The 115,343-nt window shown below is 56.0% G+C and carries 112 protein-coding genes and 3 pseudogenes (2 of these 115 running past the window's edge); 45 read left to right on the top strand and 70 right to left on the bottom strand.

Going from position 1 to position 115,343, the window contains the following annotated elements; translation table 11 throughout:
• Positions 1-226, bottom strand: partial view of an Hg(II)-responsive transcriptional regulator gene (merR, locus tag LJ360_RS03060; RefSeq protein WP_091854706.1) — the 5' portion only. Its footprint begins 215 nt before the window's first position; the window shows 226 of its 441 coding nt (coding positions 1-226); it begins with the start codon at positions 224-226; its stop codon lies off the left edge, out of view.
• Positions 227-299: 73 nt separating this feature from the next.
• Here merR and merT point away from each other — a divergent pair, with 73 nt between their 5' ends.
• From merT to merA, 3 genes are all read left to right on the top strand, one after another.
• Entirely contained in the window at positions 300-650 is a 351-nt protein-coding gene (merT, locus tag LJ360_RS03055; RefSeq protein ID WP_091854731.1) for a mercuric ion transporter MerT, read from the top strand.
• A 14-nt stretch (positions 651-664) separates the two neighbouring features.
• Positions 665-961: a mercury resistance system periplasmic binding protein MerP gene (merP, locus tag LJ360_RS03050; protein ID WP_011784884.1), complete on the top strand. Its 297-nt coding sequence runs from the start codon at positions 665-667 to the stop codon at positions 959-961.
• Positions 962-1,047: 86 nt separating this feature from the next.
• A complete protein-coding gene (gene merA, locus LJ360_RS03045; RefSeq protein WP_091854704.1) occupies positions 1,048-2,454 on the top strand; it encodes a mercury(II) reductase in 1,407 nt (468 codons plus the stop codon).
• A 33-nt stretch (positions 2,455-2,487) separates the two neighbouring features.
• Here merA and LJ360_RS03040 read toward each other — a convergent pair whose 3' ends face one another.
• The 4 genes and pseudogenes from LJ360_RS03040 to LJ360_RS03025 form a co-directional block, all read right to left on the bottom strand.
• Complete coding sequence (locus LJ360_RS03040; protein WP_091854702.1) at positions 2,488-3,237, bottom strand: TVP38/TMEM64 family protein; 750 nt, start codon at positions 3,235-3,237, stop codon at positions 2,488-2,490.
• Complete coding sequence (locus tag LJ360_RS03035) at positions 3,215-3,400, bottom strand: hypothetical protein (protein ID WP_041334534.1); 186 nt, start codon at positions 3,398-3,400, stop codon at positions 3,215-3,217. Before LJ360_RS03035 ends, LJ360_RS03040 begins: the two co-directional genes overlap by 23 nt.
• Before the next feature lie 33 nt (positions 3,401-3,433).
• Positions 3,434-5,919 (bottom strand): annotated as a pseudogene (locus LJ360_RS03030) (heavy metal translocating P-type ATPase).
• A gap of 69 nt (positions 5,920-5,988) precedes the next feature.
• Positions 5,989-6,390, bottom strand: coding sequence for a MerR family transcriptional regulator (locus tag LJ360_RS03025; protein WP_036206275.1), 402 nt, complete (start codon positions 6,388-6,390; stop codon positions 5,989-5,991).
• A gap of 171 nt (positions 6,391-6,561) precedes the next feature.
• Here LJ360_RS03025 and LJ360_RS03020 point away from each other — a divergent pair, with 171 nt between their 5' ends.
• Positions 6,562-6,783 carry a hypothetical protein gene (locus LJ360_RS03020; protein WP_058089846.1) on the top strand — a complete coding sequence of 74 codons (222 nt, stop codon included), beginning with the start codon at positions 6,562-6,564 and terminating at the stop codon, positions 6,781-6,783.
• A 44-nt stretch (positions 6,784-6,827) separates the two neighbouring features.
• A complete protein-coding gene (locus LJ360_RS03015; protein WP_264995213.1) occupies positions 6,828-8,342 on the top strand; it encodes a multicopper oxidase family protein in 1,515 nt (504 codons plus the stop codon).
• Between the two features lie 34 nt (positions 8,343-8,376).
• Here the strand turns inward: LJ360_RS03015 and LJ360_RS03010 are convergent, their stop codons facing one another.
• A complete protein-coding gene (locus LJ360_RS03010) occupies positions 8,377-8,694 on the bottom strand; it encodes a hypothetical protein (RefSeq protein WP_058089848.1) in 318 nt (105 codons plus the stop codon).
• A 268-nt stretch (positions 8,695-8,962) separates the two neighbouring features.
• Complete coding sequence (locus LJ360_RS03005) at positions 8,963-9,286, bottom strand: hypothetical protein (RefSeq protein WP_058089849.1); 324 nt, start codon at positions 9,284-9,286, stop codon at positions 8,963-8,965.
• 216 nt (positions 9,287-9,502) lie between these two features.
• Here LJ360_RS03005 and LJ360_RS03000 point away from each other — a divergent pair, with 216 nt between their 5' ends.
• The 7 genes from LJ360_RS03000 to LJ360_RS02970 all read left to right on the top strand — a co-directional run bounded on the left by LJ360_RS03000 (position 9,503) and on the right by LJ360_RS02970 (position 13,470).
• Positions 9,503-9,769, top strand: coding sequence for a hypothetical protein (locus LJ360_RS03000; protein ID WP_058089850.1), 267 nt, complete (start codon positions 9,503-9,505; stop codon positions 9,767-9,769).
• 110 nt (positions 9,770-9,879) lie between these two features.
• Entirely contained in the window at positions 9,880-10,392 is a 513-nt protein-coding gene (locus tag LJ360_RS02995; RefSeq protein WP_058089851.1) for a DUF411 domain-containing protein, read from the top strand.
• 10 nt (positions 10,393-10,402) lie between these two features.
• Positions 10,403-11,257, top strand: a complete 855-nt coding sequence (locus LJ360_RS02990; protein ID WP_058089852.1) for a WD40/YVTN/BNR-like repeat-containing protein — start codon at positions 10,403-10,405, stop codon at positions 11,255-11,257.
• Positions 11,250-11,705, top strand: coding sequence for a c-type cytochrome (locus LJ360_RS02985; RefSeq protein ID WP_091854696.1), 456 nt, complete (start codon positions 11,250-11,252; stop codon positions 11,703-11,705). Before LJ360_RS02990 ends, LJ360_RS02985 begins: the two co-directional genes overlap by 8 nt.
• Positions 11,706-11,756: 51 nt before the next feature.
• Positions 11,757-12,233: a hypothetical protein gene (locus LJ360_RS02980; protein WP_264995212.1), complete on the top strand. Its 477-nt coding sequence runs from the start codon at positions 11,757-11,759 to the stop codon at positions 12,231-12,233.
• 26 nt (positions 12,234-12,259) lie between these two features.
• Positions 12,260-12,982, top strand: a complete 723-nt coding sequence (locus LJ360_RS02975) for a cytochrome c biogenesis CcdA family protein (protein WP_248234652.1) — start codon at positions 12,260-12,262, stop codon at positions 12,980-12,982.
• 11 nt (positions 12,983-12,993) lie between these two features.
• Positions 12,994-13,470 (top strand): hypothetical protein, encoded by a 477-nt coding sequence (locus tag LJ360_RS02970; RefSeq protein WP_264995211.1) that lies wholly within the window; start codon positions 12,994-12,996, stop codon positions 13,468-13,470.
• A gap of 18 nt (positions 13,471-13,488) precedes the next feature.
• Here the strand turns inward: LJ360_RS02970 and lgt are convergent, their stop codons facing one another.
• From lgt to LJ360_RS02905, 13 genes and pseudogenes are all read right to left on the bottom strand, one after another.
• Entirely contained in the window at positions 13,489-14,289 is an 801-nt protein-coding gene (gene lgt / locus LJ360_RS02965) for a prolipoprotein diacylglyceryl transferase (RefSeq protein WP_264995210.1), read from the bottom strand.
• A 306-nt stretch (positions 14,290-14,595) separates the two neighbouring features.
• Entirely contained in the window at positions 14,596-15,849 is a 1,254-nt protein-coding gene (locus tag LJ360_RS02960) for an ISL3 family transposase (protein ID WP_264994661.1), read from the bottom strand.
• 28 nt (positions 15,850-15,877) lie between these two features.
• On the bottom strand, positions 15,878-16,147 hold the full coding sequence (locus tag LJ360_RS02955) for a hypothetical protein (RefSeq protein WP_264995209.1): 270 nt from the start codon (positions 16,145-16,147) through the stop codon (positions 15,878-15,880).
• Between the two features lie 374 nt (positions 16,148-16,521).
• Positions 16,522-16,980: an ATPase gene (locus LJ360_RS02950; RefSeq protein WP_248234642.1), complete on the bottom strand. Its 459-nt coding sequence runs from the start codon at positions 16,978-16,980 to the stop codon at positions 16,522-16,524.
• A 30-nt stretch (positions 16,981-17,010) separates the two neighbouring features.
• The gene (locus LJ360_RS02945; protein WP_260546983.1) at positions 17,011-17,661 is read right to left on the bottom strand and encodes a methyltransferase family protein; all 651 of its coding nucleotides are present in this window, start codon (positions 17,659-17,661) and stop codon (positions 17,011-17,013) included.
• Positions 17,654-17,857 carry a DUF2933 domain-containing protein gene (locus LJ360_RS02940; protein ID WP_230715835.1) on the bottom strand — a complete coding sequence of 68 codons (204 nt, stop codon included), beginning with the start codon at positions 17,855-17,857 and terminating at the stop codon, positions 17,654-17,656. Before LJ360_RS02940 ends, LJ360_RS02945 begins: the two co-directional genes overlap by 8 nt.
• Before the next feature lie 173 nt (positions 17,858-18,030).
• Positions 18,031-18,417, bottom strand: coding sequence for a DUF302 domain-containing protein (locus tag LJ360_RS02935; protein WP_058089861.1), 387 nt, complete (start codon positions 18,415-18,417; stop codon positions 18,031-18,033).
• A 27-nt stretch (positions 18,418-18,444) separates the two neighbouring features.
• Positions 18,445-20,625, bottom strand: a pseudogene (locus LJ360_RS02930) (copper-transporting P-type ATPase); the annotation flags it as partial.
• Positions 20,626-20,628: 3 nt separating this feature from the next.
• Positions 20,629-21,561 (bottom strand): DMT family transporter, encoded by a 933-nt coding sequence (locus LJ360_RS02925; protein ID WP_264995207.1) that lies wholly within the window; start codon positions 21,559-21,561, stop codon positions 20,629-20,631.
• Between the two features lie 43 nt (positions 21,562-21,604).
• Positions 21,605-22,255, bottom strand: coding sequence for a methyltransferase family protein (locus LJ360_RS02920; RefSeq protein ID WP_058091979.1), 651 nt, complete (start codon positions 22,253-22,255; stop codon positions 21,605-21,607).
• A complete protein-coding gene (locus tag LJ360_RS02915; RefSeq protein ID WP_076657107.1) occupies positions 22,248-22,469 on the bottom strand; it encodes a DUF2933 domain-containing protein in 222 nt (73 codons plus the stop codon). Before LJ360_RS02915 ends, LJ360_RS02920 begins: the two co-directional genes overlap by 8 nt.
• 42 nt (positions 22,470-22,511) lie before the next feature.
• Entirely contained in the window at positions 22,512-23,414 is a 903-nt protein-coding gene (locus tag LJ360_RS02910) for a YncE family protein (RefSeq protein ID WP_245742706.1), read from the bottom strand.
• 157 nt (positions 23,415-23,571) lie between these two features.
• Positions 23,572-24,717 (bottom strand): ISL3 family transposase, encoded by a 1,146-nt coding sequence (locus LJ360_RS02905; protein WP_264995983.1) that lies wholly within the window; start codon positions 24,715-24,717, stop codon positions 23,572-23,574.
• Here LJ360_RS02905 and LJ360_RS02900 point away from each other — a divergent pair.
• Positions 24,625-24,888: a hypothetical protein gene (locus tag LJ360_RS02900; protein WP_264996082.1), complete on the top strand. Its 264-nt coding sequence runs from the start codon at positions 24,625-24,627 to the stop codon at positions 24,886-24,888. The genes LJ360_RS02905 and LJ360_RS02900 overlap by 93 nt on opposite strands.
• A 246-nt stretch (positions 24,889-25,134) precedes the next feature.
• Positions 25,135-26,427 carry a hypothetical protein gene (locus LJ360_RS02895; RefSeq protein WP_099616092.1) on the top strand — a complete coding sequence of 431 codons (1,293 nt, stop codon included), beginning with the start codon at positions 25,135-25,137 and terminating at the stop codon, positions 26,425-26,427.
• A gap of 36 nt (positions 26,428-26,463) precedes the next feature.
• On the opposite strand, the gene LJ360_RS02890 is transcribed toward LJ360_RS02895, so the two are convergent.
• The 4 genes from LJ360_RS02890 to LJ360_RS02875 all read right to left on the bottom strand — a co-directional run bounded on the left by LJ360_RS02890 (position 26,464) and on the right by LJ360_RS02875 (position 33,323).
• On the bottom strand, positions 26,464-28,047 hold the full coding sequence (locus LJ360_RS02890; RefSeq protein WP_264995206.1) for a BCCT family transporter: 1,584 nt from the start codon (positions 28,045-28,047) through the stop codon (positions 26,464-26,466).
• Positions 28,048-28,276: 229 nt separating this feature from the next.
• Positions 28,277-29,284, bottom strand: coding sequence for a hydroxyacid dehydrogenase (locus LJ360_RS02885; protein ID WP_264995205.1), 1,008 nt, complete (start codon positions 29,282-29,284; stop codon positions 28,277-28,279).
• Positions 29,285-29,549: 265 nt separating this feature from the next.
• On the bottom strand, positions 29,550-30,851 hold the full coding sequence (locus tag LJ360_RS02880; protein ID WP_011784498.1) for an IS1380-like element ISMaq3 family transposase: 1,302 nt from the start codon (positions 30,849-30,851) through the stop codon (positions 29,550-29,552).
• Positions 30,852-30,947: 96 nt separating this feature from the next.
• Entirely contained in the window at positions 30,948-33,323 is a 2,376-nt protein-coding gene (locus tag LJ360_RS02875) for a copper-transporting P-type ATPase (protein WP_264995204.1), read from the bottom strand.
• 299 nt (positions 33,324-33,622) lie between these two features.
• Between LJ360_RS02875 and LJ360_RS02870 the strand changes: the two genes are divergently transcribed.
• Together LJ360_RS02870 and LJ360_RS02865 are read left to right on the top strand one after the other, a co-directional pair.
• Complete coding sequence (locus LJ360_RS02870) at positions 33,623-34,663, top strand: type II glyceraldehyde-3-phosphate dehydrogenase (RefSeq protein WP_248236580.1); 1,041 nt, start codon at positions 33,623-33,625, stop codon at positions 34,661-34,663.
• Between the two features lie 2 nt (positions 34,664-34,665).
• Positions 34,666-35,781 carry a phospholipase D-like domain-containing protein gene (locus tag LJ360_RS02865; RefSeq protein ID WP_264995203.1) on the top strand — a complete coding sequence of 372 codons (1,116 nt, stop codon included), beginning with the start codon at positions 34,666-34,668 and terminating at the stop codon, positions 35,779-35,781.
• 109 nt (positions 35,782-35,890) lie between these two features.
• On the opposite strand, the gene LJ360_RS02860 is transcribed toward LJ360_RS02865, so the two are convergent.
• The 5 genes from LJ360_RS02860 to LJ360_RS02840 all read right to left on the bottom strand — a co-directional run bounded on the left by LJ360_RS02860 (position 35,891) and on the right by LJ360_RS02840 (position 41,323).
• On the bottom strand, positions 35,891-36,277 hold the full coding sequence (locus LJ360_RS02860; protein WP_264995202.1) for a DUF302 domain-containing protein: 387 nt from the start codon (positions 36,275-36,277) through the stop codon (positions 35,891-35,893).
• Between the two features lie 75 nt (positions 36,278-36,352).
• Complete coding sequence (locus LJ360_RS02855) at positions 36,353-37,762, bottom strand: hypothetical protein (protein ID WP_264995201.1); 1,410 nt, start codon at positions 37,760-37,762, stop codon at positions 36,353-36,355.
• A gap of 31 nt (positions 37,763-37,793) precedes the next feature.
• Positions 37,794-38,642 carry an outer membrane lipoprotein-sorting protein gene (locus LJ360_RS02850; protein WP_264995200.1) on the bottom strand — a complete coding sequence of 283 codons (849 nt, stop codon included), beginning with the start codon at positions 38,640-38,642 and terminating at the stop codon, positions 37,794-37,796.
• A complete protein-coding gene (locus tag LJ360_RS02845) occupies positions 38,639-41,101 on the bottom strand; it encodes an efflux RND transporter permease subunit (protein ID WP_264995199.1) in 2,463 nt (820 codons plus the stop codon). Before LJ360_RS02845 ends, LJ360_RS02850 begins: the two co-directional genes overlap by 4 nt.
• Positions 41,102-41,119: 18 nt before the next feature.
• Positions 41,120-41,323 carry a DUF2892 domain-containing protein gene (locus tag LJ360_RS02840; protein ID WP_053113999.1) on the bottom strand — a complete coding sequence of 68 codons (204 nt, stop codon included), beginning with the start codon at positions 41,321-41,323 and terminating at the stop codon, positions 41,120-41,122.
• Positions 41,324-41,461: 138 nt separating this feature from the next.
• Between LJ360_RS02840 and LJ360_RS02835 the strand changes: the two genes are divergently transcribed.
• Positions 41,462-41,827, top strand: coding sequence for a metalloregulator ArsR/SmtB family transcription factor (locus tag LJ360_RS02835; RefSeq protein WP_320108782.1), 366 nt, complete (start codon positions 41,462-41,464; stop codon positions 41,825-41,827).
• Positions 41,828-41,839: 12 nt separating this feature from the next.
• Here LJ360_RS02835 and LJ360_RS02830 read toward each other — a convergent pair whose 3' ends face one another.
• From LJ360_RS02830 to LJ360_RS02785, 10 genes are all read right to left on the bottom strand, one after another.
• A complete protein-coding gene (locus LJ360_RS02830) occupies positions 41,840-42,931 on the bottom strand; it encodes an IS630 family transposase (protein ID WP_264994393.1) in 1,092 nt (363 codons plus the stop codon).
• A gap of 162 nt (positions 42,932-43,093) precedes the next feature.
• Positions 43,094-43,762: a methyltransferase family protein gene (locus tag LJ360_RS02825; protein WP_264995198.1), complete on the bottom strand. Its 669-nt coding sequence runs from the start codon at positions 43,760-43,762 to the stop codon at positions 43,094-43,096.
• 141 nt (positions 43,763-43,903) lie between these two features.
• Positions 43,904-46,279 (bottom strand): xylulose 5-phosphate 3-epimerase, encoded by a 2,376-nt coding sequence (locus LJ360_RS02820; protein ID WP_264995197.1) that lies wholly within the window; start codon positions 46,277-46,279, stop codon positions 43,904-43,906.
• Between the two features lie 97 nt (positions 46,280-46,376).
• Positions 46,377-47,732: an MBL fold metallo-hydrolase RNA specificity domain-containing protein gene (locus LJ360_RS02815; protein ID WP_264995196.1), complete on the bottom strand. Its 1,356-nt coding sequence runs from the start codon at positions 47,730-47,732 to the stop codon at positions 46,377-46,379.
• Positions 47,729-48,649, bottom strand: coding sequence for a ribose-phosphate diphosphokinase (locus LJ360_RS02810; RefSeq protein ID WP_264995195.1), 921 nt, complete (start codon positions 48,647-48,649; stop codon positions 47,729-47,731). The genes LJ360_RS02815 and LJ360_RS02810 overlap by 4 nt, the downstream gene beginning before the upstream one ends.
• Positions 48,646-50,160, bottom strand: coding sequence for a thymidine phosphorylase family protein (locus tag LJ360_RS02805; protein WP_264995194.1), 1,515 nt, complete (start codon positions 50,158-50,160; stop codon positions 48,646-48,648). Before LJ360_RS02805 ends, LJ360_RS02810 begins: the two co-directional genes overlap by 4 nt.
• A 46-nt stretch (positions 50,161-50,206) precedes the next feature.
• Positions 50,207-50,665, bottom strand: a complete 459-nt coding sequence (locus LJ360_RS02800; RefSeq protein ID WP_153741193.1) for an ATPase — start codon at positions 50,663-50,665, stop codon at positions 50,207-50,209.
• A gap of 168 nt (positions 50,666-50,833) precedes the next feature.
• The gene (locus LJ360_RS02795) at positions 50,834-53,188 is read right to left on the bottom strand and encodes a heavy metal translocating P-type ATPase (RefSeq protein WP_199451733.1); all 2,355 of its coding nucleotides are present in this window, start codon (positions 53,186-53,188) and stop codon (positions 50,834-50,836) included.
• A 40-nt stretch (positions 53,189-53,228) separates the two neighbouring features.
• On the bottom strand, positions 53,229-53,501 hold the full coding sequence (locus LJ360_RS02790; RefSeq protein WP_091854502.1) for a DUF5676 family membrane protein: 273 nt from the start codon (positions 53,499-53,501) through the stop codon (positions 53,229-53,231).
• A 13-nt stretch (positions 53,502-53,514) separates the two neighbouring features.
• A complete protein-coding gene (locus LJ360_RS02785; RefSeq protein WP_228285436.1) occupies positions 53,515-53,748 on the bottom strand; it encodes a DUF2933 domain-containing protein in 234 nt (77 codons plus the stop codon).
• Positions 53,749-53,933: 185 nt separating this feature from the next.
• Here LJ360_RS02785 and LJ360_RS02780 point away from each other — a divergent pair, with 185 nt between their 5' ends.
• Positions 53,934-54,974, top strand: coding sequence for an SAM-dependent methyltransferase (locus tag LJ360_RS02780; protein ID WP_264995193.1), 1,041 nt, complete (start codon positions 53,934-53,936; stop codon positions 54,972-54,974).
• Between the two features lie 200 nt (positions 54,975-55,174).
• Here LJ360_RS02780 and istB read toward each other — a convergent pair whose 3' ends face one another.
• Both istB and istA read right to left on the bottom strand, forming a co-directional pair.
• A complete protein-coding gene (istB, locus tag LJ360_RS02775) occupies positions 55,175-55,915 on the bottom strand; it encodes an IS21-like element helper ATPase IstB (protein WP_041336312.1) in 741 nt (246 codons plus the stop codon).
• Positions 55,902-57,407, bottom strand: a complete 1,506-nt coding sequence (gene istA, locus LJ360_RS02770) for an IS21 family transposase (RefSeq protein WP_213480217.1) — start codon at positions 57,405-57,407, stop codon at positions 55,902-55,904. Before istA ends, istB begins: the two co-directional genes overlap by 14 nt.
• 109 nt (positions 57,408-57,516) lie before the next feature.
• Between istA and LJ360_RS19950 the strand changes: the two genes are divergently transcribed.
• Both LJ360_RS19950 and LJ360_RS02765 read left to right on the top strand, forming a co-directional pair.
• Complete coding sequence (locus LJ360_RS19950; RefSeq protein ID WP_413774391.1) at positions 57,517-57,900, top strand: SPFH domain-containing protein; 384 nt, start codon at positions 57,517-57,519, stop codon at positions 57,898-57,900.
• Positions 57,901-57,923: 23 nt separating this feature from the next.
• Entirely contained in the window at positions 57,924-58,163 is a 240-nt protein-coding gene (locus LJ360_RS02765) for a hypothetical protein (protein WP_091855218.1), read from the top strand.
• Positions 58,164-58,275: 112 nt separating this feature from the next.
• On the opposite strand, the gene LJ360_RS02760 is transcribed toward LJ360_RS02765, so the two are convergent.
• A protein-coding gene (locus LJ360_RS02760) for an IS3 family transposase (protein WP_264995063.1) occupies positions 58,276-59,438 on the bottom strand; the annotation gives its coding sequence in 2 pieces (ribosomal slippage) (positions 58,276-59,189 and positions 59,189-59,438; 1,164 coding nt in all).
• A 138-nt stretch (positions 59,439-59,576) separates the two neighbouring features.
• On the opposite strand from LJ360_RS02760, the gene LJ360_RS02755 reads away from it, so the two are divergent.
• On the top strand, positions 59,577-59,927 hold the full coding sequence (locus tag LJ360_RS02755) for a hypothetical protein (RefSeq protein ID WP_264995192.1): 351 nt from the start codon (positions 59,577-59,579) through the stop codon (positions 59,925-59,927).
• Between the two features lie 421 nt (positions 59,928-60,348).
• On the opposite strand, the gene LJ360_RS02750 is transcribed toward LJ360_RS02755, so the two are convergent.
• On the bottom strand, positions 60,349-60,546 hold the full coding sequence (locus LJ360_RS02750) for a hypothetical protein (protein WP_091855216.1): 198 nt from the start codon (positions 60,544-60,546) through the stop codon (positions 60,349-60,351).
• Positions 60,547-60,872: 326 nt separating this feature from the next.
• Complete coding sequence (locus LJ360_RS02745) at positions 60,873-62,174, bottom strand: alginate export family protein (RefSeq protein ID WP_264995191.1); 1,302 nt, start codon at positions 62,172-62,174, stop codon at positions 60,873-60,875.
• An 895-nt stretch (positions 62,175-63,069) separates the two neighbouring features.
• Here LJ360_RS02745 and LJ360_RS02740 point away from each other — a divergent pair.
• A complete protein-coding gene (locus LJ360_RS02740) occupies positions 63,070-65,211 on the top strand; it encodes a TonB-dependent receptor family protein (RefSeq protein ID WP_199451734.1) in 2,142 nt (713 codons plus the stop codon).
• Positions 65,212-65,621: 410 nt separating this feature from the next.
• Here the strand turns inward: LJ360_RS02740 and LJ360_RS02735 are convergent, their stop codons facing one another.
• The gene (locus LJ360_RS02735; RefSeq protein ID WP_264995190.1) at positions 65,622-66,707 is read right to left on the bottom strand and encodes an OprO/OprP family phosphate-selective porin; all 1,086 of its coding nucleotides are present in this window, start codon (positions 66,705-66,707) and stop codon (positions 65,622-65,624) included.
• A 280-nt stretch (positions 66,708-66,987) separates the two neighbouring features.
• On the opposite strand from LJ360_RS02735, the gene LJ360_RS02730 reads away from it, so the two are divergent.
• The 12 genes from LJ360_RS02730 to LJ360_RS02675 all read left to right on the top strand — a co-directional run bounded on the left by LJ360_RS02730 (position 66,988) and on the right by LJ360_RS02675 (position 83,051).
• Positions 66,988-67,716, top strand: coding sequence for a TorF family putative porin (locus tag LJ360_RS02730; RefSeq protein WP_264995189.1), 729 nt, complete (start codon positions 66,988-66,990; stop codon positions 67,714-67,716).
• 374 nt (positions 67,717-68,090) lie between these two features.
• The gene (locus LJ360_RS02725; RefSeq protein ID WP_264995188.1) at positions 68,091-69,305 is read left to right on the top strand and encodes a TolC family protein; all 1,215 of its coding nucleotides are present in this window, start codon (positions 68,091-68,093) and stop codon (positions 69,303-69,305) included.
• 49 nt (positions 69,306-69,354) lie between these two features.
• On the top strand, positions 69,355-70,539 hold the full coding sequence (locus tag LJ360_RS02720) for an efflux RND transporter periplasmic adaptor subunit (RefSeq protein ID WP_264995187.1): 1,185 nt from the start codon (positions 69,355-69,357) through the stop codon (positions 70,537-70,539).
• A gap of 14 nt (positions 70,540-70,553) precedes the next feature.
• The gene (locus tag LJ360_RS02715; protein WP_264995186.1) at positions 70,554-72,779 is read left to right on the top strand and encodes an efflux RND transporter permease subunit; all 2,226 of its coding nucleotides are present in this window, start codon (positions 70,554-70,556) and stop codon (positions 72,777-72,779) included.
• Positions 72,743-73,660, top strand: coding sequence for an efflux RND transporter permease subunit (locus LJ360_RS02710; RefSeq protein ID WP_264995185.1), 918 nt, complete (start codon positions 72,743-72,745; stop codon positions 73,658-73,660). Before LJ360_RS02715 ends, LJ360_RS02710 begins: the two co-directional genes overlap by 37 nt.
• 17 nt (positions 73,661-73,677) lie before the next feature.
• Positions 73,678-74,034, top strand: a complete 357-nt coding sequence (locus LJ360_RS02705; RefSeq protein WP_264995184.1) for a P-II family nitrogen regulator — start codon at positions 73,678-73,680, stop codon at positions 74,032-74,034.
• 198 nt (positions 74,035-74,232) lie between these two features.
• Positions 74,233-75,360, top strand: a complete 1,128-nt coding sequence (locus LJ360_RS02700; protein ID WP_264995183.1) for a TolC family protein — start codon at positions 74,233-74,235, stop codon at positions 75,358-75,360.
• Between the two features lie 113 nt (positions 75,361-75,473).
• Positions 75,474-76,739: an efflux RND transporter periplasmic adaptor subunit gene (locus LJ360_RS02695; protein WP_008174785.1), complete on the top strand. Its 1,266-nt coding sequence runs from the start codon at positions 75,474-75,476 to the stop codon at positions 76,737-76,739.
• A 14-nt stretch (positions 76,740-76,753) separates the two neighbouring features.
• Positions 76,754-79,951, top strand: coding sequence for an efflux RND transporter permease subunit (locus tag LJ360_RS02690; protein ID WP_264995182.1), 3,198 nt, complete (start codon positions 76,754-76,756; stop codon positions 79,949-79,951).
• A gap of 218 nt (positions 79,952-80,169) precedes the next feature.
• Complete coding sequence (locus LJ360_RS02685; protein WP_039881780.1) at positions 80,170-80,559, top strand: GtrA family protein; 390 nt, start codon at positions 80,170-80,172, stop codon at positions 80,557-80,559.
• Positions 80,543-81,571, top strand: coding sequence for a glycosyltransferase family 2 protein (locus tag LJ360_RS02680; protein WP_008169859.1), 1,029 nt, complete (start codon positions 80,543-80,545; stop codon positions 81,569-81,571). Before LJ360_RS02685 ends, LJ360_RS02680 begins: the two co-directional genes overlap by 17 nt.
• Positions 81,555-83,051, top strand: a complete 1,497-nt coding sequence (locus tag LJ360_RS02675) for an ArnT family glycosyltransferase (protein ID WP_264995181.1) — start codon at positions 81,555-81,557, stop codon at positions 83,049-83,051. The genes LJ360_RS02680 and LJ360_RS02675 overlap by 17 nt, the downstream gene beginning before the upstream one ends.
• Positions 83,052-83,126: 75 nt before the next feature.
• Here the strand turns inward: LJ360_RS02675 and LJ360_RS02670 are convergent, their stop codons facing one another.
• Both LJ360_RS02670 and LJ360_RS02665 read right to left on the bottom strand, forming a co-directional pair.
• Complete coding sequence (locus LJ360_RS02670) at positions 83,127-84,449, bottom strand: ATP-binding protein (RefSeq protein ID WP_264995180.1); 1,323 nt, start codon at positions 84,447-84,449, stop codon at positions 83,127-83,129.
• 29 nt (positions 84,450-84,478) lie between these two features.
• Positions 84,479-85,150 carry a response regulator transcription factor gene (locus LJ360_RS02665; RefSeq protein WP_264995179.1) on the bottom strand — a complete coding sequence of 224 codons (672 nt, stop codon included), beginning with the start codon at positions 85,148-85,150 and terminating at the stop codon, positions 84,479-84,481.
• A gap of 270 nt (positions 85,151-85,420) precedes the next feature.
• Between LJ360_RS02665 and LJ360_RS02660 the strand changes: the two genes are divergently transcribed.
• The 3 genes from LJ360_RS02660 to LJ360_RS02650 all read left to right on the top strand — a co-directional run bounded on the left by LJ360_RS02660 (position 85,421) and on the right by LJ360_RS02650 (position 88,665).
• A complete protein-coding gene (locus tag LJ360_RS02660; RefSeq protein ID WP_053113935.1) occupies positions 85,421-87,223 on the top strand; it encodes a copper resistance system multicopper oxidase in 1,803 nt (600 codons plus the stop codon).
• 11 nt (positions 87,224-87,234) lie between these two features.
• Positions 87,235-88,008 carry a copper resistance protein B gene (locus LJ360_RS02655; RefSeq protein WP_264995178.1) on the top strand — a complete coding sequence of 258 codons (774 nt, stop codon included), beginning with the start codon at positions 87,235-87,237 and terminating at the stop codon, positions 88,006-88,008.
• A 180-nt stretch (positions 88,009-88,188) separates the two neighbouring features.
• Positions 88,189-88,665, top strand: coding sequence for a hypothetical protein (locus LJ360_RS02650; protein WP_264995177.1), 477 nt, complete (start codon positions 88,189-88,191; stop codon positions 88,663-88,665).
• A 17-nt stretch (positions 88,666-88,682) separates the two neighbouring features.
• Here the strand turns inward: LJ360_RS02650 and LJ360_RS02645 are convergent, their stop codons facing one another.
• The 16 genes from LJ360_RS02645 to LJ360_RS02565 all read right to left on the bottom strand — a co-directional run bounded on the left by LJ360_RS02645 (position 88,683) and on the right by LJ360_RS02565 (position 105,321).
• Entirely contained in the window at positions 88,683-90,044 is a 1,362-nt protein-coding gene (locus LJ360_RS02645) for an NADH-quinone oxidoreductase subunit N (protein ID WP_264995176.1), read from the bottom strand.
• Positions 90,044-91,513, bottom strand: coding sequence for a complex I subunit 4 family protein (locus LJ360_RS02640; protein ID WP_264995175.1), 1,470 nt, complete (start codon positions 91,511-91,513; stop codon positions 90,044-90,046). The genes LJ360_RS02645 and LJ360_RS02640 overlap by 1 nt, the downstream gene beginning before the upstream one ends.
• 15 nt (positions 91,514-91,528) lie before the next feature.
• A complete protein-coding gene (locus tag LJ360_RS02635; protein WP_264995174.1) occupies positions 91,529-93,427 on the bottom strand; it encodes an NADH-quinone oxidoreductase subunit L in 1,899 nt (632 codons plus the stop codon).
• On the bottom strand, positions 93,424-93,735 hold the full coding sequence (nuoK, locus tag LJ360_RS02630) for an NADH-quinone oxidoreductase subunit NuoK (protein ID WP_091855030.1): 312 nt from the start codon (positions 93,733-93,735) through the stop codon (positions 93,424-93,426). Before nuoK ends, LJ360_RS02635 begins: the two co-directional genes overlap by 4 nt.
• On the bottom strand, positions 93,732-94,268 hold the full coding sequence (locus tag LJ360_RS02625) for an NADH-quinone oxidoreductase subunit J (RefSeq protein ID WP_091855032.1): 537 nt from the start codon (positions 94,266-94,268) through the stop codon (positions 93,732-93,734). The genes nuoK and LJ360_RS02625 overlap by 4 nt, the downstream gene beginning before the upstream one ends.
• Positions 94,268-95,164 (bottom strand): complex I subunit 1/NuoH family protein, encoded by an 897-nt coding sequence (locus LJ360_RS02620; RefSeq protein WP_091855035.1) that lies wholly within the window; start codon positions 95,162-95,164, stop codon positions 94,268-94,270. Before LJ360_RS02620 ends, LJ360_RS02625 begins: the two co-directional genes overlap by 1 nt.
• On the bottom strand, positions 95,161-96,111 hold the full coding sequence (locus LJ360_RS02615; protein WP_264995173.1) for a Ni Fe-hydrogenase III large subunit: 951 nt from the start codon (positions 96,109-96,111) through the stop codon (positions 95,161-95,163). Before LJ360_RS02615 ends, LJ360_RS02620 begins: the two co-directional genes overlap by 4 nt.
• 935 nt (positions 96,112-97,046) lie before the next feature.
• On the bottom strand, positions 97,047-97,412 hold the full coding sequence (locus tag LJ360_RS02605) for an NADH-quinone oxidoreductase subunit A (protein ID WP_230714665.1): 366 nt from the start codon (positions 97,410-97,412) through the stop codon (positions 97,047-97,049).
• 122 nt (positions 97,413-97,534) lie between these two features.
• Positions 97,535-99,319, bottom strand: a complete 1,785-nt coding sequence (locus LJ360_RS02600) for a copper-translocating P-type ATPase (RefSeq protein ID WP_264995171.1) — start codon at positions 99,317-99,319, stop codon at positions 97,535-97,537.
• Positions 99,307-100,041, bottom strand: coding sequence for a heavy-metal-associated domain-containing protein (locus LJ360_RS02595; protein ID WP_264995170.1), 735 nt, complete (start codon positions 100,039-100,041; stop codon positions 99,307-99,309). The genes LJ360_RS02600 and LJ360_RS02595 overlap by 13 nt, the downstream gene beginning before the upstream one ends.
• Positions 100,041-100,253: a hypothetical protein gene (locus LJ360_RS02590; RefSeq protein ID WP_264995169.1), complete on the bottom strand. Its 213-nt coding sequence runs from the start codon at positions 100,251-100,253 to the stop codon at positions 100,041-100,043. Before LJ360_RS02590 ends, LJ360_RS02595 begins: the two co-directional genes overlap by 1 nt.
• Before the next feature lie 43 nt (positions 100,254-100,296).
• Positions 100,297-101,652, bottom strand: a complete 1,356-nt coding sequence (locus tag LJ360_RS02585) for an APC family permease (protein WP_264995168.1) — start codon at positions 101,650-101,652, stop codon at positions 100,297-100,299.
• Positions 101,653-101,663: 11 nt separating this feature from the next.
• Positions 101,664-102,017, bottom strand: a complete 354-nt coding sequence (locus LJ360_RS02580) for a hypothetical protein (protein WP_230714673.1) — start codon at positions 102,015-102,017, stop codon at positions 101,664-101,666.
• 158 nt (positions 102,018-102,175) lie between these two features.
• Positions 102,176-102,925, bottom strand: a complete 750-nt coding sequence (locus LJ360_RS02575) for a copper resistance protein B (protein WP_264995167.1) — start codon at positions 102,923-102,925, stop codon at positions 102,176-102,178.
• Complete coding sequence (locus tag LJ360_RS02570) at positions 102,922-104,703, bottom strand: copper resistance system multicopper oxidase (RefSeq protein WP_264995166.1); 1,782 nt, start codon at positions 104,701-104,703, stop codon at positions 102,922-102,924. Before LJ360_RS02570 ends, LJ360_RS02575 begins: the two co-directional genes overlap by 4 nt.
• Positions 104,704-104,787: 84 nt before the next feature.
• A complete protein-coding gene (locus LJ360_RS02565) occupies positions 104,788-105,321 on the bottom strand; it encodes a cupredoxin domain-containing protein (protein WP_106761014.1) in 534 nt (177 codons plus the stop codon).
• A 199-nt stretch (positions 105,322-105,520) separates the two neighbouring features.
• Here LJ360_RS02565 and LJ360_RS02560 point away from each other — a divergent pair, with 199 nt between their 5' ends.
• The 4 genes and pseudogenes from LJ360_RS02560 to LJ360_RS02545 form a co-directional block, all read left to right on the top strand.
• Positions 105,521-106,183: a response regulator transcription factor gene (locus LJ360_RS02560; RefSeq protein WP_264995165.1), complete on the top strand. Its 663-nt coding sequence runs from the start codon at positions 105,521-105,523 to the stop codon at positions 106,181-106,183.
• Between the two features lie 15 nt (positions 106,184-106,198).
• The gene (locus tag LJ360_RS02555) at positions 106,199-107,290 is read left to right on the top strand and encodes an IS630 family transposase (RefSeq protein WP_264994393.1); all 1,092 of its coding nucleotides are present in this window, start codon (positions 106,199-106,201) and stop codon (positions 107,288-107,290) included.
• Positions 107,291-107,354: 64 nt separating this feature from the next.
• A complete protein-coding gene (locus tag LJ360_RS02550) occupies positions 107,355-108,689 on the top strand; it encodes an ATP-binding protein (protein ID WP_264995164.1) in 1,335 nt (444 codons plus the stop codon).
• A gap of 39 nt (positions 108,690-108,728) precedes the next feature.
• A pseudogene (locus LJ360_RS02545) lies at positions 108,729-108,994 on the top strand (integrase core domain-containing protein); the annotation flags it as partial.
• Between the two features lie 362 nt (positions 108,995-109,356).
• Here the strand turns inward: LJ360_RS02545 and LJ360_RS02540 are convergent.
• Genes LJ360_RS02540 through LJ360_RS02510 form a run of 7 tightly spaced genes read right to left on the bottom strand, consistent with a single transcriptional unit; the run spans position 109,357 to position 112,390 of the window.
• On the bottom strand, positions 109,357-109,830 hold the full coding sequence (locus LJ360_RS02540; protein ID WP_264995163.1) for a nucleotidyltransferase family protein: 474 nt from the start codon (positions 109,828-109,830) through the stop codon (positions 109,357-109,359).
• Between the two features lie 9 nt (positions 109,831-109,839).
• Entirely contained in the window at positions 109,840-110,079 is a 240-nt protein-coding gene (locus LJ360_RS02535) for a hypothetical protein (protein ID WP_091854729.1), read from the bottom strand.
• The gene (locus tag LJ360_RS02530; RefSeq protein WP_264995162.1) at positions 110,076-110,732 is read right to left on the bottom strand and encodes a metallophosphatase domain-containing protein; all 657 of its coding nucleotides are present in this window, start codon (positions 110,730-110,732) and stop codon (positions 110,076-110,078) included. Before LJ360_RS02530 ends, LJ360_RS02535 begins: the two co-directional genes overlap by 4 nt.
• Positions 110,732-111,355: a 3'-5' exonuclease gene (locus tag LJ360_RS02525; RefSeq protein WP_264995161.1), complete on the bottom strand. Its 624-nt coding sequence runs from the start codon at positions 111,353-111,355 to the stop codon at positions 110,732-110,734. The genes LJ360_RS02530 and LJ360_RS02525 overlap by 1 nt, the downstream gene beginning before the upstream one ends.
• Positions 111,352-111,663 (bottom strand): hypothetical protein, encoded by a 312-nt coding sequence (locus LJ360_RS02520; RefSeq protein ID WP_264995160.1) that lies wholly within the window; start codon positions 111,661-111,663, stop codon positions 111,352-111,354. Before LJ360_RS02520 ends, LJ360_RS02525 begins: the two co-directional genes overlap by 4 nt.
• Before the next feature lie 32 nt (positions 111,664-111,695).
• On the bottom strand, positions 111,696-112,046 hold the full coding sequence (locus tag LJ360_RS02515; RefSeq protein WP_264995159.1) for a metallophosphoesterase: 351 nt from the start codon (positions 112,044-112,046) through the stop codon (positions 111,696-111,698).
• Positions 112,043-112,390, bottom strand: a complete 348-nt coding sequence (locus tag LJ360_RS02510) for a hypothetical protein (protein ID WP_264995158.1) — start codon at positions 112,388-112,390, stop codon at positions 112,043-112,045. Before LJ360_RS02510 ends, LJ360_RS02515 begins: the two co-directional genes overlap by 4 nt.
• A gap of 254 nt (positions 112,391-112,644) precedes the next feature.
• On the opposite strand from LJ360_RS02510, the gene LJ360_RS02505 reads away from it, so the two are divergent.
• The 4 genes from LJ360_RS02505 to LJ360_RS02490 form a co-directional block, all read left to right on the top strand.
• Positions 112,645-113,052 (top strand): hypothetical protein, encoded by a 408-nt coding sequence (locus tag LJ360_RS02505; protein ID WP_264995157.1) that lies wholly within the window; start codon positions 112,645-112,647, stop codon positions 113,050-113,052.
• Positions 113,053-113,165: 113 nt separating this feature from the next.
• The gene (locus tag LJ360_RS02500) at positions 113,166-113,843 is read left to right on the top strand and encodes a metallophosphoesterase family protein (protein ID WP_264995156.1); all 678 of its coding nucleotides are present in this window, start codon (positions 113,166-113,168) and stop codon (positions 113,841-113,843) included.
• Complete coding sequence (locus LJ360_RS02495) at positions 113,830-115,176, top strand: type II toxin-antitoxin system HipA family toxin (RefSeq protein WP_264995155.1); 1,347 nt, start codon at positions 113,830-113,832, stop codon at positions 115,174-115,176. Before LJ360_RS02500 ends, LJ360_RS02495 begins: the two co-directional genes overlap by 14 nt.
• Before the next feature lie 41 nt (positions 115,177-115,217).
• Positions 115,218-115,343, top strand: partial view of a hypothetical protein gene (locus LJ360_RS02490; RefSeq protein ID WP_091855282.1) — the 5' end (the start) only. 588 nt of this gene lie beyond the right edge of the window; 126 of the gene's 714 nt are visible here — the first part of the coding sequence; the start codon lies at positions 115,218-115,220; the stop codon falls past the right edge of the window.

Below are 115,343 nucleotides of genomic sequence, written 5' to 3'. Positions count from 1 at the left end.
GTTGTAGCAGGTCACTGATTTCGACAAGACTGAAGCCCAGCCGCTGAGCGGTTTTCACGAACATTAACCGCTCGATATCAGCTGGACCATAGCGCCTAATACCACCTGGAGGACGTTCCGGCTCCGGCACTAGACGTCGCCGCTGGTAATAGCGGATTGTCTCGACATGGACGTTGGCAGCCTTAGCCAGGCCACCGATGGTCAATGAATTCGCTTTATCCGGCATACCCCTTGACTCCGTAGCTGACTACGGAAGTAACCTTATCTCATCGAATGAAACCATGAAAGGTGTCAGCGTTATGTCGAATTCCAAATCGGGGCGTGGCCCCTTGGCTGCGGGAGGTATTGCGGGCCTTTTGGCTTCGGCCTGCTGTCTCGGACCGCTGGTACTTGTCGCGCTGGGTATCTCCGGTGCCTGGATGGGCAACCTCACGGCTCTTGAACCTTACCGCCCGATTTTCATCGGCGTTGCATTGGTGGCCATGTTCTTCGCCTGGCGTCGAATCTTCCAGCCAGTGGAACAGTGTCAACCCGGTGAAGTGTGTGCCGTACCACGGGTGCGAACGACTTATAAGGTGATCTTTTGGGCAGTAACGGCACTGATACTGGTCGCCCTGTTGTTTCCCTATGCTCTTCCTCTGTTTTATTGAAAGGAGATTGTCCCATGAAAATGCGCTTTGCCATGACGTTGCTTTTCGCCCTGCTCAGCATGCCCTCTTGGGCGGCCATGCAGACGGTGACGCTTTCGGTTCCGGGGATGACCTGTTCCGCATGCCCCATTACCATCAAGCTGGCCTTGAACAAGGTGGACGGTGTTTCACAAGTCGACGTGAGCTATCCGGATCGAGAAGCCGTGATTACCTTTGACGACACACGAACATCGGTGGAAGCCTTAACCCAGGCAACGGGCGATGTCGGCTATCCCTCCACCCTGAAATCCCTGGAAACGGACAGTAAGTGAGTTGTAATAAAGGACTCCAGGCGCCCTCTGTTACACGCGACTCGGCGCCTGCCGTGACAATGCCCCAGTAATTCAAGGAACTCGGAATGAATAGTGACAATAACCTGCATATCGCTGTGATTGGTAGCGGCGGCGCAGCCATGGCGGCTGCCCTGAAGGCCGCGGAGCGCGGTGCCCGCATCACCCTGATCGAGCGCGGCATTATTGGTGGTACCTGCGTGAATACCGGCTGCGTGCCGTCGAAAATCATGAGTCGTGCCGCCCATATCGCGCATCTGCGCACGGAGAGCCCATTTGACGGGGGCGTCAGCGCCCAGATACCGAAGGTGGACCGGGCGAACCTGCTTCAGCAACAGCAGACGCGTGTCGAGGAACTGCGCGACGCCAAGTACGAAGGGATTCTGCGCGACCAGACGGCAATCACGGTCCTGAACGGTGAAGCCCGGTTTGTCGATGCCAATAACCTGGTGGTCCAGTTGAACGAGGGCGGCGAACAGAACGTCCATTTCGATCGCGCCTTTATTGGCACTGGCGCCCGTCCCGCAGAGCCGTCGATACCGGGGCTGGCTGAGACGCCTTATCTCACCTCCACCAGTGCGTTGGCATTAATTACTGTGCCTGAACGGCTGATCGTGATCGGCGCCGGTTTTGTTGCCCTGGAATTGGCCCAGGCGTTCGCCCGGCTGGATAGCAAGGTCACCGTGTTGGCCCGCAGCCGCCTGCTATCCGGTGAAGAACCCGCCATCGGTGAGGCCATAGAGGCGGCGTTCAGGCGCGAGGGCATCGAGGTGCTCAAGCAGACCCAGGCCAGCCGTGTGGACTATACCGACAATGAATTCGTTATAGAGACCAATGCCGGTACCTTACGAGCTGATCAACTGCTGGTGGCGACCGGCCGGATACCCAATACCGAAAACCTGAACCTGGCGGGCATCGGTGTGGAAACCTCCCGTGGCGCGATTCAGGTGGATGGGCAACTGCAAACCACGGTCCCCGGTGTCTATGCCGCCGGTGACTGCACCGATCAGCCGCAGTTTGTCTACGTCGCCGCTGCCGGGGGCAGCCGGGCTGCGGTCAACATGACGGGAGGCGAGGCCACCCTGGATCTCAGCGCCATGCCGGGGGTGATGTTTACCGACCCTCAGGTCGCCACAGTTGGCCTGACAGAGGCCGAAGCGCTCAAGCAGGGCTACAATGTGGACACCCGTCTGCTGGATCTGGAAAACGTGCCGCGAGCGCTGGTGAATTTCGACACCCATGGCTTTATTAAGATGGTGGCCGAGCGCGATTCGGGACGCTTGCTGGGGGTGCAGGCGGTAGCCGGGGGAGCCAGTGAACTGATCCAGACGGCAGTCATTGCACTTCGGTCACGGATGACCGTGCAGGACATCGGCGATGAACTGTTTCCTTATCTGACCATGGTGGAAGGCCTCAAGCTCTGCGCGCAAACCTTCACCAAAGACGTGAAACAGCTGTCCTGCTGTGCGGGATGAGTATTTGCCAAGGCGCCTTCAACCCAACCTCTATCATGCAAGTTCGGACGCTTTCTGGTGCCTTCGGCGAGCCATGAGCAGCTTCGCAACAAACGGCAACAGGGTAATGCCACTGACCAGAACCAGAAGTATCGTCACTACCCCGGACTCAGAGGCCATGAGCAAGCCACCAAACTCAGTGATCAGATAGGCTGTCGGAATAACACCGGCCAGCGTTGCGACCACGAAGCGCCAGAACGCGAGTGGTGTCAGGCCCGCTGCATAGCTGACCCCATCGAAGGAGATAAAAGGCACCAACCTTGATGTAAAAATGACAAGCATCAATGCGCCCTGAGAGCGTTCCTTGCCAAGCCAATTCAATACCGGACGTAGTCGCTTCCAGCGATGGATAACGTCGTACCCCAAGGATCGAGCAATGGCGAAAGCGATCAGTGCGCCGGCCTCAGCACCGATAACCACGATCACTGTTCCCCATAGCGATCCATAGACTGCACCGGCAACCATGGCGATCGGGGCGCTGGGGATCGGGCTCAGGACAATGGCCGTGATCATCAGGCCAATGATACCCACCGGCCCCCAATACCCCAGTTGGTCAATCCATTCCGACAAGGCCGCCTTGTTGGTCACGGTGGTCAATGCTCCGGTCTCCAGCATGACCCAATAGATCGCAGCCAGTGCAGCCAGCAAGAGCATAACCCCGACTATTTTTGCTTTTGCGTTCGGTCTAACTCCCATACTTGCCATGGGTACCCGATGAAATTCATGCTTCAGGGTGGTAGTCATAGTCTCCTCTGGCGTTCTTACTCGCGCGTCCAGAATCGTCCCTGTTTTTCGAAAACAGGTACTTGCCGAGGGCTGCGACGCCAAGTACCAAGGCGACGATGAGCAAAAGGGATATCAACCCCATTCCCGCCATTCCAAACATGCATGCCTCATTCGTCATCATGTCAATCTCCTGATTCTGTGTGTGCCAGGCCTCTTACGAGACACTGGCTTGTGCGGCTCCGCTTTCGCTGATACTGCTCTCCACGGAGCTTCCGCTATTGGATTTGAACCGGCCCAGCCGGAGGGAATTGGTCACCACAAATACACTGGAAAGGCTCATAGCACCCGCAGCCAGCATGGGGTTGAGCAGGTAACCGGTAAACGGGAACAGAACACCTGCGGCTACGGGGATCAGTGCCAGATTGTATCCGTAGGCCCAGACAAAATTGCCGAGGATCGTTTTGCGGGTGCGCCGGGAGAGCGCTGCAGCATCCACGATGCCCCGGAGGTCGCCGCGCATCAGAACCACGTCGCCGGCCTCGATGGCAATGTCGGTACCGGTGCCGATGGCGATACCCACATCGGCTTGCGCCAGGGCCGGTGCGTCATTGATACCGTCACCCACAAAAGCAACCCGGGCACCTTCATCTTGCAGGCGTTTCACTTCGGCCGCTTTCTGGTCCGGCAATACCTCCGCAAGCACCCGTTCGATGCCGGCTTGCCGCGCAATCGCCTCGGCGGTGGCGCGATTGTCACCGGTGAGCATGGCCACGCTGAGTCCTGACGACTTGAGCGCAGCAATCGCTTCCACCGAGCCGTTCTTGAGCGGATCGGCCACAGCAATCAGCGCGGCGAGGCGTCGTCGACGGCAACATACAGCGGGGATTTGGCTTTTTCAGCAAGTGAAACCGCATCGTCGGCGACGCTGGCCAGGTCGATACCGAGGCGGCGCATATAACGATCCGCGCCCACATTGATCCGGCGCCCGGCCACCTGTGCCTGGATGCCGTAGCCCGGCTCCGCCTGGAATTCACTGATCGCGGGTAACGTGAGGCCCCGATCCCTTGCGCCCTTGACGATGGCTTCCCCGATGGGATGTTCACTTTCGGTCTCCACAGCCGCAACCCAGGCCAGGACCTCATCCTCGCGGCCTTCCACCAGGATGAAATCTGTCAGCTCAGGCTGGCCCCGAGTCAGGGTGCCGGTTTTATCGAGGACGATGGTGTCCATCCGAGACAGTGTCTCCAGGGCCGCCCCTTTGCGGAACAGCACACCCATTTCGGCACCCTTACCGGTTCCGACCATAATCGCTGTTGGCGTGGCCAGGCCCATCGCGCAGGGACAGGCAATCAGCAGCACGCTGACCGTCGTGACGAAGGCAAAGGACAGTGCCGGCTCGGGCCCGAAGCTGAACCAGGTGATGAACGTCAGAATCGCGAGCACAATCACAATGGGAACGAAAATTCCCGCTATCTTGTCGGCCAGCGCCTGAATCGGGGGTTTATCAGCCTGGGCCGATTCCACCATTCTGATGATCTGTGCCAGAACGGTGTCCGCACCGACCCTCGTAGCCCGGAACGTCAGGGAACCGTTCTTATTAATGGTTCCACCCACCAGCTCGGCGTCTTTTTGTTTGGCCACGGGAACGGGCTCGCCGCTGATCATGGACTCGTCCACGTAGGATTGGCCTTCTTCCACCACGCCATCAACAGGAACCCGCTCTCCCGGGCGCACCTGGATACGGTCACCAGGTACCACGGCTTCGATGGGCACTTCGACGGCCTCCCCGTCCCGAATGACACGGGCGGTCTTGGCCTGCAGTTGCAGAAGTTTTTTGATTGCCTCCGATGTCCGGCCTTTGGCGACGTGCTCGAAGTAGCGTCCCAGCAGAATGAGCGTCACGATTACTGCCGCTGCCTCGAAATAGCTTTCGGCGGTACCGGCGGGAAAGAATCCTGGAACCAGCAGTGCTGCGACGGAGTAGAAATAGGCAGCGCTGGTGCCGATCATAACCAGGCTGTTCATGCCAGGATTGGCATGGCGCAATTCAGTGTACCCGGACCGGAAAAACCTCAGTCCGGCATAAAACAACACCGGCGTGGTTAGTAGCCACTCAATTGCCATCCATCCCCGATGGGGTAAGACACTGACATATAGAGCCTCAAGAGCAGGGATCATTTTACCCATGGCAATCAGAACAATCGGGATAGTCAGCGCCGCAGCGAAGAGCACTTTCCGGCGGAGGTCGATGCCCTCCCTGTCCTGCTCTTCCGTTTCGCTATTGGCGTCCGGCTCCTGAGGTTCATACCCTGCGTCGCGGATAGCCTGATGAATTCGCGGCACTGACAAGGTGTCAGACAGGAACTCCACAAACGCTTTCTGGGTAGTCAGATTGACACTGGCCTTGACCATGCCGGGTTGCTTGTTCAATGCCCGCTCAACCCGGGATACGCAGGAGCCACAGGTCATTCCGATGACCGGAATTTCAGCCGACTGTACTCGTGGCTGATAACCCGCCTCCTTAATCAAGTCGATTAACGTGGCCGGCGTGGCGGGCTGGTCAAATTTCACGGTGGCTTTTCCGGTCGCCAGATTCACCTGGGATTCCGCAACGCCGCGCTGACCCATGAGCGCCTTTTCAATCCGCCCGACGCACGAAGCGCAAGACATTCCATCAACACGAATCTCTATTCGTTGCATACCCGTTTGGCTCCTCGGCACAGCTAACTCCGTGCCTTTAATCAGTTCATTCGCAGGCAACTGGCAGCGTCACCCTCGCTGGGCTATGGCTTCGACAATCGGGCAGCCGTCCATGGGTCCTTCACCGGAGCATTCCTCCAGGGTTTCCGACAGGACGGCCTCAATGCGGGACAGGCTCTGAATCTGATGCCGGATTTTTTCCAGTTGCTTCTTTGCAATTCGCTTGGCCTCGGCGCGGTCGCCATTGGCGTCCTGAAGCATCAGGAGTTCGCGAATCTCATCAAGGGTGAAACCCCATTGCTTGGCGTGGATGATGAATTGCAGCCTGGCGATCGCATCCTCGGGGTAACGACGATAATTCGATTGGGTTCGGGCAGGCTCTGGCATGAGATTTTCCCGCTCGTAAAAGCGAATGGCATGGCTGGCCACGCCGCTTTTTTCAGAGAGTTCGCCGATATTGAACGTTTTCATTCCTGCACCTCAAAACGAGTGGTCAATGACTTATCCTAACCATAACCTTAAAGTAAACTTTAAGGTCAAGGTATTTTTCATGCATTGTCAGATCGGGGGCGATGCACCAAACTGGGCCAAGGTCCCCCGTTTTTTAAATCAAGTGGGGCAAAAATACGGAGACACACTGTAATGAAGGTATTTGAGAGGCTATCTACGCTGGTTGTTGGACTTTTCCTGTCCCTTTTTGCATTCGCTGATGAGCCCGGGCGCATGGGAGAAGGCATGATGGGGGGCAACATGATGCAGGGCATGGGAGGTATGGGGCTATTCATGATGATTATCATGATTCTTTTGGTTGTGCTCCTGATACTCGCGATTCTGGCACTGATTAAATATCTGAGGAATAAGTGATGAACCGGAGTAAAAGTGTCCATCGGCGAACAGTCCTTCAGGCTGTGGCGGGCACCGGCGTCCTTCTCACGCTGTCGCCGGGACTTCTGCTTACCGGGTGTGATGGAGGGGTAAAAGCGGTTGAATCGGAAACGCTCGGCCTTGATTCAGACGAATACGATGTTGAACTGAATCTTCACGCCATGCCAGATTCGGTGCCCATACTTCCGGGCGCCCCCAGTGATGTGTGGCGCTATAGGGCGGAATTGCTGAAAGGTCCAAAAAACACAGTCTCCGAAAATCCGGACAGTTACCTCGGCCCAACGATCCGGCTACGCCACGGCCAAACCGTCAAAATCCATATTCACAATGAGCTGCCAGAGGACACCACCGTCCACTGGCACGGGCTTCACGTGCCGTCCGACGTAGACGGACAGCCAAGACTACCGATCCGCCCAGGCGAGACAATGACTGTTGGCTTCGAGGTATTGGACCGGGCCGGACTGTTCTGGTACCACTCTCATGCCCACGGCAAGCAAGGTGGTCGCGTAGGATTCCAAAGTTACGCAGGGTTGGCCGGACTCCTGATCGTTGAAGACGAGGAAGAAGCGGACCTCAAATTGCCGTCGGGCGATAACGAGCTGTTACTGGTGCTTCAGGACCGCACCTTTGCTGGTAACAATGAACTGGTTTACATGGGCCGTGGCATGGGGTCCATGATGGACCGTATGCACGGTTTTCTGGGGGATAGAGTGCTGGCTAACGGGGCGCCTCCAACCACCCGCAAGGTTGCCACCCGCCCATACAGAATTCGAGTCCTCAATGGCTCTAACGCTCGCATCTACAAACTGGCCTGGAGCGACGGGCGACCTGTCACCGTTATCGGTGCAGATGGCGGCCTTCTTCAGGAACCGGAAGACAGGCCTTACGCCGTGCTGGCTCCGGCTCAGCGGCTTGATATCTGGGTCGACCTTTCCGAGTCCCAGCCAGGTGATACGCTGGAGCTTATCAGTGACCGTTTCCAGGCAGGCATGATGGGCGGAATGGGAATGATGGGCAGCAACGCCCTGCCCCTCGGCAGCCGATTTCCCCTGGCCAGGCTGGAGGTGTCCAAGTCAGTAGAGGCCAGCGAACCTTTACCGGCACAGCTAGGTGTGCAGCGGCAAAAAATACCGGTAAACAGCAATACGCGAATCCGGTCGTTCGAGTTAAGCCCGGTTATGATGCGGGGATTTGCCATGAATGGCCGGCGGTTTGACGGAACGAATGTTGCGGATGATGAAAAAGTCCGCCTTGGTGACACGGAAATCTGGGAATTCCACAACAACACACCGATGCCTCACCCGATGCATATTCATGGCTTGCAGTTCAACGTTGTAGGGCGACGAGGCGGCAGCTCGGATAGTTTACAGCAGGGCCTGGTAGACAGTGGCTGGCACGACACGGTTCTGGTTATGCCTCGTGAAACGGTTCAGCTGGCGATGAAATTCGAGCGCTTTGACGGCCTTTACATCTACCACTGTCATAACATGGAACATGAAGACGCAGGAATGATGCGCTATTTTCAGGTGCGAGGCTGAACGCGACGACATCCCTCTTAGCGCACATTCACTGTCAGAATGCTCTCGTCGAGTGTGAAGCATCCGAGACCTTGGGCTGAGGAGCCATCGACTGGACATCACCAGCCTCGCTCGTCTGATCAACTGCGGCCACTGAGCCTTTCTTGTCCTTACATTTCATCATGCAGAATCCAAGACCACACATGATCAGACAGGGTAGAAGGCTGATCAGTATTGGAGCAATCCCGAATAACACCAGTTGCTCCCATCCGAAAGTGAGTCCGGCGATGACCCCGATGGCTCCAAACAACCACCAACGCCACGGCCCTGTCAGCAAGCCCACCATTCCTCCTCGGCCTTGATCGGAATTCATCTTTCCCTTGTCTCCGTTACTCGTCTTCTTGTCACAACAATTCATCTTGCCTCTCACTCTTACTGGGGTTAGCCCGACCATCGCTGACGCGTTAGATAGCTCTGCTATTGAGCATTTCGAACGAACATAACGTTGAAGCAAGGTTTAAGATCAAGGGTTTTATCAGAGTGGCCAGAGGGAGTTCATCCTGGGCCTTCGGGAATTGACGGGTTGTGTTACTGAAATAAAAAAATGCTAGGATTATTGGAACAGATAGAGGGGTTGTCTGTCACACCCCGTATCCCCACAGCTTGGTGCTTGAAATCAGGATGTCCGCAAAGAACCGCCCAATCATCTCCGTTTTGCTATCACTACTTCTGGTGATCAGCGGGCCGGTGTTGGCTATGTCAAAAGTGGCGGACAGCCAGGCGAAAGCTTCAATGCTGGATTGCGGGTCCATGTCCATGATGATGGCCCAGTCTGATAGCGCCAACGCCTCAACAGAGACTGGAACTGATTGTGTCTCAGCCCCTGACATGGCCTGCCCGAGTACCAGTGGGCTGATCAAATGCAGTGTTAGCGTGAGTTTTGCCCTCTTACCGGGGAACTCCATCGATTTTACCGATACCGGCTCCCACCCGGTATTGACCGCGCGAGCAACCCTTTACCAGGATCCGTTCCTGGCCTCTATCACACCCCCTCCAGAACAGCACTCCTGAGTTTTAACCCGGGTTTTGCCCATCGCGGCACGCCCATTAACGTTAATTCTTGAATCGAAGTCCCGTGCCTTGAATCCAATAATCACGGGCTTTTAACCGGAGTGAATCCTATGCGTAATTCAACCATCAAAGTCACGGTTCTAGCGGCAGTCCTGGCAGGCAGCGCTGCTACCCTGTCAGCTTTTGCCCATGAAAGCGAAGACCAGGGAATGATGTCCTCAGAAGGCATGCACGGAATGGGCGGCATGATGCAGATGATGAACATGATGTCCGAAATGGATCCCGAAGACCGGAAGGCCATGACCGAAGCCTGCATGAGCATGATGCAGAGCCATGGTGATCAGCCGATGGACGGCGACAAGGAAGACGCCAACTGACATTTTCGGCAAACAGTCTGAACTGACATCAAATGCCCGGGGAAAACCAAAGTGCCCCGGGCACTTCATTGCAATCTACTACCCTTTGCCTATTGATACTGAGGACTACCATGAACATGAAAAAACTTGCCCTGTCGGTCGGCCTGTCCGGCATCGTTCTTGCTGCTGGCGCAACCACGCTGGCGATCCAAGCCAATGAGTCGTCGCAGCCAGCGACTGCCCAAACCTCCAACAGCAGTGCCGGAACGGCCATCACGGTCTACAAGAGCCCCAATTGTGGCTGTTGCCAGTCCTGGGCTGAACACCTCGAAGCCAATGGCTTTGAGACCACGATTGTAGAAACCGACGACCTTAATGCCATCAAGCAGCAGCACGATGTGCCGCGCGACATGGCGTCCTGCCACACCGCGTTAATTGGTGACTTGGTGATTGAGGGACATGTGCCGGCCAATGACATCGTCGCCTACCTTGAGGACCCGCAGTTCAACACGATTGGTCTATCAGTGCCTGGCATGCCCCATGGTACCCCCGGCATGGAAACAGGCCGAAAGGACGACTACCAAGTCATCGCCTTCAACGCCAATGGCCAGCAACGGGTTTTCCGTGAGCACAAGGATTACTGAGGTCCGTCCTATGAAAGCCATTTTTTACCATCTGAGTTCTGGCGCCTCCGGCCTTTTCCTGTTGGCGTTGGCGGTCTTCATGCCCGCCCTGGTTCAAGCCCAGCCTGCGAGTGATGGCCAATCAGTGAAGGCGTTGACCACCAACGCCTCGGGAGCTCTGGTGGTGCTTCGCGGCAGTGGTCTGTTTGCCCTTGAAGGGCAGACTGCCGTCGAGATGCCGCTACCACCGTCTGATTCTGGCAGTCAGCCTAACACTCTGGCCAAGGGTGCAGACTCAAGCCTGTACCTGGCAGGGCCTGGCCTTGGCATCTGGCGCTACGACAATGCCAACGAGAGCTGGCAGCCCCTGAACGACACCCTGCCCGATCTCGGGATCACAGCGATCGCGGCACACGCCACACAACCGGATACGCTCTACGCCTATCTCGGTGACGATGGCATGTTCCGTTCCAGGGACGGCGGTGAGGGCTGGGTAAAAGTTGACAGTGGCCCCCGAGAGCCGGTGCAGGCGTTCCTGCACTCGGATATGCCGGGCAGCATGGAGAGTGGCTGGCTTTTCGCTGGTACCACCCGCGGTGTTTCACGTTCCATGGACTGTTTCTGCTTCTGGGGCGATGCCGGCGAGTTGCGGGGCACTGTTGCCGCCATTGATTACGATCCGTCGGCCCCGGAAAACGTCTATGCCGTGACCGAGGGTCGACTTCACCATAGTTCCGACGGCGGCGAAACCTGGGCCAACCTTGAATCAACCCAGGCGGTGACCGCGCTGACATTCTCACCTACGGAAGGTCTCGTGGTAGGTACCGAAAACGGTGATCTGCTGACGCGGGACGCCTCTGGCGAATGGGTGCCTCTTTATGAATAAATGGTCATTCCCGCTGGTCTTGCTCGTTGCCCCCGCCATTGTGATGGCGGGGGGCGCACCAACGAACAGTGACAGCGTGCCGGCCGAAGTGGCCGAGGGCCGTCAGATTTATGAGCAGTACTGCGCCGCCTGCCACGGACGGCAGGGCGAGGGCACTGCCGACTGGAACAAGCCGGATGAGAAAGGCGAAATGCCGCCACCACCTCACGATGAGACAGGCCACACCTGGCGTCACAGCGACTCCATGTTAGTTAGGATGATCGCAGAGGGGTGGCGGCACCCCTTCAACAAAACGGACCGGCTGACCATGCCGGCGTTCAAGGACATTCTCACCGACCAGGAAATTCGATCGGTGATCGAGTATCTGAAAACTCTATGGACGGAGGACCAGCGTCGCTACCAACAGGACGAGAGTCAGGACTCTAATCAGGCTGAAAGCCCTTCCTGATTCCTCAAGGATGACAGACAGCACTCACGTCAGATCTCGGGTAACTCAAGGATGTCATTGAAACAGCACTTCAAGAAGTGGTCAGTGTTATTCGGTATCGCCGGTTTCGGTGCGGTAGTTGCGGCAATTTTTGTGTTGCCGCAGTACTTGAAGCCAGATCTGGATACCGGCATCACTTATTATCCCACCGAAGGATGCGCGCCTTTTGACGCTCAGTGCATCGGGCAAAAGGGCAATCAAACCATCACCGTGGATCTGCGTGACGAGGTCATCGAATCGATGACAGAAATCCCCATTCGTGTGCGCCTCGACAACATGGCGGGCGACTCCCTGATCGTGGATTTTGAAGGGCTTGAGATGTACATGGGCGTGGTCCGCACCCAACTGGTTCCAAACGCCCAGGGTGTTTACCAGGGAACCATTACCCTGCCGGAGTGCGGTACTGGCAAGATGCTATGGTGGGCGCGTGCCATCATCGATAACGGCACGTCCAGGGAAGGCATCAAATTCGATTTTTGGGCAATTTGACGGAATCACCTAACTTGGGGGTCTAAATGCCTGATCTTGCAACCTGGGGCATCATGGCCGCCTTTATGGGCGGCCTGGTGTCCTTCTTTTCCCCGTGTACGCTGCCCCTGGTTCCTGGTTACCTGTCTGTGGTAACTGGCGGGGCGGTCAACGACAGCGTCAATCGCCTGAAGGCGTTCTGGCTGAGCCTTTGCTTTGTGTTGGGTTTCAGTCTGGTGTTCGTGGCCCTCGGCGCGAGTGCGAGTCTGGTGGGTCAGTGGCTCATGGGCTACCGGCAGCAGGCCAACCTGGTTGCCGGCGTGCTCATTGTGCTGATGGGACTGTTCATGATGGGCTGGTGGAGTATGCCGGCCCTGCAACGGGACTGGCGCCTTGGGCAGGCCCTGGAAGGGGGGCGCCCGACGGCATCCTTCCTGCTGGGTGTGGCGTTTGCCATCGGCTGGACACCCTGCATAGGACCAATCCTGGGGGCCATACTGGCGCTCAGTTCTACTCACGCCAATGCCGAAGCCGGCATGTTGTACCTGGCGGTCTATTCACTGGGGCTGGCTGTGCCATTTCTGGTCACCGCCCTGTCGATCGAGCATTTCCGTAAGCGCGTGCGCTGGTTGAGCCGCTGGAGCCGTCACCTGCGGGTGCTCGCGGGTGTGGTGCTGGTTATCATGGGCGTGATGGTGATTACCGGTCAGATGACACGCTTTGCGTCCTGGATGTTATCGGCATTTCCCATGCTCGGAGAGCTAGGCTGAATGGAGATATGATGACTCGCGCGAAGGCACTGTGCCCTGGCTGGATTCTGGTCCTGATGTTCTGGTCCGTCAGTTTCTTTTTGCACTTCTTCTGGGAGATGATCCAGGTACCCTTTTTTGAAGGCATGACGGAAGCGCCTCACGGTGCTGTCATCTGGTTATGCACTCGGGCCGCCGTCGGCGATGCCAATATCGCGTTTTTTGCCTATGGGGTTGCAGCATTGGCGGTACGAAATCTGTTCTGGATACAAGGGCCCTGGCGGAGCCTCGCCCTGGGGAGTTTTCTGGCTGCGGGGTTGTTGGTCACCGTGCTGTTTGAAGCCTGGGCTACCGGTGCCGGCGAACGCTGGCAATACAGCGAATCAATGCCTGTATTGCCACTGCTTGGCACCGGGGTTACTCCGATATTACAGTGGGTATTGATTCCCCTGGTTTCGTTTTATTCCACGCGCTGGATGTACAGAGGATGGCTCAAAAAGAAACAATAACCTGCCTACAGGTTTCCTTCAGCTTTCCGCCATCGCTGTACAAACAACAGGCTGACGCCTGGACCAGCCAATCAAGCCGATGCCCACTATGATCATTGGTAATGTCAGCAGCTGCCCCATGGTCATCCAACCAAAGGCCACAAATCCCAGCTGCGGGTCCGGAAGGCGGACAAACTCAACGGAGAAACGGAACGCGCCGTAGAGCAACAGAAATAAACCGGACGCAGCGCCATTTCGCCGGGGGTTACTGGTAAACCACCACAGCACCACAAACAAAACGACACCTTCCAGCGCGAACTGATACAAAGAAGACGGGTGCCGGGGTTCTGGCCCCATATGAGGAAAGGCCATGGCCCACGGCACCTCGCTGACTCTGCCCGGCAGTTCGTGGTTTATGAAATTACCCAGGCGCCCGGCACCGAGACCGATCGGAACCAGCGGCGCGATGAAGTCGGTAAGCCGAAGAAAACCCAGGCTGTACTTGCGCGCAAAGACAACAACGGCAACCAGCACCCCGGCAAAACCACCATGAAAACTCATGCCGCCCTCCCAGATTCTGAACAGCCAGAGTGGGTTGGCCAACAACTTGTCGAAATCATAGAACAGCACGTAACCGAACCGCCCGCCAAGTATTACGCCAACTGCACAGTAGAAAACCAGCGTTTCGATGGCGTCGAAACTCAACCCCAAGCGGTGAGCCCTTCGGCGCCCAAGCCACCAAGCTGCCAGAAAACCAACAAGATACATCAGGCCGTACCAATGAACTTGCAATGGCCCCAGAGAAATTGCCACGGGATTAATGTTTGGGTATGAAAGCATTCAACCTCTTCCTGGCGTGGTTACTAGTCCGCTACGCTAAGTATCGATGTGGGATTTTAGGTTTATCATCCCAAAATATATCGACTCTATACCTGCGAAAGGTTTTCAATTATTACATTAGCTTCGCGTGGATGCCTTTTTCCCGAGAAGTTGGCGTCAATCATCATAGCTCGACTGACGCCAAACATAATTTACTTAAAAATATTTATATTGGTTATCTTTCGTGATGGGAACGATTTTTCGCGTTTTTAGTAGGTACATGCATTTTGGCATGAAAATTGGCTCTCTTCCGTTTTGTGTGGAACATTAGCTTGCAACCATTCTCTGTAATGGCGTCTGGAACGGGTTTGCTGGCAGATGCTTGAGCTTGCCGGCAATCAGAAAGCAGATGGCAATGAAGTGGCTCGCCGTGCCGTAGCCGCGCGCACGGGCCTTGGCCGCCTGGATCAGGCTGTTCATGGCTTCGACATAACCATTGCTCAAGCCGCTTTCAAAGCCCTGTAGGACTCCGGCCCAGTGTCGCTTGATGGTGGCAGCTAGTTGTTTCATCGGTTCCAACCGACAGCGTCTGGCCCAGGAGTGCCATCGCTTCAGTAACCCTTCCGCTTGTTCACGACCAGGCTTGGCCTGGAAGATGTCACGCAAGGCCTCTTTGATGCGCCAGGCACGAGCGGTCTTCAGGTTGGAGCGGGTCAGGTCGTAGACGGCCTCATCCTGCTTTTTGCTCCAGCGGGCCATGTCCGTGAGCCAGGCCCATTTGGTTCGCTTCAGGCGGGCGTCGTGGCGTACTTCAGACTTGCGCACGGCATCCACAGCCTGATTTGCCAGCTGAATGATATGGAACCGGTCAAAGGTGATTTCGGCGTTGGGCAGGTGCTGCCCCAGGCCGCTGATGTAGGCTTTAGACATATCGATGCTGGCGTGCCGGATCTGATCAGCCTTGCCCTGATGGCTTGCAAGATCCTCAGAGAATCCTTTCAGAGTCTGGGCGTCACGACCGGGCGTTGCAAAGATGAGTCGGCGCTCGGCCAGGTCATGCACCAGCGTGATGTAGTGATGGCCACGCCGACAGGCGGTCTCATCGACCCCGATGGTGGTCACGGTGCTGTAGTCTTCACGAGCTTGTGCCTGGGTGACATGGTGGTCCAGTACCCGCCAAAGGGCCCTGTCATCAGTCCTCAGCTGCCTTGCCGTGGTCGATACCGGCATGGCCTTGGCCAACGTGAGCGCAAAGGCTTCGAATAGCAGGGTGAAACGGCTGCCCGGGCGAGCCCAGGGTACTTCCACCTGAGTGGTCTTCTTGCAGCCGCCGCAGCGCACCCGGGGCACCTCGGCATGGACATAGGCGGCAAACTGGAAGAAGTCCAAATGCCGCCAGGTTCGCGGTTTCCGGTCGTGAATAGGCTGATCAGATCGCCCACAACCAGGACACGGTAATTGCTTCGCCTCACAGGAGACCCGGAAATCGATACGCTGGGCCTTTGGGTCAAAATCGATGTCATCGACAGCCCATGGTGACGTCAGACCCAAGGCTTGTGTGAACAAGAGTTCCGGATTCATAGAGATGTTCGCTGGAGGTCAGAAGATATCAGGGAGTATGGCTCAAAAAGGCGTTAGCTGGCGACCGATTCCACACGGAATGGAAGAGAGCCTGAAAATTCTCATGTCTGACATGGATCTCATCGTGCATTTCATGCATTTTTTTATGTTCCATTTTCAGCTCCGTTGTTCGACCTTCAGGGCTTTGTGCTTGAGCAGGGAAACTGCGAGCTTCATTGAACCTGTCGGCCAGCCCCCCCGCATTAGCGGTCATTGAGACTGTGAAAGCAAGGATTATGATTACAAATAATTTATTCATGTCGCGTCTCCATAAATTCGGATGGGTAATTCAGGCTGAATTCAGTTTCGAATGATTTAATGCATCTGTCAGTGGCTTTATTGATGTTCATCAAGCCCGGCCATTGTCTTTTTGAGTTAACTTTGCCACAGACACCTCTGTGGCTTTTTTTTTAATTCGCACTCGATAAAATAAATTTTGCTAATAAATTATTTTTTATAATCCTCAAGAAGGTGTCATCCTATGTAACTATATTAGATCACGCAGAGCTGAAACTGACCTGAAATTCTCAGGAAACGAAACAAAGAGTTGATGATTGCTGTGGTTTTTACTTGAACCAGCTTTCAACAACCTGTCGTTTTCGAAATGACGACAATCGACTTGCGTTTCACGCATTAAAGGTCGTCCATTCGACCTATCTGACGGGCCAGACGCATAGATTCGTTCTTCTCCATCTCCAGGAGTGCTGCCAGCAACTCCCGGGCCTCTGGGATTTCCGCTTTCTCCCAGAGGGTTTGGTACAGATCCATCACTTGCCCATGAAAATCCATAACCTCACGGTAGATCCCCTGAAAATCCAGTTTGGCATAGGGCTGGTCACAGGTGCGGTGGGTTTCTATCGGATTGTGTTTAAGGTAATCGTAGACCCGGGTCTCAAGCGTATTGCGGGCACTTTGGCGTTCAAACTCATCAACAATCCGGGCCAGCTCCGCTTCGTGAGCCGAGAGATACTCCAATAGCGCCTTTGTTCTCTCTTCTTCATTAGCCGTCGCACAATGCCCCAGACAACTTGCCAGGTTCTGGTGCAGGTCCCGGGTCCAGTCAATCAATTCACCGAACGTTCTGATGTCCATATTGATACCCTCTTCTGGCTCAGTGATCTATTAAAGTCGCTGTTTCAGATCCCGAAGGTTCGGGATAAAGCGCGGTGTGTTAGCGGCATACTGTCGCCACGTGTCTCCGAAGACCTTTTCGACCTCCTGCTCCTCATGAACGGACAACCGGGAATACATCCAGAGAAGCACCGGGAACATCGCCAACGTGAGCAGTGTCAGCCATTGGAGAAGAAACCCAAACATGATCGACACAAAGCCAACGTACTGGGGATGACGAACCCAGGCGTATAGCCCTGTCGTTGCCAGTTTGCCCTCTTTCTGGGCGGCATAGAGAGTTCGCCAGCCAGCCGCAATCAGATAGAATCCCCCGACAATGAAAGCCGTGCTCAGCAAATGAAACGGCCCGAAATGTGGAGAGCCCTGCCACCCGAACAGCATTTCCAGCAAATGCCCGCTGTTGTGGGAAAACCAGTCCACATCCGGATAGCGAGTCTGCAACCAGCCCGCCAGGAAATAGAGTGTCAACGGGAACCCGTACATTTCCGTGAACAGCGCGACGAGAAAAGCACTGAACGCCCCGAACGAGCGCCAGTCCCGCTTCGTTTGGGGTTTAAAAAAGCTGAATGCAAAAAAGATAAAGACAGCAGAGTTCAGAATAACGAGGCTCCAAAGCCCATAATCCGTCGCCTCGCTACTCACGGTCGTCGTCCTTTTGTTGGGCGTGTTGATGCGTGCCATGACCGCCATGCATAAAAATATGCATCAACGGGCAAATCAGGAGAATCAACCAGGGTAAGGCCCCGAGTATATGAACTTTATGCTCGCCCCAAAGGAGCACCAGGGCGATCACACCGAAGACAGATAAAGTGATCCAGTACCGACGATTAAATTCCATACCCATCGCTCCAATAATTGAAAGTCTTGGCTTTGGGGTCTGGCGACCTGCCAAAACACTTCTTCTTGGAGTTAATCACGGTGAGCTGAATTCAAGCTGAACGGTCTGGATACACCCTGTGTAACTTGATCGAGGTCAACTGATCACGATCTCAAACAACCGATGGCGCCGCCTCAGATACCTGCTATAACCTCGGACAGTGCCTCCCTGACCTTACCGGCAACCTGTTTCAGTTCGCTGTTTTCAATCGCCGTCATTGAAGCTACGGGATCTATCGCGCTGACTTCGATACCTTCAGACGTTTCCCGCAGAATGACATTGCACGGCAACATGGCCCCTACCCGGGGCTCTACACCAATGGCTTCCCACGCCATAGCAGGATTACACGCTCCAAGGATCCGGTACGCGGGCATTTCCTTGTCAAGCTTCTCCTTCATCGTGGCTTTGACATCAATTTCTGTCAGCACCCCGAAACCGTGATCTGTGAGGGACTGACGCGTTCTTTTGTCAACCTCGTCAAAATCAGCGTCTTCTATGATTCGATCAATCGTGTACCGCATAATCGTCTCCAACAAATCCAACGTTTATTACTTAGCGCCAAGCTTAATCACTCGCAGGCGCAGCGCATTCACGCTGACCGAAGACAGCGACATAGCCGCCGCCGCAAAAATCGGTGACAGCAGGATGCCGAAAAACGGGTATAGAACGCCGGCCGCTATCGGCACACCCGCCGAGTTATAGACAAAGGCAAAAAACAAGTTCTGCCGGATATTGCGCATGGTTGCCAGCGACAATCGACGTGCTTCCACAATGCCCATGAGATCGCCGCGCAACAGGGTAATGCCGGCGCTTTCGATGGCCACATCAGTGCCCGTGCCCATGGCTACGCCTACATCGGCGGTTGCCAGAGCCGGAGCGTCGTTCACCCCGTCACCAGCCATCACCACAACACGGCCATCATCTTTCAGGCGCTGAACGATCTTGCCCTTATCCTCCGGAAGCACTTCCGCTTCCACTTCATCGATGTGCAATTTACGGGCAACCGCCTCGGCCGACGTCCGGTTGTCGCCGGTGAGCATGACGACTCGGATGCCGTCTTTATGCAGTGCGGAAATAGCCGCTTCAGTGGTTTCTTTCACCGGATCGGCGATGGCAAGCAAACCGGCCACTTTGCCGTCTACGGCCGCGAAAATAACAGTCGCCCTATCCTGGCGGAGCTGGTCGGCTTCGCTTTCAAAGTCCGCGGTGTCCACATTTTCCGCTTCCATCAACAGCCGGTTTCCGAGCAATACCCGTCGTCCATCAATCCTACCGGTGACGCCCTTCCCATTGGGTGAATCAAAATCTTCCGCGTCCGGTAGTTTCAAGCCCATGGTCTTTGCTTTATCGAGAATGGCGTGGGCCAGCGGATGCTCACTGCCCTTTTCCAGGCCGCCGGCGAATCGCATGAGCTCATCCTCGCTGCCCCCGGCAGCTGGCACCAGTTTGGTCACCTGAGGTTTGCCTTCAGTCAGTGTGCCCGTCTTATCCACCACCACGGTGTCCACTTTCTCCATACGCTCAAGTGCTTCGGCATCGCGGATCAGCACACCGCTCTGAGCACCCCGCCCAACGCCGACCATAATCGACATGGGCGTTGCCAGCCCCAAAGCACAGGGGCAAGCAATAATCAGCACGCTCACCGCAGCAATCAGCCCGAACGCCATAGGCGGCGTGGGCCCGAAGAATGACCAGGCTATAAAGGCGATAATGGCGATCACGATCACCGCAGGCACAAAATAACCCGCCACCTTGTCGGCCAGGCCCTGAATGGGCGCGCGGCTGCGCTGGGCGCTCGCCACCATCTGCACAATCTGGGACAGCATGGTGTCACGGCCAACCTTGTCGGCCCGCATGATAAAGCTGCCCTGCTGGTTGATACTGCCGCCGATCACCTGGTCGCCGGATTTTTTGCTGACTGCCAAAGGCTCACCGGTCACCATGGATTCATCCACGTTGGAGCTGCCTTCAAGCACCTCGTCGTCCAACGGCACCTTGTCTCCCGGACGTACCCGCAAGCGGTCACCGACCTTGACCTGATCCAGCGATACATCGGACTCACCGCCATCATCGTCCAGTTTCCTGGCCGTTGCCGGCGCCAGATCTAACAGAGCCTTGATGGCCCCGGAGGTTTTCTCCCGGGCGCGCAATTCCAGCACCTGTCCAAGCAGCACCAGCACCACAATGACCGCTGCCGCCTCAAAGTACACTGCCACTGAGCCGTCGGCCTGCCGGAAAGCGCCCGGGAATACCTGGGGCGCAAGTGTGGCGACCAGGCTGTAGATCAGGGCCACGCCGGTACCAATGGCTATCAGCGTGAACATGTTCAGGTTACGGCTAACCACGGATTTCCAACCCCGGACGAAGAAGGGCCAACCGCACCAGAGCACCACAGGCGTTGCCAGCACCAGTTGAATCCAGTTGGACATCTGCGGGGCTATAATGTGATCGAGTCCGGTGAGGTGCCCACCCATCTCCAGTACCAGTACAGGCAGGGCCAGCACCAGGCCGATCCAGAATCGGCGGGTCATGTCTTTGAGTTCTTCCGAAGGCCCGTCGTCCAGGCTTACCTGCTCGGGCTCTAGGGCCATGCCGCAGATTGGGCAGTCCCCTGGCCCTTGCTGCCGAATCTCGGGGTGCATGGGACAGGTATACATAGTGCCCGGCGCTACCGGCTCTTGCTGTTTCTTTTCCCAATCGAGGTACTGCTCAGGGTCCTCGTCGAATTTCTACTATGAGCTACGGATCACCTTTGCCTGTTCCCCGACAGCGGAACCGCTTGTTGTTTTCCGAGGCGCTTTGACAACGATCACCAAGCCGACAATTGTGATTCCTATCCCGATCATCTCCAGTGATGTGAAAGTTTCGCCGAACAAAAGCATTCCGATAGCGAGACCGAAAACAGGCGTTAAAAAGGTAAACGAATTGAGGCTGTTCAAGGGCGCGCTGGCGAGCAAGGCATACCAGAGCACAACCATCATTGCCGTTGCCGGAATGGCCAGAACGAACATGGCCGTCGTAAATGACCAAGTCCAATCAATCTCGAAGCCCTCGCCCAAGCTCACGGATGCTATTCCCAGAAACACTGAACCTATGACAAGCTGAATGCCCATCGACCAATAGATATCATCACTGCCGGCCTGGTATTTAAGCAGCACGTTTCCAATGGCGGTTCCAATGGCACCACCAAGAACATAGACGGCCCCTGAAAATCTGGCGTTACCAAATTCCATCTCTGGCATCGCTAGCACCACAACACCAATAAAACCGATCAAAAGGCCTACAAACACACGCCCGGTCACAACCTCTCGGACGATAAAAAATGAAAGAACCGCCGCAAACAGCGGTTGCGCATTAGCCAGAACGGTTGCAAGTCCTGGCCCCAGTTTGCCAGCTCCTAAAAACATCCCTCCAAGCCCCATGCCCGTGTAACTGAAGCCAATTGCGGCCAGTATCAGGAGCTGGCGAAGTGAATAACTGGGCCGACCACCTTTTGTAAAAGCCAGCAGAATCAGACAGAGCCCTGCCAGCAATGCGCGTAAAGCGGCAAAAAGCAAAGGTGGCGCGTCCGGCAACCCCACCACAATAAAAGGAAAGCAGATCGCCCAAAGAAAGGCGACAAGAACCATCCCAGCGACTGCACGTATCGAAAGTGATTGGTTCACCAACGGCTCCTTTATCTACCCATCAAATGAGTAGAGCTTTTGTTCAAGCTTGCCGCCCCAATCCGCGCAATCGCGGCAAAAACCTGGGAGTGTTGTCTGCATAGTGTCTCCAGGCTTCCCCGAACGTTTCTTCGGCTTCCCGTTCCTCACTGATCGATAACCGTGAATACATCCAGAGCAAAACCGGGAACATCGCCAGGGTTAACAGAGTCGGCCACTGCAGCAGGAAGCCAAACATTATCAAGACAAAGCCGACATACTGTGGATGCCGAACATACGAATAGAGACCTGTCGTAGCCAGCTTTCGCTCTTTTTGCGCCGCGTACAAGGTTCGCCACCCGGCGGCAATCAAGTAAAAACCTCCACCAATAAACACCGTACTCAACAAGTGGAAGGGGCCGAAATGGGGAGAACCCTGCCAACCAAAAAGCATTTCAAGCAGGTGCCCGCTATCGTGGGCAAGCCAATTTACATCGGGGTATTGAGTCTGAAGCCAACCGGATAGAAAATAGAGTGTCAACGGGAACCCATACATCTCAGTGAATAATGCCACGAGAAACGCGCTGAACGCGCCGAAGGATCGCCAGTCTCGTTGGGTCTGTGGCTTAAAAAAACTGAAAGCGAAGAAAATAAAGATCACCGAGTTAAGAACCACCAGCCCCCAAAGGCCGTAGTCGGACGAAGCATCAGTCATCGCGTTGGCCTCCGTTTTTGCCTTCTGGTTGATCGTGGTGGTTGTGGCCACCGTGACTCCCATGCCCTCCGTGCATAAACATATGAATAAACGGGCATGCAAGAAGGATTAACCACGGCAGAGCACCCAGAAGGTGAACCTTATGTTCGCCCCAGAGTAAAACCAAAGCGATAACCGCAAAAATTGCCAACGTAATCTTAAAACGCTTATCCATATAGAATCCCTTTGGGAAAAGCTTATCAGTGGGGCTTACTGGCTAGTAAGCCTCAAGCGATATTTGGTGACCTATCCCGTCCAAAGAAACGTCATCGATAATTTCCAGAGAGCCCGGATCAAGCACCCAGAGCCTGGCTTCGGCCCGACTGGTGATTAATAGGCTGCCATCGACGGGAGAGACCGCCAGGTGGTAAGGGGCCGGCGCCAGAGGCATGCTGTCGCGGGTTCCGCTGGCCAGCTCGATACGGACAACTTGGTTGCCGCCCTCGCTGGTCGCATAAAGTATCTGGCCATCTGTGCTTAGTCCCACGCCGTGGGGTTGCGGCCCAACATCGTATCTTGCCAGCACCTCACCTCTGGAAAGCCCAAGGACAGCGACTTCCCCCGAGGCCCCGTCATTCACATACACCCTCTCGTTGTCAGGGGAAAGCACCATGTGCTCAGGCCCACCGCCGACGCGAAGATTACGCTTGACGAACCAGTGCCGAGTATCCACTTCGCTGACGGTCCCGTTACCAGTATTGCTGACCAGTAAAGACTGACCGTCATCGGTCGCCACTACGTAGTTTGGCGCCGGGCCCGTGGCCAGGGTTTCAACGAGCTGTCCGGACTCCAGGTCAACCACACTGATCCCACCGCCCATAGGATGAGTGGAGACAGCGAATCGACCGTCAGGGGTCACCAGCACATGGTGCACGGGCCCTGGCACCTCTACAGTGCGAGTAATCGCGCTCTTGGCGGTATCCACAACGTAGATCCGGCCGGTATTGGCGTCTTCCGGAGCCGCGGTAGCTTCACCACCGTGGTGGGCCGCGTGCTCGTCCTCCGTCACGCCCTCCGGGCGACTGATCGGCTCTTCGCTGTCGTGCGCGGTCAGACTGCCAGCAACCAGATAGTGACCATCCGGAGTCAGGGCCGAGCCATGGGTGTTGATTGTCCCCATAATCGACGGCATTACCTGACGACTTCTCAGATCAATAATGCCAACAGAATCAGCTGTCCCCATGGGTACAAACGCTCGACGGCCATCTGCAATTGCAATAGTCGATAAACCTATCAAAGCGATGATCGCGAATCCGGTAAACCACCCTTTTTTTGGTTCATCGCGCTTTACCGGGAAACGCTGCTTTTATCTTTAAGAAGAAGTAGCCGTTATCCCGGTAGCCATACGCCATCCTCTTGATCACCTTGATCTTGTTGTTCATGCCTTCCAGGACGCTGGTGTTCAGGCGGTAGGTCGCACTGGCAACGATCCCCTCTACGTAGCCTTTAAGGCGCCGAGCAAACTGCTGCACGGGCGCCAGCCCACTGCTCATGGCCAACTCCAACCATTCGTTCCAGCGCCGTCTGGCCTCGGCTTCAGACGGGGCATACCACAGTTCTTTGAGTTGGTCTTTCAGCAGGTAAACGGTCATCAAGGGCTGGTTGGCTTGCAGCAACTCTTCCAGCTTCACAGCCTGTTCGGCCTTGAGGTTGCCTCGGTTCCTCAACAGCAACCAGCGACTTCGTTTAACCACCTTGCGCGCCGGTCTGTCATGACGTAGCTGGTTCGCCTGATCAACCCTGACACGGTCGATCACTTCCCGACCGAACTTGGCCACGACATGGAACAGGTCGTAAACAACACGGGCCTGTACGCAGTGGTGCTGGACTTCCAGGTCCATAGCCGTGTTCATGTCCATGGCGACCGCTTCGACCTGGGCGCAAGCTTCCGGCCCCAGCCATTCAAAGAAGGGCCGTATAGCCTGTCGGCTATTACCTTCACCAACCCATAGAACCTGCTGAGTGTCGGCATTGATCACAACGGTGGCGTAACGGTGGCCCTTGAACAGGGCAAATTCGTCCATGATCAGGCGATGTATCTGGCTGCGGTCTGGTTCGATAACCTCACGGGCAAGCCGATGTTGATCAATGGCTTTGACCGTATGCCAATGCAACCCCAACAGTTGAGCCACATGCTGCACCGGCATCAAGCGGACCAGGGATTCGACCCAGTTGACCATGCCGGCTGTCAGGCGCTGTCGACCGGCCAGCCATCGAATCTCTTCCAACTTGGGGCCACAGGTCGCACAGCGAACACGCCGCACAGGAACCTCCAGCCAGACGCGGTACTGGAACAGGTCACGCTCCCTCACCCGGCGAATAGTCGTGTCATGGATGGCAAGGCAGTGCTGATGGCAACCACTGCAACATGGTTGGTAATCATCCGCAGGATGCAGTCGGATCAGCAGGGACTGAGGAGCAATCTGGGCATAGGAGTCAATCGTGAATCCTTCCCAGAACAGGGCAAGAGGATTAGCATGCATAGTGACGGCGGTGAGTCGATTGGCTTTGTTGTTTTGGCGAACTCAAAACTAACCGGTTTTACCGCCGTCTCCTACTTTTTCACGGTTATCTGCGAAGAACCTTTTTTTTGATCTATATTTCATAGTTCTGCCGCCTGAATCATCGTGTAGTACCAGTCTGCTACCTATCGGGAGAGTCTAAGATGGGTAGAGAGAGCCAACTTACCTAGCGATAGTTCAACACGCGGAACTGAAACAGACCTGAAAACAGATCTGAAGTATGAATCTATTTGACGTAGATCACACATGGGAGATAGGTTTTTTTGAATTTCAAGTATGCGATTACAATCAGTGAAACTCTCGACCAACGGACTCCTGATGCCCGAACCTATCCACAAAAACCAACGATTAGCCGACAGTCGAGCCTACAAGCTCAATCGCCATTGCTACTGCATCACTCTCGACCGTAAAGCGCTCAACAAGAGCCTCAGAAGCATTCTTATCGATGCTGGAAGTGGACCGTCAGAGTTCGCCGAGTTCGACCAGCTTTTTTCAAACACACCGATTTTTGTTCCCAGATCCGACATAGCTGCGATGGAAAGGATCGTCCAAGCGATCGAATCGGCCACCGAACTTCCGTCGTTTCGTGAACGAGTTCTGTCCTGGGCACCAAAAATCGCACAGTTCAATCCGGGCCCCATTGGGGCATTCATGGGTTACGACTTTCACCTGGGTCCCGACGGCCCCCGGCTGATAGAGATCAACACCAATGCCGGAGGTGCCTTCCTGAACGTTGTGCTGGCGAGAGCCCAGCATCGCTGCTGTAACCCATCTCAACAGACCGCAGTAACCCGTAGCGAGCTCGACGGATTCGAGGATGCAGTGTTGACGATGTTCAAACAGGAGTGGCAAAGACAGCATGCCACTTCGGTACCCAACTGCCTGGCGATAGTTGATGATGCCCCGAAGACCCAGTTTATGTTTCCCGAATTCCAGTTGGCCCAACAACTTTTCCAGACCAAAGGAATTGAGGCGTTGATACTCGATCCCTCAGAGCTTGTGTATGCCGATGGGCGACTGACAGCCCGTGGTAAGCCCATTTGTATGGTTTACAACAGGCTGGTGGACTTTTCACTGGACGCCACGGCTCATGCGGCATTAAGACGTGCGTATCTGGACGGCGCCGTGGTTGTAACTCCCAACCCCCGAGCTCATGCCATTCTGGCCGATAAGCGAAACCTGACCTTGTTGTCAGCCCCGCAGACTCTACTCGACTGGGGACTGAGCTTAGCGGATGCGGGCTGCCTGGAAGACGCCGTGCCGAAGACCCGGCTGGTTTCGAGTGAAGATGCTGCGGCGTTGTGGAGCGCTCGGCGCCAATTGTTTTTTAAGCCGGTTGCAGGTCACGGCAGCAAGGGTGTCTACCGGGGCGACAAGATGACCCGGCGTGTTTTCGAAAACATTCTGGATGGCGGCTATATCGCACAAGATCTCGTCCCCGCTGGAGAACGAACTCTACGAATTGACGATGCGGTGACCACCAGAAAGGTCGACATTCGCCTGTATACCTACGCCGGCAAAAGTCTGCTGGTTGCCGCGAGGATATATCAGGGCCAGACAACCAACTTTCGCACGCCAGGAGGCGGGTTTGCACCGGTCTTCCAAGTGTGACTATTCACACTACGGGCAGATACTGCCAGGTGATGTTCATGCTTGATCTGCTCCTGTCCATGGCTCAGCAGCCCGATGTTGCTTACAACCTTCTCTGGGTGCTACCAGGGGCTCATGATGCAGCGCCTTCAACAGGCCGGCAGTCATAGCAACAATAACCAGTGAGAACGGCAAAGCCGCAAGTATGACCGCATCCTGAAGGACGGCAATCCCTCCAGCCACCAGCAGCACAGCTGTCAGCACCCCATTGGCAATGGCCCAACCGGCTCTTGACGCTTTCGGAGGCTCAAGTTTTCCTCCCGACAAAATGATATTGACGACCAATGCGCCCGAGTCCGCAGACGTTATAAAGTAGATGCCGATGAGGAGGGTTGCGACCAGACCCATGACAAATTTAAGTGACTCAGGAGCTCCCAGATGCTCGATGGTGGCAAAGAGTGCATAGGCGATGTCTTTGTTGACCGCGTCAACGATCCCGCCGCCACTAAAGAGTTCGCTGTGGAGCGCAGCCCCCCCCATCACCGCGATCCAAACGAAGGTCACCAGCGTTGGTAAAAGAAGAACTCCGAAAACAAACTCTCTCAAGGTGCGCCCGCGGGATATCCGGGCGATAAACAGCCCGACAAAAGGTGACCACGCTAACCACCAGCCCCAGAAAAACACCGTCCAGGTCGATTGCCAGTTCCCCGGTTCATTGGCGCCAACATAGAATGTCATAACTAACAGGTTATCGAGGTAACCGCCAATTTCCTGCACCAACAACCCTGCCATGTAATCAAAGGGGCCAATAATCATAAAGGCGGCGAGTAAAATCAGCGTTAGCCAAAGATTTACCTCACTCAATATTTTCACGCCCCGCCTGACCCCAGAAACCACCGAAATCGTCGCGATTACAGTAACCACGGCGACCACCGACAGCTCCACCCAAAGAGACGCCTCCACGGAGAAAAGCCACTTGAGCCCCGTGCCAGTCTGACGGGCTCCCAGCCCCAGCGTCGTCGCCAGACCAAATACAGTCGCAAAAACAGCGAGCGCGTCAACGACGTGCCCCCAAAAGCCAAAGATTCTTTCACCAATAAACGGGTACAGCGCTGATCGAGGCGCGAGCGGGAGATCATGGCGATAGCTGAAGTATCCGAATGCAATCGCGACCAACGCAAAAATAGCCCATCCGTTCAGCCCCCAGTGGAAAAACGACAATTGAATTGCAGTAGACGCAGCGGAGGGAGTAAAGCCCTCCGAAGTAAAAGGGTTACCCTGAAAGTGCATGATTGGCTCGGCGATGCTCCAGAACAGCAGCCCCACACCCGTGCCGGCCGCAAACAGCATCGCCAACCAGGGAAAAAGCCGGTATTCCGGTTGTTCGTAGTCTTTACCAAGGCGCACGTTCTTGTAACGCCCCAGCCCTAGCCAAATAACAAATGCCGTCAGAAACGCAACCAGTGCCACATACCACCAGCGCAGCAGACCATCCACGTACGAGGAAACATAATCAAGCGCATACGCAAACTCAGACTGCCAGATCAGCGCGCCAGCGAGGGTCAAACCAATGGCGCCAATGCTGAATAGTGACGGCAAGATGGGTTGTTGGAGATGGCTATTGCCTTTTTCGTTCCACATGATGATTAGCCTTTTATTATGTCCTGGTCTGCCAATAGCGATGCTCGTATAAATTACGAAAAATGCTGCAGTTATTATCTGAATTCACGACCCCAGGGGAGCGGTACCAAGGCTCATCCTCAGCATCTTCTTATTGCAGGTAACAACAAGAACCAATCCCGACAGCAGCACCAACAACACACCCCAGATCAAATAGGTATAGAGCATCGGCATAAAAAATCATCCTGGCTCAGTGTTTGTTCACAAGATTGCGGGGTGCACCCTCAATGAAGCCAACAATGTTTTCGCCGGTGGTCGTGAGGATTCTTTCGACAGCCTCTTTCGTATTGAACGCACTGTGCGGGGTGACGATGACGTTTCTCATGTGCTGAAGAACATGGTTGGCGAACAGCGTTTCCAGATCATGTTTCTTGTCAAAAAAGGAGCGGATCAATTCCGCCTCCTCCCTGATGGAGGGCTCATCCGGCAGTACATCAAGACCGGCAGCCGACACTTTCCCATCCGCCAGCGCGTACAGCAAAGCCTGGGTATCAACAACGGAGCCGCGAGCGGTATTAATCAGGACAACCCCGCGCTTCATCCGCGCGAACTCCCTGTCCGACAGAAGATGCTTGGCCGATTTGCTGCCAGGAACGTGCAGCGTCACAACATCGGACTGCTCAAGAAGACCATCCAAATCGACGTAAGACACGTTATATCGGTCCGCGAATACGTAATCCGGCTTGGGATCGCAGGCAAGAACGTTCAGACGAAACCCTTGCGCGATTTCCACAACACGCTTACCGATAGCACCGGTACCGATCACTCCAAGGGTTTTGCCTTGCAGATCGAATCCCTGCAGGCCTTTCTGCGAAAAATCCCCCTTGCGAGTGCGATTGATCGCCTCTGGAATCTTGTGGCTAATGGCAAGGAGCAGCGCAAAAACATGCTCCGCAACAGTCTGGTCACCGTAGACGGGCACATTGCTGACTGGAATCGCATTTCTGGTGCAATACTCCAAATCGATATGGTCGTATCCCGTCGACCGGGTAGCGACAAATTTCAGATGCTCAAAGCACTCAAGTACCGAACGATCCAGGGCTGAATGAACGAAGGGTGAGATGATATCGGCGTCCCTGTATAACCCAACGTTGTCTATTCCGAGTTCCTCGTCCGTGAAGACAACCTCATGATTGCAGCAGGCATGCTGCAAAATATCGCACTCCCACTTCTCTGCCTCAAAGAACACAATTTTCATTAGCTTTCCCTGGCCAAACTCATTTTTACTCCGACCTCAGCACTGAGAGCCACAGGATAGGGCTACCAGTGAGAGGTCATCGATATGGTCGTTTCGCGCCTAGCCCGGATTTCTCATAGTGCTCCAACAACCTTCGCAGACCAAGCCTGGTAGTGCCAGATCCGAGTGGTCATGGTCGAAGTTGGCGATTATTTAGCCAGTTTCCGGCATTCAGGCACAACTCCCCCTTTCCCCCATTGGTATCGGGCCGGGGGAGCCCGATTATCTACTGGGGCACCAAGCGCTGAACCAGTGCTGAGAGATCGTTCTTGTGTGGATAGCTATCACTCATCAACACCCGTATTCGGCGGGTGTTGCGGATGATGACTGCGCCAACCTTGATCAGCTTCAAGCGCAAGGTGCCGGCACTCATACGTTCGAAGGGCGTGTTTTTCAGATGCACCCGCAAACGCTCGAACAGGGTGTAGGCGAAGCCGGATAAGATCAGCCGCCACTGGTTGGTCCACCAGTGTGTGCTGGAGGTGCGACCGGCAAACAGATCCAGTTGTTGATCCTTGATCCGGTTCTCCATATCACCCCGTGCGCAATACTGTTCGTAGTAGAGCTTGAATCCGTCATCGTAGCGGGAGCTGATAACGAACCGGGGGTTCGGGCCTTGAGGGCCATATTCCAGGCGCGCAACCACCCAGCGTGGCTTATGCCAGCTTCGGGCTTTGTAGCGGAAGCGGAAGGTGCTGGCGAGCTTATGGCCATGAGCCTCGTAGTAGGTCCGGACTTTGTCCATGGCTGGGGCGGCAAGCGCCTCCAGCCGCTGGTTGCGGGCCATGCCTACGATGTAATCCACCTGGTTGCGATCGCACCAGGCCAGCAGTCGGGGCTTGCTGAAGTGGGAGTCGCCCCGGAACACGATCCGGGTCTGTGGCCAATACTCGCGAATAAATCGCACCAGCAGCGCCAGAATGGCCCAGCTGTGCCGGGCATCACCTCGATTGCTGGTGCGCAGATAGCTCACCAGCAAGTGCCTACCGCAGAAGACGTAAAGCGGGAAGTAGCAGTGATGGTCGTAATACCGGTTAAAGAACTTACCCGGCTGGTCGCCGTGCACCGGAATATCGGTGCCGTCAAAATCCAGCACGATTTCCTTGGGCGGCTTCTCATGCTGCTCGATAAAGTGGTGCCAGAGCAACTCATGCGCTTTGACAATGGTTTGCCGATCCATCGCCTGCTCCATTCGACAAAGCGTGGACTTGCCGGCCAGAGTCGAGGCATTCCCCGTGGCGGTTTGTAGTGCCTGATCAAAGCGAAGCGCTTCATGATCATTCAGATCTTCGTAGCCACCGGCCACACCGTAGACCCGTTGCCGGACCAGGGACTTGAGCTCATGACGAATCATCCGGGGATCCCGCTGGTCGGTCAGAGTCTCGGCCAGCCGTTGGGTTAACCGGTGTTGTTTGTCGACTTCGCGCAGTAACAGCAAGCCGGCATCGGAGGTGATATGGCCTCCGGAGAAGTCGGTTTCAATCTGGCGGCGGGAAAGTGGCGAGAAGGTCAGTTTTTGAGGTACCATTTTGGATAGCGGTTGTTGGTGTTGATTGATGGTGTAAGGTCCTGAAATTTTAACACTTTCAGCCGCTTTCTTTTATCCCCTCATGAGAAATTCGGGCTAGACTTTCTCTCGACGCAAACGCAGGGAGTTCATTACCACCGACAATGAGGACGCGCTCATTGCAAAAGCGGCAAAGATAGGTCCTATCAGGATGCCAAAGAATGGGTAGAGCACACCAGCAGCCACCGGCACACCCGCACCGTTGTAGACCAAGGCAAAAAACAGGTTCTGCTTGATATTTCGCATCGTCGCCTGGGACAACCGTCTGGCGCGGACAATGCCATCGAGGTTACCCTTAACCAAGGTAAAGCCCGCGCTCTCAATGGCGACATCCGCGCCGGTTCCCATTGCAATACCAACATCGGCCTGGGCCAGGGCGGGTGCGTCATTCACGCCGTCCCCCGCCATCGCTACCTTGCGCCCCTGGCTCTGAAGTTCGCGAATGATGCTGGCCTTGTCCTCTGGCAGCACATCGGCACGAATCTCATCGATACCGAGTTTACCCGCCACCGCCTTTGCCGTGCGCTCATTGTCGCCAGTTGCCATAATTATGCGGAAGCCAGCGGCGTGGAGGGCCTTGAGCGCAGCGGGTGTCGTTTCCTTGACCGGGTCGGCTACGCTGACAAGGCCTGCAACGGCGCCGTTAAGCACCACAAACATGACCGTTTCGCCTTCATCGCGTCTGCTATTGGCAACCTCCATCAGATGGCCACCGTCCAAGCCCAGCTCTTCCAGTAGTTTGGCATTGCCCAAAGCCACTGACTTGCCATCCACAACACCCTTGACCCCCTTGCCTGTAACGGCTTCAAAGTCATCGGCCTTTCCAAGCATCACGTTACGTGCCTCGGCGCCTGAAACGATGGCTTCAGCGAGCGGATGCTCTGACCCTTTCTCCAGTGTGGCCGCAAGCCTGAGGACCTCGGTCTCGTCATGACCCGATTCCGGCAGCACCGCCACTAGTCTGGGCTTGCCTTCCGTCAAGGTACCGGTTTTATCCACAATCAAGGTATCCACCTTGGCAAAACGCTCCAGCGCTTCGGCGTTCTTAATCAGCACACCTAACTGGGCACCGCGCCCCGTAGCCGTCATGATCGACATAGGCGTAGCCAACCCCAATGCGCAAGGGCAAGCGATGATAAGCACCGCAACCGCAGACACGAGCGCATACGACAAAGCTGGTACCGGCCCCCAGATGGCCCACGCCACAAAGGACAGGGCCGCCACGGCAATAACCGCTGGTACGAACTTGCCGGCCACCATATCGGCAAACTTCTGGATAGGCGCGCGGCTGCGCTGGGCATTGGCAACCATCTCGACGATTTGACTGAGCGTAGTATCCGCGCCAACCCGGGTCGCCTCCATAACAAGGCTTCCGGTACCGTTGATGGTGGCCCCGGTTACTTTGTCTCCCTCCACTTTCTCTACCGGAACCGGCTCCCCCGAAATCATAGATTCATCAACGGAAGACCGGCCTTCAACAACAACACCATCCACCGGCACCTTGTCACCAGGCCGCACCCGCAGGTGATCACCGACCTTCACATCCTCCAGAGCAACCTCTGTTTCGGTTCCATCGGGCCGGATCAGGCGCGCCGTTTTGGCGGCCATATCCAGCAACGCACGTATGGCTTTACCGGTGCCCTCACGGGCCCTCAGTTCCATCACCTGGCCCAGCAGGACCAGCGTGACGATAACGGCTGCCGCCTCAAAATAAACGCCGACGTTTCCTCCAGAATCCCGGAAGCCTTCCGGGAAGATCCCTGGCACAAGGACCGCTACGATGCTGAAGATATAGGCCGCCCCAACTCCCATGCCGATCAGGCTGAACATATTCAGGTTCATTGTCCGAAACGAGATGTAACCGCGAGCAAAGAAGGGCCAGCCGGACCATAGGATTACAGGAGTAGCAAGCACCAGTTCAATCCAGAGTGACAAACGCTCACCGAAGAAGTCGCGAACCGCCATGACACCGATATAGGGAGTCATGGTCAAAATCAGCAAGGGCACTGAAAATGCCAGGGCAACCCAGAGCCGATGAGAAAAGTCCACCAACTCCGGGTTGGGCCCCTCATCTTCCGCGGTGGCCGATTCCTGCTCCAGTCCCATACCGCACAGAGGACATGCCCCGGGCTTTGTCTGTCGGACTTGAGGGTGCATGGGACAAGTGTAAACCACCCCCGAATACCCGGGTGGTACACGGTCATATGTTCGATCGTCGCCTGACGGTTTTTCATGATCTCCAGAACAATGGTGAGAGTGATCTGAATGAGAACTCACTTTATTGTTTTCCAGAGGCACAAGGTGCATCCCGCATTTCGGGCAATTCCCAGGCTCATCAGATATGACCTCCGGATGCATCGGGCAGGTATACTGGCCCTCCGACTCCTTCCCAGCACTATCTTTGATAGCAGAACTATTTTCTTTGGCAGACATCTTCCGATCATCCTTTCGATGGTTTCATACCATTCGAGCCTCTCAAGGTTCGACCTGGTCATAAGCAATGTAGTTGCCCTCTACTGCACCCCATTCCACTACACCCGGCTGAACTGAACCTGAAAAGCACTTCTGCGCTTTGCATTTTTTTGATCACCATCAACTTTTCGGTAAAGCCATTGCCCTGAGGTACACGTCAAACCGGACTTTCAGCTGAAATTCAGTCTTTGTCTATAATCTGGTCACTTAAGCAACATAACAGTTCGCTCGCCCCTTTTCAGAAGCTGGAGATACAAAAGATGGTCGGTCAGAGAATTATTCGCGTCGCGGTCAACGGTTATGGCGTTATCGGCAAACGGGTAGCGCAAGCCGTTGCGGTACAAAAAGACATGGCTGTGGCTGGCGTAGCTGATGTCGCGCAGGACTGGCGAGTGAGGGCCGCGCTGAGTAGAGGGTATGCCCTGTACGGCGCGACTGAAGAGCACGCCGTTGCCATGGGCGCAGCCGGGCTTGATGTTTCCGGCACACTGGATGACTTACTTGAAGCCGCGGACATCGTGGTGGACTGTACACCGAAACACCTGGCCAGCAAGAATATCGAAACCTACCGGCGGCTCGGTATCAGGTTCATCGTTCATGGCGGCGAGAAACATCAAAGCACGGGCCATTCATTCGTTGCCGAGGCCAACTACGCCAGCGCTGTCGGCCGTGACTGCACACGCGTCGTATCGTGCAACACGACGTCGATCATTCGTACCCTGTCAGCGCTCAAACGCCACGGCTTGCTGGACCGGGCACGGGGAACCCTTCTGCGCCGGGCCACCGATCCCTGGGAGAGCCACCAGGGCGGGATCATGAATACCGTCGTGCCAGAGCCGGAGATTCCCAGTCACCAGGGCCCGGACGCCCAAAGTGTCGACCCGGACCTGGATGTGGTAACCATGGCGGTCAAGGTTCCGGAGACACTGGCCCACCTGCACTACTGGTCCGTTCAACTGACACGTGAGGCGAGTAAGGACGAAGTGCTCGATGCGTTCCGCACCTCCTCCCGCATTGTTTTCCTCCGGAACAGCGACGGGCTAAGCGCGATCAACAGTGTCAAGGAGTTGATGGCCGACCTTGGCCGACCTCACGACAGCCTGTATGAAGTCGCGCTTTGGGAAGACATGCTCAAAGTGCAGGGCAAAGAGCTGTTTTATGCCTATATGGTCGACAACCAGGCGATTGTTGTTCCGGAAACCATCGATGCCATACGCGCACTGACCGGGGCCGAACACGATGCGGAAACGTCGATCAGAAACACCAATGACAGCCTGGGTATCGGCTCTGTTGGCTTATAGATATGAACGGCAACCCCGGCGACGCCGCCTGTGAACCCGAGGACGGGGCCGTGAAGGATGTGTTCAGGCTGTTCGGTGAGGGAGACGAACTCTATGCGGAGATGATTCGCTCGGTCCGTGCTGCCACCCAGCGTATCTTTCTTGCTTCGTATATCCTGGCGGCGGACGAGGTGGGGACTGAACTGCTTGATGAACTGATGAAGCAGTCCCGCCACGGCCTCGACGTGCGCATTCACGTTGATGCGCTGGGCTCAAGCAGCGTTCTTACCCGAAAGCACCGACGCCAGCTCAGAGCCGCCGGCATCCGTCTTCAGCGCTTTCACCGCTGGAGTTGGCGGCAACCGATGCGTTACAACCGTCGCGACCATCGCAAGCTGCTGGTCATTGACGGCAAAACAGCGTACCTCGGCGGCTTCAACATTCATCGCGAGGGTTCAAGGCGCTTCTACGGCCCCCAGCGATGGCGCGATATGCATGTCTGCATCAACGGGCCCCTGGCCACAGTATCTGACACTCTGTTCAACGCCTTCTGGTGTGGTGACACGCAATGGAACCCAGACAGTCACACCGTCGGCGACAGCCGGATCATTCCCAATACAACACGAACCTGTCGCATCCAGCTACGGTGTGCCATCAAAGACCGGTTGGCCAGAGCGTCAGACAGAATCTGGTTGGCGACGCCCTATTTCGTACCGGATCGTGGATTACGCAAACAGCTTGCTCTCGCGGCCCGCCGGGGGGTCGATGTGCGGATTCTGACCACCGAAAAGACCGACTCGACCCCCGCACAATGGGCTGCCCGCGCCATTTACGGAGAACTACTGGAACACGGCGTTCGCATATTCGAGTACACGCCCCGGCTGTTGCATTCCAAAGTACTACTCGTTGACGAAGCCTGGGGCAGCATAGGAACCGCAAACTTCGACTACCGAAGTTTGTTTATTAACTATGAACTGACGCTGATTTCCACAAACGAAGCCTTGAATGGCCAGCTAAGAAACGAGTTCAAAACTGACCTGCAGGATGCCAGTGAAATCACTGGCATCCCCCGGAAACACCGGGGCTTCATAAAAGGCGTGTATCACACGCTTGGCCTGTTGTTACGCAAGTGGCTTTGACGTGGGCCGACTTAGATCGGGGCTCAACTTGCTTGGTATGCCGAACCAAAGTTTTAGCCAACCGGCGCGTCAATGATTAAAGAGACAGCGAGTGGTTTGGCTGGTCAAATCAAACCGCCGTGATAACCGCCGACAGCTTATCTCTCACCTCACCCGCAATTTGCTTGAGTTGCTCATTATCGATCGCAGTCATGGATAACACTGGATCAACCGCACTGACTTCTATGCCCTCCAGGGTTTCGCGCAGGATAACATTGCACGGCAACATAGCGCCTACCCGAGGTTCCACGCCAATTGCTTCCCAAGCCAAGGCTGGATTGCAGGCACCGAGAATTCGGTAGGCGAGCATGTCCTTGTCCAGTTTCTTTTTCATGGTGGCCTTAACATCAATTTCTGTCAGAACCCCGAAACCCTGATCGGCCAGGGCCTTGCGGGTTCGCTCATCCACTGTCTCGAAATCCACATTCTGAATTACGCGATTCATTGTGTAAGACATATACATTTCCTTTTCTTTGGGTAAACCGAGTGAGGCCTATAGTAGCCAGCCCTTCAATATCAACACCTAACCTTTTCAGAACCCATAGCGTACCCCCAGATACAGGTTATTGTTGTCCTCAAACTGACCGAAGAAGGTTTCCTCCTGGGCGCCGAAAAACAGGTTTCCGCCGGCTTCAACAGAGAGATGGTCATCAACCTGATAGCCCACCCGGGGGCGCAGGTACGCGTCCCGGTCCGAGGGCGAGTAGAACAGGAACAACGACCACGCCAGATTCTGGCTGTGTGTCAGCCAGGTAAGCCGCTGGGTGAGGACGTGGCGATTCTCGTCCCGCACCGGGGCACCCGGGGGCAAGGCCCGCCGGTAGGCCTCAAACTCGCCCATGCGCTCAAGGTAGTATTGCAGGCCCAGGGTCAGGTTACGGGCAATTTCCTGCTCATAGCCGAGCAGCAGGCGCAGCTCGCTGTTGCGTACTGTGGGATCGTCGCCATCGCGGTCTGCGCGGGAATCGTAATAGCCCAGCTCGACGTTGCCGATGCCGGCCCCCACCGGCCCGCGCAGGCTGGCGCCGAGCACCGACAGCGGAGGAAACCTGGCCCGACCGCTGGCCGGATCAGCCCCGGCCGGGCTCTTCCAGAAGCCGTCGTAGCCGTAGAGCGCGACCTCGTAGGCGCCAAGGTTACGGTACAGCCGGGCGGCCCACTCGTCGTCTTCGAACGCGTCCGCCGGGCGGCCCGCCAGTACAACCGCATTGCGCCCGGTCAGCCGCCCTTGCCCTGTGTTGAAGAAAGAGAGACGGCGACCGTCGATGAAGCGATCCGCGTCAAACCGGGGGGTGTAGACAAGGTCAAGATTGGCCCAGCTGGAAAAAGCCGAAACCTTCAGCGCGTCCGAGGGCGCCTTGAGGTACTCCACATCGCGGCCGATAAAAAACGAGACCCAGTCCTTGGGAAACAGATCGTTGATGAACACCAGGTCGCCGGTTCCCCAGGTGAGTATCTGGCGCCCCAGCTTGACATCGGTATCCGCGCTCGGCGAAAACACCAGGCTGGCCTCGCGCAGGTCGAAGGCGCCCTCACCCGATTCCAGGTCGACCGACCGATCATCGTCCAGGTCGTCATAGAGAAAATCGCCGGTAAGGCGCAACGTTGCTCCCCGGAAATACTTCTCCGCCTCGAGCTGCAACCGGGTTTCGGCGATGGACAGATCGCGCTGGCGGGGATCATCGCCCAGCCGGGTTCCGCCGCGGGCCTCCCAGAAGCCGCGCAGACGAAATGGCAGCGCCGCCGCAGCCGGTCGGTCGGTGGTCTGTTCTGCCCCGGCCTCACCCCCGAGGCCTGCCGGAAGGGCCGGTTCCTCGGTATCGCTGGCGGGCGCACCCAGCCCCTCCGGCAGCTCGGGCGCGGCCGCCCATAGCGCCCCGGGCGCCACACCGAGACCGATACCCGCCAGCAACATGCCCCAGAGCAGGCTTCTGGTGTTCATCCACGCCCTCCTGCTCTCAGTGCACCGGTGGTCACTGCAAGTACTCCTTTGGTGCCCGGCGCAGGTAGCGCTCCGAAAACACGTCTTCCGGCAGGCCCAGGTCATAGTCAATGCCGCTGTAGGTCAGTTCCGTGGTGCCACCGTTACGCAGATTCTCCATCCTCGCCTTGACGACCGTGGGGTAACCCTGAATGTTCTCCACCGCCAGCGCGGTGTAACGCCGGTAGAGGTTGCCACTGTCGTCGACATACTCGGTGCGAACCGGCAGGAACGACTGCTTGTGAATATAGACATCGTAGTAGGCGAACTCAACCTCCCCGGGCCTCTTGGGTTTGTTGCGCACTACGTAGTAGTTGTCCGTGGTTTCAATCAGCTCATGGCTGTCGGCATCAATACTGCGCCCGGAGATATCCTCGTAAAAGAAATCCGAGCCAACGAAGCTGGTGCGTTTGTCGGAAGCGGCAATTCGCTTAACCAGATCCAGCGCCGGCAGGTACAGCCAACGGTCGTCGTCCCGGTCCTGGTGTTTCCACACCAGCAGCGTCATCTGGCTCACATCCGCCGGCCGCCGGAAATAGACATAGTACTTCTGCTCGCCACGATAGGCGCTCCCCTCAATGGCATCTGTCTCCGGGCCGTCCCGCCGCAAAATGGTAAGCTCGCGACTGCGGGTACGGCCCTGGCGGTCGGTGATGCTCATGGCGACCCTGGCGCGGCCATCACGGCCCTGAAAGTAGGAGACCATATTGGCACGGTTGACAATGCGCTCCACCGAGGGCGCAGCGCCGGCATCCTGGGCCAGGGCAATGGGCGTGATGCCCAGAGCGATCACCACCAGGGCCAGCTTTTGGAACAGGGTAACAGGCCAGTATCTACTCATTGCACGCCTTCCTCTTGGTTTTGCGGATTCGGGGCGGCCCTGCGGGCACCGGGAAACAGCCATCGTTGCAGCAGGGTTACCAGTGCCGGCAGGATCAGCAGTGTGCTCAGGCCGGCGGTCAACAGAATGGCCGCGATAAATACCCCCACCGTCTGGTAGGGCACGAGCGGTGCGGCCAGCAGCGGCAGGAAACCAACGCCAAGCACGATGGCGTTGCGGGTTATCGCCCGTGCCGGCTCGCCGAACATCGGCGCCACCGAGCGACGCCAGGAGCCTGTCTCAGCCTGGGTGGCGCGGGCGCGGGCCAGGAAGTGGATGGCGTAGTCCACGGCGAGTCCCAGACTCAGGGCGCTCAGCACGGCGACCGGCATATCGTAGTTCTTGCCGATGATACCGATCAGACCGTAGATGGCCCCGATGGTCACAGTCAGGGGAATCATGCACAACAGTCCCCAGAGCAAAGAGCGGAACAATAAGGCCATCAGCAGGAGCACGACCACGAAACTGCCGAACAGGGCCATGGCCATGCCGCTGACCATTTTGTCCTGCCAGACCACATTGATGTAGTTAAGACCAAACCAGCGTGCCTGGATCGACGCAGGCGGAGGGTTGGCCGCGATGAAGTCGTCGAGCGCCTGAACCACCCGGCTCATATCCCGGTTGTCGCCACTGGTAAGCTGAACCCAGATGCTGGCACGGCGGTAGTCGGGGGTAACGAAGTGCCAGAGATCCTGGGGGCGGTGGCCATTCTGGTAAGTGAGCAGGGTCTGCGCAACCGCCGCCGGACTGTCCGGAATGCGAAAGGCTCCGTCATCGCCGCCCAGCAGTTCGCGGTGAACGGTTTTGACCAGATCGGCGACGGAGTTGGACTTGCCGACCACGCCGGTCTCGCCCAGCCGCTGCTGCAACCTGGCGATGTAGCGCAGGACTTCGGGGCGTTTGAAGATCTGGTTGTCCTGGGCCGCGTTATCCCCCTCCGGAACCAGCGCCAGATAGGCCATGTAGGTGCCGCCGAAATGTTCGTTGAGCACCCGGTCTGCCACCCGGATGGGGTGCTCGGGCTCGAACCACTTGACCGGGTTATCGTTGATGCGGATCTGGCTGATGCCATAACCGGCGGCCACCACCACGACCATGGTAACCACCAGCACCGCCCTGGCGTGGCTGACCACGCCCTCGCCGAGGCGACGCAGCCAGCGCCCCATGACCGTATCCTGGTCCGGGTCCCCGGCGGCGTGACCGAAGCCGGTGAGCCGCCCCTCCGGCATCAGCATGATGTAAGCCGGAATGAAGGTCACCGTGCACAACCAGGCCAGGAACACACCAATCGCGATAAAGATGCCGAACACCTGAACGGGCGGGATCGGGGTGAGTGCCAGTGAGGCAAACCCCGCCATCGTCGTCAGGGTGGTGAACAGCATCGGTTTGAACAGTATCCCCATAACCTCCCGGATGGCCCGGTGGCGGTCACGATGCAGGGGATAGCGGTCGAAGAATTCCGAGAGGATATGCACCGCGTCCAGCACCGCAATGGGCATGATGAATACGGGGATCATCGAGCTCATGATGTGGACGGTGCTGCCGCTGATCACCAGCAGCGCCATGGTGCTCGCGGCCGCCACCATCGCCACGATCATCGCCGAGGTAATGAGCCGGACGTGGCGGAAGAACCACCACATCACCAGGAAGATGACCAGCATTGCCAGTGGCGCCGAGATCGCCATCTGATAGAACATCTGCACACCAAAGGTGTCCTCCGCCACGGGCAGCCCGGTGATGTAGACCTGGTCGCCGGTATCTTCCCAACTAGCGACTTTGTCAAGCAGGGCTTCGCGGACCCGGTAACTCATGTCCTTGCTGGTCAGCGGCAGGTAAAGGGCGACTGCCTTACCATCGGCGCTGACCAGGGTATTGTCGAACAGCGGAATGCGTTGCGCCCGCTCAAGAATAGCGAGCGCCTGGTTGCGGGTATCCGGCGGCTCTGGCATGAGCCAGCTGAAACGAACCGAGCCGACCCCCTCTTGCTCAATGTTGTCGACCCGCGAGAGCGCGAGCATATCCTCCTCGACCACGCCCTCCTGCCGGCCCGGGTTGTCCGGATCGGGCCACCTGAGCGTACTGGCATACTCCGTCAGCTCATAGATGCGCCGCAGCGAGCCGACATTGAATACCCCGTCAGGGTTGCTTTCGTTGACCACACCCACCACGACCATGTCATAAAGCGAGAATTGCTCCTTCATGTCGTCGTGGAAAACGCGCACGGGTTCGTCGGAAGAGAGCATGTTCTCGGGGTCGGTATCGATGGTCAGCGGATTAAGCAGACCGAACCGCTCGGGCCAGACGCTTGGCAGCGCCGCCAGCGCCACCAGCGCCAGCGTGACGACCACCATGGTCCAAACGGTCAGGCGAGGACGGTCAGTGGCGAACTGTAGCCACGAACTCTCGGTTTTTTCAGACATTTACAGTGCCTCCGTGCGTCAATCGAAGGCGGCGCCGGGCTTCTTGCCCAAGGCCTTGAGGATCTTCGCCAGAGGGCAGAATCCACTGAAGGCAGCCTGCAGCATGTTGGCGCCCACAAACGCGGTGAACCACAGCCAGTAAGGCGAGTGGAGCTGGGAGAGCGCAAGACTTACAAGGATAAAAGATCCTGCGAATGCGAGTACAAGACGATCAATGGACATATCTCTCTCCTGTTATACTAACGCGCTCTAGATCCAACAGATTGCGCGCCCCGTCGAAATTACACGGTATTTGGGTTGTCTGCTTGGCGACTAACTATAAGGAAGCCGAAATTTGCCAGAGGACAAGCAACGCTTAACTTGTTGACCAAGTATGTTTCGGAAAAACTAACATATTCACGAATTCAGAGCTATGAATATATGAATGGCAACCAGATGTCAGAAGCGGCTGATCACGCTACTAACTTGTTAAAAGCACTCTCCGGAAAGAGCAGATTAATGATCCTCTGCCAACTAGTGGAAGGCGAGCGGGCGGTGAGCGAACTCGCCGATACACTGGATATGCGCCAAGCGGCTGTTTCCCAACAACTTGCTCTACTGCGCAAAGATGGCCTGGTCAATGTGCGCCGTGACGGACGAACCATGCGCTATTCTCTGGCGGGAGACAAAGCGCGCCGTATCATTGAGCTTCTATATGAACTGTTCTGCGATAACGAAACATTCTAGTGTCCCGTTCGGTTAATTCGCGCGCTTATTGTCAATTAAGCTCAGCTTTGCCCGCGCCACTGATGTCATAATAGCTTCGGCGCTTTTATGCCACCGGAATGGCTTGGCCAGTTTTTCGTTGTGGACCTTGATGTACTTTTTAATAGCTGACTTCAACTCACCAACGCTGGTGAAAATGCCTCGATAAAGCGCGCGCCGTTCCAGTTGGCCAAACCACCCCTCAACGGCGTTCAGCCACGATGCGCTCGTAGGCGTGAAATGGAGTTTGAAGCGAGGGTGCTTGGCCAGCCAGGTTTTGACCTCCGAGGTCTTGTGAGTCGAGCTGTTATCCAGAATCACGTGCAGATCCAGATCGTTCGGGGTTTCTCGGTCGATCTGTCGCAAAAAATCCAGAAACTCCTTGGCACGATGGCGTTGAGTAACACGACCAATAACCTCGCCCGTCAAAATGTTAAAAGCTGCGTACAGGCTGGTCGTGCCATGGCGCTTATAATCGTGTGTATGACGCTCAATTTGTCCTGGCCTGAGCTGTAACTTTGGCTGTGTCCGGTCGAGCGCCTGAATCTGTGTCTTTTCATCAACAGACAGAACCAGCGCATTATCCGGAGGATTCAGATAAAGACCTACGACGTCACACACTTTCTCAGCGAAGTTCGGGTCGTTGCTGATTTTGAACGTTTTGAGCCGGTGCGGCTTTAAGTCAGCCGCTTTCCAGATCTGGCGCACTTGCCAGCGCGTCACTCCGGCATGTTTCGCCATGAGGCTGAGACTCCAGTGTGTGGCTTCTCTCGGGACCTTATGGACTGTGTCTTCTAAAATCTTTTTGACAGTTTTGTTGTCCAGCTTTCGAGGCTGCCCCGGTCGCGGCGCATCATAAAGCCCTTCAAGACCTTGCTCGCTATAACGCTTGCGCCATTTGAAGACCGTTTGAGTGCTCACCTGAAGCGAGTCTGCAATCCCTTGAGGCGTCTCGCCTTCATTCAGTAACAGAAGGATCCTGGCGCGTTGAGCCAGATGCTGACTCAGAGTGCTTGTTCGGCACCAGCCTTCAAGTTCCAGTTGATCGTTAACGGTCAGATTAAACGGGGCTGCTGGCTTGGGCACAATGGGAACCTATTTTTACTGATCGATAGCCTCATTATAACCAATATGAGTCAGCGAATTAACCGAACGGCACACTAGGGCCCGGAATTATCCATCGCAGGCTTACGGTAATATGGGGTGCATCTATCCATGTAGGCATGAGAATTCGCAGTAAGAAATACATCACGCTGCCTCATCATCGCTGCCGTTATGTGACGCAGCGGCGAGCTGACGCCACCGCCCCCAACGGGGGATGAACATTGGCACCTGCCGCTGGTAGGCACGGTACTCCTCACCGAACTCCTTGAGCACCTGCCGTTCCTCACGCCGAGCCAGCCATGTGTAGACAAGCACGATCACCGGAAAAAGGCCGACCGAGAACAGCGTCGGCCAGTGCACCACCCCTTCTCCAAACAGAGCGATGAATAGCCCCGTATACTGCGGATGCCGCACATACGCATACAAGCCGTCTTTCACCAAACGGTTTTCACCTCGCGCCTTGTGGACCTGACGCCACCCCTGAATAAAGAGGCCGATCCCGGTGAACGCGAGCGCATAGCCGAGCAACATTGAGACCAACATCCCGGTTTCGCCCAGCCCTACCAGGGTCGACCACAAGCTGGCGCTGACATACTCACTGTCGAGGCCAAAAAAACGCACCAACAGATAAATAGTGAGCGGAAAACCGTACATTTCCGCATAAAGCGCAATGATGAAGGCCTGCACCACTCCGGCGCCGGCCCATTCCCGCCAGTTTTTCGGCGCGAAATAACGGTAAAAGAACCAGGACGCCAGAACGATAACGATCAGTGTGATGCCCCAGGCCCCAGCGTGATTGAACGATTCATTCATAGCATGATTGACCTGTATGTGGGGCGGCTAGCTGCATCGGTTGCCGCCCGGATTGTTTTAGTGTGAGAATCAGTACGGTGATCACCAACGCTTTACTTTTCCCCGTAAAGACTGTTGTAAATCGATCCTCGCGCTCCATCGCTACAATGTCGCCTTATCAGCGCCTGAGGAGCCACTTTTTGACAGGATCGCCTGCACTATCGAATGGGCATCACATTTGTTGGCCTGCAGCAGCCCCGATGTATCCAGGGTGCCACCATGGTTTTCATAGCCAAACGCCAGCGTCCGGTCGGGCCCGAGATCGAGAGGACGGCAGAGTCCCAGCAAGGCCTCTGGGCGCATATGGCACACGAACACTCTGAGTTTTGTATCGTGAGGAAACAGCTCGGCCCTGTAAGAACTACCAGACTGATGCCCTGACTCGATTGGATCCCGGGGACTCCGGAATCGACCGGGCTCGAGAAGGCAGACCACACCACTCGAAAGCCCTCTCTGAGCCAGCGCTTCGGCAACCTCAAGGCAAACCCGGAGTTGATAGGCGCCGACAGCGATCAACTGCACATCACCGGCTTCACCAAGAGCGATGGCACCATTCCGGAGCAATTGCACAGCCTGACGGCCGTCAAAAACGGCAGGCAGTTTTGCCTTGGGAACCGTCATGGCCCAGAACTGCCCCTGGGTTCGAAAACACTCGTTAAGGCACGCCACAGCACTATTGCAGTCGGGAGGATAGACAACGCGGGCAGTGTCACTCATTTCTCCCATCAGGACTTCGCCGAAGGCCGGGTCCTGATGAGACTGCTCGTTCTTGCCGTTTTCCCAGAGGTGCGACGTCGCAATGACCGGCACGGATAACCATCGGGCGGGCCGACCGAGACTTTTCTGGTGTCGCGCAAAAATAATTTCCTGCCGAAGAGCGCCAATCATTTTCATGGCAAACGCTTCGTAGGACACCACCAGATTCATACCTCCCTTATTACCCAGAGCGGCGCTGACAACGGCCTCCTCATTCAGGGCTGTGATTACCGAGCCGTGAAGGGATTCCGCAAGGCCGGGCTCGGGCGTCAGGGTGCGATGCTTCAGAAGGTCAAGCGACTGGTTCATCTGATTACTACGCAATTCATCCGGGTTCCCCAGACGAATACGAAGCGCCGGGTTGGCCTTTACAAGGGCAACAAACTGCCGATCAATCGCCACCATGGGCGACTCTGATACCGCCGTTTGCAACCAGACCGGTTCGGGTACAGTTTGCAGCTTGACGTCACGACAACTCAGCGGATGATCCTTTTCCGCAGGCCGATCGTCTGCCCGGTGAGTTGCCAGCACGTCGCGGGCGCCGTGAATCTCGATCTCGGGCACAAACAAACGGGCAATGGATTCGTTAAAGTGCCTGCGCGAGACCTCATCAAATCTCGGTATTGCCGGAAGCGGGGTACCATGCGCCGCGTTTGAACCAGCACCATAGAAACCATAGCCTTTGACCGTCTCGGCAATCAGATAGGGGAGCTTTACAGGGTACCTCATGTGGCCGGCGCTGACCTGTTCGCTGCACGCCTGAAGCCTCGATTCGGCCTCGAAGATGCCCCAGATAAAGGCCGCAGGATCGCGGCCATCAATGAGTATGGGGTAAAAGCCATTGAGCTCCAGGTGCTGCCGGAACCAGTCCGTCCCCCCTTGCAGAAAAATGGTTGACCGTTGATCAATGCGGCGCCCGTTAGCAATCATCACCGGGGTCACCAGGCCACAGTCCTCGGCTCGCCACCAGCGGCTTGCCCAGTCGCTGCCCCGCTGCTCCTCAAATGCCCCATCACTGAGAAACGCGACCAGACGCTCCCCCGGCAGCGGCATATGGGTGTATTGCAGTTCCGCAAAGCCCAGGTATCCGCCCTCGATCAGCCCGCCGGCAGTGTGGGGGTTGACGTGACTGCCCAGGGGAACCCCCGGTGTGCCATCCGGAGTGACGGCGTAGCTGTAAAAGTCACTCACCAGCCGGGACAGCCCCGCCTCGTCGAGCGTGTACCGATCCTGCTGTTCTGGATGCAGATTGCCGAGCAGTATGTTGACGCTTTCGATAGCCGCCACACAGTGCCCCTGCCCCATCAGCCAGCTACGGGTCAGCCCCGCCAACGCGTTGGCGGCCGTGTAGCCAAGATAGGCAGGCACCATGTTCAGCGAACCACCGGTATGCCCCTGGGGATTTTCCTTGAAGTCATCCGCCGCCAGCGGCTGTCCGGACAGGTCCACTCTGCTGGCATAAGTCATGTGGGCTACCAGCCACATGGCCGCGTTGGTGAGGGTGTCTGCAGCCTCGAAAATAATCAGGGCATCGTCGAGCGAGTCATAACGCCCGGCACACACGAGTTCCTGGCACAGGTCGAACACGCGCACCTGGGTCAAATCGGTATGTTCGATCACCCCGCGCCCTTTTGCCCAGTTGGCAAACTGGGGGTAACGCTGCCGGTATTGGGCAGCACGCTGCTGGATTCGATGTGAATCCTCAATGGAATAGCCGTTCATGATCTCTCCCTGATAACTCTACTGACGTTAATGGTGGCCTATTAGAAATCCTCGCCGTAAATATCCGGATTACCCCGGGTATTTGCCCGGTCTCACATCAAAGACGCAAAATGGATTGGTAGCCTGCCACATCCACCTCAAACCGGGTGTTCTGACGCAAGTGATCCTTCATGGCCTCCAGCGCATCAGGGTCTCCATGAATCAAGTTGATCGGCGTTTCGGGGGCTAAGTCACTTTGAGCCAGCCACTGTTCAATCTCTGTGAAATCTCCATGTCCGGAAAGCCCACTCAACACCTCCAGCCGGGCCTTGACCGGAATCCAGTCGCCGTGGATCTTGATCCTTTCCGCTCCATCAACCATTTTGGCGCCTCGTGTCCCCCCTGCCTGATAACCGGCAAAGATAACGGTTGTACGGTGCTGGCCGAGGAGACGTTTGAAGTGATGAAGAATGCGACCGCCCGTTGCCATACCGCTGCCTGCAATAATTACGTGCGGGTAGGCCTGATCAGCCAGCGCCTTGGAGTCTTGGGCGCTGCGGCTATAATGAACGGTGCTGCACATTTCGTGGCATTCTGAACTGCTCAACCGATGCTGATCTTCGTAGCGGCAGTAAATCTCAGAAACATCAATCGCCATGGGGCTATCCAGATAAACTGGCAACCTTGGAATTCGTCCCGCCTTCATCAGGTCGGTGAGCATATGCTGCAAGACCTGCGCTCTGCCCACGGCAAAGGCCGGAATCAGTATATTGCCCCCTTTGTCGACGGTTTCATTAACGATGTCTGCCAACTGCGACAACGGGTCCGCATCGTCGTGGCGACGATTGCCATACGTTGACTCCAGCATCAGCATGTCCAGAGCTGGCAGAGGCGCAGGTGGCCTCATGAAAATATCATTGAGGCGGCCCACATCGCCGGAAAAACCGACGCGTTTACCTTCCGCCTCGATGATGACACAGGCCGCCCCGAGAATGTGCCCGACCGGTCGCAGATGAAAGCGTATATCACCGAGCTGGATCACTTGGTGAAAGTCCACCGACTGAAACAGCTCCATGCAGGCTTCTGCATCCTCCTGATCATACAGGGGCTCCGGATTCTCATGCCTGCTCAGCTTATGGCGGCCGAGGTAATGTGCCTCCTCTTCCTGAAGATGGCCGCTATCGGCCAGCAATATGCTGCATAGCTCTCGGGTGGCATGATGGGTATAAACCGCCCCCCGGAAGCCCTGCTTGTACAACACGGGGATGTAGCCTGAATGATCCAGATGGGCATGGGTCAGAAGCACGGCATCCAGCGAGGCAATATCGAGCGGCAACGGTTGCCGGTTGCGCTTTCTCAGCCACTTGTACCCCTGAAACAGGCCGCAATCGACCAATACACGTGTCTGGCCGGTTTCAACCAGGAACTTGGAGCCGGTCACGGTTTCCGTGCCACCCAGAAATGTAATGTTCATCGGCGCTCACCCTCCACCTGATTGAGAAAATGCCTGACCGGCGGCACCAGCAACTCGCTGACATCGATCTCATTGCTGCTGTGTGGAACCGTGTTGGTGGTCACCAGCGTCTGCAGGCCGGTACCCAGAAGGTAGGTGTCCGAGGCCTCCGCAAAAATGCCATGCACCGCCGCACACAGGATGGCCTCCGTGCCTTGCGCCTTAAGTGCCCTGACACACTCGCCAATGGTGCGTCCGCTGGAAATAACGTCATCAATGATGACGGCTTTCCGGCCGTTATACGCCGAGATATCCGGCAAGGTGACTTCAACGCGCCGGTCACCCAGACGCTGCTTGGTGCCAATGACATAAGGATGGTTACTGGCCTGCGCGATACTTGATACCCATTGCTCACTTTCCGCGTCCGGACCTACCAGCAACAGACCGTTTTGCCCCCGTAGCCAATCCGCCAGCGCCGGTGCTCCCTGAACAACTTGCGTGGGTATGCTGTAGATTTCGTCAAGAGACTGGTACCTGTGCAAATGTGGATCAACGGTGATCAGCCAGTCGATATGTAAAGACAAAGACTGGGCAAACACCCTGGAAGTGACCGCCTCCCCTTCTTCGAAGCGTCGATCCTGGCGCATATAGCAAAGATAGGGCGCCACCAACCCAATCGACCTGGCACCGAGTTCCCGGAGAGTTTCAAAGAGAAACAGGAGAGCAAGGTATTTGGTGTCTGGATGCGTTAGGTCGGCCAATATTACGCAGTTCGCACCTTTGACTGATGTGAGCACACGTAAGTAGGACTCACCATCAGGGAACCTCCGCACCTGCAAACTTCCCGGCTCCAAGTTAAGCTGATCACAAAGCTTCTCCTGTAATGGGTGCGGGGTGAGGCTAAACAGCACATTTTTTTCAATAATGTCCACAATCATTCCTCTCGCTTTACAGTGAAGATTGCCGGCCCCATATCGTTAAACGCCAGCGCATAATCCTGCTGTCCCGGACTGTCACTGAGTAACTCATAGAGAGGCTCTCCCTTAATGACGATATCGCCGACGTTCACCAGCAGCCGTAGTCCTGCGGTAGAACTGGCAGGCGCTCCTGCCAGCTTGGCGACACGGGCAAGCCGACGGTTGTCGATAGACACGATTGTTCCGGATTCCGAGGACAGAACTGGACGCCGAAAACGGGCTTCACCTAAGCTCTTCAGTCCCCCCTGAGCCTTTGTTATGCGCTTGAACTGCTCCCAGGCAGAGCCGTCTTGAAGTAATCGCTCTGCTTTGATCATCCCCTCTTTCACGCCAAGACCATCGGCCAGATCGAATAAATGGCCAGCCAGCAAGATGGCGCGGCTCCGTAGATCCTCCGGCGCACCCCGCTTTCCCTGCAACACGGCCAAAACATCACGGGCCTCCTCTGTCGGCCCGATCCCTGCACCAACCGGCTTGCTGCCGTCTGTCGCGATGCAGCGTACCTTCAGCCCACAGGCCGCCCCAACGCTTGTGAAAAGAGAGGCCAGCCGGTCGGCATCGCCGGGCGTTCGAACCTTGGCCGTCTCCCCCACCGGAATGTCAATCACCGCATGGGTGGAACCGGCAGCAATCTTCTTGGACAGCACCGAGGCCACGAGCTGGCCCTCACCATCAAGGTCCAGCGCTCTCTCGATGCGAATCAACAGGTCATCAGCCGGGCTGAGGTTCATCGCCCCACCCCAGGCGAGACAGGCACCGGTTTCTCTGACCACACGGCGAATCTCGTTCAGCCCAAGCCTCACATTGGTCAGCGCTTCCATGGTGTCCGCTGTTCCCGCCGGTGAGGTGATGGCACGGGAGGAGGTTTTAGGCATTACTAAGCCTGCTGCGCTGACGATCGACACAACCAGCGGCGTGGTCCGGTTGCCCGGCAGGCCTCCAACACAGTGTTTGTCGAACACACGATCCACGCCTGGCCAATCGAGCTGTTGTCCGCAATTCACCATCGCCTGGGTCAAAGCAACAATCTCATCGAAACCTAATCTGCCACCCGCACAAGCGCTCAGGAAACAGGCTATTTCGACATCGCTGTATTTGTGTGCGGAGATATCGGAGACAATGCGGGCCATCTCAGCCGGAAGCAAGCTGTGTCCGAATACTTTCCGACGAACCAGACTCAAGGATTCGATATAGGGCGCATGATGTACTGAAACCAGGTCAGACTGAGCCACCCCGAGCCGCTCTATGGCGATATCTGAAAGCCCCGCATACCCTTTGGGAACCGTTTCATCAGACGAAATATTGAGAGTTGCGATGATGGAACGTCCCTGCGAGGAAATTCCCACCCTGGAACTGGCGGCGAATCCTTCTGAAAGGCACACATCACAATCATCACGCATGTAGACGACAGGCTCCTGATGAGTATTGATACCCATCTTGAAAACCCGTAACTGACTGGAAGACGCCACCATGTATCAACATCCTTTTCTGCGTCGAAGAATAATTTCAGTGTTCTGATCAGAGGTCGTTCATACGCCCTATCTGCCTGGCCAATCGCATAGCTTCGTTCTCTTCCATGGTTAGCAACGACTGCAGTAATTCTTTCGCCTCGGGAATTTCGGCTTTGTCGGCCAGGGTACGATAAAGGTCCTCTATCTGATCATGGAAATCGAATACTTCTCTGCATATGCCCTCAAAATCCAGCTGTGCGTAGGGCTCATCGCAGGTTCTGTGGGTCTTAATGGGATGGTGAGACAGGTAGTCGTAGACCCTTGTCTCCAACGCTTTGGAATCGCCCTGCGACTTGAACTCGTTCACAATACGTTCCATTTCCGATTCATGGGTCGCCAAATAGTCCAGCAACGCTTGTGCTCGCTCTTCTTCATTCTTAGTGGCGCAGTGGGACAGGCATCTTGCAAGATGAGCATGCAAATCCCGTGTCCAGCTAATAAGTTCTCCAAAGGTTTTGATGTCCATTTACCCGTTCCCCCTTGTTGTCATTAATCATGTCAGCAAACAGCAATTACCTACCACTTAAACTCATAAGCCTGAATTCACACTGAAAAACCCCAACAAAAGATGCAAAAAGAGTCGCTCAATAGCGTGGGCTTGATGAACATCAATTTTCCAATTGGAAGTGTTCGTCTACCCTAAGCCGTCCAGTCGGGTTCGCTTTAGCAGGAGTGCATTTACCGCAACAAGAGCGGAGCTTCCAGACATTGCGAGCGCCGCTACTTCTGGGCTTATCACCAACGGATAGAACACGCCTGCCGCCGCGGGAAAGGCGATGACGTTATAGCCCACCGCCCAGAACAGGTTCTGGTGCATCTTGCGCAGGGTAGCGCGCGACAGCTCGATGGCTCCCAGCACATCGTAGGGGTCGCTCTTCATCAGCACCACGTCAGCGCTCTCAATGGCCACATCAGTGCCGGCACCGATGGCGAAACCCACCTCCGCCTGGGTCAGTGCCGGGGCGTCATTGACACCGTCGCCCACCATGCCAACCTTCTTGCCCTGAGCCTGGAGCTCCTTGATCTTGTCTGCTTTCTGCCCCGGAAGGACATCGGCGATCACCATCTCAATGCCGAGTTCCCGGGCGATGCGCTCGGCGGTGGCCTGGTTGTCGCCGGTGAGCATCGCCACCTCCACCCCGCGTTCACGCATCTTTTTGACCATGGCAGTAGCGGTGGGGCGCGGCGCATCGGCAATGGCGATAAGGCCGACCAGCTTCCCGTCCTGGGCGACGTGCACCACGGTCTGGCCCGCACTCTGCAGACGCGCGGCCTCGTCCTTCAGGCTCGCCATGTCGACCTTCTCTTCGTCCATCAGCCGGCGGTTGCCGAGCAGCACGGTCTTGCCGCCAATCTCCGCCCGCGCGCCCTTGCCCTCGATGTTGGTGAAGCCGGTCAGCGGATCAAGCTGCAAGCCTTCGGCCTTACTTTGTATCGCCTGGGCCAGAGGATGGTCCGAGCCCTGCTCCACCGTCCCCGCCAGTGCGAGGACCGCCTCCTCGGTGCTGCCCGCCACCACGACCACCTCGACCACCTGCGGCTCGCCCATGGTCAGGGTGCCGGTCTTGTCGAAGACCACAATATCCAGCCGGGTGGCATCCTCAAGTGCAGAGGCATTCTTGAACAAGATGCCGTTCCTGGCACCGAGGCCGGTGCCCACCATCACCGCCATGGGCGTTGCAAGGCCCAGGGCGTCCGGGCAGGCGATCACGAACACGGTGATAGTCAGGGTCACGGCAAGCAGCAGGCTTTGGCCAATCCACCAGAACCAGACGGCGAAGGTGAGCAGGCCGATTACGATGGCAATCACCACCAGCCACTGTGACGCTTTGTCCGCCAGCAGCTGCGCCGGGGCCTTGGAGTTCTGCGCCTCCTGCACCAGCTTGACGATCTGCGCTAACGCGGTGTCGGAACCTACCTTGGTGGCGCGATACCTGAAGCTGCCGCTCTTGTTAATGGTGGCCCCGATCACCTTATCGCCGGGCTTTTTTTCCACCGGCATGGACTCGCCAGTGAGCATGGACTCATCCACCAGGGACTCGCCCTCCAAGACCTCACCGTCCACCGGAATCTTATTGCCGGGGCGGATCACGACGATGTCGTCCTTCAGAACCTCAGCGGTGGGTACCTCCCGTTCCTGGCCATCACGCAACACAGTGGCCTTGGGCGGCGCGAGATCCATCAGCGAGCGGATGGCGTCCGAGGCACCGGCACGGGCGCGCATCTCCAGCCAATGGCCGAGCAGGATGAACACCAGCAGCACCGCCACCGCCTCGAAAAACTGCACCCCCGGGAAAAAGAGCGTGGAACCGACGCTGAACAGGTAGCCAGTACCCACCGAGAGAACGACCAGCACAGCCATGTTGAGCACGCCGTTTTTCAGCGCGCGCCAGGCGGCAACAAAGAACGGCCAGCTTGGCCAGAGCACCGCGATGCTTGCCAGTAATAGCAACCACAGGTCTAGCCGCAGCCCGAAGGGCGGTGCTGGCGGTTCGAACAGCCCACCCATGGGCGAATAAATGAAAATCGGGAGGCTGAAGATCAGGCAGACCCAGAAACGGTTGCGCATGTCGCGCACCATTGCCTGCATGTCCATGCTGCCGCCGTGGCCCATCTCGTGAGCCATCTCGTCCTTTGCGCCAGTATGTTCGCCGTGTTCAGCAGGATGCGCGGTATCGTCGTGGCCGGTGTGGGAGGCATGGCCATCGTGGACGGGCGTGGACACAGCCCCGGCTTCGGTCGGCGGGTCCCCCGGGTCGCAAACGTGCCTGGGCAACTGTTCTCCGGAACAGTGATAGCCGCACTCGTGTATCCGGGCCTTGATAGCCTCAAGGTCCACCGTCGCCTCATCATAGGTGACGGTCGCGCTGCCGGCCACATAGTTGACCTCGGCCTTCTTGACGCCGGGCAATCTCAATAGCTGTTTCTCTACGCCCCGGGCACTCAGTGCCGATAGCAAGCCGCGGATCTCCACAACGGTATTTTTCATTCCTTGTTTCCCTTTCCTTATTTGCAGACCGGAGCTTTCGTCAGCCCGACGCGCGCCCGACACCGAGATGGCGATGAAGCCAATTGAAGATCGGGCAGAACACCAGCCCGACATAAGCGCCATATAGAAAACTCTCAATCAATCCGAGCAGAAATCCCCACCAGGTCAGCCACTTGAACGCCGGCAGCACCTGCTCGAGAAACGTGTGCATGTGCAGGCTTTGCGGCGTCACCAGTCCATAGATCACGCAAACGATGAAGGTGACCGCCGCAAAGAGGCCCAACGCCCAGGTAACCAGTCTTGTGTCAAGCATGTTCCGTCCTCCGTTAATGCCGATGGCCAGAACGCCTGTCCGGGTCGTTTCCCGACTTGTCCCGCGCACTATGTCCACCATGCCCGCCCCCGCCGTGACCACCATGTCCTCCGTGACCGAACATATGCATGCCCACGAAAACGATGCCAATAAGCACCGAGAACCAGTTTTCCGCCAACCATTCCATAAAGACCTCTCCAGTCTGCTGCTGTACCAGCTGCCTTTGCATTACTTCAGGCCCGGGCATGGCATTTCCTGACGCAAGTCAACCACATCTGCCTGAATTCAAACTGAATTACCGGACCGAAACAGAGCACACCTTGATCTCGATCAAATTAGAAACAATGTCCTAAAATTGATGACGCATGCACTTGCCGGTTACTGAATTTACTGGACACATGTTTTCTAGGAACACTCTGAGGAGAGAAAGGCATGAGCAACGAATCTTTCTCGGCAAGCATGCACCTTGAGCCTCAAAAAAGGCCTGCGGGGAAAAGCAGCATCATTCAGCTCAATCTTTTTCGAAAGGCGCTGAGATCTCTTCAGTTCGGCTCGTTATCACTTACATGGCCAGATGGAGAAAAGACGTGCCATGAAGGGAAGCAAGACGGTGTACATGCAGAAATGACAATCCTGCAGTGGCATGTCATTGATCGTCTGATCACCCACGGTGATGTGGGACTGGGAGAAGACTACATGGCAGGCAAATGGTCCACGCCCAATTTGCTTGCCCTAATGCGCCTTGTCACGGTGAACATAGTCGTTTTTGACCGCGCTTTACGCTCCAGCGCGGGGCTCCGGTTATGGCATTGGTGCAAACATCGGTTGTTTTCCAATACGGTTAAGCGCAGCCGCGAAAACGTCCATGAGCACTACGACTTAGGCAACGATTTTTATCAGCTCTGGCTGGATAAGAGCATGACCTACTCCTGCGCCCTGTTTGGTGGCAACGAGTCCCTCTCGCTTTACGAGGCACAGCAAGCGAAATATGAGCGGATCCTTCAGCGACTGGCACCGGAACGGGGAAGCCGCATCCTGGAAATAGGCTGTGGCTGGGGCGGTTTTATGGAAGTGGCAACTGCACACGGGTGCCATGTAACCGGGGCAACCTTGTCCAGCGAACAGGCGGATTGTGCCCGCCAACGACTCCGGTCCGCCGGACTGGAGGGAAATACCGAGGTGCGTTTACAGGACTACCGGGAACTGTCGGGTCCGTTTGATTTCGTGGTATCAATCGGGATGTTTGAACACGTGGGCGAGACCTATTGGCCCACTTACATGAAGGATGTACACGATTATCTGAGACCCGGCGGCAAGGCACTGATACAAACCATTACCATTGCCGAGGAGCGATTTGAGCGGTATCGCTCCGGCAACGACTTTTTGCGGGCACCCACCAACCTGATTATTCCACCACATCAATATCTTGATAACAATGTGTTGGAGATAGGCACCGATGCCACAACCGGTTAACGCGTGTCCGTCGATTGCAGGAATCATTAATCGATAAAAGGAAACAACCATGAACGATCGATTCCGCCCCTCCTTGTCGGATATACCGGTTTCACCACGTCAGATCACTCTGTATATAGGCATTGCGGTTGCGGGACGATGTCAATGGCCATTTATTTTGACCCACCTTTGGCCAATAAAATTGACCCACCTTTCATAGTCTAGCTTGTTGTCTTCTGCTTTAGCCGATAGCTTTCTCCTCCCAGCATAAAGATGTGTGAATGGTGGATGACGCGGTCAATGATCGGCACCGCCACGTTGTCGTCGTGGAAGAACTCGCCCCAGCTGGTGAAGTCCTTGTTGGTGGTCAGGATGATGGACCGGTATTCGTACAGGCTGTTGATCAGCTGGAACAGGTTGTACCGGGCCTGCCGGGTCATGGGCAGGTAACCCAGTTCATCAATGATCAGCAGGTCGTATTTGGCCAAGGCGCTGACCCGCTTTTTCAGCTCACCTTTCATCTCGGCCAGTTCCAGTTCTTCCACCAGATCCAGGGCGTTGCGGAACAGCACCCGGTAGCCGGCCTCCACGGCTTTGTAGCCAATGCCGATGGCCAGGTGGGTCTTGCCTACACCGGGCGGGCCGATAAACACCAGGTTGTTCCGTTCGTCGATGAACTGGAAGTCCAGCAAGGCATTTACCTGACGTTTGGTAATGGTGGTCTGGTGCCGGTAATCGAAGCCCTCCAGGCGCTTCTCCGCTGGGAACGCAGCCATCTTCCGGTTCCGGCGGATGCGTTTGTCCTGGCGCTGAACCAGTTCGTGTTCAGCGAGCCGGTCCGCGAAGCCCAGGTAGGACATCTCGTTGGCTTCTGCCTCGGCCAGCAGGTTGATTAGTTCGTCGGCGGCTGCGCTCAGGCGCAGGCTGCGGTATCGGCTCACAGTTTGCTCAAGCTGGCTCATGGGTCACCCCCTGGCCACTGGAGTGGCCAATACGGCGATAAGCACTCAGGTCCAGCGCTTGCTGTGGTTCTGGCAGCGGTTCCGGCTGCCGTTCCCGCAGCGTAGCTGCCTGGGCTGCTTCCAGGTAACTTTGCAGCCGTGTGGCGGTCATGCCGGGGCGTTCTGCCAGCGTTGTGATCAACGCCAGATCCACAGGCGCATGGCGCTTGAGCAGGTCTCGGGCAGCCACCAACTGATCCTTGTAGATCTTGGGCTCGGAACGCTTGAGCTGTTGGCACAACCGATGCCCGATTTCATTGCCGACCAGGTCGTTGATCTTGCTCTCAAGGGTGGCCACCCGCTGGGCATGATCCCGGTAGTGATGGGTGTTCTTGAACACCTTTCCCTTGTCGGAACATAGAGCGTGACTGGCAATGACATCGCCCGTTTCCAGGTCGCTAATTTGGAGCTGACTGCCGGACTCCAGAACGCCCACCCGGGCCTGTTGCCAGGCCATGGGCACAGAGTACTTGTTGGCCTTCCAGGCGATCAGGCCGGTCTTGTCGGCTCGACGTGTCTCGTGGACCACCGGCTGCACGCAAGCTGGTGACAGGTAGGCCTCCAGGTGTTCTCGCTCATCCCGTTCGAAGCGTTCCCGGGGTGGTTCGCCGGTGGTGCCGTGAATGCGGATATTGGCTACGCTCTCAACCCAGTCCTGCACGTGCTGGCGCACGTGCTCCTGATCCCGGAAGACCTCACCGTAAAGGCAATCCTGCTTGACGTACTTCACGCCAGCTTCCACCTTGCCCTTGCTCTCCGGGTCATAACCTTCGCAGGCATGGATCCGGAACCCGGCCGTGGTGGCATACTCGTGGAACCGTTGGTTGAGGGTCAGCTCCCGGTACTGTTCGTTGATGACCACCAGCTTGGTCTGATCGTAGACGCATTCCTCCGGCAGGCCACCGAAGTAACGCAGGGCTTCGTTATGGAGTTGGATAAAGGTCTGGGTATCCAGTGGGCGGAAGGCCAGACCCACGTACATCAACCGCGAGTACGACAGCACGAACACCACGAAGTGCAGCGTGCGCTCTTCGCCACCAATCAGCACGCCGCGCAACTCACCCGGGTCCACCTGACACTGAACACCCGGCACATCGTCCAGAATGGGTTCGTAATAGCGCATCTGGGCTGAGGCCACTTCCTCCTTGAGCGTTCGCACATAGCGGCGAATGGAACGATCCGAAGCTGGCAACTCACCAACCTTCGCTTGCAGCTTGCGGGCAATTTTGACGGCGCTGAGCTTGGGGAATTCTTTGAGAAGATGAATCAGATAATCCCGGTGATCATCGAGGCGCTTGGTGCGTGAGGGATCTTCTATCTGTTCCGAAATCGCGTTCTCATCCATCCGCAGATACTTGCGAACGGTATTGCGGGACAACCCCAGTTCCTGACTGATGGCGCGGATCGACAACCCTTTGCCGTTATCGTGCAGTGCCTTGATCTTGTGTATCACAACCCACTCCTTCACTGACATGCCCCCGGCCATCGATAAAAGCCGGGGACAGTAGCTGGTTCTGTGGCCTGACGGCCACTCGGAGGTGGGTCAAAATTAATGGCCAGTAGTGGGTCATTTTAATTGGCCATTAACAGACGATTACAGTGTTCGGTCGCGACTGGAAGATATTCTCGGTAGTGAAACCCGCAAAGCTGTTGCCAAACACGAATTGATAGAACTTGCACACACCAAGAAAGGCAGGGAGCCCGCCTTCGACCAGCCGCTCACAAAAGCGGTGATTGGCCAACCGCGGTCCGTCCGACGGGGGCGGCAGCTAATAGAAGCGGACATCTCTGCCGCGGCTTCGGCAAAGATGGCTAAATTTGGCATTGAATTGCCCGACATTCGTTTTAAGCGGATCAACTACAATGAAAGCGTTCGCCAGAATGATCAGCAAACGCCAGCAGATTGCCGAGCGATTCCGTTCCGAGGGTGCCGGCGAAGCCGCTAATTATCGGCGACAAGGAAAAGGATTTGCAGCGCATTGAGTCTGAAGCCTATCGGGAAGCTCAAACCATTCAGGGGGTGGCGGACGCGAAAGCCACGGAAATTTACGCAGCGGCGTATAACCAGTCGGAAATATCCCGTGATCTGTATGACTTTGTCAAAACCCTGGAGACCTATAACCGGGTGATCGACTCTTCCACCACGCTGGCATTAACCACTGAAAGCGAGCTACACCAACTGTTGAATGGTATAGGCCAAAACCCCTGAGGAGGGCTTGATGAACAAGCTGGCGTCCACGATTCGTTGCCCCGTGTGTGATATGAAAAAAATCAATCGCTCGCTACTATGGAATTACCAGGGTATGTAGTGGTCAAGTGTTTTAGGCCACCGTCTTTTGAGTTTTCCAGTAGGCCTTCTCTGCCACATTCGGCGGCAATCCACCGTTGTGTTTGTGCGGTCTCAGTGCGCTGTAATATCCGATCATATAGTCCGTGACCGATTGCTTCGCCGAGGCAAAGCATGGATATCCGATTTCCGGCACCCATTCTGTTTTCAGACTCCGGAAGAAGCGCTCTGTCGGGGCGTTATCCCAGCAATTCCCTCGTCGGCTGAGGCTTTGTCTCATTTGATAACTCCAGAGCAGCTGCCGGAACCTCAGGCTGGTGTATTGGCACCCCTGATCCGAATGGAACAAGACTCCTGATGGCTTCCCACGGGATTCATACGCAATCGTCAGAGCCTTCTTCACCAGGTCCGTATTCGGCGACAGGGATATGGCCCACCCCACCGGTTTACGGGAGAACAGATCGATCACAACAGCCAGATAAGCCCAGCGCGCACCAGTCCACAGATAGGTTATGTCTCCAGTCCATACTTGATTGGGCCCCTCTACGTCGAACTCCCTGTCAAGAAGATTCGGAATATCCAGGTGCGGCTGATCGGCCTTCTTGTAAACGTGGCTTGGCGGCTGCGTACTGACCAGTCCCAGCTGCTTCATCCGTCGGCTGGCACGGTAACGGCTCAGCGGTATTCCGGCCTGTGTCACCATGCTGGCAATCGTCCGTGCCCCGGCTGAACCATTGCTGGTCTCGTGGGCCTCAATAACCTGCTCCTGGAGCGCTTGCTCAGCGTCACAGGGCGTTCTATCCCGGTCACGCCATGCCCGGTAGCTGCTGCGATGCACCCCAAACACCTGACACAGGCGCTGCACCGCATAGCTCTCTTCAAGTCGCTCGATTATCGAGAATTGCTCAGGGAGTCCGACATCAAGAGAGCGGTAGCCTTTTTTAAGATTTCCTTTTCTTCCTCCGACCGACGAAGGCGGCGCTTCAGTTCCTGAATCTCACGCTGCTCTGTGGTCAGGGCCTCGCCTCTGGGTGCTTTGCCTGCCCGTTCGGAACGAAGTTTACGGACCCAATACTCCATGGTGGATTTACCGACACCCATGGCATCGCAGGCAGCTTTCACCGTGTATCCTTGGTCGACCACCAACTGGGCAGCCTCCAAACGGAATTCCGGACTGAAGTTTCTAGTTTTCGCCATCGTCTTCACCTGATTCATTATGTGAGTGATCATACACTCAAAATCAGGTGGCCAGATTCACTATGCCACTACAGTATAAACCACTATTTCTGTTCGCGTCAGTGCCTAGAGCGATTTAAATCCCGCCCGCATCTGTTTGTGGGCGATCCTCAACACGGATTGTCGCCCAAGCAGAAAAATCAAGTGATTCTAAAAAAACGCCGCATGCGACTCCGCGAAATAATCAGCGATGACCTCAAGGCTGATTTGAAAACATCACTGCAGTCGCTGATGGGTATTGATGCAGTGGACTTCACGGATCAGGAGCTGTATGTGACTTACGATCTGCTGCAGGCTTCCCTGGAAGATATCGAAAAAACCATCGAACAGGCGGCAGCCCGGCTGTCAAAAGGTATGGCGGAACAGGTAAAACGCGGGCTGATTCATTACAGCGAGGAGTGTGAGCTCGACAATCTCGCACACCTGACCAAAAACAGTGACTGTCATTGAGCAAGAAAGCATGGGAAAAGGCATCAACTACACTTAGTCTACCTTTTTGCGGCGCGGTGTGGGGGGGCGTTGCTGTTTCAGAGCTTCTGGGCATAACCGTCATCTACAGGGAACTGAGCCACAGCGAGTTCAAACGCTGCCTGAAGCAGGGTTGGTTAAAAGATCTGATGGTTGGTGGGTAAACCACTCGCGACAGCTTAAAGGAACCTTTTGAAAGCAAAAACAATTTTGTCACCCCGAGGGTCTATATCGATCTGGCGGAAGAGCTTGCTCCCTATGACGTGGATTATAAAGGCGTCATCTCCTATGGGCCTCTCGCCACGTTGATCGGCTGGGTCGCACAGGCGGTATTAACGTCATGCGAGTGGAGCTAAGGCGAAAGAAGGCGGCTTGAAGATCAGGGATCTATGTTAACGAGCGTTCACTTATAAGTGACACCGTGTCGGTCAAATATTTCATAGACTTCTCTTGCTTCCTCCGCCGGCAACATCACCCGGATCGTCTGCTCATCCTTATCAATATAGATCAGATCCTGTGGAATTTCGCTGCCAATAAGGTCGTCTCGCGTATTGTGTGCCTGATCCATGTTCTCGAACTTACCATTAATAGCTTTACCCATCTTGTTTCTCCTTGTTGTTTAGCTTCTGCATAAAGCATAGATAACACATCAATTTCTGTAAATTTATGACATTGCCACGGACCGAGCGCCGTCCTTGAAACCATTCGCGGAGGGCTTAAGACCCGTAAGTCGCGGATGATCGCCGGCCAGCCACACGCCTGCGTAACAGAGCTGACCGCGATTCGTGTTGTGTGCGGAAAACTTCCTGAGGCCTCCTCGACCGCACCGTTAGCCAGTGGCCCTTGCCATTCGGATTATCTTCCCCTCGGTCGGGGTGACTCCGCTTTCTTTCAGGCGGATGTCTGATTAACGCAACAGTGAGAAAGTCAGAACTTGACCTGTCCCCACAACCAGGCCTTGTCCGTATCCACACCGCGACCATCCTCGGCATAGCTGGCGAACTTGGCACCCACCGTGTAATGTTTGTTGACTGGGTAGGCAGCCAGCAGCCCCAGCTCAGAGCCATAGCTCAAGCTATTGATGTCACTGCTGTAGTCATGAAATATGGCCAGCAACTTGACTCCCTTTACTGCGGCACCCGCCGATACGTAAAGATCCTGCAGGCCATCGTCCGGGGTGACCAAGAACTGGTCGGCCCAACCGTTCATTGCGTGAAGCGTAGCCAGAGGAGTCTGAAATGATCGGCCGTCGTCCGACTCCAGGGTTTCCATGCCCACCTTGACCGTAACGCCATACGCGGCGAGGCCCGCTTCCGCCAGCCAATAGGCGGCCTCAAAGCTTTGCGGGTTGTCTGCATAGTCCTTCTGGATTGCGTACTCCAGAGTGTACAGGACTTTGGCGTCTTCCGTTACATCGGTGCCACCAGTGAATCGCAAGCCAAAATTCTGGGTTGAGTTGACGTCTGCGGTGGTAAAGTCGAACAGATATCCGTAGGCGGTAAGGGTTCCGGCGGCCAACCCCTGATACTGAACATTAAGAATCGGCGACTGCATGGGGAAATTGCCATTCGGGCTGGCGTCCGAGAATATCCGGTTAGCATTGTAAAGATAGCCCGCTGTAATCGTCGTGTCTGGAAGCGACTCGTTGGCGCCGATAAAGGCATCGAAGGTCTGCTCATTCTGGCGCCAGCCAACTGTGCCTATAAACCGGTGATTGTCCAGAGCAAAGCGCTGACGACCATAGGTCAGTGTGGTATCCGGAAGGCCTTTGTAACGTACGTAAATTTGGTTGACTTCGGTTTCCGTCGGATCAGCGACCACTGAGTGATCGGTTGTATCATTAATGGTGCTATTGTAGTTCTCATTCCCCACAGCGGTAACATCTTCCGCCTCGGCAAACACCTCAAACCCCTGGAAATCACCAGTCCGGTACCCCAGTCGGGTTCGAACGGTGGAAGCATGGGCTTGATCGAGAGGGTTGTCCTGATCCACAAATTCGTAACGGTAGCGAACTTCAAGCGAAACCGCTCCCCCGGTCAAGGCGTCGGTAAGGGTCTGGGACAGGACAGGCGTCGCGGAAGAGGCCAGAAGTGAACCAATGGCCAAGGCCAGCAACGACTTCTGGTTTCTTTGGCCTTTCCTGGCAGTGAGCGGCGTTAGCATCGTTTTCATCCTAGTGGTACCTTCTGTGGCCGTATAAGGGGTGAGTGGAGTCAATGTTTCATTCATGAGTCGATAATTCAGTTTAGGGCGCCTATGTCCGCGGCAACCTTGATATCGGTCAGATTGAGCCTGACTCGCAAGGGGTACCTCCAAAAGCTCACAGACAAAACGAGCAGGACAAGGTGCCATCACCTCATCCGTCTCACAGAGCCGTCCCTACGGGCCTCGTTTGCGGCTCATTCCATTGAGATACCTCTGGGCTTGAAGGACTGTGCGGCGCTTATTTCCTCAAATCCTAGAAAAAGCCACCAATGATCATTTGCAGATTTAACAGCTGCCCCATAGTCAGCCTGCCAAAGGCAATGAACCCCAAATGCGGATCGGAGAGGCGGAAAACTCGACAGAAAAACGAGAACTCCAGTAGACCAGCAGGAACAACCCAGACTCGGCTCCAGTTCGGCGAGGCTGCTTAGTAAACCAGCATAATGCGACAAACAATTTGACGCCTCTCAGAATCAACTTGATTTGACGCTGAAGGATGCCGTAGCTCTGACCCTATACACAGCCTAGAGTAAATCTCGTGACCCTCCCCGGCAGCCTCTAGTTTATAGAATTACCCGCACACCCTAGGCACTCACAGCATTCTCCAGGGCTGAGAAGGCCGGCGCGCTGGCCAGACCCTACTCTGCCTCAAGCGGTTTCACTCGGCGTCCGGCTTGAACACCGGGCCATGGCGCAGGGTGTTGACGTCATTAGCATCGGCATACCCGCAAGCTATCTGAACAATCCTCTCGGTCGATAAAGGAAAAGCGGGAGTTGACGGTTTTCAGCCTGTTGACACGTTTCGACCCATAAGAATTGGCTATTGACTTAATAGTTACAAAACCATAAAGTTTCGAAATGTAATGCTAATCATTATCACCTGTATCCGGCAAATTCAATGATAACGGAGAACAACCGTATGTTTAGACCTTCCCAACTATCACTGGCTGTGGCGATCAGCCTGGCCCCAGCCATGGGCTCTGCCGCTGGCGATGACCAGCCCCAGACCCTTGAAGCCCTGGAAATCATTGGCGATGCGTCTGCAGCCCAAACTCTGCCGGGGTCAGGCTATGTAGTTGGCGATCAGCAGTTGAAAACCGAGGTTGAGGCCGACATCAACCAGGTATTGAAAACCGTCCCGGGCGTGTATGTACGGGAAGAGGAAGGTCAGGGCCTGCGCCCTAACATTGGCATTCGCGGTGCCACCGCCGAGCGCAGCAGCAACGTCACACTGATGGAAGATGGCGTTCTGATCGCCCCGGCGCCCTACTCCAATCCGGCCGCCTATTATTTCCCGACGTTCAAGCGCATGTCCTCGCTGGAAGTACTCAAGGGTGCCCCGCTGCTGCGCTATGGTCCGCAAACCACCGGCGGCGTGATCAACCTGATTTCCACACCCATTCCCGACGAGCAGAAGGGCTACGTCGAAGCCGTCACCAACGAGCGCGGCTCCACCGACGTTCATGCAACCTATGGCGACACGAACGGTGACTGGGGTTACCTGTTTGAAACGGTCCAGCGCTCAGCGCAAGGCTTCAAGGACATTGACCGAAGTAACCGCAACAGTGGCTTCGACATCAGTGATTATGTCGGCAAGCTACGCTGGCAGGGTGATCGCCAGAGCGTGACCGCCAAGCTGCAGTATTCCGAGGAAACCTCCAACTCGACCTATGTCGGACTGACGGATGCGGACTTCAACCAGGACCCCAACCGGCGCTACGGGCTTTCCAGTCCCGACCAGATGGATAATACTCACTCCGGTGTCAGCCTGACTCATCAGTTCGAGTGGAGCGACAATGTAAGCAGCACCACAACCCTCTATCGCAACGACTTCAAACGCAATTGGTACAAGCTCAGTGGCGCCGGAAACATCATCGACCAGGCAAACGCCGGTGACGCCAATGCCCAGGGTATTCTCGACGGTACCGTTGACACCAGCGGCCTGAATTACAAGAACAACGCCAGAGAGTACGTCTCCCAGGGCGTGCAGACAAACTTCGATGTAAACATTGGCAACCACGAATTCGACTTCGGCGCCCGCGCCCACGAAGATGAAATGGATCGCTTCCAGCCGGTGGATGTGTACGACCAGGTCAATGGCTCCCTGGTGTTCCAGAACAGCGTGGCCCCAACGGGCAGCAACAACCGCTTCGAGACCGGCGAAGCCCTGAGCTTCTGGGCACTCGACAAATGGCAGGCGACGGACAAGCTCAGCATTAATCTGGCCCTGCGCTACGAAGATGTGCAGACCAGTCGCACCCAATACGCGGATCCCGGCCGCACAACCATCGACAGCACCCGCGCCAATGACAGCGCTGAACTCCTGCCCGGCGCTTCCTTTACCTACGACCTGACCCAAAGCTGGCAGGTTCTGGGCGGTGTGCACCGGGGTTTCTCCCCTCTCGGAGGTGGTGCCAGGGCAAACGAAGATCCGGAAACCAGCAAGAACTGGGAGGCCGGCCTCCGGTACTTTGGCAATGCGTTCTTCGCGGAAATGATCGGCTTCTACAGCGACTTCTCCAACAAGGCCGAAAACTGTTCCGTGGGCTCGCCGTGCAGCAATGGCGCCACCTCTGGCAGCTTTGTAACCGGCGAGGCTGAAATTTCCGGTGTTGAGTTCCAGCTCCAGACCGGCACCCGGGCAGGCGAGTTCTACCTTCCGGTCAGCCTTACCTACACCTTTACCCAGGCGGAAATCAGCAAGGACAATGCCGCTTCGGGCCTGAAAAAAGGCGAGCAGCTCAAGGACGTACCTGAAAACCAGATGAGCTTCCGGACAGGCATGGAACACCCGAGTGGCTGGGACAACTACCTTGTGGCCACCTACGTCGATGAGATGTGTGTCAGCGCGGGATGCAACAACACCGCCACGAAACTGGACGAGACCGAGTCCCTGTTCCTGGTCGATTTCATCAGCCGCTACGCACTGACCGCCAGTGCCGATGTCTTCCTGAAAGTGGACAACCTGTTCGATGAACAGCAAATTGTCTCACGTTTGCCCGATGGCGCCAGGCCAAACATGCCACGTACCGCTTCGCTGGGGATCAGCGTTAATTTCTGATCAACAACCCAAGGCCAACTGATCGGCGGCGAGTTCGCCTTTGCATTCCCTCTCTGTCATAGCCCCGGTTTCCAGCCGGGGTTTTCTGGCTATGAGAGACCTAACAACCTAATCCCGACAGACTGCCAGACGACTCCACGTGCGCGTCGGTGCGCCCCTTTTTCAGGAATTGATTATTGCCAGATAGCTATGTACCCAGAAACTTCAGATGAACTCTATTCAGAGCGGGGCAGACAAAAAAATGGGCAGATGAATATCTGCCCTAAAAACCTGAGTACTTCATTAACTCGCAAGAACTATATCAAGCTAAACTGAACTCTAACTGAATTTTCCGATTGTTTTTGATCGCAATGTTTCCCGTACCAGTGCCCTATCAAGTGGTGAGCTCAACCAAGCCCCCTCCCATGCGTTCAAAATGCATATTGCAACCTTGCACGCACTTCATCTCCACTAGTGCCATTGGCTTCTTCCCCATCCATATAGCTCACGCCAAGTCGGACATTACTGTTGGCGTAATAGTTGAGCCCCAGTGTCGTTTGCTCGCCGTCAGTTGTGGCCAGCCCCACATCACTGTATTTTCCGTCACCATCCTCAAAGCGGGCAACAACTTCCCAGGCCCCTTTGGGTGATGCCGGTTTTACCCGCTTGAACGCCCCAGCCTTGTAAGGACGGCTTTCGCCGGTGACAACCCAACCAAGCTGTACGTAATAACCATCAACATCTACCTGACCTTCCTCGGAATCGAAATATTCGGCCTGGGCATGGAAGGGCCCGGAAGCGCCGGCCAATTCCAGATTAAACGTATCGACCTCATCGGCCTGAACGTCGGCGTCACGCGTGGTATAGCCCGCGCCAAGATGAACAACAGCATTATTCGTTTGAACGGGTGCAAATGTGCCCCGCGCGGTTACTGCCGTGTTATTGAAGTCGTCGCTGCCATCGCCGTCTGCCTCGAAATAGCCGATACCGTAGGTCCAGTTGCTGCCCTTGCCGCTGAGCTGGATGCCACCGCTGCGACCGGGGGCATAACGCTCGGTCATGGCAGATCGCTCAAGCGCTGAGATGTCTTTTGAGCTCGTTAATTCTTCCAGGCCGAATGGCTCTTTCTGTTTACCGATAGTCACGGTTGCAGCTGAGCCAAATCCCATGTAACGAATGTACAGGTCTTCAGCAGTACCGCCGTCGGCGCCATCACTTTCAGCGACGTTGAACTGGGTCTTGTACGCCCAGTCGCCAAAGTGGCCCTTGGCGTAGAGGCGTGCCCGGCGCACATCGAAATCGGTAGTGTCAACACCGTTGTCGTCAGACTGCGTGGCGTCGTAATCCCACTGAATGCGCCCGCCGAGCTGAAAAGACGCAGAGTTATCCGACACTTTCACTTTGATACCGCTGTCGGTATCGATCACAAGGTCTTCGCCGCTGGTCGTAACGTTTCCGGCCTGTGCAGCAGAAGCGGCAGAAATCGCCAAAGCCAAGCCCAAATATTTCTTGCTCATGATCTGTCTCACCTTTTTCGGTTTGCTTGTGTGTGTTGAAGCGCTATTAAAGTCTATTTGGCAAAGATTACAGAATGGTTACAGAGAATGCATCAAAACAGGGCGCTGGTCCGGGCCGGTGACAGGTTCTGGGGCGCTAGGTGTTGGGTCGTTTTTCGGGGGCAAGCTCAGAATGTGCCGATTTGTCTCTATAATAATGATAAAAAAGAATAAATAAGATGTGGCAAGACTTTTGCTAAATCATATTTGGAGCAATGAAACCCAACCGAAGGCATCCATTATGAAGAAGCAGTTTTTCACCAAATCCGGATTTATCAGTATCACTTTGCTTGCAGCACTTCAGGCTGCGCCCGCCATTGTTAGCGCTGACGTCAGCTCAAATGTGAGCGCCAGCAGCAACTATCTGTTCCGGGGCGTCACCCAGACAGACGGGGCTGCGGCTGTCCAGGGAGGGTTGGATTATGAGCATGCGTCGGGCTTCTACGCCGGTGGCTGGGGTTCCAATGTCGATTTTGGTGACGGCACCAGCTATGAGCTTGATCTTTATGCCGGATTCTCCGGCTCTGTGGAAGAGTTGGGCTATGACGTTGGGTATATTTATTATGCGTATCCTGACGCGCCGGACTCCATTGACTTCGGCGAACTTTACGGCGAGATCAGTTATGGCATTGCCGCCATCGGCCTGGCCTACACGGTCAACAGTGACACCAGTGGTGATGGGTTGTTCGTGCAGGGGGATGCCTATTACTACGCCTCTGTTGGGGTGCCTCTGCAGGACAGCTACAGTGCCGGTGTGACGCTCGGCTATTACGACTTCGCTGACGACGGCAAGGCTTCTGTCGGTGAGGCAAGTTATTCACACGTCGCCGCCAACGTTACCAAGGATGCGGGAAACTTCGGTTCCTTCAGTGTTAACGTGGAGTACGCGGACATTGAGTCAACCGACGCGCTTGGCTCTGTCAACTCGGATGACCCGAAGTTCTGGCTGGGTTGGAGCAAGAGTTTCTGATCGGACCAGCGATCACACCCAATTCACATTTTAACTAAGAAACCGGCCCGTCGTTTGGGCCGGTTTTTTGTTTATATTGCACAGACCCACCCATCGTGCGCCTGCCTTGACGCCCGGTGACTCGACATCCTCGCCCTTACCTCTGCCCCCCCCTGCCGCCAAAGCTCATTTCTTATCCGGTGCCTGAATTTCAAACTGTATTAAAGGTTTGTCTGTAAGGTCGTTCCAGATTCCCACGCAAAAATGCTGACTCACTGACCTCAGTCAAACAGCCAGGATGATACTGAATGAACAAACGATTGTTGTTGTGCGCGATGATAGTTCCGGGAGCCTTGGCCGTCTCTCCTATGGTGTCGGCCCAGGCAAAAGAGAGTGTGTCGCTGAAAGAATATCAGCAGGCCAAAGCCAGCCAGGCTGTTTCCCTGAACCAGGCCATGGTGATGGCTTTCGAGAATAGCCCGGTATTGGCTTTGAGGCGGGCCGCGGTCTCGATACAGCAGGGACAGCTTGATCATGCCAGCCGCTGGGCGCCGAGCAATCCAGAGTTTGAGTTGGGGGCCCGTCAGGCCCCGGATCAGGCCGACGAGTCCCTGGAATATGGGGTGAGGGTTACTCAGGAGATCTGGATGGGTAATCGCGGCGACCTTGGGCAGTCGCGTGCCCGGAGTAATCTCACGTCCCGGCAACAGGAGCTTGAATACCTGAAGGTAGCCACCAAGGCGCGGGTGCGGGCCGCCTATTTCCGGATACTGCTGGCTCAGAAAGAGTTGGAAACCGCAACCCGTGCCGTTGAACTTATGCAACGCACCAAAGACCTGGTTGAAATGTCCGTAAAACAGGGTAAACAAACCCGGATTGATCTCAATACCGCAGTCATTGGGCTTGCCAGGGCCCGGAATCAAAAAGCCTCGGCGGAACAAAAGCTCGAGCAATCAAAAATTGACCTTACCGAAGTGCTCGGGGTGTCCCCCTCCGATGCCGTTGGGGTGACCGGCGAGCTTGATGTGACGCTCGAAGACCTGCCTCCGACCAGCCAGCTTGTCGAGATGGCACAGAGTCAGAGAGCGGACCTGAAAGCGGCGGCCGCCAGAATTGCAGCGGATGAATCTGGCCTTGAAGTTGCGAAAAGCCTGACGATTCCAAATCTGAAAGTCTTCGGATTTTATGATCGTGAGGAAGGCTCCAACCTTTTCGGTGCAGGGGTGTCGATGCCTTTGACCGTTTTTCATGATTATTCCGGTGAGCAGAGACAAGCTGCTGCGCGGCTGAAAACCTCCGAGCTTGAGGCAGAGGCCTTGCGCCTGGCTACAGAGCGTCAGGTTGTGTCAGCTGTGGCCCGGTACGAATCCACCGCCGTTCGGCTGCGCCAGATGAACGAGTCGATCCTGGAGCGTTCAGAGGAAACATTACAGTTGATGCAGAAAGCACTTCGGGCGGGCAAGGTCGGTGCCTCGGATGTTCTGGCGGCACAGGACAATCTCCTGTCGGTAAGGCAGGAATACGTTCAGGCGCAGAATGATTATATCGATGCCGTCCGGGCGCTGGAGATAAGCACAGGAGGTGCTCTGTCGATGTCAGCCGGTTCCTGAGGGTACGAAATTCAAAACTGACCGTTCTTTAAATAGCGAGGGTGAATGAATGATTCGCAATCTGAAGATATTTTTAATAGTTGCCAGCATTCTGAGCCTGCAGCAAGCATACGCTGCCGGAGAAGCTGGAGGTGACCAACACGGTGATGAAAGCGTCGAGCATGCCGGAGAGGAGAACCAGTCCCGCCAGATCCATCTGACGCCGGAGCAGACAGAGTTATTGTCCATTGAGACGGTGACGGCTGCCAAGGGGCGCGCTGGCGCAATTGTTACGGCACCTGCCGAGATTCAGTATGTGCCGGACCGCGTGGCCGAGGTTGGTCCGCTGCTGGAGGGAAAACTGACAGGGTTGGCGGTTGATCTGGGGGATCGTGTCAATAAGGGGCAGTTACTGGCAACCCTGAACAGTGTGGAGCTGGCCCGGATTCGCTCCCGGTTAATCTCGCTGGAGGCCCGCAAAGAAGCGGCCGAGTCTGACTACAATCGTGAAAGGGAGTTGCAGGGACAGGGTATTTCCAGTGAAGAAGAGTTCCTGGATGCCAAGGCTGCCTTTCTTGAAACAAAAGCGGAGTACGATTCCGTGCGGGAACAACTGGCGGTTTACGGCAGCGAGTCGTCAGGTGACAGTGGGGGGCTGGCGCAATACGCGCTCCGCTCACCCATTGAGGGGCGTGTCGAGCAGATGCATGTTCGTCTGGGGCAAACGCTGAGTCCGTCGGATACGCCTTTCATCGTGGCGGATGCCTCGGTGTTGTGGGCCATTCTTCAGGTGTCCGAATCCGATATTGACCAGATTTCAACGGGAGACGAGGTTCAGATTTCCTCCAGGGATTCAAGTTCTGACCGGTTTCACAGTGGGCAGGTATCCTGGGTGTCGAGCATGCTCGATGAAAAGACCCGCACCATCCCGGTTCGCGTTGTGCTGGAGTCTCCCAGAGGCGACCTTCGCCCGAATACCTATGCCACGGCCAGAATCATGACGGAATCGGAGGCCTCACTGCCGCTGGTTCCGGATGATGCGGTTCAAACCATTGGCGATGACTCCGTTGTGTTTGTTCCGGGCGATGAGAAAGGGGCTTACAAGGCGGTTCCCGTCACGCTTGGCAAGGAGGCAAACGACTGGATCGAGATCAAGTCCGGCATTAGCGCAAACACGGAAGTGGTTTCAGTAGGCGCTTTTGATCTGATGTCGGCCATTACCGCCAGTGGCCGCAGCGCCGCTCACGGACACTAAACCCCGGGGGGAGCATGATCAACGCAATTGTGAATTATGCGCTGAACAATCGTCTGATGACGCTTGTTTTTGCTATCGCCGTGATCGTTGCCGGCGTATTTTCATTTCAAAAACTGCCGGTGGATGCGTTTCCGGACGCGACGCCGACCATGGTTCAGGTGTTTACCACCAGTCCTGGTCTGTCGCCGGTGGATATTGAAACGCTGATTTCCTATCCCATTGAAATCAGCATGTACGGCATCCCCAAGTTGCAGAAGGTTCAGAGCACGTCGATTTTCGGGCTTTCCCGGGTGACCATCTATTTCGAAGATGGCACCGATATATACTTCGCCAGGCGGCTGGTAAACGAACGGCTTTCAGAAGCCAAGCGCCAGATCCCGGAGGGCATGGGGGAACCCGAACTAGGACCCATCACCACGGGCTTGGGACGTATCCTGATGTATTCCCTGAAAGCTGAGGACGAGAGCCAGTACAGCTTGCAGGAAATTCGCACGATCCAGGACTGGATTGTTAAGCCGCAGCTCAGAACCGTACCCGGGGTAACCGGTGTGCTGTCCATCGGAGGCGAGGTTAAGCAATACCAGGTCAATATCGACGCGCACAAGCTTCAGGCAAGGAGCCTGACGGTCTCGGATGTTCGCGGTGCCCTTACCCAGAACAATCGCAATGTCGGCGCCTCTTTCATTACCAGAGGAGGTGAAGAATACATTGTTCGCGGTTACGGCTGGGTCAACTCTGGTTCCGAAGGCATCAAAGACATCCAGAACATCATTGTGTCCAAGAGTGAGGGGGAGTCCCCAATTTACGTCAAGGATGTTGCGGAGGTTGGTCTTGGACCGGCAATTCGCCGTGGTGCAGAGGTGTCCTCGGGTGAGGAGTCCGTTGGCGGTTACGTGATGAAGTTGATCGGGACCAACACCAGCCAGGTGCTTGAGGACGTCAATGCAAAAATCGACGACCTGAACAAGTCACTTCCGGAGGGTCTGAAGATCGAAGCGTATTACTCCCAGGCGGAGTTGGTGGGCAAGGCTATAGGCACTGTCGAGAAAGCGTTGCTTGAGGGCTCGGTTCTGGTGCTGGTGTTCCTTTATCTGTTCCTGGGAAACATTCGTTCCACACTGATCGTGGTGGCGACGTTGCCGTTGTCTGTACTCTTTGCGTTCATTGCTATGCGCATGTCGGGCCTGTCGGCCAACCTGATGAGTCTGGGCGGGCTGGCTATCGGCATCGGCATGATGGTGGACGGCGCTGTGGTGATGATAGAGAACATCTTCCGACATATTGAAGAGCGATCGGACGAGAAAATCAGCGTGCTCAGGCTTGTTGGTGAATCCGCACGGGAAGTGGCTCGTCCGATCGTCTTTGCCATCGGCATCATTATTATTGTCTTTCTGCCGCTATTTACGCTGCAGGGCGTCGAGGGCAAGCTGTTTTCGCCCATGGCCTACACCATCAGTTTTGCGTTGATCGGTGCGCTGTTACTCGCGTTGACGTTGGTGCCGGTTCTGGCCTCGCTGTCATTCAAGATGGGTGGACAACACAAAGAGCCGAAGCTGGTTCTGTTCCTGAACCGGCTATACAAGCCGGTGGTGAATACTGTCGTCAAAGCCCCTAAAATTGTAATGGGCGTGGCCGTCATTGCCTTTGCCGGCAGTCTCCTGCTGTTTCCCTATCTCGGGAGCGAGTTCGTGCCCACGCTCAGGGAAGGCACGTTCCAGATTCGCTCGACACTGCCTCCTGGAGCCAGTCTTGAATCCGCCATCAAGTATGGCAAACGGATTCAGTCCGTTGTCGATGAATTTCCAGAGGTCACCGGCACCTATGCCAGGATCGGTCGTGCCGAGGTGGGCGGTGATCCTGAATCCGTGAACGTTGTCGCGACGCTCGTCAATCTGAAGCCTCTGGATCAGTGGCGAGAAGATGTGAGCTATGAGGACCTTCAGAGCCGGATTGCGGAGTCTTTGGATGAGCGGGTTCCCGGGCTTGCCAACAATCTGTCACAACCGATTCAGCTCAGAACCGACGAACTCCTCTCAGGCGTTCAGGCGCAACTGGTTGCCAGCATTTTCGGCGACGACCTCGACGAGTTGGGCCGGATCGGCAAGGAAGTGGCGGCCCTGGCGAATGATGTGCCGGGGGCAACGGATGTGCGCGCTCAGCAGAGCGCAGGTAAAAACAGATCGTTATTCGCCCCGACCGTGAAGTGCTGGCGCAGTTTGGCATCAGCATTGATAACCTGATGAGTACGGTCGAAACCGGGATTGGCGGTAAAGGCGCGGGGCTGGTCTTCGACGGTGTCCGGCGATTTGAGATCTTCGCCCGGCTGCAAGAGTCCTATCGCGGGTCCATCGATGAAATCAGAAAGCTTCCCCTCCGGGGTAATAGTGGCGAGCTCATCCCGCTTTCACGGGTGGCCGATGTTGAAATGTACGCTGGCCCCAAGAAAATTTCGCGCTCCAATGCCAGTCGGCGACAGTACGTGCAGATGAACGTACGTGGTCGCGATATGGGCGGTGTTGTTCAGGATTTGCGCAAGCGGATCGAGGAGCAAGTGGACATGCCGCCGGGGTATTTCGTGGAGTTCGGCGGTCAGTTTGAGAACCAGGAAAGGGCCATGGCGCGGCTGGCGATCGTTGTGCCCATTACCCTGGCGCTTATTTTCCTGCTTCTCTTTTCGGCATTCAGTAGTCTTCGCTATGCGGCGCTGATCTTCATGAATGTGCCCTTTGCGGTTACTGGTGGCATTGTCGCGCTGTTTGTGACGGGGCTTTACCTCTCTGTGCCCGCTGCCGTGGGATTCATCGCGGTGTTCGGCGTAGCCGTACTGAACGGTGTGGTGATGGTGAGCTACATCAATCAGTTGCGTGACGAAGGCTACGAAGTCATTGAAGCAGTCAAGTTGGGTGCTCAACGCCGTTTGCGGCCGGTTCTGATGACCGCCTCTGTGGCTATTCTGGGGCTGATTCCCCTGCTGCTGGCCGATGGCATTGGCTCTAATGTCCAACGGCCACTGGCAACGGTTGTGGTTGGCGGTCTGATCACTTCAACGTTGCTGACGTTGGTAGTGTTGCCCAGCGTGTATCAGTGGTTTGCATCCGAACGTCGTGACGTTGAAGTCTGATAGGCAGGAGAAGGCTTATGTATGAAATAAAGGCTTATGTCAGAGAGGTTATGGCAGAGCATGTGGTTGATGCTCTGGCCAGAGTCAAGGGCGTGACAAGCATTGCTGTCGTGTCTCTCGGCGAATTTGGTCATCTGGTCGGCGATGAGTCGCCTCTGGAGAAAGTGAAGATGGTCAAGCTGGAAATAGACGTAGCGACCGATGATGTCGCTGGTGAAGTTGTGGAACTCATTGTCAGAACGGGCAGAACCCAGGAAGGGCACCCGGGTGACGGCAAGGTGCTTGTATCCCGCCTGGTTCGGGCTGTTCGTATCGACGATGGTGCGACCGACGAGAGCGCACTTCAACCGGCATCAAACCAGCGCTTTTCCTAGATTGGATGGCGGCATCGTGGCCATGAGTCGCGATGCCGCTTCTCCCCGCCCTTATTGAGGAGCACTTTCAAGTTCCCTGAGCTAATGCCTTCCAAATTCAAGTTCATTTCAACCTTTTCACTTACTATCTCCACCTACCTTGTCATGGGCGTCTCGCCCCCATGAATTGTGGCTAACAACCCCTTCGGGAGAAAGTCGATGAAGGCAAGCAAGCACTCGCCCAGGGCGTTGCTGTGTTCAGTACTATTGTCTATTCCTCTGTTCGGTCAAGCGGAGACTGTGAATTGGACAAATTGGCTCACTGGCCAGATAAGCAAGCATCCGGATGTCATGGCGGCGACAGAGCAGGCGGCAGCCCGGGATGCGGATGCTGAGGCAAGCGAACAACCGCTGTATAACCCGGAGCTGTCTGTTGGAGCAGACAGAAATGGCAGTGACAACAACTTTGTGGCAGGGCTATCACAAACGATCGATTGGTCTGATCAACAGGGTGCGCTAAAGGACAAGGCAAAGCTGATCAGGCTTTCCGCTGAAGCTGATTTGAACGAGGCGGTTTTGGCACAAACGTCCGAGTCGCTGTTTGCGCTTGTCGAGTGGCGCGCGGCGACGCGTGCCGAAGAAATTGCGGAATCCCAGCAACACCGTCTGGATGCCTTGCTGGAGCAGGTTGAGCAACGCCAGCAGGCGGGCGACCTGGGGAGTACCGATGCAGAGTTGCTTTTTTTAAGCCTTTCTCAGCAGCTCAGTGAACTCGCCCAGGCAAAGGCTGCGGTTGATCAGGCGCAAGCCCGGGTCAGAGAGCTTCTGCCGGATTGGCGGCCTCAGGATGGGGGGATCCCCGGGCACATTTGGCCGGCTCTTGCTTCCAGGGTCGATAACGACAATTTGCTGGATCATCCGTCAATTGCTGCTGCCCGCGCGAGGTGGCAGGTGCTGCGGAGCGAAGCCGAGGTGGTCAGTCGCAGAGCGGCGGCATCTCCCACGGTCGGGCTGAGCGGAGGGCGTGATGGCGGTGAGAACCTGGTTGGCCTGACGTTCTCGATCCCTCTGAATGTCCGTAATAACTACCGTGCCGAAATCCAGGCTGCCAACCGACGATCATTAGAGGCCGAGGCTCGGTTTCAGGCACTTTATCGGAAGCAGCAGTATGATCTGGCGGGCGCCGAGCTGCCTGGAAGCGATACGACACCCAACTTCGTCGATGGACAGAACTCTCCCAGGGGCGTGTACAGCGAAGTGCTGATTTGCTTGAGAAGCAGTGGCAGGTCGGCGACCTCTCCACCTCTGAGTATCTCCAGGCGCTGGGCCAGCGCGCGGAGAGCCTGAAAACCGGTATTGAACTGGAAAAGCAGGCGCAGTTGGGTCTGATTGAGCTCTTGAGCCAGTCTGGCGAACTGATCACCCTCTTCCAATACTAGTCTGGAAACTGGATATTCATTATGAAAAAAACTCTGATTTCTGTATTCGCATTGACGTTGCTTACAGCCCCACTTTCTTTTGTACAGGCAGAGGAAGATGCTCATCAGGAAGCCGGTCATGATCATGCTGCCAGTGGCGACGATCATCAGGAAGTCACCGGTGAGGAGGGCGAGTATAAGGAAGATCATGGTGAAGAAGGTGAGCATGAGGAGGAAGGTGATCATGAAGAGGAAGGGGGGCACGGCCACGAAGACGAGAACGGTGGCCATGAAGAAGCGGCCACCGCAAGCATCAATGCCAAACAGAAAGAGCTCGCCGGCATTGAAGTAGCAACCCTCGAAAGCAAGCACGTTGACTATGAAATCTACGCTCCCGGTGAGCTGCTGACCAACGGCTATACCAGCTATCACGTGTCCCCCCGGGTTGCCTCAGTGGTGCTGCGGCGTCACGTGGAACTGGGTGAGCACGTAACCAAGGGCCAGCCGCTGGTAACCCTGTTCAGTGAGACGGTGGCACAGGCGCAGGCGGATTACAGGAAAGCTTTTCCTGAATGGAAGCGAATCAGCGGGCTGGGTCGTTCCGTGGTTGGCGATCAGCGGTTCAATACAGCGAAAGCCAACATTGAAGCAGCAAGGGCGACTCTGCTTGCTTACGGGCTGAACGATGATGACATTGGTGCGTTGAAGGCCAGCGGGGTGGATAGTCTCGGTGAATACATGCTCAGGGCTCGCGTGGATGGTGCAGTACTGACCGATGAGTTTGAGCAAGGACAAAGAGTTGAGGCTGGCCAGCCGCTGGTGACTCTTGCTGATGAGAGTGAGCTTTGGGTAGAAGCCCATCTGCCAGCAAGCTCCGACATTGTTCTAGAGAAGGGCGCGGAAGCCGAAGTCAGGGCAGCGGGTCGTGTGGGCGTGGCAACGGTGTCCCAGGAAGCCCACACCATTGATCCTGTGACCCGCACGCGGATTGTCAGGCTTGAGCTGGACAATCCTGAAGATCGTTTTCATCCAGGAATGTTCGCAGATGTGTATTTTCGTTTTAAGACCAGCGAGCCGGTGCTTGCCGTGCCGGAGACTGCATTGATGCGTGGCGCGGACGGCGACTGGACGGTCTATGTGGAAGAGGCCGAAGGCGAGTATGAACCCGTGGAAGTGGAACTGGGCCGCTCAATTGGCGGGCTCCGTGAGGTTTCCGGCCTGGCTGCGGGCCAACGAGTCGTTTTGCGGGGCGCATTTTTTGTGGCCTCTGAGATTGCCAAAGGCGGCTTTGATCCGCACAACCACTGATTCCGGGAGCCATTATGTTCAACCGAGTTGTCGACTGGGCGGTTCAGAACCGCCTGTTGGTTCTTATTGCGCTTGCAGTGCTTATCGCCACGGCCGCGTTTCAGATACCAAAACTGAATCTTGATGCTTTCCCCGACGTTACAAACGTCCAGGTCGCTGTTAATACAGAGGCGCCCGGACTTGCGGCTGAGGAAGTCGAGCAGCTGATCACCTATCCCATTGAAGCGGTGATGTATGCGTTGCCGGATGTTGAGGAGGTTCGGTCCATCTCCAAAACCGGGTTGTCTGGTGTCACCGTGGTCTTTAAAGAGGGCACGGATATCTATTTCGCGCGCCAACTGGTTTTCGAGCGGTTGCAGGCCGCGCGGGAGCTGATTCCGGACGGGGTCGGGGTGCCTGAAATGGGGCCGAATACGTCCGGTCTTGGCCAGGTCTACCAGTACTTGCTGATAGCGGACCCGGATTCGGGGTACGACGCAATGGAATTGCGCAGCTTGCACGACTGGCTGGTCAAACTGTTGCTGATACCGGCTGAAGGGGTTACGGAAATCCTGTCGTTTGGCGGAGAGGTCCGCCAGTACCAGGTTAACCTGAACCCGGCGCGAATGCTGTCCTATGACTTATCACAGAACGATGTCATGGAAGCCCTGGAGAACAACAACTCCAATGTTGGGGGCTGGTATATGGGCCGCGGGCAGGAGCAGTTGGTTATTCGCGGTATGGGCTGGCTGGGTAATGGCGAGCAGGGGCTCGAGCAGATCCGTCAGGTGCCCGTTAAAACCAGTGATGGCATTACAGTGACAGTGAACGATGTCGCCGAGGTAGCGCTGGGCACTGAAATTCGCCAGGGTGCGGTAACCATGACCCGGAAGGATGAAGCCGGTCAGGTTGAACAACTGGGTGAAGTGGTTTCTGGCATTGTACTCAAACGAATGGGGGCCAACACAAAAGCCACCATCGACGGCATCGAGGCCCGCATTGATCGCATAAATCAGGCGCTTCCGAGTGGGGTTCGTTTTGAGCCCTATTACAACCAGGCGGATCTGGTGACCAAGGCCGTAGAGACGGTGACCAATGCGCTTCTGTTGGCTTTTGTGTTTATTGCGATCGTGCTTGCCCTGTTCCTGATGAATCTGCGGGCAACAACGCTGGTGCTGCTTTCAATACCGATTTCCATCGGGATTGCCCTGATGATCATGGCCTGGTTCGGTCTCTCGGCCAACCTGATGTCTCTGGGCGGTATTGCTGTGGCAATCGGCATGCTGGTGGATGGCTCTGTTGTTATGGTTGAGAACATGTTCAAGCATCTGACCCATCCTGATGGCGAGCATGACGCCCATCGGGATGAGTTGGCTGGAGATGACCCCGATCCATTGGACGCGTCACACGATGATCATGGCATTGCCCTTCGTCTCCAGGAAGCCGGCCGGGAAGTGGCGCGGCCGATTTTTTTCGCGACGGCGATTATCCTGGTCGTTTTCATGCCTCTGTTCAGCTTCGAAGGTGTGGAAGCCAAGCTGTTCCAGCCAATGGCAATCAGCATCATGCTGGCTATCGTGTCGGCGGTGATCGTCGCTCTGGTGGTTGTACCCGCGCTGGCGTCATACATGTTCCGTAAGGGTATCCGGGAGCGGGAAAGCTTCATTCTAAAACCCCTGGAAAAGCTCTATCGCATGGGGCTTGCCTGGTCACTGAAGCATAGCCGCGTGGTTGTTGGCGCGGCGGCGGTTCTTGTTGTACTGGCGGCGCTGATTGTTCCACGACTGGGCACGGAGTTCGTGCCTGAACTGGAAGAGGGCACGATTAACCTCCGGGTGACCCTGGCCCCTTCATCAAGCCTCGATACGGCGCTTGAAGTGGCGCCGAAACTGGAGGCCATGCTGATGGAGTTTCCAGAGGTGACTTACGCTCTGTCCAGGGCTGGCCGAGCAGAAATAGGCGGCGACCCGGAGCCAGTTAACAACATAGAGGTCTATATTGGCTTAAAACCAACTTCGGAGTGGACCAGCGCCAGTAATCGCTATGAATTGCAGGCTCTGTTTGAGGAGAAGCTCGAACAGCACCCGGGACTACTGTTTAACTTTTCTCAGCCTATCGCGACTCGGGTTGATGAATTGTTGTCAGGTGTTCGTGCGCAGTTGGCCATCAAACTCTTTGGCCCGGATCTCGACGTACTGGCGGAGAAAGGCCAGCAGATTGAAGCGGCGGTCCAAACCGTTCAGGGAACACGGGATGTGGCCATGGAGCAGATTGCCGGTGAAGCGCAGTTGGTGGTTCAGCCAGACCGTCAGGCACTTTCCCGGTACGGACTCGCCGTGTCTGATGTGATGAGTGTCGTCCGGGACGGACTGGGTGGTGCCGCCGCGGGCCAGATCATCAACGGAAATGAGCGGTACGATATCTATGTGCGCCTGGCCAAACGTTTCCGGGAAGACCGGGATGCCATTGCTGATCTCAGGTTGCAGGCGCCTTCCGGAGCCTGGGTGAGACTCGGTGATGTGGCCGATGTGTCTATTGAGTCTGGCCCGCCCCAGGTGCGCCGCGACGACGTTCAGCGCCGTGTGGTCATTCAGTCCAATGTGCAGGGTCGTGACATGGGCAGTGTGGTTGCCGATATTCAGGATACCATCGCGTCAGAAGTGAACCTTCCCCCCGGCTATTCGGTGGATATTGGTGGTCAGTTCGAAAACCAGCAGCGAGCTCAGAAACGATTGACCATTGTGGTACCTGTATCTCTGGGCCTGATTGCGCTGTTGCTCTACTTCGCTTTCAGTTCGGTTGGTCAAGCGCTGTTGATTCTGGTCAACGTGCCGCTTGCCGTAATTGGTGGTGTCTTTTCGCTCTGGGTCTCCGGCCAGTATCTTTCAGTGCCCAGTTCCGTTGGATTTATCACACTGTTTGGTGTGGCGGTGCTTAACGGGGTCGTTATGGTCGAAAGCATCAATCAGCGAATACAGGATGGGTTGAACGTGGATACCGCGGTGTTTGAAGGTGCCGTCTCCCGTTTACGTCCTGTCTTGATGACAGCAATAACCTCGGCGCTCGGCTTGATACCGATGCTGTTGTCGACGGGCGTGGGAGCGGAAATCCAGAAGCCACTGGCCAGCGTGATTGTTGGTGGTCTCGTGACTGCAACTTTCCTGACACTCTTTGTTTTGCCGGTTCTGTTCGGTCGCTTTTCAAGAGCCAAGGTGGGTGATATTCAGCGGTAGATGTGAGGCGGAAATGCATAGTTGCGGTTACATGCATGGAAGTGTAATTCCGCCCGTTTTAACGGAGACGAGGGTCTTGCTGTTGAACTTTGCTCCTAGAAAGAAGGCTGTGACTGTGATTCTGGTGCCCGATGTTTCTGAAGAGTCAATGTTCACCATTTCCGGAATTGTTGTTGAAACATCGGGCACGATGGTTAGCCACGGGTGTGTCGGCCAGGATGAAGAAGGTTCCCTTTAAAAGAATAAGTGGATTTATTGCCGCCGGAGGAATGGCAACCCTTTTCCATTGGGCGGCCATGTCCGGCCTGGTTCTGCTTGGCATGGCCCCCGTAGCAGCCACCTTTTCTGGAAGCGTTGTAGGAGCGGTTACCAACTACTGGTTGCAGCGAACTTTGGCCTTTCCAAACGCACGCCCACACATCCAGGCCATCTGGCGATATGCCTTTTCCTGTTCACTCGCAGCTCTCCTGAACGTTCTGATCTTTTTAGTCCTGCATCAACTGTTTGAAATCTCTGTTGTGCCTGCTCAGCTTCTAACCACTGCGGCTGTCGCTGTATTTAACTATGTTGTCTACCAAAGGCTGGTGTTTCATGAACAAACCTCTTGAGACTTCCCGTGCGCCGAATGAATCAGAGCTGCTTTCCCTGGTGGTTCCGGTGTTCAATGAGCGTTCGATGCTTCCCCTATTCTTTGAGCATGTATTGCCGATCCTTGCGAGCCTCGATATTCGCTCGGAGATCGTGGTTGTGGACGATGGTAGCGAGGATGGCAGTGCCGAATTTGTTAGGACTTTCATTAAAAGGAAATCGAGCATCCGTCTCGTCAAGCTAAGCCGCAACTTTGGCAAAGAGGCAGCGGTAACAGCAGGGCTGGAGCATGCCAAGGGGGATGCGGTGATCGTTCTGGATGCGGACCTTCAGGATCCACCTGAATACATTCCCGAGATGGTCAGGAGTTGGAAGTCCGGCTTTGATGTCGTTCTGATGCAACGTCGATCACGTGTAGGCGAGAGTTTTCTCAAGCGCTGGAGTGCGCACCTTTTCTATCGCTTGCTGAATAAGACCAGTCGCACTGAAATCCCGGTCGACACGGGTGATTTCCGATTGATGAGCAGGCGGGCAGTTGATGCCCTTCTCCGGTTAGGAGAGCGCAACCGCTACATGAAGGGACTCTTTGCCTGGGTTGGTATGCCAACGACGATCATCGAATACGACCGGGCATTGAGAGTGGCTGGCGAGAGTAAGTGGGACTACCCGGGCCTGGTCGGCCTGGCCCTTGAAGGCCTGACTTCCTTCTCAGTGTCACCTCTCAGATGGGCAACGCTTGTCGGCTTGCTGGCCGCCTCCGTTGGTGGATTGTTCGGTGTCTGGATTGTAGCGAAGGCAATAATGCTCGGCGATCCGACTGACGGCTACCCATCGTTAATCGCCCTCATCAGTTTTCTGGGCGGCATACAACTGGTGAGCGTTGGTATCGTTGGTGAGTATGTGGGCAAAACCTACATCGAATCGAAACAGCGACCACTGTATCTGACCGAAGAAGTGGTCGAGAACAAAGAGGTATCAAGCCGAGACCAAATCAGCAACTTCAGAGGCGTCAAGAATGCTAAAGCGATTTGAGCCCTGGTTCTGGGTACTGGCTGCCGTATTGTTCAGTCGCTTTATCGGAATGACGCTGTTTCCCTTCGTGGATACAACGGAGCCCCGATACGCTGAAATCGCTCGTTTAATGGCTGAAACCGGGGACTGGATAACGCCCTGGTTTGAACCCGGCGTTCCGTTCTGGGGGAAACCTCCACTGTCGTTCTGGGCTCAGGCTGCCTCTATAAAAATATTTGGACTGTCTGAATTTTCTCTGCGGCTACCGGCATGGTTCGCCACGATTGGAATCGTATGGCTGACGTGGTGCCTTGCAAATCATGCGCGCGGTGCTGCGGTCGCTCGATGGTCTACTCTTGTGCTTTCCACGATGGTACTCACCTATATCAGTGCCGGCGCAGTCATGACGGATACGTTCCTGGTATTTGGAACGACCCTCTCCTTGGTGAGCGTGTGGTTTGTGCTTTCAGGGCGCTCTGACTATTGGCGCTGGTGGTTTTTCATGGGCCTGGCCATCGGTTTGTTGTCAAAGGGACCGTTGGCTGTTGTACTGACCGTTATCCCCCTGGTGCTATGGGCTGCTATTTTCAGGCAGCGGTTACAGCCGTTGAAAAAATTACCCTGGCTTCTTGGCTCACTTCTGACACTGGCGATTGCCGTGCCATGGTACGTGCTCGCTGAATTGAAAACGCCAGGGTTCCTCAACTATTTCATCATTGGCGAACACTTTAGCCGGTTTCTGGACCCCGGGTGGGCCGGCGATTTGTACGGTAGTGCCCATGACCGGCCCAAGGGCATGATCTGGATATTCTGGCTTTGGGCTTCATTCCCCTGGGGTATCATTGGCTTGGTTGGCTTTGGCCTTGCGGCGGCGCGAGGCAAAACAAAGGATATATTCACTGGTGCTGTTCAAGACGCCTCAACGCTGTATCTGTTGTTTTGTGCGATAACGCCAATGCTGTTCTTCACCCTGGCAGGCAACACGCTTTGGACGTACATACTTCCTTCTCTTCCGTTCTCGGCCATTCTGATTGCCGGATGGGTGTCGCAGCTCAATTTACGTCCCTGGTCCAGAATCAGGTCGGGTGCTGTATTACTTGCACCCGTTCTCATTACCCTTTTTGTGTTCATAGGTGTGAGCGGAGTAAAACCACTAAAAACCGAGAAGCAATTGATAGGCCGGTATGAGAGCATTCAGCAAGCGGGAGACGGTCCAATCTTTTACATTGGCGAGATGCCATTTTCCGCACGTTTTTATTCGTTGGGCGACGCTGTCGAAATCACCTCCACAGAATTCGACAGTCTGCTGGACGCTGACGGGTACGCCAGGGTCTTTGCCGCAATTCCAAACGATGCGGTAGATAAGGTTCTTGGTCCGCGGGCCACTGACGCTCAGAAGTTGGGGGAGAACGAACGGTACCAGCTATTCTCGATCGATCTTCCGCCAACAGACAGCCAGAATGACCCCGTTGATTCTGAATTAAACTCGAAGAATGATTAATGACGCAGCTGATTACTGCTAAAACTGAGTCTTTGAAGGCCGGATTTTCAAGATGGCTGGCCTTTTGGCAGTGATCTAGTCCGGAAATGGCAGTAAAATCAGAATCCTGGCTCCTCCGTTTTTCGAGGATCCGATTTCCAGGTGTCCGAGGTTGTCTTCGACAATCTCGGACACGATGGACAATCCGAGTCCAAATCCGGCGACCGTTTCATCCAGCCTGGTGCCCCTGTCCATGACAGTGGCTGCCGCCTCGGGAGAAATTCCGGGGCCATCGTCCGCTACTTCTATGGAGAGTCCTGATGACGTGCGGGCGATTGTAACGTCGACGGTTGTCTGGCACCACTTCCCGCCATTTTCGAGTAAATTGCCAAGTAGCTCTGAAAGATCCTGCCGCTCCATAGGCCAATTGAAGTTTTCGGGTAAGGTGGTGTGGAGGCGGAAAACCGTATCAGGGAATATTTTTTCCATGACGGTGATGACACTTGCCGTGATTTCAACCGGCATGCACGTTCGTCCCATCTGTCTGCCTGATATGTCTGCCTTGCTCATCCTGTAGTTCAGGGATTTGTCAAGCTCCCGCAAGTTAGAGGTCATAAACACAATATCCTCCCGGGACGGAGGCAAGGTGTCGATGTCCGACAAAATGGCAAGATTGGCAGAGATAGAGGTTTTGACCAGGTGAGAGAGATCAGAATTCAGGCGGCGGTGGCGGTCCAGACGACGGTTTGACAGCTCAAGCAAATCATTGAGCTGGCGGATCAGCGGACGAAACTCTTCCGGTACGTGAGGGTTCAGGCGACTTTGTTTCCCGGATTGGAGCCGTCTCAGGTCCTCTTTTATCTTACTGATGGGCTTTAACGTCAGATGTGTAGTGGTTCCAATCAGGGCCAGCAGTATCGCGAGAAGAACGGCCGAGGCGCCGAGCAATGTCAGGTGAGCCTTCAGCGGTCGTTCAGAGAGCGCCCCCTCGGTTTCAAGAACGGTGATTGAGGCCAGTTTTTCACTGGCGGAGAAAATGCGTTTGAGCCCGAAAAGCGTGTTCGCACCCTGCGCTATGTGGATGAAACCCTCGGGCTTCTCTGCAGCGCCCTGCAGTTGGCTCTGGTCAAAGTTCGGGCTCGCCAGGACGCTTCCGCTAGCCGTTTCGATGACGATGGCATGCCCCAGAAGCATTTCAAACTGATTGATCATGTTGCTGAGGTCGTCGGTTGTGGGGGATTCAGCCTCAATGATTGCCTGAAAGTTTTCCAGCTCTTTGTTCAGGTGTTGCTTCCTGGACTCGTCCGATAGTTGCTTTATCACGTAGGTGTGTGAAAAGAATATCAGAGTAAAATATACGAGGCTGAAAACAGCACCATACTGAATGGCTGTTCTGCGGATACTTTTCGGAGCAGACATATTTTAACCTGGTTGGTTCACTCGGGCGTTCAGCGGTTAGGATCTTTTTCGAAGTAGTAGCCCTGGCCACGCAATGTTTTTATTTTATTGACCCCTATTATTTTTCTAAGCCGGGTTATGTAAACCTGAACGACATTTCTGGTGGGGCATCTTTCTATGTTGTAGAGGGATTCAACCAGTTCGTCCTGGGAAAACACCCGGTCCGGTGAACGGAGGAAACACTGTAAAAGGCGGAATTCCGTAGCTGTCAGTCTGAACTCTTTCTGGTCGGGCGTGGTAAGCGTTCGGTAGGTGGCGTTGAGACTGAATCCGTCAACACTGATCTGGTCTGTCGTTCTGCCGTCCTTTCTTCGGATAATCGCACTGAGCCGGGCTTTCAGTTCATCAAACTCAAACGGTTTGGGAAGGTAATCATCAGCTCCCGCATTCAACCCTTCTACTCTCTCAGTCCAGTTGGAGCGTGCGGTCAGAATAAGGATGGCCTCTTTTTTCCCGTTTTTTCTCCATCTTTGCATTAAAGACAGTCCATTTTCATCGGGCAGTCCGATATCGAGAATAACGGCCTGGTAGGAGCTTGTTTCAATCAACGAGTCCGCTTCTTTGCCGGTTTTGGCGATATCTACTGTGTAGTGCGCCTGCGCAAGCCAGCCCGATATTTTTTTGGCAAGTACAGCATTGTCTTCAACAATCAGAATTTTCATTTGTAAGCGCCGTTTTTCGTGGTGGGAAAGTTTCGCCAGTCTGCCATGGATTGTACCAGTAACGGCAACTCCCCAGAAAAACAGCAACCCGTTAAAAATGGGGGGTTACCGGTCGACTTTTCAGTTTGATTTCAGTTGCACCGGGTAGAGTCAACAATCGAGCCACGAACGCGAGAAGCTGTATATACATGGTTTTAGGAGCAACCTATGAGCGATAGACATTTCTATGCAGGTGTGTCCAGGCGCCGCCTTATACAAGGAGCTGCCACAATGGGACTTCTTGCCGGTTTCGACAGTTTGTTACCGGCCTATGCTAGAGGACAACTGGACAACACGAATGCATTTCACACCGTGCGTAATGGCGCTGACATTTACGACCTGACCGTCGCGAGAACACCTCTCAAGATAGGGGGCAGAGTCTCGGAACAGCCCATCACCATCAACGGCACTCTGCCAGCGCCTCTGGTGCGCCTCAAACAGGGGCGCGAGGCAATCTTGCGTGTCACCAATACGCTACCGGAGGCAACATCCATTCACTGGCACGGTCTGATTCTGCCGTACCAGATGGATGGCGTTCCTGGCGTCAGCTTTCCCGGCATCATGCCCGGCGAAACGTTTGAGTACCGTTTCCCGGTCGAACAGCATGGCACCTACTGGTACCACAGCCACTCTGGCCTTCAGGAACAGCTAGGCCACTATGGGCCGATTATCATTGATCCTGCCGAGCCCGAATCGGTGGCCTATGATCGCGAATACGTTGTGGTTCTATCTGACTGGACCTTTGACTCTCCCGAGGACGTATTCCGCAACCTGAAAGTGGCAGAGGGCTACTATAACTACAACCAGCGCACCGTTAGCGACTTCTTCAAGGATGTTGAAACCATGGGCTGGGATGCTGCGTGGAGCAAAGCCGGCATGTGGGGCAGAATGCGAATGAGCCCCCGGGATATTCTGGATGTAACCGCTTCTGAATATACCTACCTGATGAATGGATCGCCTTCCGCCAGCAACTGGACCGGGCTGTTCCGTCCCGGCGAGAAAATTCGCCTGAGATTCATCAATGCCTCGGCGATGACCTTCTTTGATGTCCGTGTCCCGGGCCTCCCGATGACGGTTATTTCCGCTGACGGCCAACCAGTGCAACCCGTTGAAACGGATGAATTCCGCATTGGCGTGGCGGAAACCTACGACGTGATTGTACAGCCAACCGACACGGCTCACACCGTGTTTGCCCAGTCACAGGATCGGTCGGGGTATGTGCGCGGAACGTTAGCCACCCGCAAGGGAATGGAGGCGCCAGTACCGCCCATGTATCCGCGAACCGAGCGCGGTATGGCCGCCATGGGCATGGGCGCGATGAGCATGGGCGCCATGGGCAAGGACGGCGATATGAACATGGACAGCGGCATGGACATGGGTGGCAAGATGGAAATGATGTCAGGCAGCAACGACAAAGCCCATGGCCAAATGATGATGAATGGCGCCGACTCGGGAATGAACAAGATGAGCTCGGACAAAGCAACGATGAATGAGGTCCCGACGGCGGGTCGGCCGATATCCCATGGCCCTGATAATCACGGTCCCGGGGCGGCCATGGTGGCTTCCAGCCCGCAATCGCGTCTGGATGACCCTGGTGTAGGCTTTGAAACAGCCAACCATCGGGTGCTGACTTATTCCCAGTTGCAGAGCATTGAGGGCTGGCCCGACAAGCGCCCGGCCGAACGCGAGGTGGAACTGCACCTTACCGGCAATATGGAACGTTACATGTGGTCGTTCGACGGCAAAAAGTTCTCTGAAGTCGATGGCCCGGTCAAGTTCTACCATGGCGAGCGCCTGCGATTGATCCTCGTCAACGACTCGATGATGGATCACCCCATTCACCTGCATGGCATGTGGATGGAACTGGAAACCGGTGCAGGTGAATATCGTCCACGCAAACACACGATTTCCGTCAAACCCGGCGAGCGTGTATCCGCGCTGATCACAGCGGATGCACCGGGTGACTGGGCTTTCCATTGCCACCTTCTGTACCACATGGACGCAGGCATGTTTCGTGTCGTGTCGGTCGTTTAACGGGATAGGGGATGAACATTATGATGAATCGCATCAAGTGGGTTGTGGGTGCCTCAGCCTTAACGCTTGCCTCGGGAGCCGGCGCCGCCGGTACTGGCGTTCAGGCCGAACCGGACTGGACGCTGCCGATACACGACAACCAGGTGTTTGGCCAGGTTCTGTTTGACCGGATGGAATACCAGCGTGACGGCGACAACGAATTGGCCCTGTGGGACGCCCAGGCCTGGATTGGTAAAGATCGCAATCGGCTCTGGGTCGAAACGGAAGGTGAGACTAATCTATCCAGCGACAGCGGCGACATCGAAAATTTTGATGTGCAGTACAGCTATCGCTTCGATCGCTTCTGGGATATACAGACAGGATTGGGTGCCCAGACAACGTTTGGCCCCAGCCCTAATAAGGAGCGCTATTCGGCCATTGTTGGATTGCAGGGACTTGCCCCCTACTGGTTTGAGGTAGACACAAATCTCCGAGTCACCGACGACGGTGACGTGTCATACGATCTTGAAGCCGAGTACGACTGGCTGCTGACCCAAAGGCTCATTTTGCAGGGCCGCGGCGAAACGCTCGTTGCCTTCAGCGATGTTGAGGAGTGGGGCGTCGGTAGTGGCATCAATAATGTGGGCCTGGGGCTCCGTCTGAGATACCACTTTTCGAGGGAGTTTGCGCCCTACGTGGGTGTTTCTTACACCCGCTTTCTGGGCAACACAGAGGACCTTCGTGAGCGCGAGGGGGAAGACGTCGAGTCCTCCAGCTTCGTGGCGGGCGTCCGGTGGTGGTTTTAGTACGATAATGCCCAGTAGAAAAGGCTGGCCTCTTTGCGTGGGTCAGCTAGTGTCCTCATTTGGAGGATTTCGTCAAAATCATTGCCGACCTTCCGCATGTTCGGCTCAATGACAAACGGCCGGACTAAGGCCCGGCCGTTGTATCAGATCATGAAATTACACGTTGATCAGTAACTGATATTGACCATAGGTTCCTGTTTTTTTAATTTGGTCTGTCAGCTTTTTGCTGCATTTTTTTGGGAAATGATCCAGGTGCCTTTCTTTACAGGGATGATGGAGGCATCCCATGGTGCGGTAGTCTGGCTGTGCACGCGGGCGGCAATCGGTGATGCCAATATTGCACTATTTGCCTATGGCATTGCCGCCGCGGCAACTAAAGATGGCTTTTGGATACAGGGACGGTGGCGCCGCCATGTTTTAGGAGTGTATTTTGCTACCGGTCTGCTTATAACGATAGTCTTTGAAGCATGGGCCACAGGCGCAGGCCAGCGCTGGAGCTACAATGATTCTATGCCCCTGTTACCCTTTATTGGCACAGGTATTGCGCCTCTAGTGCAGTGGATTATCGTTCCAACAGTCTCGCTCTTTGGTCTGCGTTGGCTCTATAGAGGCTGGCTTGATCTCAGACGTCAGGGCGGTGATTACTCTCGGCAATAAATAATGGGCTTCGGCCATCATGCAAACGGCCCTACAAACACTTGCGCAAATACACCCAAAAGGAGTGTGACAGTCAGCGCTATTATCAGTACGGCTTTCAACCAGATATCAGTTCTAGCCACCACGACATTCCCTTGCCTGTACATCGGCACAACGAGGCGCAGATAAACTGCCAGCGAGAGTACGCTATTGATGATCGCCACCACTGCCACCCAGGTGTACTGCACGTCGATGGCTGCGGCAAACAAAAGGAACTTGCCGACAAAACCCGCCAATGGGGGAATCCCAACCAGCGACAGCAAAAAGATCACCATAGCGATGCCAATAAGCGGTTGAGATCGACCCAATCCGTCAAAATCGCTCAGAGTCCGTCCGGCATTGGCGGCAACTGCGAAAGCGCCCAGGTTCATGGCCGCATAGGCTGCGGCAAACAGGATGATGGATGGCAGCGCAAGCTCACTTGCGCCGACTGCGAGGATGCCCAGAAGAAAATAGCCGGATTGGGCAATCGACGAATAGGCAAGCAGCCGAATCACGTTAGTCTGAGCAAGCGCGGCCAGGTAGCCATAGGTCATGGTCAGAACAGCCAGACCGGCGATGATGGCGGTCCAACCACTTTCCGGGGGTAGATCGCGAACCACCTGAGCGAGTGCGAACAGAGCACCGATCTTGGGCACCACTGACAGGTAGGCCGCTATTGACAGTGGCCCACCCTCATAGGCATCTGGCGCCCAGAAATGGAATGGAACCAGCGAGGCTTTGTAACCCAGACCGACAACCACCGCCACCAACCCAAGAAGAACCGCCATTGGCATGGTATCCATACCAGGAAGATCCGCGAGTAACGTGGATCCCGCAGCGCCGAACCAGTAACTCAGGCCGAAAATCATGATCGCACCTGTGACCGAGGCGAACACGAAAAACTTCATGGCGGCCTCAGTGGCAGGGTCGGTATCCGGGTAGGCAACCAAGGCAAAGGTGGCCAGGCCCGTTAATAATGTGCCCAGTATAAGGAACATCGTATCACCCGCACCTGCCAGAACGAGCGCGCCAATGGTGGCAAAGCACAGCAGACTGTAAACCGTGCCCTCTCGCACGGTGCCTCTCACATCCACTCTCGCCAAAAATATGGCGAGGATGGTGGCCGGCAGCAGAATGAGTTTGGCCCACACACTGAGGTCGTCAACCCGGAAACTGCCACCAAACACCGTTGTGTCCTCACCAATCAGACTGACGGTCAGACCCGTGGCAACGATCAGACCGCTAACTGCGACCAGCAGCGCAATTTGCGGCCGGCGCAGCATTTCCGCGACCAGCGCGCCGACAGCCGTCAAAAGGACGACAATTTCCGGGATTAATAATGCGAGATCACGGCCCATTACAGCACCAGTGCCGATGTGGTCCGGTGAATGATGGCCAGCACCCAGGATGGCGCCACGCCGGTCGCGACGGTGAGCACCAGCAGTGGCGCCACGGCAAGCCATTCCCGCGTACTCAGGTCCGGCATGGCCTGCCAGCGCTGCCGGGGCTCGCCCAGAAAGGTTTCGCGCAGTGCCTTGAGAAAGGTGCCGGCAATAATGGCAATGCCCAGAATCACAACAACCGCGGCAGGCGAACCACTTAAAGTGGCAAGAAATATCTGAAACTCGGCCGGAAAGTGTGCCAGCCCAGGCAATCCCAGAGATGCAAAGGCCGCCAACACAAAGGTCCAGCCGAGCATCGGAACCGTTTTGAGCAACCCACCCAGTTCGCCCATTTCACGGGTATGGGCGCGGTCCTGGATCATGCCCACCAGCAAGAACAAGGCACCGGTAACCAGTCCATGGCTGAACATCTGCAATACCGCCCCGTCCAAAGCAACAGTTCGCACTGAGGGATCCAGAGTCAGTGCCGCCACGGCCACACCGACGATGACATACCCCATGTGGTTAACCGAGGTATAGGCGACCAGGCGTTTCAGATCACTCTGGGCCAGAGCGGCAAAAGCCCCATAGAGCGCGCTGACAACACCGAGAATCAGAACAACAACGCCCGCTTCACGGAACGCATCGGGGGTCATTTGCAGAGCAAATCGAACCAGCCCGTAAGTGCCGAATTTCAGCATGACGCCGGCGAGGATGACGCTGCCGACGGTCGGCGCCTGCACGTGTGCGGCGGGCAACCAGGTATGCAGGGGCACCGCGGGGATCTTTACCGCAAAGGTGATCAGCATAGCGATCAATGCCCACATGGCCGCCGCGCCCTCCAGGGGGGGATTCTCAATCCAGGCTCGCATGTCGAAGGTAGGTTCGGGGCTGCCCAGATAAAGCCCGAGGATAGCAAGCAGAAGCGGCAGACTTCCCAGCAAGGTGTATATAAAAAACATCAACGCTGCCCGTTGCCTGTCTTCGTGGCCCCACCCGGCGATCATGAAATACATGGAGACAAGGGAAACCTCGAAGAAGACGTAGAACAGGATACCGTCGAGGGCTGTAAAGGTACCGATAGACGCAGTTTCCAGAAGAAGTACCAGAGCAATATAGGCGCGCGGACGTTCACGAAGCGACGACGTATAGATCACAGCAACCAGGAAAAGAACAGCGCTCAACAGCACCAAAGGCAGACTGATCCCATCAACTCCAACCCGGTAGGCGGCACCGATGGCTGGTATCCATTGCAGCTCTTCGACCTGGGAAAAGCCTGCACCGCTCGCACCCTGAAACCACATGGACAGAGCACCGATCAGTGTAAGGGCGGCGGTAATAATCGCTATGACGTGTACCGTACGCGTTGCGGGCTTCGGAAGACACAGAATCAGCACCGCGCCGACCAGCGGCAAAAACAGGGTGAGCGAGACAAGTGGTAACATGAATATGGGTTTCCTCTAAAAGCTCGTCGATGAAGCAAAAAGCAGAACAGCCAATGTGACGGCGATTGCGACCGCACTGATCGCCAGGCTATGATGGATAAAGCCGCTTTGGAGGTTTCGGGCTAGCGCACCCAGTGCACGCACAGCCGCCACCAGGGCGAAAATCAGGCCGTCGATACGGCGTTCATCTCCAAACCGCACATAGGTCGCGACCCTCAGGCTCACCCTGCCCACGCAAAGCACAATCTTGAACAAGCCCCGCTCCGCTCGCTCGCTCGCAGAGGCAAGGAAGAGACCGGCGCGCCCAAGAGAAAGCACAGCTTCATACAGACGCCCTTCCAAACGCTCACATCCTCGGGCCACAGCCATTGCGGGCCTACCGACCCAGACCGTAAGCCCACCGCCAACGGAAAGTCCGCGTCGCGCCCACGGATAAACCGGCCCTAGCAGGCGGGGAGCCGGCACGAGCCAGCCCAGGCCGAGGCCGCACGCGGCAGCAAGAAGCCCAAGGAGCACGGCCAATGTGCCTGCGGTGACGGCGGGCAGATCAAGAACGGCCTCGATGGGGCCGAAGGCCAGGCCGAGAATCGTGGCAGGGACCGCCAACCCCCAAACGCCCAAAGTCATCCAGGCACTACCGGCAAACGGGCGGGTTTCTCCGGAGCCTCGCCATAGCAGGCACAAGGCCCGGGCCATATAGCCGCCGGTCAGCAGGGCACCGGCCAGCGCCAGGGGGCCGAGCCAGGCGGTGCCCTGCGCAGACAGGGCGGCGGCGATTACCGCGTCCTTGGAAAAGAACCCACTCAGTGGCGGGATACCGGCCAGTGCCAGCGCTGCCAGCACAAAGCCGGCAAAAGTCCAGGGTCTGTCACGACCAACACCCTCCAACTGATCGAACCCGGTACCCCCGCGGGCATGCTGGAAGTCTCCGGCGGCAAGAAACAGGGTGCTCTTGATGGCGGCGTGGGCGAGCAAATGCAGGAGGGCCGCCAGCGGAACGCCGGCTCCAACCGCAACCAGCATCAAGCCATATTGACTGGCAGTGGAAGCGGCAAGCAGGCGTTTGAGATCACGCTCGGCAAGTGCAATAACTCCGGCCGCCACCGTGGTAACGCCGCCGACAAGTCCGACGACGAGCAACACCTCCGGTGTCAGCAGCGGGGCCGAACGGATCAGCAGGATGGCACCCGCCGCCACCAGGGTGGCCGAGTGCAGCAGCGCCGAAACCGGTGTCGGCCCCGCCATCGCGCGCATAAGCCAGTCCTGCAAGGGGACTTGGGCCGACTTACCCATGGCGGCCAGCAGCAACAAAAGCCCCGCGGCAGTCGAGGCACTGCCGCCGGCCTCCAGGGAGGCGGCAATCTCGCTGGTACCGGCCGACCCAATCAGCATAAATACCGCCACGTACAAACCCAGATCGGCGCTACGAGTGTAGAGGAAGGCGCGACCGGCGGCATCCGCGGCCTCGGGCCGCTGGAACCAAAAGCCAATCAGCAGGTAACTGCACAAACCGATCAACTCCCAGACCGCCAGCAACAGAACCCAGTCGCCGGCCAGCACCAGCGACTGCATAGCGGCCAGGAACAGGGACATTACTGCGTAGAAGCGGCACAGACCGGACTCCCGCTTCATATATCCGACTGCATAAATCAGCACGAACGTGCCCACGGTGGCCACCGCCACCGCCAGCAGTGCTGTCATAGGTCCGGCGACCAATCGAAGTGGCATTTCCGGCAGACCGGGCAGAAGCAGGGTTTCGGTCTGCCCGCCGGCGACCCGGGCCAGTAGCCAGAGGCTGCCGCCCAGACTTAACGTCGCCCCGCCGAGGGCCATCGTCGCGAGGCCCCGGCGCAGAACCAGCAACGCCAGGGCGGCGATCAGTGGTGGCAATATCGGTAGAAGCACTGCACTCATCCTTTCAGGTCCCCGGCTTCTTCCATTTCAACCGAGCCCTTGGCCCGGAAACGCGCAATCGCGACACCGAAGCCAACCGCCATTTCGACCGCCATGACGGTCATCACCACCAGCACGAACATCTGGCCGGAGTAGCTTTCGGGGTGCAGAAAACGCCAGAAGGCGACCAAGTTCACCAACGCGCCTGCAAGAATCAGCTCCACCCCCATCATGATCATAACCAGATTGGTCTGGGACAACGCGCCATAAACACCAATACCGCACAGGATTGCACCGGTTACAAGCGCCACGATCAGGACGAGAGTCATTCCGTATCCTCCTTGTCAGCACTATTGGCCGTCGTTTGCACCGGTATCGCCACCGCCGTGGCCGCAATCATCGCGGTCAGAATAGTGATACCGGCGGTTTCGAAGATCAGCATGGAGCGACCCAGCAATTCCATGCCCAGCGCCCGTGTCTGCATCGCCGCATCCGGCGCCTCGGCCGTTACAGGTCCCCAATCGGCCCAAAACGCGACCACTATCGCAACACCGGCAGCGACCACGCCAGCGCCAATTGAAAAGCGCTTCTGGTGGGTCATATCCATGCCCCCCATCCCGCCCGGGTCCATCATGAACATCACCATGAAAATGGCCATGATGCTCATCTCCGTCGCCATCATCATGATCTGCAGCACTCCCAGGAATTCGGTCTGCATCGCCAGGAACATGCAGCCGACGGCCGTCTGTGAAAACAGCAGAGCCAGCGCGGAACGAACCATGGACGAGGTGCGAAACACCACCACGCCGAAGCCGATGGCAGCCAGCCCGAAAACAGCAACGAAAAAAGCCTGAGCGTACATTAGGGAACCACCAGAACCAGTAAACCGACAACAATGATATTGAGCAGGGCCAGGGGTATCCCCAGGATCCAGCACCACCTCATCAGATCCGCCTCGCGAATGCGCGGCAGATACCGACCCGCCAGGAGCATCGACACGGCCACGGCCAGGGTCTTGATCAGGCTCCAGGCCCAGGGCGGCAGCAGCGGCCCGTGCCAACCGCCGAGGTAGAACACCGTGGTCGCGGAAGCCAGCGTGATCACCAGCGTCAGCCTGGCCAGGCGCAACACCGCCAGGCGCACGCCGGTGTATTCCGCGTCCACACCCCCGCCCAGTTCCCCGGGTGCGGTTGGCAGATCAAAAGGCGCACGAAACGCCAGCGCCATGGCGGCAATGAAAAACAGCACGAAACCAAGCGGCTGATAGACAATGTTCCACAAGCCGTCTTGGGAGACAACGATCACCGTGGTCACCAGGGATTCGGCGCGCATCGCCACCGCAGTGATGGGCATGACAATAAGCATGGCGTAGGCGATGAGCTGGCCAAGGAATCGCCAGCCGCCGATCATGGCGTAGGCGCCATTCGGGCCCCAGCCGGCCATGATCAGCGCCACCAGCACATAGGCAAGCGCCGCGTTGATGAACAGCGCACCGGTAGCCAGATCCGCGATCACCAAGGTCGGCGCCAGCGGCAGAACCGCCGCGCCAAGCACCGCGACGATCAGCAGTAGCACCGGCGCCGTCTCGAAAAAGACCCGGTCCGGCGTACGCGGCACAATGGATTCACGACCGAGGTATGCCAAGCCGCTGAGCAGAGTCGCGGTCAGACGCAGGCGGCCGGTTGTCGTCCAGCCTTCGATCACGGCGAGCAGCCAGACACTACCAAGCAACGCAACCAACACGACGGCAAAGTTCACACGAGCACCTCCCAGGGCGATAGGTCAAGTGATCCGACCGCCACCAGTGCGTCACCCAGCTCCCGGCCCTCCACAAGCGTTGCCACCAGACCGATATGGTGATTGCAGGCGGTGTCCAACCTGTAGGATTTCACCTGGCCGTGTTCCAGAATCAGGCTCAGTTGAGCCTCGCCGCGCGGGGTTTCCACGGTGGCCTCACCGGTGCCTGATCCACGCCCGATGTTTCGCAAAACAGGTAGCCCCGGCTCCCCGGTTGCCTTGATGTAGTCGAGGCTCGTGATGATTTCGTCCAGGCGCTGCCACAGGCGCGCCCAGGCATCTCCGGCGTCGTCAGCAGCGCGCGCCACGGGGCCACTCAGGCCCGCAGTGCCCGATGGCAGTATGCCGATCCCCTTCAATCGCGATTTGAGCAAAGGCGTTCGCCCAAGACGAGCCGCCAATGCATGCAGAGCGGGCGTCAGTTCCAAAAGCCGTTTTCCACTGGCGCGGCGGATCTCCAGTTGCAGGGTTGCGGCACGATCCGTCAACCAGGCGAAGCCGAGCTGGCGCCCCGTTTGCGCCAGCCAACCCAGGTGACTGGCGATGCGCTCACATTCAAGCGCCACGGCCCGGGCCTGATCGGTTGCCGAATCGTTCTCAAGACCAGCCGCCCGCTCGATTGCCAGGCAGGCCAGCAGTCGGTAGCTCACGCTGGCCAGTGGCATGGCCGACGCCAGGCGCTCGATAAAGGTCTCGGCGTCGATCTCCTTGCCTTTTTCACTCTCATTGATCATGCCCACCAAGGATGTGGCCTGTCCTTCTGTTACGCCGTCACCGTCAAGAGTCAGCGTCAACTTGAGCCCACCAGGCAGACCGGGGAAAACCGGACCGAACGGCACCTCCATCCAGTCCATCGCCAACCCGTCGGCGCTACGAGGCAGGTCCTTGGTCACTTCAATCATGGACATGAATCCCGAGGCGCCGTGGTCATGCCCACCATGATCATGACCACTATGACCGTGACCTACATGATCATGGCCACCATGTTCGTGGCTATCATGACCGTGCTCACTGTGATCATGCCCCGAATTTTTCTCCTCCGCGTCGCCGTCGGACTCATCGTGCTGGTGCTTGTGTCCGTGATCATGATGGTTTTCGTGCGAGTGCTGATGACCCTCGTGCTGCTCATGATCGTGCTCATGCGAATCATGATGTTCATGGCAGTGACCATGATGACGTTCTTGTTCATGGTGTTCGTGCTGCTGCGCATGATCATGATGCTGGTGTTCGTGCTCATGGTGCCGGTGCTCGCGATGATCGTGCCCATGGTCATGGTCATGCTCGGGGGCCGGCTCCCCTGCCTCCCGGGCGACCAGGTCCATGCCACACTTGGGGCAACTACCCGGCTCGTTCTGGACAACTTCCGGGTGCATGGGGCAGACATACTCGATCCTGGCGTGCAGAACAGCGGCGTCGAAATCCTCGGGAGAGGAGGCAAAAGCGCCTTCCGCCAGCGCCCGTCTCAGCCGGTCAACCGCGTCGGTCAGTGCCTCTTGCGAGATACCTGAGGAAACATCGGCGCCCGGTAAAGATGACGGTACCGGTCCGCCCAGCACAAGGATGGCGCGCGGCCGGGGCATCTGCGCGTAGAGCACCGCCACGGCCTCGCTCATTTTTTCTGAAAGCCCTCCAATGACCAGAAGCACACCTGAATCGCGAGGTGTGGAGGTGATGCGCATACCTGTCGCAGCAACGTCCAAGCCGCACGCCAACGCTACTTCCGGCCCCGGGATGATCAGACAACTCAGGTCGTGCGCCAAGGCACGAGAGACCCACTTCTGAAGCACAGAGACTCGTTTCAGCCACTGACGTGAGCCCGTATTGCGGATTTCTGGATTAAAAGTCATTGCCGCCCAAGAGCCCCTTGGCTCCAGCCGTAGAGCAAACCAAGAAAGAGAATGGCAAGGAACACCCCCATGTCATACAAAGCAACCAGCCCTACTTCCCTGTATACAACGGCCCATGGGTACATGAACGCCATTTCCATGTCGAAGGCCAGAAAGAGCAGCGCGTAGCCATAGTACCGTGCGTGATAGCGGCCCCAGACCGGATCCCGGGACAAGGCTCCGGAACTCGCCGGTACATCCTTGCCCGGTTCACTGCGTGTAGGACCAATGGCACGGGCAAGCCCATATAGGGCCAGAACGGTAGCCGCAATGCCGAGCACCAGGGAAAGCAACAGAGCGTATTGCTCTAGAACACTCATCATTAAACCTCCAGGTCAAATAACTCAGTGTGCCCTACACGTAAATTGACCCCGACCGCGCATGCCATAACCTCAGACGGCGGATGTCAGGCGGAACAGGCTGCTTTTCTCATCCATCCACCGGCCTATCGGTGGTCCCTTTCATAGCGACGCCGCAGCAACATGGAGTTGCCAATGACGGAGAGCGAACTGACAGTCATTGCCACCACACCGATCATCGGGTGCAGCAACCCGGCAGCTGCTATCGGAATGGCGGCGGCGTTGTACCCACTTGCCCACAACAGATTTTCAACGATCTTTTTGAAGGTGGCACGGGACAGCACCATGGCATCAACGACACCAGACAGTTCCCCACGGACCAGAGTAACGTCCGCGGCTTCTATGGCCACATCCGCGCCGGCGCCTATTGCAATACCCACATTCGCCTGTTTCAGAGCCGGGGCGTCATTGATCCCATCACCCACCATGGCGACGTGGTTGCCATACTTTTCCTGAAGCTCCCGGATGGCATCAACCTTGCCCTCTGGCAGCACTCCGGCACGCACCTCGTCAATGCCGACTTCGCGGGCAACGGCCTTGGCAGCACGCTCGTTGTCACCGGTAATCATCACCACGTAAAGCCCTTGCTGGTGCATGGCCTGAATGGCCGCAACCGATTCGTCCTTGAGCGTGTCGGCAACCGCGACGATGCCAAAAGCCTGGCCTTCCCGGGCAACGATGACGGCGGTTCTGCCCTGGTTCTCAAGGTCTTGAAGATTCTGATCCAGAGCTTCCAGCCCATTAACGCCATGTTCTTCAAGCAGAAGACGATTACCAATCAGTACGGTTTTCCCATCGACCGCACCCGATACACCCCGGGCGCCAGTGGAGCGGAAATCAGCAACCCTTCCGGGCTTTATACCTCGCTCTCTGGCCCCGTCCACGATGGCACGGGCAATGGGATGCTCGGACGCATTTTCCACCGTTGCCGCTAGCTCCAGCAGTTCGGTCTCCTCGACTCCTTTGGCCGTTATCACGTCCGTAAGCTTCGGCTCGCCCCGGGTGATGGTGCCGGTTTTATCCAACACCATCACTTTGACATCCTTGAAGGTCTGTATCGCCTCACCCGAGCGAATCAGGATACCCCGCTCGGCACCAACGCCCGACCCCACCATGAGTGCAGTCGGCGTTGCCAACCCCAATGCGCAGGGGCAGGCAATCACCAGCACGGCGATCGCGGCAAGGATAGCCAACACCGGCGTGGCAGCCATCGGGTCTACCCACGGCAGGAAACCGGCCCCCCACTCGAGGACTGGCCGGAGCGAATCTGCGGCCAGCAACCAGGCAACAAGACTGCCCAGCGCGATAATCAGAACCAGCGGCACGAAGCGACCCGTCATACGGTCGGCAAATTCCTGAATAGGCACCCTGGACCCCTGGGCCTCGTCAATCAACTTCACAACCTGGGCCAGAAAGGTATCACCCCCGACACGGGTGGCCTTGACCCTCAGGCGGCCTTCCTTGTTGATGGTGGCGCCGATAACCGTGTCTCCCGAGCTTTTATAGACAGGCACCGACTCTCCAGTGGCGATGGATTCATCTACATGGCTCTCACCTTCCACGACTTCACCATCCGTAGGCACCTTGTCACCGGGCCGGATGATCATGACATCGCCGGGCGTCAATTCCTTAACGGGAATTTCGACCTCCTCCCCTCCCCGCTCGACACGAGCCGTCTTAGCACCCAGAGTAAGCAACTTGCGGATAGCTTCTGAGGCCTTACCCTTGGCCTTTGCTTCCAGATACCGCCCAAGCATATGGAAGGTCATGATGGTGGCAGCCATTTCGATGAAAGAGGTCATCGGATAGACAAAACCCACCAGTCCGATCAGGTAGGGAGGCAGGCTGCCCATGGAAATCAGCACATCCATGTTGAACGTGCCGTTCTTGAGTGAACGCCAGGACGCCTTATGGGTCGCGGCCCGCCATAAAGGAAAACCACCGGGAAGCCTAGCGCGGCAACAATTACCAGATACCCTGGAATGGACTGCCAGAACATATGAGGCATCATCAACAACATAATCAGTGTTGTCGGAATCGCAGCGATCCAAAACCTTCGTAGGGCCAGCTTCAGGTAGGCTTCCTCAACGGCGGAGTCTTCCTCCTGGTTGGTCTCCCCCTCGAGAGCGATGGCGGCCACGTCATAGCCGGCACCCTCTATCAGCTTTTTCAACTCATGCTCTGACGGCCCTTCAGGGCCGACCACTACGCTTACTGTGTGGTTCGATATATTGGTTGACGTGCTCTGCACGCCATCGTGTCGTGCCAGCGTGCTTTTAATAATGCCCGCGCAATGGTCGGACCCCATTCCAGGCACCGTCACCCTGAGCGTGGTCGCACCAACTTCCCTGACTGACGCCACGTCATAACCAGCCCCTTCCACAGCGCGTTTGACGGCATCCCCGTCAGGCCCTGATGCTAGAGAACGGACACTCACTCTGTGTTTTGCGATATTCGTCTTTATTCCATCAATACCATCCAGGCGGGTAATTGTCTTACTGATAATACCCGCGCAGTGATCTGACCCCATTCCCGGCACAATTAACTCAAGCTCCCTTAGCCCGGAAGATGCCTGTTTTGCCGCGCTGCCCATCAGGATCTCCCTTCACTGTCTCTTTCAACTGGCCAATCCGCGAACGCGATGAAATAGAGTAGAGCGAGATTGACGATGGGTATCAGTATCAGCACGCCCATCCACCCCGGAAAACCGGTCCGCTGGCAGATACGCCAGGCGGGAATCACCACTGCAATGGCGATCACCAGCATCCACAGCCAGTGCCCGGCCCACATGGTGTTGCCAAACATGTTTTCCCCCCATCATGATACTGCCCTCCATGTTGAATTCCGATTACTGGTGACCGTGAGCATGGGATTCCTCGTGGCCGTTTTTTTCGGCTGCTGCAGCCCTTTTCAGGAAAAGCTGCCCGGATACCGCGATCACGATCATCGTGACAACCGCCACGCCAATGACAAACGGGTCGGTATTCAGTTTGACCCAGACAAAGCCGCCCAGCACGAGCAAATCCAGACCGATGGCCGTTGCCGGCACCCACGCCCTGGCCTTCACATCGTCGCGCAGGTAGCGAAGCACGCCCCAATGGATGGCAATGTCCATAACCAGGTAGAACACGATACCCAGGGCGGCAATCCGGGAGAGGTCAAAGAAGGCTGTCAGAGCCAGCCCCAGGACCACAGTGTAGACCAGCGTGTGCTTCTGGATGCTGCCCGGCATACCAAAATGACGGTGAGGGACCAGTTTCATTTCAGTCAGCATGGCAAGCATGCGCGAGACAGCAAAAATGCTGGCCAGAATGCCACCGGAGGTGGCCGTCATGGCAATGGCGACCGTGAACCAGAGGCCATAATCCCCCAGCGCCGGACGCGCGGCAGCCGCAAGGGAGTAATCCTGGGTCTTGATGATTTCCGCCAGGGACAGGTTGCTGGCCACGGCAAAACCGACCAGGGTGTAGATCACCACGCAGGCCGCGATGGAAATAATGATTGCTCGCCCCACATTCCGCTTAGGATCTATGACTTCGGAACCACTGTTAGTGATAGTGGTGAAGCCTTTGAAGGCCAGTATTCCAAGTGCCGTCGCACCCAGGAAATTGCCTGCGGTTCCGGCCTCGCCCGGGCTTGAGAAATCCACCGCCAGGCTGTCGGCAATCCAGACACCCACCAGCCCGAAAACCAGTATACCGCCGATTTTCAGAAACCCGATAAAGGAAGCCACGCCCTGAATCATTCGGTTACCGAGCAGATTGATCAGAAACGCCGCCAGGATCAGCGACACACCCAGAATGGGCACCATGCGGCCACTGTCATCCCCGCCGAAAAGTTGCATGGTGTAAGAGCCAAAGGTCCGGGCCAGGAAGCTCTGAGCGATGACCATGGAAAAATACATCAACAGGGCGTTGAAAGCCGTTGGCAGCCGGTTTCCGTAAGCCTTGTGCAGGTACATGCCGATACCGCCGGCGGACGGGTAGGCATTGGAGATCTTGATGTAGGAATAGGCGCTGAAGCTCACAATCACAGCCGCAGCGAGAAAGGCCAGCGGGAAAAGTACGCCGGTCATCTGGGCCATCTGCCCGGTCAACGCAAAAATACCGGCGCCAATCATGACGCCGGTACCCAGCATGACGGTTCCGGGCAGAGTGAGGCTGCCTTCCTGATAGCGAGTGGTTCGATCTTCCTCCCTGCTCATTCACTCTCCTCTTATTTTTTCATGGGTGGAATTTTGGAACAGCAGAACGGCTCGTGCTTGGCATTCGCCCGCACGTTGTCGTCGGTAAACCGGTACCAGGCCAGTTTGCGCCGGGTCCACCATCCGGTTTTCAATCGGCCACCGCAGGCCTTGACCAGTTCCAGTAATTCATCGACAGACCAGTGGGTTCCGTCATATGTCACCCGCAATGTGCCATTCGGTTTACGCTCGGCGAAATCAACGCAGGGGTGGTGGTTAAGATCGTGGATGAGATCCTCCCACTGACCTTCTCCCATCCCCTCGATGGCCAATTTCCGGCGCAACAAAAACTGTTCCTGATTGGTTGCTTTGTGTGCTTTGGTCATGGGGCGACACCTCTCTTCCAGATAACTTCTCCCTGTATCAAAACACTTCAACCTGAACTGCGACTGAAAATGGACACATGCTTTCGGTGAATTTGAGTTACATCAAATCATAGACGAAAAAAGGCCATGGGTTTCCCCATGGCCCGTTAGCATCAACGTCAGAAGGCGATTCGAGCGCCGATCACAGCAAACCAGTCTTCTGTGCTTCCGCCGCCGGTTTCAGCTAGATCTGCGGTATCGCCGTATTTTCGTTCATGCACCACACCGACATAGGGTGAAAAGGCGCGATCAACCAAGTCATAACGCAGACGCAGCCCAGCTTCGGTGGAGACCAGACCTTTGCCAACGCCAATTTCACGATCCTCACTGAACGCGACCGTCGCATCCAGTGTCGCCCCTAGGATCCAATAATTGGTTAGCAATAATTCATACTCTGCGTCCAGTTCAGCGGACGTCTCACCTTCATTGCTCACATACAGGTTGGCGTCAACCTCAAACCATTGCGGTGCAAGCCCAGCGACACCCAACACGGCATAAGTGCGATCCGGTCCTTCAGGGGTGTCGAAGCGAACACCCGCTTTGGCATCGAAGAACTTGGAAATGGGGATCTGGCCGACCAACTGGTTTTCCAGTGTTTCGTAGGCCTGCTCCTCTATCTCGTACTCCCCGGTTGTGAGCAGCCGGACTTTAAAGTCGTCGGTGCCATAGAAGGCATCCGCATTCCAGACGCCCAGCTCCTCGTCATCGTCGCTGTAGCGGTACTCAAATTCCTCGAATTGAACGCCCCAGGTTGTGAGCGGCTGTTTTCGAGCGGTCGTGTCGGAGATCATTTCCTGAGCTGTCACCGCCGTTGAGACACCAATAGAGGCAAGGAAGCTAAGTGCGACAATTGATCGAATACAGCTCATACCTCACCTCCATCTTTGGCAATCACGTCTGTTTTGGCCTGCGTCGACTCTGGCCCACCTTCAACAATGACCTTGCGGAACATACCAGCGGTCGCGTGATAGGACAGGTGACAGTGGAACGCCCACTGACCGGGCGCGTCGACCTCGGTTTCCATGTAAACCGTGGTGCCTGGCTGCACACTGACCGTGTGCTTGATCGGGTTCCATTGGTCTGCACCAACATCGAGAATGGACCACATACCGTGCAGGTGCATAGGGTGAGTCATCATGGTCTCGTTCACGAATTTGAAGCGAACTCGCTCACCGTATTTGAGACGAATTGGGTCTGCGTCTTCGTACTTGACGCCATTAATGCTCCAGGTGTAACGCTCCATATTACCGGTCAGGCGAAGCTCTATTTCCCGGGTCGGTTCGCGGTCTTCATACAGCGGATCCTGAGCCTTCAGGTCAGCGTAAGAGAGGAACTTGCCGCCATTGGCCGCTGTGGGCACAAGGCCACTTCCCTTGGCATAAAAGGGATCGCTTGGGCCTTCTTTTCCCATCACCATGGAACCGTGATCCATGCCGGACATACCAGAGTGATCCATGCCTTCCATGTTGGAATGATCCATTCCTTTCATATTCGAGTGGTCCATTCCCTCCATCGAAGAATGATCCATTCCGCCCATCCCCTCTGAGCTGCTCATATTCATGTCGCCATGATCCATTCCGGCCATGCTGCCATGGTCCATGCCGGCCATACCGCTCATGTCAGCCATGGTCAGGCGCGCCGGTTCGCGCAGTTGCGGCACGGCCGCTTCCATACCCTCTTCAGGGGCCAATGTTGCCCTGGCATAGCCCGAACGCCCCATGGATTCAGCAAAAATGGTGTAGGCCTGCTCATCTTTCGGACGGACGATCACATCGTAGGTTTCCGCCACACCGATCCGGAACTCGTCCACACTAACCGGCTGAACGTTGTTGCCATCTGCCTGCACAACCGTCATGTCCAGACCGGGGATCCGGATATCAAAGTAAGTCATCGCCGAAGAGTTGATAAAACGCAGCCGAATGCGTTCGCCCGGCTCGAAGATCCCTGTCCAGTTTTGGCTTGGTCCTTTGCCGTTGATCAAGCCCGTAAAGCCATGGATATCCTCAACGTCCGCTTTCATCATCCGCATGCCACCCCAGGCCATACGGTCACTGACGGTGTTCATCAGGCCATTTTTTGACACGTCCGAGAAAAACTCGCCAACGGTTTGCTGCTCGCGGTTGTAGTAATCCGGCATCATTTTCAGGTTGCGCATGATGCGGTCACCGGAATGGGGGTGTTTGTCGGTGAGCTGCACCACGTATTCCCGATCGTAGCGAAACGGCTCACGACCTTCAGGCTCAATAACAATAGAACCATAAGCGCCATCTGGCTCCTGGAAGCCTGAATGGCTGTGGAACCAGTAGGTGCCCGCCTGTTGGATTGGGAATTCGTAGGTGAAGGTTTCACCCGGTTTGATACCTGGGAAGCTGATTCCGGGCACGCCGTCCTGATCAAAAGGAAGGATCAAACCATGCCAGTGAATGGACGTCATCTCATCCAGGTTGTTGGTCACGTTGATCTTGACGTTTTCGCCTTCCTTGAAGCGCATCACTGGCCCGGGGGATTTCCCGTTGTATCCAATGCCTTCCTTCACGAAATCGCCGGTATCAATTTTTACCCGGTCGACCGTAAGGTCGTATTCGCCGGCCAGAACCATGGCTGGCATCAGCAGGCTCAAAAGCCCTGTCAAAAAGCGTGGTTTCATCTGTGTTGCTCCGAACTACACGTCATTGAAGCCGGGCCGAGAAACGTGTCTCAGCCCCGCGCTCGCGGACCTCAGTTAAGCGAGTTACTCGAAATTGACCTCACCGTACATCCCGGCCTGATAGTGGCCCGGCACGTTGCAGGCAAATTCGATATTGCCTTTATCAGAGAACTTCCATACCACTTCTTTACTTTGGCCGGGTTCCAGCAAAACACTGTTTGGATCGTCATGTTTCATGGAATGACCATTACCCATATCCATGTTCATCATGTCGTGATTCAGCTTGCCGCCCTGGATGACGCCATGCTCAACCATCATCATCATTTCCTCTTGATGAGCTTCGTGCATGTCGGGAGTGCCAACACTGAACTCATGGACGAGGTTTCCCTTGTTCTCCACCACGAAGCGAACGGTTTCACCCGGCTTTACACTGATTTCTTCGGGTTCGTAGTAGTTGTCGTACATCTCGACAGTTACGGTTCGGCTGGCCTCCGACGCTTTGCCAGGTTCACCGCTTGTAGCGCCGTGCCCGTGGCCACCATCATGGGCGCCAGCCGCAAACGCTGTTGCCGACATTGAAAGCGCCATACCCGCTACGAATAGTTTTGATGCATTCATCTTTCTATCCTCTGTAAAATATTGCTCGAAAAACACTGCAGGATTGAGCCCCAATCTTGAGCAGTGTCCAGAATCGGTTGTTACCTTCTCTCACTAACCTGAATTCTTTCTGAAAAACTCGAACTATTTTCCGTTCAGGCTGAATTCAGGTTAATCAGTCACACTTTCGACCGCGGACCATACATAGAAGGAAAAACTCATGCGTTTACTGCTCGTCGAAGATGACCGCTTGCTTGCTGAGGGTCTGGTCAGGCAGTTGGGAAAAGCAGGTTTCAGCGTTGATACAACTCCCAGTGCCCGAGAAGCCGTCGTTCTGGGTGAGCAAGAGGATTTCCGTGCTGTTGTTCTGGACCTGGGTCTACCTGATGGCAACGGGCTGGACGTATTGAGAAAGTGGCGAACGAATCACGTCAGCTGTCCGGTCTTGATTCTGACCGCGAGAGGCGATTGGCAGGATAAGGTTAACGGCTTAAAAGCCGGGGCAGACGATTACCTGGCAAAACCTTTTCAGACAGAAGAGCTAATCGCACGCCTCAACGCACTCGTGCGTCGAAGTGAAGGAAGGGTCCATGCTCAGGTTAAAGCCGGCCGCTTTGAACTGGACGAAAACCGCCAGAGTCTCAAGATGGACGACGGCGTGGAACATACACTTACCGGCACCGAATTCCGGCTGCTACGTTGTTTGATGAGCCGCCCTGGCCACGTCTTTTCCAAAGAACAACTAATGGAACAGCTTTACAACTTGAATGATAGCCCGAGCGAAAACGTCATTGAGGCGTATATTCGGAGGTTAAGGAAGCTAGTGTGCCGTTCGGTTAATTCGCTGACTCATATTGGTTATAATGAGGCTATCGATCAGTAAAAATAGGTTCCCATTGTGCCCAAGCCAGCAGCCCCGTTTAATCTGACCGTTAACGATCAACTGGAACTTGAAGGCTGGTGCCGAACAAGCACTCTGAGTCAGCATCTGGCTCAACGCGCCAGGATCCTTCTGTTACTGAATGAAGGCGAGACGCCTCAAGGGATTGCAGACTCGCTTCAGGTGAGCACTCAAACGGTCTTCAAATGGCGCAAGCGTTATAGCGAGCAAGGTCTTGAAGGGCTTTATGATGCGCCGCGACCGGGGCAGCCTCGAAAGCTGGACAACAAAACTGTCAAAAAGATTTTAGAAGACACAGTCCATAAGGTCCCGAGAGAAGCCACACACTGGAGTCTCAGCCTCATGGCGAAACATGCCGGAGTGACGCGCTGGCAAGTGCGCCAGATCTGGAAAGCGGCTGACTTAAAGCCGCACCGGCTCAAAACGTTCAAAATCAGCAACGACCCGAACTTCGCTGAGAAAGTGTGTGACGTCGTAGGTCTTTATCTGAATCCTCCGGATAATGCGCTGGTTCTGTCTGTTGATGAAAAGACACAGATTCAGGCGCTCGACCGGACACAGCCAAAGTTACAGCTCAGGCCAGGACAAATTGAGCGTCATACACACGATTATAAGCGCCATGGCACGACCAGCCTGTACGCAGCTTTTAACATTTTGACGGGCGAGGTTATTGGTCGTGTTACTCAACGCCATCGTGCCAAGGAGTTTCTGGATTTTTTGCGACAGATCGACCGAGAAACCCCGAACGATCTGGATCTGCACGTGATTCTGGATAACAGCTCGACTCACAAGACCTCGGAGGTCAAAACCTGGCTGGCCAAGCACCCTCGCTTCAAACTCCATTTCACGCCTACGAGCGCATCGTGGCTGAACGCCGTTGAGGGGTGGTTTGGCCAACTGGAACGGCGCGCGCTTTATCGAGGCATTTTCACCAGCGTTGGTGAGTTGAAGTCAGCTATTAAAAAGTACATCAAGGTCCACAACGAAAAACTGGCCAAGCCATTCCGGTGGCATAAAAGCGCCGAAGCTATTATGACATCAGTGGCGCGGGCAAAGCTGAGCTTAATTGACAATAAGCGCGCGAATTAACCGAACGGGACACTAGTGGGCAGCGAAACCATCTCAACACGACGCGGCCAGGGGTACATTTTTAATGCGATTCCTTAAAAAGCCTGCGTCCGTAAAAGGAACCTTGCTTGCGCTGTTACTGCCCGCCGGAATTGGTCTAATGGGGGTGGCGTGGTTGGTCCATGGCTTGCTGCTCGACCGAATGTCTCGGGAATTCGTTGAAAGCCGACTGAAAGATGAAGTCGTTTTCCTTGAGCACCAGATTCGCGACGCGAATGGTGAAGTTGACACTCTCCAGACGGGCGATTATTTCCAGGATGTTTTTCATCATGCCTTTGCCATACATACACCCGAACGGACCATCATTTCACCCGATACTTGGGAGCCCTTGTTAACGCCTCTGATTGAAAACGAAGAAGACGGAACCGTTCGCGTAGAAGATGCCGAAACCACTGATACTCCCTTAGACATCCTCGCCTACCGAAAGTCTTTTCAGGTCGGTGAAACACCCATCGTCGTAATCGTTTCTGAAGATCTGGGTGCGCTGAAACGCAGCCAAGCTGCACTTCATGCCTGGACCGCCGTAGTATCAGTTCTGTTGATTATGCTCTTGGTCGCCGTGCTCTGGTTCGGAATCACGATGTCCATGCGACCGGTTGTCACACTCAAAGCCGCATTAAAAAGACTCCAGGACGGAGAGATCTCCCGAATCAACGTTCAGTCGCCAGAGGAGTTCCACCCGCTGGTTCTTCAACTAAATCAGTTGCTGGACTCCTTAGATCAGCGACTGGAGCGCTCCAGGGACGCTCTCGCAAACCTGTCTCATAGCGTCAAAACCCCCATCGCAGCCGTCCGGCAGATACTGGAAGACGACACACGTCCTCTCGACACCAATCTAAGGCGCCAGATGGTGGAGCGACTAAGCGATATCGACAGGCAATTAGAAGCTGAAATGCGTCGAAGCCGTTTTTCAGGGCCCCAGATTGGAAAAAGCGCCTACCCCATAAAACAGGCACGGGATCTTTTGTGGATGCTCGGTCGTTTATATCCGGAAAAGTCGTTTGAACTATCGAGTTCTCTGCCTGAAGACAGCCGATGGCCGATAGAAGAACATGATCTAAATGAAGTATTGGGCAACTTACTCGACAATGCTGGCAAATGGTCTTCGAGATGCGTAGAGCTCTCTGTGGAACAAGGCAGCGGCTTCAAGCGAATAGTTGTTGCTGATGATGGCCCAGGGGTTAATCACAAGGATTTAGCCAGTTTGGGCCAAAGGGGTCTGCGGCTAGATGAGCAAACACCTGGGCACGGTCTCGGCCTTGCTATCGTTCGAGATATAGTGACTCGCTATGAAGGTAAAATCAGCTTTTCGACTAAGTCCTGTAGCGGTTTACGCGTTTCTATCGAATTATTAAGATAAAATCGAATGTTCGCTTTTGTTTATGAGCGAAACATCGAAATCGACTTCTCGCGACCGGGCAAGCCTACCGACAATGCGACGGTAGAATCCTTCAACTCCTGCAGGAGTGTCTGAACGAACACTGGTTCTTGTCACTGGCCGACGCCCGGGAGAAAATCGAAGCGTGGAGGACGTTCTATAACCAAGTCAGACGCCATTCCGCATTGGAGTGGTGCACGCCCTCTGACTACGCCAGAAAACATGCGGTTTCACGAAGAAAACAGAAGCGACAGGAGCCGGATTTTTCCAACTCTGGCTGGACCTAATCCGTGGTCAGGGTCACTGGAGCCAGATTTTCCAACTCTGGGTGAACCTAATACGGGGGCAGGTCAGTCTACCGATCTAGATGAAGTGGGTCGGTGAGTCCGCCCGTATAGCCCAAACCGAATGGCACTCCGGGAGGCTTTAGCCACTGATTTCCTCCACTTAAAGGTGGCACCGGTTGGTCTTTTAGTTACGATTAGTAGCCAGATTTACTAATTAGTAAATCTGGCTACTAAAGCCTACTAACCGCGATGGTCCAGACCCGTTTGGAAGGTTTGGAGGTCTTGGTAGGCGCCGAGCAATAACGAGTTCAGGAGTAACAGGCTTTATCGTTACGAGCGAACCCCAGCAGCGAAGGCGCTTGTCATCTACCCCATGACCAGATAGTTAAACCCTCTCGTGTGATGTTCGCCAGCAAATCCGGGTTGGAGTGCTTCGTGGGTTCCCGCCATTCCGCTTCCCAGATCGGAAAAGGCTGAATCCTGACGCCCGTTTGCACCAACACATCAAAGGCTCGGCCTGCCATGTCCAACTTGGTTTCGACGAAATCCCCTTGCTCACCCTGCAGAATCATTGCAACGTCGACATCGCTCTCGGAGTGATAATCTCCCCGAGCCCGACTGCCGAACAGAATCAGTTGGATAACATCATAGTCATTAGCGAGTCTCTCGCGGAACTGGAGGATCACGTCGCCGATATCAGCCTGGCCGTCCATGGTCGTTTGCTCGAGGCCCACAGAGGGCGCACGGTCCCAATCTTTCAACTCGTCTGGGATTGGCGCGGCTAAATCACATTGCGCCACCAGATCTGTCAGGTTGTATCGCTTCCGTTGTGACATGGGCTTCTCCTATCGCAGCGGTCCACGACGTCCCAGAATAACGGCGACCTGCATGATGCCGGTGGCCGGTTCTCCGAAGCGTTCCGGCGGTTGATACTGTCCGTCCCACGGCTGGGCATGACGATAGCGCACCACGTCTTGCCCTTTCAGCTCTATGACCTCGTCAAATCCGTTCTCATACCCCTCCACCAGGACCTGTGTGTCCGGAGGCAACGCTTTCAATCGGGCGATCAGTTCGTCAGCGGTCATCGGCAATCTCCTGTTTGGTTCAGATCGAGCACGATTGGTGGATTGGTGGGCTCGTATCGAGCGGTGCAGGTGCTCGCGTTGATGAGTCGGGTCTGCCCTCGCAGGTATTGGCCGTAGCCTTCGTGAATGTGACCGAATACGTGGGCCTGAAGGTCGGTGAGTTGTTCCAGACGCTGTTCGAGGTCAACGCAGCCGACATGCCTGGCGCGAAAATCCACCGCTACCTGGTCACCGATGCCTCTTGGTGGACCATGAGTTATCAACACATCGGTATTTTTCGGAATCAGCTGCCATTTTTCGCGCATTCCCTGCCCGCGCTCGAGCATAAATGCCCAGTCCAGGAACTGCGGCGTCCAGGGGGAGCCCCAGAACCGCAGTCCCTCGAGTTCGATGCCACTGTCTTCCAGGTATATCGCATGGGTTAGCGTCTCCTGGGCCAACTTTGGCGCTTCCTGGAAAACCCAGTCGTGGTTACCGGCGATAACGATCTTGTGCCGGTGCGGTAGCGTTCCAAGCCAATCGTTCAGGTCGACCAGATTCTCCAGCGTACCCTGGCCCAGGCAGTCACCGGCGTGGATCAGTACGTCCCCGTCCGGAATCTCGGGGACGCGCTGGTGTAGGCCGTGAGTGTCCGAAATACACACGAGCTTCATCACGATCTCTCCTGAGGGCTCGGATGAGTGAGCAACTGAGCTTCGAGCGACCAATCCATATACGGGAGTAGGCGAACCATATTCCTTGCGTCGTCCACACCACGATGATGATGCCCCTCGAATTCAAGGTGGTGGTAGGCGAGCGCGTGAGCAAGACTGTTTTTCCGTTTCTGTCCGGTCGTGCGACGCCAGATCCGCTTGAGGTTTAGATGGGGCGACAACATGAAGCCAGAGGTCACGTTATGCTTCGTGCTATCGGCCAGGATATGCAATCGGTCGTAGTTTCCCCAACTACACCAGATAAACGATTTCGTTAGCTCACCCAGCCAGTCATCTAACTGCCTTACGACCTCCGGGAATGCTGGCGCATCGTCGACCATGGATTGATCGATACCGGTCAGCGATGTGCAGAATTGGCTGAGCTGGGGTGACCAGGTTGGCCTGACCAGAAACGACTTGCTGTCCAAGAGTTTTCCATGCCGGGTGGTCAGGGCGCAGCCAAATTCAATGATCTCCATATTGTTGACGCTTTGGGGTTCTCCATCAGGCGTCCGGCGGTTCTCCCAGCAGGTAGCCTCTAGGTCCACCACGAGCAGTGGGCTATCAGGGGCCTGTTCTGTCATGACGATTCGTACCCCGCGAGCGTGATGAGTTCCTGCACCGTTAAAAGAGTGGGCTCTCCCGATGCCTCCAGCGTGTCGATCCAGAGCTGGTTTCCTCGTTGAACGATTCCATGGGTACCGATATGGCCGGAAACAACGGCGCCCACACCCTCGATCGTCTGCTCGGGACCGGTGGCTCGGTTCCACGGCCAGGTGCAGTCGATGGCGACCTGGTCGGTGTATTCAATCGTGGCCAGCTCACGCCAGTCATCGACCGGCGACTGGGCGTGCACGAGCCCCAGCAGGCCTTGTTCGGTCTCGATCGTCATGGTCAGCGGTAGATGATTCGCGCAACCCGTGGTCAGCTCGCGATACTGACTAAAACCCAGCTCATCGACCCATTCACCGCCGATGCGCCGATGTTTCTCCCGGTACCCCGGCCGGTGGCACCACTGATAAACATCAGTTCGTGATTGCCCATCACTGAGAAGACGTTGTCGGTGTGCAGGACCCAGCTGAGCAGGTCGGCTGATCGAGGCCCCCGATCGATCAGGTCGCCCAACAGAAAGAGTCGGTCCACGCCTAGATCGAAGTGATTCTCTTCAAGGACCGCCATCAGGAGGTCGCGATGGCCATGCAGATCGCCGCAGACCCAGTCCCTGCCAAACCGGTTACACCCGAAATGCTGATGGACAACCAGGCTTCGTCTCATGAGGGAGGCTGCTCGTCGTCTGGGCTTGGGTCGCGCTGAGGTCGGTTTCGGTTATGCGCATCATCTGGAACGCTGTTCCAAGCTTCGCCCAGTAGCCGCTCCCCCATGTCGATGAATGCGGTCATGGCCTCGCTCATCGTCTGATCCGGCTCCGTCCCGGATTGTTGCTGCCGGTAAATAATCGCTAGCCGCATCAGTGCCTCGTAGCTGAGCGGATCCAGCACGACGCCAAGAAGAATCTCGCCATCACTGATCCCAATCGGAGCAGCCTGGAGACAGGCTGCAGAGTGGGTAGTTAATGTGTCAATTGTGACAAAACCGTTGACAAACGACAGGCTCGACATTTTTCGCATCCCCTCTTGGGTGTCTCATTTTTTTACGGTAATCTGTTTCGTAACTAGATGCAAATCCTCAATGGTAGCTCGCTACTACAATGTGTATTAATGAATGAGGGTAGTGACCAGAGGGTGGAGGGCATGAAGTGGTTAAAAAAATTAGTGAAAACAAAATCCTGGAAAATTTGGATGCTGATGGGGCCCACGCGGATGAACTCAGTACGGGCCCGCTGGCGAGCATCTTTGCTTATCGAGCATTTGATATGAGAGGTCGGTTTCCTGAACCGTTTGCGGATTTTCGTGGTGCTCTGGAAGCGCTTCAAAGCGAAATCGCCTATCTGCCAGAGATGTCCGGCGAGATTGTGGCCTACTCCCGCGATGGTCGCTGGTTCGAAATCCCCACGCGGTTCTTTATTCGTCGGCCACCGCGGTTTGCTGACCGTGAAGCCGCGGAGCAATGGGTGCGGGAACGTCAACAGGCCATCGAGCAGGGTAAGCCCGGCGCCCAACTGATGGGGTATGTCGTGGCGCGCCCGGGAGATCCCATCGAAAAGCAGATCGACGATGCGCTCGCGTTTCGCGACTGCCGCCTGGTCGGACTCGAGGAGAACGATGAGATCTGTGAGCGGGTTGCCCGCTGGCTGGCCGATCAGGTGAACGGAGAATGGTGAGCATCGTCCGTGTTGAACAGGCCCCTTTCCATGAACTGCCTCATCGCACGAGTGGCCCATCAGGGAAACCGCTGCGCAATCGTTTGCCGTTTCATAGGGCCTGGGCCACTGGGTTGCCCGATGGCCTAGACGCGCTGATTTTTACCTCCGACCTGCAGGGCCGTGAAGACGGCGGCGCTAACCGGCTGATGGGGGTGCCTGTAGCAGAAGCGCTGATGGCATTGGTAGCGAAAGGAACGATTCCGCAGCCGCAAGCGGCGTTTCTGTGTGGCGATCTGTACGACTACCCGGACTGCCACAAACGCGGTGGGACGGGCCCGGTGGATGACGTCTACGAGGCATTCGCTCAGCTGGCGCCACAGGTCCTCGCCGTGCACGGCAACCACGATGAACTGGCCGATCCGAAGACCTTGCCAAGGCATGTTCAAATCCTCGATGGTCAGGTCAGCAACACGGCCGGCCTACGCATCGGCGGCGTCAGCGGAATCATCGGGAACCCCAGACGTCACCAGCGGCGGGATGAGGAGGCGTTTCTGGAAGTCATGGAGTCGGTCACCGCCCGGCGGCCGCACATCATCCTGCTGCACCAGGGGCCGGAGGACGCCGAACGTCACCGCCGTGGCGACCCCGGTGTAACGCTCTCATTGGCGACAGGGTATACCGGGCTGACGGTCTTTGGACACACCCACTGGGACTGGCCGTGGCTGATCTCGCTGGGCCAAGGCCAGGCCCTGAACGTGGATGGTCGCGTTGTGGTTTTATTGAGAGGAGATGACCATGTCTGTTGTTGAACTTGAGCGCTGGGGCCCGGCAGGTTGGGATACATTGGCGGGGATTATTATTGACCGGCCGGAGTCCGGCTTGCTCAGCCCAATGCGCCTCGATTATCAACGCCAGGATGGCTGCACCTGTGTTGCACTTCCCGGGGTCACACTTGAACTGGAAGATTTTCAGGAAGACGATTTCGTACCGGTCATCAGTCTGCAGTTCGTGCTGTGGGCCAGCCCTCAGGTACCAGGCGAGGTGCTTGAGACCTACGAGGGGGAACCCATTGCGGCCCTGCTGAGGGATTTGGTCCCCAGCGGCTGGGCCCGTCGGCGCTTGCTCGAACGGTTGGAGACGCCGCGGTGGCAAGAAGGGAGGATCCAGGATGGCCCGCAGCACGATGTGCGCCTGTTAAACGAAGGCGCTCGCTCTCCCATTGGCAATTTCCGGATCAAGGGGCCAGGCATCAGCTGTGGCAGCTTTCCATCCATTCCCCTGGATATCGAGTGTGCCGGCGACTGGCATTGGCCATACGAACCGTTCAACGAGGTCGCCGGCCTCTGTGATATCCATCCGATATGGGCGGGTCTGGGTGCCGGCGGTGAAAACCCCAAACTGCTGATCAATCGAGCCGATGATGGTCAGTTCTACCTGGACGGCAACGAACCGGACGGCTGTGTAATTACCGATTACTGGCTGGTGAAGTGGCCCCGTGAGCCGGTAAGCCGGAATCGAATCGACATTCTCCGTGCTGAATACCTGTACCTGAATGCCCTCGGTTCATTAGGTTTTGATGTGCCGGAAGTACGCTGGCAACCCGATGCCCTTTGGGTCCGTCGTTTCGACCGCGGACCGAGCGGGGAGCGTTATCCGGTGGAGTCCCTGTATAATGTAATGGGCAAGATTGGTAACGGTGCCCGGCTGAGCCACATCGATGCGCTGGAAGTCATTCTTCCACTGGCCAGTGATCCGGATGGAATGCTGGTCGAATACCTTATCCGGGATCACATCAACCGGTTACTCGGTAACAGCGACAACCACGGGCGCAATACATCGTTCCATCGAACGTTCCACGGCCTGGAGCTGACGCCCATCTATGATGTGTCACCCATGGTGATGGACGAAGATGGCATTGCTTGGAGCACCACCTGGCCCAGAGACTGGCAAAAGGGTGGAAACCCGGACTGGCAGAGCGTCATTCAACGCTTCGCACATTCACCGGATCGAGTCTGGGCCGGGTTGCAATCCCGTAGTGCGGCCCTCACTGAACTACAACGCACCGATGCCTGGCAGGCGCTGCCGGAATCTGTGACCCGACATCCCAGGGTCTTGCCGATCGGTGTACCCATTGGTCTGTAGATGCATTGTCACCTCACCACAAAAGGATGATTCAGCCACCCATGGCGATTCAGTTCTACGACAAGGGCGAGCTCTCGTCCGGATTCTACGGTTGGCGTGTAGCCGCACTGATTCGTGGCAAGCGCTATCAGAAGTACTTCAGCCTGCGTCGTCCCAGTGACGCCGTG

This window comes from Marinobacter sp. AN1, from assembly GCF_026013985.1.
Classification (GTDB): domain Bacteria; phylum Pseudomonadota; class Gammaproteobacteria; order Pseudomonadales; family Oleiphilaceae; genus Marinobacter; species Marinobacter segnicrescens.
This window is presented reverse-complemented; position numbering and strand designations above follow the sequence as displayed.

Excerpts from the sequence above, each read along its gene's own strand:
- merT (WP_091854731.1), top strand. The coding sequence starts at position 300 with ATGTCGAATTCCAAATCGGGGCGTGGCCCCTTGGCTGCGGGAGGTATT.
- merP (WP_011784884.1), top strand. The coding sequence starts at position 665 with ATGAAAATGCGCTTTGCCATGACGTTGCTTTTCGCCCTGCTCAGCATG.
- merA (WP_091854704.1), top strand. The coding sequence starts at position 1,048 with ATGAATAGTGACAATAACCTGCATATCGCTGTGATTGGTAGCGGCGGC.
- LJ360_RS03040 (WP_091854702.1), bottom strand. The coding sequence starts at position 3,237 with ATGACTACCACCCTGAAGCATGAATTTCATCGGGTACCCATGGCAAGT.
- LJ360_RS03035 (WP_041334534.1), bottom strand. The coding sequence starts at position 3,400 with ATGATGACGAATGAGGCATGCATGTTTGGAATGGCGGGAATGGGGTTG.
- LJ360_RS03025 (WP_036206275.1), bottom strand. The coding sequence starts at position 6,390 with ATGAAAACGTTCAATATCGGCGAACTCTCTGAAAAAAGCGGCGTGGCC.
- LJ360_RS03020 (WP_058089846.1), top strand. The coding sequence starts at position 6,562 with ATGAAGGTATTTGAGAGGCTATCTACGCTGGTTGTTGGACTTTTCCTG.
- LJ360_RS03010 (WP_058089848.1), bottom strand. The coding sequence starts at position 8,694 with ATGAATTCCGATCAAGGCCGAGGAGGAATGGTGGGCTTGCTGACAGGG.
- LJ360_RS03005 (WP_058089849.1), bottom strand. The coding sequence starts at position 9,286 with ATGGAGTTCCCCGGTAAGAGGGCAAAACTCACGCTAACACTGCATTTG.
- LJ360_RS03000 (WP_058089850.1), top strand. The coding sequence starts at position 9,503 with ATGCGTAATTCAACCATCAAAGTCACGGTTCTAGCGGCAGTCCTGGCA.
- LJ360_RS02995 (WP_058089851.1), top strand. The coding sequence starts at position 9,880 with ATGAACATGAAAAAACTTGCCCTGTCGGTCGGCCTGTCCGGCATCGTT.
- LJ360_RS02990 (WP_058089852.1), top strand. The coding sequence starts at position 10,403 with ATGAAAGCCATTTTTTACCATCTGAGTTCTGGCGCCTCCGGCCTTTTC.
- LJ360_RS02985 (WP_091854696.1), top strand. The coding sequence starts at position 11,250 with ATGAATAAATGGTCATTCCCGCTGGTCTTGCTCGTTGCCCCCGCCATT.
- LJ360_RS02980 (WP_264995212.1), top strand. The coding sequence starts at position 11,757 with ATGTCATTGAAACAGCACTTCAAGAAGTGGTCAGTGTTATTCGGTATC.
- LJ360_RS02975 (WP_248234652.1), top strand. The coding sequence starts at position 12,260 with ATGCCTGATCTTGCAACCTGGGGCATCATGGCCGCCTTTATGGGCGGC.
- LJ360_RS02970 (WP_264995211.1), top strand. The coding sequence starts at position 12,994 with ATGACTCGCGCGAAGGCACTGTGCCCTGGCTGGATTCTGGTCCTGATG.
- lgt (WP_264995210.1), bottom strand. The coding sequence starts at position 14,289 with ATGCTTTCATACCCAAACATTAATCCCGTGGCAATTTCTCTGGGGCCA.
- LJ360_RS02960 (WP_264994661.1), bottom strand. The coding sequence starts at position 15,849 with ATGAATCCGGAACTCTTGTTCACACAAGCCTTGGGTCTGACGTCACCA.
- LJ360_RS02955 (WP_264995209.1), bottom strand. The coding sequence starts at position 16,147 with ATGAATAAATTATTTGTAATCATAATCCTTGCTTTCACAGTCTCAATG.
- LJ360_RS02950 (WP_248234642.1), bottom strand. The coding sequence starts at position 16,980 with ATGGACATCAGAACGTTCGGTGAATTGATTGACTGGACCCGGGACCTG.
- LJ360_RS02940 (WP_230715835.1), bottom strand. The coding sequence starts at position 17,857 with ATGGAATTTAATCGTCGGTACTGGATCACTTTATCTGTCTTCGGTGTG.
- LJ360_RS02935 (WP_058089861.1), bottom strand. The coding sequence starts at position 18,417 with ATGCGGTACACGATTGATCGAATCATAGAAGACGCTGATTTTGACGAG.
- LJ360_RS02920 (WP_058091979.1), bottom strand. The coding sequence starts at position 22,255 with ATGACTGATGCTTCGTCCGACTACGGCCTTTGGGGGCTGGTGGTTCTT.
- LJ360_RS02915 (WP_076657107.1), bottom strand. The coding sequence starts at position 22,469 with ATGGATAAGCGTTTTAAGATTACGTTGGCAATTTTTGCGGTTATCGCT.
- LJ360_RS02910 (WP_245742706.1), bottom strand. The coding sequence starts at position 23,414 with ATGGGGACAATCAACACCCATGGCTCGGCCCTGACTCCGGATGGTCAC.
- LJ360_RS02900 (WP_264996082.1), top strand. The coding sequence starts at position 24,625 with ATGGATGGCAAGGCAGTGCTGATGGCAACCACTGCAACATGGTTGGTA.
- LJ360_RS02895 (WP_099616092.1), top strand. The coding sequence starts at position 25,135 with ATGCCCGAACCTATCCACAAAAACCAACGATTAGCCGACAGTCGAGCC.
- LJ360_RS02890 (WP_264995206.1), bottom strand. The coding sequence starts at position 28,047 with ATGTGGAACGAAAAAGGCAATAGCCATCTCCAACAACCCATCTTGCCG.
- LJ360_RS02885 (WP_264995205.1), bottom strand. The coding sequence starts at position 29,284 with ATGAAAATTGTGTTCTTTGAGGCAGAGAAGTGGGAGTGCGATATTTTG.
- LJ360_RS02880 (WP_011784498.1), bottom strand. The coding sequence starts at position 30,851 with ATGGTACCTCAAAAACTGACCTTCTCGCCACTTTCCCGCCGCCAGATT.
- LJ360_RS02875 (WP_264995204.1), bottom strand. The coding sequence starts at position 33,323 with ATGTCTGCCAAAGAAAATAGTTCTGCTATCAAAGATAGTGCTGGGAAG.
- LJ360_RS02870 (WP_248236580.1), top strand. The coding sequence starts at position 33,623 with ATGGTCGGTCAGAGAATTATTCGCGTCGCGGTCAACGGTTATGGCGTT.
- LJ360_RS02865 (WP_264995203.1), top strand. The coding sequence starts at position 34,666 with ATGAACGGCAACCCCGGCGACGCCGCCTGTGAACCCGAGGACGGGGCC.
- LJ360_RS02860 (WP_264995202.1), bottom strand. The coding sequence starts at position 36,277 with ATGTCTTACACAATGAATCGCGTAATTCAGAATGTGGATTTCGAGACA.
- LJ360_RS02855 (WP_264995201.1), bottom strand. The coding sequence starts at position 37,762 with ATGAACACCAGAAGCCTGCTCTGGGGCATGTTGCTGGCGGGTATCGGT.
- LJ360_RS02850 (WP_264995200.1), bottom strand. The coding sequence starts at position 38,642 with ATGAGTAGATACTGGCCTGTTACCCTGTTCCAAAAGCTGGCCCTGGTG.
- LJ360_RS02845 (WP_264995199.1), bottom strand. The coding sequence starts at position 41,101 with ATGTCTGAAAAAACCGAGAGTTCGTGGCTACAGTTCGCCACTGACCGT.
- LJ360_RS02840 (WP_053113999.1), bottom strand. The coding sequence starts at position 41,323 with ATGTCCATTGATCGTCTTGTACTCGCATTCGCAGGATCTTTTATCCTT.
- LJ360_RS02825 (WP_264995198.1), bottom strand. The coding sequence starts at position 43,762 with ATGAATGAATCGTTCAATCACGCTGGGGCCTGGGGCATCACACTGATC.
- LJ360_RS02820 (WP_264995197.1), bottom strand. The coding sequence starts at position 46,279 with ATGAACGGCTATTCCATTGAGGATTCACATCGAATCCAGCAGCGTGCT.
- LJ360_RS02815 (WP_264995196.1), bottom strand. The coding sequence starts at position 47,732 with ATGAACATTACATTTCTGGGTGGCACGGAAACCGTGACCGGCTCCAAG.
- LJ360_RS02810 (WP_264995195.1), bottom strand. The coding sequence starts at position 48,649 with ATGATTGTGGACATTATTGAAAAAAATGTGCTGTTTAGCCTCACCCCG.
- LJ360_RS02805 (WP_264995194.1), bottom strand. The coding sequence starts at position 50,160 with ATGGTGGCGTCTTCCAGTCAGTTACGGGTTTTCAAGATGGGTATCAAT.
- LJ360_RS02800 (WP_153741193.1), bottom strand. The coding sequence starts at position 50,665 with ATGGACATCAAAACCTTTGGAGAACTTATTAGCTGGACACGGGATTTG.
- LJ360_RS02795 (WP_199451733.1), bottom strand. The coding sequence starts at position 53,188 with ATGAAAAATACCGTTGTGGAGATCCGCGGCTTGCTATCGGCACTGAGT.
- LJ360_RS02790 (WP_091854502.1), bottom strand. The coding sequence starts at position 53,501 with ATGCTTGACACAAGACTGGTTACCTGGGCGTTGGGCCTCTTTGCGGCG.
- LJ360_RS02785 (WP_228285436.1), bottom strand. The coding sequence starts at position 53,748 with ATGCCCGGGCCTGAAGTAATGCAAAGGCAGCTGGTACAGCAGCAGACT.
- LJ360_RS02780 (WP_264995193.1), top strand. The coding sequence starts at position 53,934 with ATGAGCAACGAATCTTTCTCGGCAAGCATGCACCTTGAGCCTCAAAAA.
- istB (WP_041336312.1), bottom strand. The coding sequence starts at position 55,915 with ATGAGCCAGCTTGAGCAAACTGTGAGCCGATACCGCAGCCTGCGCCTG.
- LJ360_RS02750 (WP_091855216.1), bottom strand. The coding sequence starts at position 60,546 with ATGGGTAAAGCTATTAATGGTAAGTTCGAGAACATGGATCAGGCACAC.
- LJ360_RS02745 (WP_264995191.1), bottom strand. The coding sequence starts at position 62,174 with ATGAATGAAACATTGACTCCACTCACCCCTTATACGGCCACAGAAGGT.
- LJ360_RS02740 (WP_199451734.1), top strand. The coding sequence starts at position 63,070 with ATGTTTAGACCTTCCCAACTATCACTGGCTGTGGCGATCAGCCTGGCC.
- LJ360_RS02735 (WP_264995190.1), bottom strand. The coding sequence starts at position 66,707 with ATGAGCAAGAAATATTTGGGCTTGGCTTTGGCGATTTCTGCCGCTTCT.
- LJ360_RS02730 (WP_264995189.1), top strand. The coding sequence starts at position 66,988 with ATGAAGAAGCAGTTTTTCACCAAATCCGGATTTATCAGTATCACTTTG.
- LJ360_RS02720 (WP_264995187.1), top strand. The coding sequence starts at position 69,355 with ATGATTCGCAATCTGAAGATATTTTTAATAGTTGCCAGCATTCTGAGC.
- LJ360_RS02715 (WP_264995186.1), top strand. The coding sequence starts at position 70,554 with ATGATCAACGCAATTGTGAATTATGCGCTGAACAATCGTCTGATGACG.
- LJ360_RS02705 (WP_264995184.1), top strand. The coding sequence starts at position 73,678 with ATGTATGAAATAAAGGCTTATGTCAGAGAGGTTATGGCAGAGCATGTG.
- LJ360_RS02700 (WP_264995183.1), top strand. The coding sequence starts at position 74,233 with ATGAAGGCAAGCAAGCACTCGCCCAGGGCGTTGCTGTGTTCAGTACTA.
- LJ360_RS02695 (WP_008174785.1), top strand. The coding sequence starts at position 75,474 with ATGAAAAAAACTCTGATTTCTGTATTCGCATTGACGTTGCTTACAGCC.
- LJ360_RS02690 (WP_264995182.1), top strand. The coding sequence starts at position 76,754 with ATGTTCAACCGAGTTGTCGACTGGGCGGTTCAGAACCGCCTGTTGGTT.
- LJ360_RS02685 (WP_039881780.1), top strand. The coding sequence starts at position 80,170 with ATGAAGAAGGTTCCCTTTAAAAGAATAAGTGGATTTATTGCCGCCGGA.
- LJ360_RS02680 (WP_008169859.1), top strand. The coding sequence starts at position 80,543 with ATGAACAAACCTCTTGAGACTTCCCGTGCGCCGAATGAATCAGAGCTG.
- LJ360_RS02675 (WP_264995181.1), top strand. The coding sequence starts at position 81,555 with ATGCTAAAGCGATTTGAGCCCTGGTTCTGGGTACTGGCTGCCGTATTG.
- LJ360_RS02670 (WP_264995180.1), bottom strand. The coding sequence starts at position 84,449 with ATGTCTGCTCCGAAAAGTATCCGCAGAACAGCCATTCAGTATGGTGCT.
- LJ360_RS02665 (WP_264995179.1), bottom strand. The coding sequence starts at position 85,150 with ATGAAAATTCTGATTGTTGAAGACAATGCTGTACTTGCCAAAAAAATA.
- LJ360_RS02660 (WP_053113935.1), top strand. The coding sequence starts at position 85,421 with ATGGGACTTCTTGCCGGTTTCGACAGTTTGTTACCGGCCTATGCTAGA.
- LJ360_RS02655 (WP_264995178.1), top strand. The coding sequence starts at position 87,235 with ATGAACATTATGATGAATCGCATCAAGTGGGTTGTGGGTGCCTCAGCC.
- LJ360_RS02645 (WP_264995176.1), bottom strand. The coding sequence starts at position 90,044 with ATGGGCCGTGATCTCGCATTATTAATCCCGGAAATTGTCGTCCTTTTG.
- LJ360_RS02640 (WP_264995175.1), bottom strand. The coding sequence starts at position 91,513 with ATGTTACCACTTGTCTCGCTCACCCTGTTTTTGCCGCTGGTCGGCGCG.
- LJ360_RS02635 (WP_264995174.1), bottom strand. The coding sequence starts at position 93,427 with ATGAGTGCAGTGCTTCTACCGATATTGCCACCACTGATCGCCGCCCTG.
- nuoK (WP_091855030.1), bottom strand. The coding sequence starts at position 93,735 with ATGACTCTCGTCCTGATCGTGGCGCTTGTAACCGGTGCAATCCTGTGC.
- LJ360_RS02625 (WP_091855032.1), bottom strand. The coding sequence starts at position 94,268 with ATGTACGCTCAGGCTTTTTTCGTTGCTGTTTTCGGGCTGGCTGCCATC.
- LJ360_RS02615 (WP_264995173.1), bottom strand. The coding sequence starts at position 96,111 with ATGTCCATGATTGAAGTGACCAAGGACCTGCCTCGTAGCGCCGACGGG.
- LJ360_RS02605 (WP_230714665.1), bottom strand. The coding sequence starts at position 97,412 with ATGATGAGTGTTCTAGAGCAATACGCTCTGTTGCTTTCCCTGGTGCTC.
- LJ360_RS02600 (WP_264995171.1), bottom strand. The coding sequence starts at position 99,319 with ATGGATGTGCTGATTTCCATGGGCAGCCTGCCTCCCTACCTGATCGGA.
- LJ360_RS02595 (WP_264995170.1), bottom strand. The coding sequence starts at position 100,041 with ATGGGCAGCGCGGCAAAACAGGCATCTTCCGGGCTAAGGGAGCTTGAG.
- LJ360_RS02590 (WP_264995169.1), bottom strand. The coding sequence starts at position 100,253 with ATGTTTGGCAACACCATGTGGGCCGGGCACTGGCTGTGGATGCTGGTG.
- LJ360_RS02585 (WP_264995168.1), bottom strand. The coding sequence starts at position 101,652 with ATGAGCAGGGAGGAAGATCGAACCACTCGCTATCAGGAAGGCAGCCTC.
- LJ360_RS02580 (WP_230714673.1), bottom strand. The coding sequence starts at position 102,017 with ATGACCAAAGCACACAAAGCAACCAATCAGGAACAGTTTTTGTTGCGC.
- LJ360_RS02575 (WP_264995167.1), bottom strand. The coding sequence starts at position 102,925 with ATGAGCTGTATTCGATCAATTGTCGCACTTAGCTTCCTTGCCTCTATT.
- LJ360_RS02570 (WP_264995166.1), bottom strand. The coding sequence starts at position 104,703 with ATGAAACCACGCTTTTTGACAGGGCTTTTGAGCCTGCTGATGCCAGCC.
- LJ360_RS02565 (WP_106761014.1), bottom strand. The coding sequence starts at position 105,321 with ATGAATGCATCAAAACTATTCGTAGCGGGTATGGCGCTTTCAATGTCG.
- LJ360_RS02560 (WP_264995165.1), top strand. The coding sequence starts at position 105,521 with ATGCGTTTACTGCTCGTCGAAGATGACCGCTTGCTTGCTGAGGGTCTG.
- LJ360_RS02550 (WP_264995164.1), top strand. The coding sequence starts at position 107,355 with ATGCGATTCCTTAAAAAGCCTGCGTCCGTAAAAGGAACCTTGCTTGCG.
- LJ360_RS02540 (WP_264995163.1), bottom strand. The coding sequence starts at position 109,830 with ATGTCACAACGGAAGCGATACAACCTGACAGATCTGGTGGCGCAATGT.
- LJ360_RS02535 (WP_091854729.1), bottom strand. The coding sequence starts at position 110,079 with ATGACCGCTGACGAACTGATCGCCCGATTGAAAGCGTTGCCTCCGGAC.
- LJ360_RS02530 (WP_264995162.1), bottom strand. The coding sequence starts at position 110,732 with ATGAAGCTCGTGTGTATTTCGGACACTCACGGCCTACACCAGCGCGTC.
- LJ360_RS02525 (WP_264995161.1), bottom strand. The coding sequence starts at position 111,355 with ATGACAGAACAGGCCCCTGATAGCCCACTGCTCGTGGTGGACCTAGAG.
- LJ360_RS02520 (WP_264995160.1), bottom strand. The coding sequence starts at position 111,663 with ATGACGATCGAGACCGAACAAGGCCTGCTGGGGCTCGTGCACGCCCAG.
- LJ360_RS02515 (WP_264995159.1), bottom strand. The coding sequence starts at position 112,046 with ATGAGACGAAGCCTGGTTGTCCATCAGCATTTCGGGTGTAACCGGTTT.
- LJ360_RS02510 (WP_264995158.1), bottom strand. The coding sequence starts at position 112,390 with ATGTCGAGCCTGTCGTTTGTCAACGGTTTTGTCACAATTGACACATTA.
- LJ360_RS02505 (WP_264995157.1), top strand. The coding sequence starts at position 112,645 with ATGAGAGGTCGGTTTCCTGAACCGTTTGCGGATTTTCGTGGTGCTCTG.
- LJ360_RS02495 (WP_264995155.1), top strand. The coding sequence starts at position 113,830 with ATGTCTGTTGTTGAACTTGAGCGCTGGGGCCCGGCAGGTTGGGATACA.